Source organism: Pseudomonas psychrophila (assembly GCF_001043005.1).
In the GTDB taxonomy this organism is placed as follows: Bacteria; Pseudomonadota; Gammaproteobacteria; order Pseudomonadales; family Pseudomonadaceae; genus Aquipseudomonas; species Aquipseudomonas psychrophila.
Window position 1 is genome coordinate 339,517 of sequence record NZ_JYKZ01000003.1, and the last position, 115,343, is coordinate 454,859.

The window sequence follows — 115,343 nt, forward strand, 5'->3', positions numbered from 1 at the left end:
CCATGCCAGTTGAAGAAGCTGCCCGCCGCTTCTTACCGGCGATGCAGGAGGTGGTGGGAAAAATTCAGGCGGGGCTGGGCGCAGACAAACTGTAGCCGCTGAGGAGCGCAACGAGGCTGCGATGGGCAGCCCTCGCATTCTCAGACAGACCGGGTGTGCAGGGTTTGCGACCGCTGCGCGCTCGAACGTAGCCTCGTTCTACTCGTCAGCGGCTTGTCTGTTGGCGCTTAAACGTTTTGCGCAAGGTTCTGTGGCGTCTGCCATGGATTTTGCTTTTGCTTTTGCTTTTGCTTTTGCTGGAGCCACACGTATGTCCAGACGACGCGAATGCCCATGACAGTGCCGGAGTGAGGGAACCACCGAGCCTGGGCGAGTCGGCCGTATGGTAGGGCAAGCCTTTTTGGTGACTTTTTCGGCGTCTGGAAAAAGTGACCCGCTGTAAGGGCGGAACCCGTAGAAAGTCGTGACATATCGAATGGATATGGACTCGGCATCGCTGCGGGCGCTTCGCAAAACAACTGGCACACGGGGTACATATCCGGCATTCGCAGTTAACTGAAATGATGGTTTCGCTCTTACAGCGAGTCACTTTGCAAAAGCGGCAAAGTAACCAAAGCGCTTTCGCCCCCGCGTACGGCCCTCGCTGCGCTCAGGTTCCCTCATTCCGGTCCCGCTCCGTGGGCACGCCGTGACGGGCCATCCATGGCCCAACACGGCTCTCCCGGCATCCATGCCGGTCGACCCACTGCGCAGAACCTCCTCTCGGCCTCCCGAAGGGGCGGGCAGATCAAAAGCACTGCCCGCCGAGGCGGCCGACCGGCCGGCCTGGTTGGTGGGTTGCATTCACGATCCGTAGCAGCTGACGAGCCGTGCGAGGCTGCGTTCGGCTTGGTGCGCCACTGCGACGCAGCAGTCGTGAAATCGGCTTGCACGGTTAATCAGGCACTGCGCGTATTCCGGTTTTGCGACCGCTGCGCGATCGAACGTAGCCTCGTTCTACTCGTCAACTGCTACGTAGAGGGATAGACGACGAATCCTGTAGACGCAGCCGTCGTATAACCCTGCACTAGGGTGTTTTTCTATGCAGGCTGCAATCGCCAACCCAACACATTCAACACGTCACAACCATCTCGCAGTAGCAGCGCAGCCGCCGTGGCAAGATGTTTGAGATTAACCGAATCTGCCTGCTGCAATTCGCGGCTGGAGAGTGTTTCCATAAGTTGGGTTGCCGCCAGCATGCGGGCCACGGCGTTGGCGTGAAGCACATCGAGGGGCGTATTGCGGTCGATAAATAAGGCGGGGATGGTGCAGTCGATGGCGGTTAGCGGAATAAATGGATGTTGAGTCATAAGTGATGCTCCTGGAAGGGTATTTGAGCCAGCTTATTTCGTCGCCAAACGAAAACAGGTGGCCGCTGTACGCGGGTTGGCGAACCGGTGATCCAGGAAACCCGGCAGACCCGAAGATCTCCCACGTACAGCTGCCATAAAGCAGTGCGAGCAAAATACACGCTTAGCCATATTTAACAACCACACGTTAACTGGATACTGCCAGGTCGCCAAACCCGGTCGCCTTATCGGCGAGGGCTGACTATAGGCGTCGTGCCGATACCTCAGCAATTGGCAAACCTGTGCGAAAAATCCTGAAAGTTCGTAGTGGGGCTGGTGATGTGCGGGGCCGCGATTGGGGGCTTTGGTGATAGCTGGCAGGCCGGGTACATATCCGGCATGCATGTCTAACTGGAATAGGGGTTTCGTTCTTACAGCGAGTCACTTTGCAAAAGCGGCAAAGTAACCAAAGCGCTTTCGCCCCTGCGTACGCCTGTCGCCGGTGCGCAGCGGTCCCGGGATCTTTACACTTTCTTTGTCTACAATCGCTGCCAGAGCGCATCAGCCTGGGGGTTACGGTTGTCCCTCCACCGCACCAGAATGACTTCCAGGTGGTCGGACTCCATGTCCGGATACAAGCGCACCAGCTCCCCGCGCTCGATCAGCGGTGCAACCATGCTGTGTGGCATGCACGCCACGCCCTGGCCGCTGGCGACCATCGGTTTGAGGGCTTCGGACACTGTGGCCTCAAACACCTGAAGCAGGCGGTGGGGCTGGGGGTGACGGTTGATCTGGGTACGGGACAATTCATGCAGTTGCGCACTGCGCGAATAACTGAGCAGCGGGATCGGTTCATCGGTCTGGGCGCAATGCACCGCCAGTGCCGGGGTGGCGACCCAGTACAGCTCGTCATGGCCCAAGGACTTGACCTCGAACTCACTTTGCCGGGAGTAGGGCGCGGTCTTGGTATCACGGTAGAACAGGATGAAATCACAACGTCCGGACATCAGCGCCATGTAGTAGTCATCGGTGCTGCGATAGCCGGTATCGATACGGGTGAACAGGGGCGTTTGCGGGCTGTTCAACTGGCTGATCCAGTCCGGGAAAAAGTTGCACGCCAGGGTGTGCAACGAGGCAAAGGTCAGGGGCCGATTAAGCACTTTTACGCTCTGTTCACAGTCGCGGGCCATGCGCACCAATTCCACGGCATTGGGCAGCAAGGCTTCACCGGCGGCCGTCAGTCGCACGGGGTTGCGTTCGCGGTCGATCAGGGTGGCTCCCAGGTGCGCTTCCAGCAATTGAATTCGCCGGCTCAGCGCCGATTGCGAAGAGCCGCGCATGCTGGCCGCCGCCGTGAACTTGCCGGTATCGGCCAGGGCGAGAAAGTCTTCATACCAGTCGATGTTCATAGAGTTATTCCAATATTCGATAGCGCGTCCAGCTTAGTGGATCAATAGTCGCTATCCGGCCCATGCCTCTGTCTTTATTGTGCGTCTTAACCGCCACCTGCCGTTGGATTGTGGTTGTCAGGCATAACAAGAAGAATTTTGAAGGGGCAATGATATGCACAAATTGAATAGGGTGAAGCTTTTACTTGGGGCACCACTGCTGGCGATGCTGGTGACCGGTGCTCAAGTTGCCCAGGCAGGTGTGCTGGACAAGGTCAAGGCCCATGGCAGCGTGCGCTGCGGGGTGGCCGGCGACAAGCCGGGGTTTTCCCTGATCGACGACAAAGGTCGCTGGACCGGCATGGACGTTGACCTGTGCCGTGCCGTTGCCGCCGCCGTGCTGGGCGATGCGGACAAGGTCGAGTACCTGACCACCACTGCAAAAAACCGCTTTACCGCCCTGGCTTCCGGGGAAATCGACATTCTGTCGCGGGCCGCATCCTGGACCGCCGAACGGGTGGCCAATCTGGGTGTGGACTTCACCACGGTCTGGTTTTACGACGGCCAGGGTTTCATGACCCACGCCGCGGATGGCATTAAAAAGCTGACGGATCTGGACGGAGCAACGTTCTGCCTGTCGCCGGGCACTACGTCGGAGCAGAACCTCGAGGACTATTTCGGTCGGCGCGGCCTGACGTACAAGACGGTGGTCATCGAGAAAAGCCCCGAACTGTACGCCGCGTTTCAGCGCGGGCGCTGCAACGCCATCTCCAATGACTCCTCCGGCCTGGCTGCCCGATTGGCGCTGATGAACAACCCTCAAGACTACGTGCTGTTGCCGGAAGTCATTTCCAAGGAGCCCCTCGGCGCCTTCGTCGCCCAAGGGGACACCACCTGGCGCAATATCGTGACCTGGACCGCCTATGCCCTGATGACAGGTGAAGAACTGGGGGTGACATCTGAAAACGTCGACCAACTGCACAGTGATAAAACGGCGTCGACCGATATCGCCCGTTTGCTGGGCACTGAAGGCACGATCGGCAAGTCCTTTGGCCTGGACAGTGACTGGGCGTACCGCGCTCTCAAGCAAGTCGGCAACTACGCGCAGATCTATGACCGCAACCTCGGCCAGCAGACGGCACTGAACATCCCGCGCGGTCTGAACCGCAGCTGGAAAGACAATGGCTTGATGTACGCGCCGCCGATTCGTTAAGGGAATTACTGTCATGTCGACTTATCGTTCGCACAACCTGCGCCTGTCGAGTGTGTTGCAGCAAGGGCTGGTACTGGCTCTGGTTGCGGCGGTCTTTTACCTGCTTTCCAGTAATGCTGCGCTGAACCTGAAAAATCTGAATATTGCCTCGGGCTTCGGGTTTTTATCTCAGCGCGCTGGCTACGACATCAGTTTTTCGCTGATTGATTACACCCCGGACGCGAGCTATGCCCGGGCCTATCTGGTGGGGTTGCTCAACACCTTGCTGGTGTCAGTATTGAGCATTGTGCTGGCAACCCTCCTGGGGGGCGCACTGGGCATGGCCCGCGTCTCGGACAACTGGCTGATCAAGCGCCTGAGCGGGACGTGCATTGAGTTTCTGCGCAACGTGCCGCTGGTGGTGCATCTGGTCTGGTGGTACGGCCTGGTACTGGCGTTGCCAGGGGTCAAGCATTCGGCTTCGTTGTTTGGCGTGGTGTTTTTGAACAACAACGGTCTGAACCTGCCCTGGCTTGCGCAAGGCAGTCAGGTCGGCTGGGGCCTGACCCTGATGGTATTGGGTACGTTGCTGGGTTATGTGTTTTGTCGCGTCAAGGAAGCCCGTACACCGTGGCGCGGATTTGCCTCCCGCCGATGGCCAGTGCTGTTGGCCGGTGCGGTATTGCTGCCGTTGCTGGTGTACGTCTTGAGCGATGCCCATTTGCAATGGGAAGTGCCTGTGCAGCGTGGTTTCGGGTTCAAGGGCGGAATCACCCTGGTGCCGGAGATGCTTGCCCTGTGCCTCGCCTTGTCGTTCTACAGCGCCAGCTACATCGCGGAAATCGTCAGGGGCGCCATTGAGTCGGTGCATCGCGGTCAGTACGAAGCAGCCAAAGCGCTCGGCTTCAAATCCGGCTCAACCATGCGCCAACTGATCGTGCCACAAGCGATCTATCCGATGATTCCGCAGATCACCAACACATACCTGAACATCGTCAAGAACTCCTCATTGGGTGTGGTCATCGGCTTTATGGAGCTGGTGTCGTCTACCGGCGGTACCACCCTGAACCAGACGGGCCAGGCCATTGAGTGCATCGCGCTGGTCATGGGGACTTACTGTGCAATCAGTCTGGTGATCTCTCTGGGGATGAACATCTATAACCATCGTATTGGCCAGAGGGGGCACTGAACATGACTGCCATGAATCAATCACTGGCTATCGCGCTGGCACCTCCAAAATTGCCCTGGGCTCAGCGGGCGCTGGCCTGGTGCCGTAGTCAGCTGTTCCCCAGTGTTGGCCACAGCCTGCTGACGCTCGGCGTGATTGCACTGTTGTGCTGGTGCATTCCTACGGCACTCAACTGGCTAGTGTTCGACGCGACGTTCGTGGGCGACAGCGCCAAGGACTGCAACCCCGCCGGGGCATGCTGGCTGCCGATCACCCAACGCTGGAACCTGTTTGTGTATGGCTTTTACCCGCAAGCCGAGCAGTGGCGAGTGACCCTGTCGCTGATACTGGCGGGCGCGGCGTTTGTTTTGCTGTTTTTCAAACGTCTGGACCGCCGCGTGCTGCTGGCGTACCTGGCCTTGCTGCCGATCGTGATGTGGTGGCTGCTCAAGGGCGGGGCCGGTTTGCCCGAGGTGTCTTCGACCAAGTTTGCCGGGATGCTGGTGACGATCTTTCTGGGTACCGCAGGGATGATTTTCGCCTTGCCCCTGGGGATTTTGCTGGCCTTGGGTCGACGCTCAAAGTTGCCGGTTATCCGCATGCTGTGCGTGCTCTATATCGAGCTGGTGCGCTCGGTGCCGGTGATCTCTCTGCTGTTTATGGCTTCGCTGATGATTCAGCTGTTTCTGCCGCCGGACTCGGCCTTCGACATCCTGCTTCGGGTGCAACTGGTGCTGATCCTGTTTACCGCCGCCTATATGGCCGAGACCCTGCGCGGCGGTTTGCAGAACCTGCCCAAGGGGCAGTATGAAGCGGCCATGGCGCTGGGTTTTGGCTACTGGAAAACCATGGGCCAGATCATCCTGCCGCAAGTGCTCAAGCAATCCATTGCGCCCTTGCTCACACAATTTATCGGCCTGTTCAAGGAAACCACGCTGGTGATGATTGTCGGCGTGCTGGACATCGTCGGTATCGCCATGAGCACCGCCGTCGCGCCGGAGTGGGTTGAGTACGGCCACGAAATTTACGTCTTCCTGGCGATCTATTTCTTTGTCATCTGTTTTGCACTGTCGCGCTATGCCCGACATCTTGAACTTCGTATGGAGCAAAGCCGCTCATGATCATGAAACCCAAGGCAGATGCCGCCGAGATGGTGCGTATCGAACAATTGAACAAGTGGTTCGGCAATGCCCACGTGTTGAAAAACATCTCCCTGAATGTCCATGCCGGGGAGAAAGTGGTGATCTGCGGGCCTTCCGGTTCCGGCAAGTCGACCCTGATCCGCTGCATCAATCAGCTGGAACAGCATCAGCAAGGGTTGGTCGAGGTGCTGGGCGAGGAGCTCAATGGCAGCGTCAAGGGCCTGGAGCGAATCCGTCGGCAGGTGGGCATGTGTTTTCAGCACTTCAATCTGTTCCCGCACCTGACGGTACTGAAAAACTGCACCTTGCCCCAGACGTCCAATCTGGGTGTGCCTGAGGCTGAAGCCATCGAACGTGCACTGGCCTTGCTGGACAAGGTCAAGATGCGCGATCACGCCAACAAGTTTCCCTCGCAGTTGTCCGGTGGGCAGCAGCAGCGTATCGCTATTGCCCGGGCATTGTGCATGCAACCCAAGGTAATGCTGTTCGACGAGCCGACCTCGGCGCTGGACCCGGAAATGATCGCCGAAGTGCTGGATGTGATGACCAGCCTGGCCCAGGAAGGCATGACCATGATCTGCGTGACCCATGAAATGGGTTTTGCCCGAAAGGTCGCAGACAGGATCGTATTCATGGACCAGGGCGAAATCGTCGAAGAAGCGCCCCCCGAGCGTTTTTTCTCGGCCCCGGAATCACCTCGGACCCAACGTTTTTTGAGCCAGATAATTAATCACGGAGTGCATGCGCAATGACTCAATCCATAGCGATGGCCCTGCATGGCGGAGCCGGGGTGCTGATGCCCGGCGTGCTGACGCACGATGACGAACAGGCGATTCACGCAGCGTTGTTGCAGGCGCTCAGGGCCGGTGTTGAGGTGCTGGAACAGGGCGGCAGCAGCCTGGACGCCGTGCAGGCAAGCGTTGTAGAACTCGAAGAGTGCCCATGGTTCAACGCCGGCAAGGGCGCGGTGTTTACCCACAAGGGTGACCACGAACTGGACGCGGCGATCATGAACGGCGCCAACCTCGAAGCTGGAGCGGTGGCTGGCGTACATCACGTGCGTAACCCGATTTGTGGTGCGCGGGCGGTACTGGAGCACAGCGAACATGTGTTGCTGGCAGGCGAGGGTGCGGATCTGTTTCTGTCCGAACAACCCGATCTGGAGCACGTCAGCAACGACTGGTACGACACCCCCTTGCGTCGCCGACAGTGGGCTGCCCAGCAACAACAGCCGCAGACCGTGTTGCTGGAGCCGGGTGGCGTCGAGAAAAAATTCGGCACTGTGGGGGCTGTGGCGCTGGACCAACAGGGTCATGTTGCGGCGGCCACCTCTACAGGCGGCATTACCAACAAACGCTACGGACGCGTGGGTGACTCGCCGCTGATTGGTTGCGGCACCTGGGCCGATGACCGCAGTGCCGCGATTTCGGCGACCGGTCACGGCGAGTTCTTCATGCGCACGGTGGTAGCACACAATATTGCGTCGCGGATTCGGTTGGTGGGATCGAGCCTGGCGCATGCCTGCGAGCAGGTCGTGCAGGGCGAACTCAAGGACTTGGGAGGCAACGGCGGAGTAGTGGCGGTGTCACCGTCCGGCGAGACCGTCCTGAGCTTTAATACGCCGGGCATGTACCGCGCCTGGCGCGATACCGAAGGCGGTTTGCACACGGCGATTTATGCCGAGGATGATCGTCTGCATCCTCTTTGAGTCTGTTGACCCGTGGGGCGGCTGGAGACTAGTCTCGATCTCCTTTCGCCTCATGGAGTGAACACATGATCACGTGCTACCTGCGTTATGTAATTGACCCTTACAAGCTGGCCGAATTCGAAGCGTACGGGCGAATCTGGATACCGCTGGTTGAGAAGTTCGGCGGTCAGCACCATGGTTACTTCCTGCCCTCGGAAGGTGCCAACAACATCGCCCTGGCCATGTTTACCTTCCCCAGCCTTGCGGCCTATGAAGACTACCGCGAGCGCTCAAAAACCGATGCCGAGTGCATTGCCGCCTTCAAACTGGCTGAAGACAATCGCTGCATCCTGAGTTACGAGCGAAGCTTCTTTAAACCGGTTTTTGAGTGACCCGAGCGGGTCTCACAGGGGCCGTTGCTGTTGGCACACGTCGTTTCGGTTTGGTTCAACCCGCAAACCAAGTGCCGACGACAAATCACTGACTGATGGAGAATCCCCACATGGCAACCGCATCCGCAACTATCGATATTCCCGTTCCAGCCGATCAGGTCTGGCAATTGATCGGCGGCTTTGGCTCGCTGCCGGACTGGTTGTCGTTTGTTGTAAAAAGCGAACTGAGTGAAGGCGGGCGCTTGCGCACTCTGCGTACCGAGGACGGCACGGTGATTGTCGAACGGCTTGAAAGCTTCGACAACGGGAGCAAGACCTACAGCTACTCCATTACTCAGGCGCCGTTCCCGGTGACGGATTACCTGGCAACCTTGCGCGTGGAAGCGCACGGCGATGGCGCCCGTGTGACCTGGTCGGGGCGCTTTACCCCGAATGGGGTAAGCGATGAAGAGGCGCAGGAGCTGTTTTCAGGCATCTATCAAGGTGGGCTGACGGCGCTGCGAAGCAATTTTCCAGGTTGAGCACAAGGCTGCGAGATATGGGTAAAAAATACCCATAAATATCGCGGTGATAGCAATTTGGAATAAGACTGGATCCAATAAACAATTAAAAAACGTGGCTATTTAATGACTTAGGTCAGTATTGGTTTGAAATAAATTGTGCAGAATCACTTGTTACTGATTGTTACGATAGGGTAAGATCGCCCTGCGTTCACCTACCACGGTTTATGCATTTTTAAGCCCCAAGTTTCCATCAGCTACTTGGGCTTTTTTTTGCCTGAAATTTGATATTGGATCCAATTTGCAGGCATAAAAAAGGCGCCACATGCTGGCGCCTCCAGGCAAACCCCCGCCTTATCTGATCGCCTGGGAGCTCCACTCGCCGTTCACCAGACGCTTCAAACCCAACGGGTTGCTGTTTTGCAACGCTTCGGGCAGTTGGGCATCGGGATAGTTCTGGTAGCAGACCGGACGCAGGAAACGGTCAATCGCCAATGAGCCAACCGACGTGCCGCGTGAGTCCGAAGTCGCTGGGTAAGGGCCGCCGTGAACCATGGCGTCGCACACTTCGACGCCGGTAGGGTAGCCATTGACCAGAATCCGCCCGACCTTTTGCTCAAGGATCGGCACCAGCCACTGATACTGTGCAAGGTCATCCGGCTCGCCGATCAAGGTGGCGGTCAATTGGCCGCGCAAGGCCAGCAGGGCCGCTTTTAACTGCGCATCGCTCTCGACTTCGATAAGGATGGTCGTCGGGCCAAACACTTCCTCTTGCAGCAGTGGATCCTTGTCCAGCAGCAGGCTGACATCGGCCTTGAACAATTGTGGTTGCGCTTGCGATCCCGACTGGGTGTGGCCGGCCAGGTGGCTGATGCCCGGATGGCTGAGCAGATGCTCCACGCCCTTGGCGTAGTTGCGCAGCCCGCCTGCGTTGAGCAGGGTGTGCGGCGCCTGTTCGGCCATGTGCCGGGTCAGTTGCTCGACAAAGGCAGAGAACTGGGCGCTACGCAGGCCGATCACCAGGCCGGGATTGGTGCAGAACTGTCCGCCGCCCTGAGTGACCGATGCCGACAGGTCTTTGGCGACAGCCTCGCTGCGTGAGGCCAGGGCCTGAGGCAGCAGGATCACCGGGTTGATGCTCGACATCTCGGCGAATACCGGGATGGGTTGCTCGCGTTCGGCGGCCATTTTGCTCAGTGCGTTGCCGCCGTGCAGCGACCCGGTAAAGCCCACGGCCTGGATGGCCGGGTGCTTGACCAGCAGTTCACCGACGCCAGAGCCGAAGATCATGTTGAACACGCCCTTGGGCATGCCGGTCTTTTCAGCCGCACGAATAATTGCGCAGCCCACCTGGTCGGCGGTTGCCATGTGCCCGCTGTGTGCCTTGAAAACCACCGGGCAGCCCGCTGCAAAGGCGGCTGCGGTGTCGCCACCAGCAGTAGAAAAGGCCAGCGGAAAGTTGCTGGCACCGAAGACGGCCACAGGTCCGACGCCGATGCGGTACTGACGCAGGTCCACCCGTGGCAGAGGCTTGCGATCCGGCAGGGCCAGATCGATCCGCGCCCCCAAAAAGTCGCCGCGACGCAGTACTTTTGCAAACAGGCGCATTTGCCCGCTGGTACGGCCACGCTCACCTTGAATGCGCGCTGCTGGAAGCGCGGTTTCTCGGCACACCAGGGTCACAAAATCGTCACCCAACTGATCGATTTCGTCGGCAATGGCGTCCAGAAATTCGGCGCGGCGTTCAGGGGAAAGTTGGCGGAACGGTAAAAAGGCCTCTTCGGCGGCGTAGGCGGCGCGGTCCACTTCTTCAGGCGTAGCCTGATAAAAGTGCAGAGGCAGCGCCTCTCCGGTGCTGGCATCAAGGCTTTGCACTGTGACGGTACCGGCAGCGCTGCGGCTGCCACCGATAAAGTTGTGGCCAGTTACGGTCGACATCGTTCGATCCTCGCTAGAGTGTTAAGGGCGCAGTGGGGAGCTCAGCGCACAAGACAGGGTTTTTTGTTGTCGTATTTCCAGCCCGGAACAATGTACTGCATGGCGACGCTATCGTCCCGTGCGCCCAGGCCCATGCCTTTGTACAGTTCGTGGGCCTTGGCCACGGCGTCCATGTCGATGTCCACGCCCAGTCCGGCTCTGGTCGGAACCTTGATGTGACCGTCGACAATTTTCAGCGGCTCGCGGGTCAGGCGCTGGCCGTCCTGCCAGATCCAGTGGGTATCGATGGCGGTAATTTCGCCCGGTGCGGCGGCCGCGACCTGGGTGAACATGGCCAGGGAAATATCAAAGTGGTTGTTGGAGTGCGAGCCCCAGGTCAGGCCCCACTCGTGGCACATTTGCGCGACGCGTACCGAACCTTGCATGGTCCAGAAGTGCGGGTCGGCCAGTGGTATGTCCACGGCTTGGGATTGAATGGCGTGACCCATTTCGCGCCAGTCCGTGGCAATCATGTTGGTGGCAGTGCGCAGGCCGGTGGCGCGGCGAAATTCAGCCATTACTTCGCGTCCCGAATAACCGTTTTCAGCACCGCAGGGGTCTTCGGCATAGGCCAGTACGCGATGTTGATCGCGGCACAGGGCGACAGCTTCCTTGAGTGACCAGGCACCGTTAGGGTCCAGGGTGATACGGGCGTTGGGGAAGCGCTCGGCCAGAGCGGTGACGGCTTCGATTTCTTCGGCACCGCTAAAAACGCCGCCTTTAAGCTTGAAGTCGTTGAAGCCGTATTTGGCTTGTGCGGCTTCTGCCAGGCGGACGATGGCTTGCGGGGTCAGTGCCTTTTCATGGCGCAGACGGAACCAGTCATCGGCCTCGGCTTCATCGCGGTAGGCCAGATCGGTCTGTTGGCGGTCACCAATGTAGAACAGGTAGCCGAGCATCTTCACCGCATCCCGTTGCTGGCCTTCGCCAAGCAAGGCCGCCACTGGTACCTCCAGAAACTGACCGAGCAAGTCGAGCAGGGCGGCTTCCATTGCCGTGACGGCGTGGATGGTGATGCGCAGATCAAAGGTCTGCAGGCCACGGCCAGCCGAGTCACGGGCGGCGAAGGTGGTGCGCATGGCGTTGAGAATGCTCTGGTAATTGCCGATGGGCTGGCCCACGACCAGGTTGCGTGCGTCTTCCAGGGTCTCGCGGATGCGTTCACCGCCAGGCACTTCGCCGACGCCGATATTGCCGCTGCTGTCTTTGAGGATAACGATATTGCGGGTAAAGAAAGGGCCGTGGGCGCCGCTGAGGTTGAGCAGCATGCTGTCATGACCCGCTACCGGAATAACCTGCAGGCTGGTGACGACCGGGGCTTTGGTGGCGTGATGTTGATGTTCGGCGTTCATGGTCTGTTCCTTGTCAGGCTGGTTGCAGGGCGGCGGGGATCGCAGCGGCGGGGGTGGGTTTGGTCTTGGCAAAGAACACGATGATTGCCGCGATGATCGATGTGCCGGCCAGGCCATAGAGCCCGCCCTGGATCGAACCCGTGGTTTGTTCCAGAAAGCCGAAGGTGGTGGGCGCGACGAATCCGCCCAGGTTGCCGACGGAGTTGATCAGTGCGATCACGGCTGCCGCGATGCGTGCATCCAGATAGCCTTGGGGAATGGGCCAGAACAGCGCCGATGCCGATTTGAAACCGATCGCGGCGAAGCAGATGGCAATGAAGGCAAAGATCGGGCCGCCGGTGGTCGACAGGAACATGCCCAGCGCGGCAATCAACAGGGCTGTGGCAATCCAGGCTTGCTGGTATTTGAAGCGGCTGGCCAGTGAAGCAAATGCATACATGGCAATAATCGAAATCAACCACGGAATCGAGTTGAAAAAGCCCACCTGCATGTCGCTCAGGTCGCCCATTTTCTTGATGATGCTGGGCAGCCAGAAAGTCGCGGCATAAATGGTCAACTGGATGCAGAAATAGATCGCGCAGAACAGCATGATCTGGCGGTCCTTCAGCAGCTTGAGCATGCTCGGTTTAACGGTGTTGACGGCGTCTCGCTCGCGCTGCTCGCGGTCAATTTCGTTCACCAGTGCATCTTGTTCCTCACGGCTGAGCCATTTGGCGTCATGGGGTTTTGAGTCCAGCCAGTACCAGACAAAACCGCACAAAAACACCGAGGCCATGCCTTCGATGATGTACATCCACTGCCAGCCATGCAGGCCCATGCCGGTGATTTGTAACAGCAGGCCGGACAACGGGCCCGAGATCAGGGACGCCAGTGCCGAACCGCTGAGGAAGATGGCAATCGCCTTGCCGCGCTCGGCGCCAGGCAGCCAGCGGGTGAAGTAGTAGATCACTCCGGGAAAGAACCCCGCTTCGGCCACACCGAGTAAAAAGCGCAGGATATAAAAGTGGGTTTCGTTCTGGATAAAGGCCATCAGGGTAGCGGTGATGCCCCAGGTGAACATGATCCGGGTCAGCCAGATACGGGCGCCGACTTTTTGCAGCAGCATGTTGGAGGGCACTTCAAACAGCGCGTAGCCGATGAAAAAAAGTCCGGCCCCGAAGCCATAAGCGGCTGCACCAATGCCCAGGTCGTGCTCCATGTGGGTGCGCACAAACCCGATGTTTACGCGGTCAATGTAGTTAACGATAAACATGATGACGAAGAGCGGCAGCACATGCCTCTTCACTTTTTGAATCGCGCGCGCCAGGACGGGGTCGTTGGCGTGCGCAGCAGACGGATTGCTGGAAGTGTTCACAATTCGAAGCCCCACTGATTATTGTTATGCGGGTGATATGTGCCGGAGGATGCGCCTTCGGTTGACGGACATCATACGAGTTGACTTTTGTCATCGCAATGCCCCGATACAAACCGTTAAGTTATATAAAACAGATTTAAAATGCCTTTAATGGCTTTTATGCCCATATAAAGCTTTTTTTCGCAGTTTTTAGGTGGTTTAGAGGTTCTGTCGCGGGCAGGTTAAAATTTTTCAAGACCTGCATTTCTTAGTCTAAAGATAGGTTGTCATACATGTTGGGGGGCGATTCAGATGCTAGTATTACGCCGCCTTAACTGAAGGGGTTTCCCATGCAAGACCCGCAAAGCCCATCGACCCGCAAGCGTTCTCCTGGCCTGGCCCACGACATCGTGGCTGAGCTCACGCAGCGAATCCTGTTGGGCCAACTGGCGCCCGGAGAGAAGCTGCCTTCCGAATCGACCATCGTGCGTGAGCATGGTGTGAGCCGTACCGTAGTGCGCGAGGCCATCTCCAAATTGCAGGCCTCGGGGCTGGTCGAAACCCGGCACGGGATAGGCACCTTCGTGCTTGAGCGCGATCAGCAGCAGGGCATTCACCTCAAGCGCGATACCGCTGCCAGCGTACGTGGCATCATCGAATTGCGCATGGGCCTTGAGACACAAGCGGCAGCGTTGGCCGCCAGGCGTCGAACAGAAGGGCAACTGCTGCAAATGCGCCAGGCGCTGGATGACTATCAGAGTTCACTGGCCAACAACGACAGCAGCGTCGAGCCCGATCAGCGGTTTCATAACCTGATAGCCCAGGCCACTGGCAATACCTACTTCACTGACATCATTTCGCAGCTGGGTCGTTCGGTGATCCCCCGCACGCGGATTGACGCTGATGAGCGCGGCGATGCCGACTTGATGAAACTGGGGCAAATGGCAGTGCTGGAACACGAAGCGATCTTGCGTGCCATTCGCCGACAGGACCCCGATGCCGCCCGCGCCGCCATGCTGCTGCACTTGAGCAACAGCCTGGAGCGGATGGCGGGGAGGTGAATCATGCATACATGCTGTAGCCGTCCAGAGCCGCGATGGGCCATGGATGGCCGTCGCGGCGTGCCCCCATGACAGTGCCGGAGTGAGGGAACCGCGGAGTCTGAGCGAGGCGGCCGTATGGTAGTGCAAGTCTTTTTGGTTACTTTTTCGGCGTATGGAAAAAGTGACCCGCCGTAAGGGCGGAACCCGTAGAGAACCGTGACACATCGAATGGATATGGACTCGGCATAGGTGCGGGCGCTTCGCAAAACAACGGGCACACAGGGTACATATCCGGCATTCGCGGTTAACTGAAATGATGGTTTCGCTCTTACAGCGAGTCACTTTGCAAAAGCGGCAAAGTAACCAAAGCGCTTTCGCCCCCGCGTACGGCCCTCGCTGCGCTCAGGTTCCCTCATTCCGGTCCCGCTCCGTGGGCACGCCGTGACGGGCCATCCCTGGCCCAACACGGCTCTCCCGGCATCCATGCCGGTCGACCCACTGCGCAGAACCTCCTCTCGGCCTCCCGAAGGGGCGGGCAGATCAAAAGCACTGCACGCCGAGGCGGCCGACCGGCCGGCCTGGTTGGTGGGTTGCATTCACGATCTGTAGTCGCTGACGAGCCGTGCGAGGCTGCGTTCGGCTTGGTGCGCCACTGCGACGCAGCAGTCGTGAAATCGGCTTGCACGGTTAATCAGGCACTGCGCGTGTAACTGTTTTGCGACCGCTGCGCGCTCGAGCGTAGCCTCGTTCTACTCGTCAACTGCTACGTAGAGGGATAGACGACGAATCCTGTAGACGCAGCCGCCGTAAAACCCTGCACTGGGGTGTTTTTCTATGCAGGCTGCAATCGCCAACCCAACACATTCAACATGTCACAACCATCTTGTATGTTGGCGCTAAAACTGGACCTGTCTCCTTGCAGCGGACGCCAAGAAGGGCAGGCAGATCAAAAAACCAGTGCAAAAACAAGATCAACTGCCCGCCGAGGCGGCCTGCAGGCCGACCTCTTTAGCGAAGCACATTTCTCTGAATAGGTCGGCTGGCAACAGAGTATCTACAGGATGGGCGCACTGTAGCCGCTGAGGAGCATAGCCAGGTTTAACGCCTGAGTTTACGACGACTCACTTCAACGCCACGTCCTCAGGGTTGATCTTTTTCCATGCCTGCAGTACCGCCTGTGCCTTGGGCTCCTGGCCGCTGTCGAGGTAAAACTGGATCAACGCCAGCCGTGCATCGCGAAATGCCGGTTGGCGTTTAAGCAGTTCTTCCATTTGCGCACAGGCCGGCTCTACCTGACCGCTCTGGTGCAACGCCACTGCCAGCACATAACGGTATTGGGCATTGTCAGGTTCCAGTTTCACCGCCTGCTGCAAAGCTGTCATGGCGTGTTTGGGCTGGCCTGCACGAATCAACGCCAACCCCTGGCTGTGTTGCAACAGCGCTGTTTGTGGGTGCGTTTTGATCGTGTCGTTAAGCAAGGCCATAGCCTCGGCACTGCGGCCACTGGCTTCCAGCCACTGGATCAGCGTGACCAGCGCCGGGAAGAACTGCGGGTCGCGGAGTAAAGCGGCCCGCAGTTTTGGTTCAACCTCGGTATTACGACCACTGGCCTGATACAACATAGCCAGGTTGAGGTTGGACTCGGCCCGTTCGGCCAGACCCAGTTGCACCGTTTCGTACTCACCGATGGCTGCGTCCCAGGCACCTTGATGTGCCCCTAGACCATTGCGCGCAGCCCCCAGCAAATTACGGGCGGCGATGATGCGTATCGCGCGCACGCTGTCATTCAATAACGGGCCGAGCAAGGTGATACGTTCAGCCGCAGGCAAAAACGTGCTTACTGCCCGCACCGCGCTTTCACGTACTTGCGGTGCAGGGTTGTTCAAGTCCTTGCTGGCCAGTTTCATGGCGGATTCACTGGGGTAGTTCGCCAGCTCGGCCAATAACGTTGCGCGTTGAATTGCCGGCAGGTTGCTGCGTCGCAATTGCTCGTACAACGCCTGCGCCGCGCCGGGCTGACCGCTGCGAATCAACCACAAGCTTTCGTCGTAACGGGCTGCCTGGGGGCCTTGATGTGAGGTCCAGAGCTTGAACTGTGCAGTCACCTTGTCCCCCGTCTTGCCCTGATGGCAGGTCAGGCAGGCGTCCGGGGTGCCGAGGGTTTTGGCCCGTACCGGGTTGGGGATGCTGAAGCTGTGGTCATGCCTGAAATCGTTGCCCATGTAGAGCTTGCCGGGCATATGACAATCCACGCACTGCGAGCCCGGCTGGCCTTCGGTATGACGGTGGTGTTCTATCGAATCGTAGTCCTTGGCTTGCAGCCCCTTGCCGTCAATACCCGTAACCGCCGCTTTGCCTGCGCTGTTATGGCATTGCAGGCACACGCCATTGCCGGGTGCTTTCAATTGAGTACTGTGCGGATTGTGGCAATTGCTGCAACGCACTCCCTTGTCGAACATTTTGCTTTGCGCGAAGGAGCCGTGTTCAAACACTTCATCCTTGATCTTGCCGTCCAGTGCATACAGTTCACGGCTGAGCACGCTGGGCAGGTAGTCATCCATCAGGCGTTTGCCGACGGTAAAGCCGTCACCCAGCGGGGCGCGTCGGGCGTGGCAGCGGGCGCAGGTTTCGATCTCGCTGGTGGCGTCCTTGTTTTTAAGGTCGACGACAAACCCGCTGTGGGGCAGTTTGGTGTTGTCAGTCACTGCCAGCAGGTGACTGGAGGCCGGTCCGTGGCAGGCCTGGCAACCGACTCCGAGGCTGTTCCACTGGCTGTTGAAGCGGTTGGTCGCGGCGTCAAAATTGCGCTTGTAGCCGGTGGTGTGGCACTCCACGCACATAAAATTGGCGTTCTGGCTGGGCTTGCTCCAGTGCAATGGATTCTTGAAGTCCACCCCCTGGCCCGGATAAAGGTGAAACCAGCGGTTTTTCTCGGTATCCCAGGCCACGCCCAGGGCTTGCAACCTGCCGTCGCCGACTTCGATCAAATATTGCTGCAACGGCGCAATGCCGAAGGTGTAGGCGACCTTGAAGTCGCCAGCCTTGCCTTCAGGTCCCGGCGTATTGACCCAGAACTCATCGCCCTTGCGAAAGAACCGGGTGTTTTCGCCTTCGCCCTTGAACGTGGCATTGTTGAAATCGGCCAGCACGGTCTGCGGGTCGGCCCCCTGCATGGCCAGCTGGTGATGGGAGCCTTGCCAGTCATTGGCCTGGGCGCTGTGACAGCCCAGGCACTGTTGTTCGTCGACCATCTGCGCAGGGGGCATGTGCCTGACTACGGGTGCGGTGGCCACCGCCTTGGGCTCAAGCACCGGCGTCACGACCGGGGCCGGGCGGTTGAGATAAAACCACAGCCCGCCCAGCACCAACAGCAACATGACAGCGCTGACGGGTAATAGATAACGGTTCATCAGGGTAGGGCGCGAATCAGGTTGGTTTGCAGCTTTTATAGTTTTAGTTTTGGGCATTGCGACTTCCGTATCCAAATAGCTTTAGCGTTCACCGACAAACCAGCGGTAATAGGGGTTGGCGCCATCACCGCGCATCACTTCGCGGATGTCCCTGGCCCATGCCTCACGGTCGCCATCGTAGGCATGCAGGCTTGAGCGGTAAAACTGCATCAGACGTTGCTGATGGTCATTCATGCGCGCGACAAACCCGGGGTCGGCGTTGAGCAAAAGTGCGGGGCGACGCAGATCGAGCAACGCCGGGAGTACCCGGCTGATTTCCTTGGAGCGTACCCAGGGAGCGTACTCGATACGTGGTTGATCGTCCGTGACGGCCGGCGCATCTGCAGCAAAACGTTCAAGCCCCTGACGATCTGTCACCCAGGTTGCCAGCAGGGCCGCCGCCGAAGCGACGCCTACATCCTGCAGGGCGCTGCGTACACCTGGTTGTTCGAAGCGTGCGTTGATGCGCGCTGCGTCCAGTTCAATCGGTTGCAAGGAGCCGACCAGCAGCATTTCGTGAAACTCGCTGGTCCATAACGTCGCGTAGGGGAACACGTCTAGAAAGCTGCGCACCAGAGAGCGCGAGTCGTCTATGTTCTGGGTTGGCAGCGGGAGCCATTGCGCGACTATCCCCAAGGGCTCCAGGCGCTGCGCGGCCAGTTGATAAAAGTCCCGCGAATACAGGTTGACCACCCCAGCGGCGGAAGGCGGTGGCGGCTCCAGGGTGATCAGATCATAACGCTGGTCGCTGCGCAGGAGCTCCTGGCGACCGTCGCGCAAGCGCACTTGCAAGCCGGGGTTGGCAGCGGCATCGAAGTTGCCTTTGAACAGTGAAGAGGCCTTGACTACCGAGGGCAGCAACTCGGCCACCACCCTTTGTTCAAGCCCCGGATAACTCAACAATGCCCCGGCGGTTATCCCTGTGCCGAAACCGATTACCATCGCCGAACGTGGTTCGCCGTTGTGGATCAGCAACGGCAGAAGGGCTTGAATACGCATGTAACGCAGCGACGGCATGGCATCGCCGGTGTTCGATACACCCTGAATATAAAGGCGGTGGAAGGTGCGCTCGCCTTTACCTTGGGTCACCACGGCCACGGTGCCGCCACGGCCTTCTTCATAGAACGCCAGCTCGGCGTTGCGAGCCCCCGGCAGCAAGTCGGCGATGCGCTCAACCGGGGTCAGCCAGGCCACCAGCAGCGCTGCCAGGCTTAGCGCAATGACCCCTTGGCGATGGCCTTTTTTGACCCCGTGTCCCTGACGCACCGCGACATAACCAACCCCTGCAGCGATGATTGCCAATAGGCCCAGGGTGCGAACCAGACCCAGCAACGGGATCAGCACGAAGCCGCAGAGGGCAACGCCGACTATGCCGCCCAGCGTATTGAATGCAACGACTGCGCCGACATCACGTCCGACCCGATCCGGGCCTACACACAGTCGCAACGCCACCGGGAAAGCTGCGCCTAATAGCAGTGTGGGAATAAATACGATGCACAGCGCCGCCACCGCAAAACGGGTGCTCATGCCCACCAGTGCAGAGGTGCCTAAAGCCAGTACCAGGGTTTCGCCCCGGGTTTGCAGCAGGATCAGCCAGCGCCCGAGCAGGGCGACTTCCAGCAAGGCGACCAGGCCTGCACCAGCGATCAGCAACGCAAAGATGCCCCAGGGATCGCGCAGGCGATCAACCCGGCGCGCCATCAGGCTGCTGCCGATAAACAAACCGGTGAGATAGGTCGCCAGCACCACCGCAAAGGCGTAGGTACGTGTACTCATGAATTGCACGATCGATTGCGACCAGACCACTTCGTAACCCAGCGCCACACCGCCTGCAATGGCGTACAGCACCATGGCTAAACGGGCCGGCGACGGTGGCGTCGAAGAAGGAGTGGCAAGGGGTGTCGGATAGCGACGCTGTACGATTAATGCGCCAATGGCCGCGACAACGTTCAGCAAGGCTGCGGCATAGGCACTGCCGCGCACGCCAAGGGTGGCAATCAGCACAAAGGCGGTGAGCAGCGTACCGGCAATTGCCCCTGCGGTATTGGCGGCGTACAGGCGGCCACCGGCCTGGCCCAGTTGCCGAGGGTCAGCTGCCAGCGCGCGGACCAGTACCGGCAGCGTGCCGCCCATCAGCAATGCAGGCAGGCCCACCAGCAGCAGAGGCAGCAACCAGGCCAGCAGGCCAACCTTTTGCTCAAGCCAGGCGAACGGGGCTGCACTAAGGCTCAGGCCCAGGGTAGTAGCAACTCCCAGAACTGCCACGCCAACCTCAAGCCCTGCATACAGCAGCAAAGGTTTGACCAGCCTGTCGGCAAATCGCCCAAACAGCAGTCCACCTAAAGCCAGGCCTGCGAAAAAGGCACTGATGCCGGTGGTGATGGCATACACCTCGACACCGATCACCAGCGACAGTTGTTTGATCCATAGCACCTGATAAATCAGGGCTGCAGTTCCGGAGATAAAGAGCAGCAAGGCGGGCATTAACAGCGTCTTACGGCTGGTCGGGTAGGGTGACGGCATTGCGCGGGAGCCTTGTGCGGAAAGAATTCGGATGCCTACATAAAGAGCTTAAGCCCTCTCCCGCAGGGAGAGGGCAGGTTTGCGGAGGGTTACTGCGCTGGGTGTTGCTTCATTTTCTCGGCGATTTTGGCGTCTACTTCAGCCCTTACCTGATCGATACTGAAGCTGGCCGGTTTTTGGCTTGGCGGGAAATCTACAAAAGTTTGTAAAAACTTGGCAGCCTTCATGGTTGCGACTTCACCCAGGTAAACGTTTTTGGTGGTCCAGTCGTAATACTGATCGGACACAATGTCTGCCCGCTCGAACGGATCCATGCGCAAGTTGAAGATCTTGGGCACTCGCAAGCAAACGAAAGGTTCGCTCCAAACCTTGAATCCGCCCGGTTCACGTTGCTCGCAGAACACGACTTTCCAGTTGTCGAAACGCATCGATACCAGCATGCCGTCATCGTTGAAGTAATAGAACTCGCTACGATCTCCCTTGGGTTGTTGACCGGTCAAGTAGGGCAGTTGGTTGTAGCCGTCCAGATGCACCTTGAAGTCGGTGCCGCCTGCCACCGGTGCCCAACCTTTGAGCAGCTTGTCCTTGACCTCAGTATCACCTGCCGCGGCCAGCAAGGTCGGGAACCAGTCCAGCCCTGAGAACATTTCGTTGCTCACTTCGCCGGCCTTGATCTTGCCTGGCCAGCGCACTATGGCAGGGACGCGGTAGGCACCTTCCCAGTTGGAGTCTTTCTCATTACGAAACGGAGTGGTCGCCGCGTCTGGCCAGGAGAACTGGTTCGGTCCGTTGTCGGTGGTGTACACCACGATGGTGTTGTCAGTGAGCTTCAGGTCGTCCAGGGTTTTGAGCAGTTTTCCGACGTCGCCATCGTGCTCAAGCATGCCATCGGCATATTCGTTGCCGGGCATACCACTCTGGCCCTTCATGGAGTCGCGCACGTGGGTAAACAAGTGCATGCGCGTGGTGTTCATCCAAACGAAAAAAGGCTTGTCGGCCTTTGCCTGCTTTTCGATAAACGCCTGTGCAGCCGCGGTGGTTTCGTCGTCGATGGTTTCCATGCGCTTGGCGGTCAAAGCGCCGGTGTCCTCAATCTTGCCATCGGCAAAACTGTGGATCACACCCCGTGGTGAGGCTGTTTTGACGAACTCGGGGTCATCCTTGGGCCAGTACGGACGCTCGGGTTCCTCTTCGGCATTGAGGTGATACAGGTTGCCGAAGAACTCGTCAAAACCATGATTGGTCGGCAAGTATTCGTCGCGGTCACCCAAGTGGTTCTTGCCAAATTGCCCCGTGGCGTAGCCTTGCGACTTGAGCGCCTGGGCGATGGTGATGTCACGTTTTTGCAGGCCCACCGGTGCGCCTGGAACACCGACCTTGGATAGGCCGGTTCGTAGTGGTGTCTGACCGGTGATAAACGATGATCGACCGGCAGTGCAGCTGTTCTCCGCGTAATAGTCGGTGAACATCATGCCTTCTTTGGCAATCCGGTCGATATTGGGCGTTTTGTAACCCACCACACCCATGGAGTAGGCGCTGATATTGGATTGGCCAATGTCATCGCCAAAAATCACCAGGATGTTGGGTTTTTCAGCGGCAACAGCAGTGGCAGACAACGCCATCACTGAAGCCGCCACTAAGGCTAGCTGAGGTAACCACTTGGCTATTCGAGTCATGCAACTTGCTCCTTGTTGACCTGTTTGATGCATTGCTGACGGCTTATTCTTATTGCTGTTGCTCCGTTACGCCGGACTCGAATGGATAGATTTGCCGCCACTGCGACGCCATATCGACGATAGCCCAGTTCTGTTGTTTTGCCTGATCCAGCGCCTTGTCCAGGCGACCTATTTTTGAGTCCTTGTCATAGGCCCATTCGCGTTTGGCGTCGGTGTGGTGAACCAGGCCCATAAAGCGTGGACCTGATCCTGCGGCAGTCCACTGGAGCATTTGCAGGTCGCCGTCCGAGTTACCAAACGCCAGGATCGGCCGACGACCAATCACGCTATCGATGCTTACCGGTTTGCCGGGGCCGTCATCGTTGTGGGCGATTTTGGCGGTGCGCAGGATTGAAGGTTTGCCGTCCTTGTCCTGGTACTCCGTTACGAATGTGGAGCCGATCACGTGCTCAGGCGGGATGCCGTAGACCTCTTCGGCGAACACGCGCATAAAGCCGGTATCACCGCCGGACACGATGTACGGTTTGAAACGCTGGCTGCGCAAGTAAGCGAGCACTTCCAGCATCGGCTGGTAGACCATCTCGGTGTAGGGCTTGCCGGTGGTGGGGTGACGGGCCGTGCTCAGCCAGCGCTGGACGTTGTCGCGAAATTCATCGGTGGTGAGCCCGGCGTGGGTGGCCATGAAGATTTTCAGCAGGCCTTCCATGCCGCCTTCTGCCAGGGCTTTGTGGTCATTCTCGATCACCGCCTTGAATGGTTGCTGGTCTTTCCACTCCGGGTGCTGGGCGGCCATGCGCTTGATTTCGTCGAAGGCGAAAAGCTCTTCGAAGTAACCCGGTTGCTCGCTCCACAACGTGCCGTCGTTGTCGAATACGGCAATCCGCGCTTCGGGTTGTACAAAGCCTTTGTTGTTCGGAGCGGTGACCGTCTGCACAAACTCGATGATGCTTTTTTTCGCCGGGCCGTCGTTCCAGGACGGCAGCGGATCTGCCGCTTGCGCGAACAGGGGGCAGGGCAAACAGCAAGGCCGTCAGCGCTTTTGTAAATACCCTGTTGCCGGTCAAGGGCCTCTTGTAGCAGCCCCGGTGGGAGCGAGCCTGCTCGCTAAGGTCGTTCGCGAGCAGGCTCGCTCTCACGGCTACTGGTTTTGATGTATTCATTCTTGGAAGTCCTTTTCATGACCAGGATTAAGTGGGCGCAAACCATAGGTTTTGCGTGGAGGTCGCGTGCGTAGCCAGTGGTTGACCTGGCTGAAACCGTGCTGCAACCGGCGGCGGCTCATATAGCCGATGCCTGCCAGCAGCAGGATTGAGCCCAGGAACAACAGCGATCCGGGGATGTGCAGCCGGGTCGGTTGCCCCAGCTGTTCAAGGTCGCGGGTGATGGAAAACACCGGGCTGTCGCCGCTGTTGGCTGTGGCCTTGAAGCTGAACCCGGGTACCTGGCTGACCTGCACCTTGCGGTTCACGCTGTCCCACCATTTGACGCTGATCGCCGGCAGGGTGAAGTCGCCTTCGCGCTCGATGCGATAACTCACGCGGTCGATGCGTTGCCCGCCGATAAAGCTGCCACGGCCGTCGTCCAGATTGCGCACTTGCGGGGTTTTCGGGTAAGCACTGAGCCCTTGGAGGGTGCCCAGCGCAGGCGTTGGCAAGGACAGGCCGGGGGTGTTGTCGGCTTGTAGCGTCAGTGTGCGACTGAGGCTGTCACCGACCTTGAACGGGCCGGCATTGGGGCTGATGGTTTGGCTAAAACGCAGTGCACTGGCCACCAGCACCGGCTCGCCGGGGCTGAAGCCGCTCGGCAGGCTGGCGCGGAACTGCATCGCCGGTGTTTGCGCCGACAGCTCATGGCTGGCCTGGGCCGGGGTTGCCCGCACGGTGAAAGGGGGGATGGCAAAGCCCTGCGCCAGATTCGCGGTGATGCGGTAGGTGTAGCGCAGACCGGTCAAGGTCTGGCCGTGCAGGGTTTGTGTGAGGTGCTGGGCTTCGGCATTGGGCGGCAAGATATCGGTGCCGCTGATCGACAGCTCCGGCAGCGTCGCGGCGCTGGTGAACCAGGTGTTGGTCAGCACATCGACTTGCAGCTGCAAGGGTTCGCCGACCACCACCGCGTCACCCGGCACGAGGCGGGTTTGCACCAGCAACTGCGGCTCATCAGCCCAGGCCAGAGCGCTGAACAGCAGCAAGGTCAAGCCCAGGCGCTTCATGGCGCCACCTTCGGTTGCTGTGCGGTCTGGTCCTGCAGGCTGAATTTCTGGCGCAGGAAGTTGGCCGGGGACGTGGTGAGGTTTTGCAGCCATTGTTCGTCGCTGGCCGCTTGCAGGGTTTGCAGCGGCTTGCTTTGGCCCTTGCCCGGTTGCTTGTCGAATTTGATCGCGTCGGGTTTGACCTCGGGGGTGTTTTGCTCGGCGCTGTCGGTGTCTTTCAACAGGGCCAGTGCCAGGGCCAGATTGGCACTGGCTTCGGGGAACTGTGGTTGCAGGGCCAACGCCTGGCGGTAGGCGGCAATCGCTTGCTCGAACTTGAAGCGGCGCACGTAGATATTGCCCAGATAGAAGTACGCCTGGGGGGTGTCCAGTTGCGCAAAGCTGGCCAGTGCCAGGTCGAAATCGGCAGCGTTGTAGGCGGCGATGCCTTTCCAGTAAGGGTCGACGAACAGCTCGGCCGCTGCCGGGTAATGCTGATGTTCAAAGGCCCAGCGCCCTTGCTGGTCACGGGTGAAAAAGGCATCGGTCAGGGCGTTGGCCTCAGCGGGTGCCGGCTGCAGGGCCAGGCCTGCGCCCAGCACCAGCACGGCGTTCCAGTTCAGGCTCCAGCCACGGCGCACCGAGAAAAACGCGATCAACAGCAGTGGCCCGCACAGCCAGTAGCCTGCGTCTTTCCATTGCAGTTCGCGCTGTTCATCGCTGGCGGCCTGAAAGTGCTGCCGGGCGTGGCCCTCTATCCAGTCCAGATCGTCATCATTGATGGTCAGGCTGCCCAGCGGCGCATCGGTGGCGGCGGCCAGTTGCTTGAGTGCGGCGCTGTCGAAGCTGCCCAGCTCGGGGCGGCCATTGCTGTCGGTGCGCGGCTGGCCGCTGGCATCGCGGATGATCCCGCCATTGGCGCTGCCCACGGCCAGTACCAGCACTTGCAGGGCGCTGCCTTGCAGCAGTGGTTTGAGGCTGTCCAGCTGCGCGGTGTCGGCGCCGTCGGTGATTAGCAGCAAAGTGCCGGGGGCTTTCTCGGCTTGCAGCAGACGCTTGGCCTGTTCGATCACTGCCGCCACATTTTTGCCGGGGAGGGCGATCAGGTCAGTGCCCAAGGCCTGGATGAAACTGTCCAGTAACGCCGGGTCGTCGGTGGCGGGCAATACCAGATGCGCGCTGCCTGCATAGGCAATCAAGGCCGTGCGTGCGCCGCTGCGCCGGGCTATCAGGTCGTGGAGTTTGTGTTTGGCGGCTTCCAGGCGCGTCGGTTGCACATCGCTGGCGTCCATCGACGGTGACAAATCCAGGGCGATGATCAGCGGGGCACGGTTTTGCAGGAACGCCGGGCGATCCTGTTCCCAGGTGGGCCCGGCCGCCGCGATGGCGCCAAGGATCAGCAGGGCGGCCGTCAAGTGCACCGGGCGCAGGCGGTGAGGGTCTTGCGGGGTGATCAGCAAGTGGGGCAGCAGATGCGGGGCAATGATCGCCCGCAAGCGGCGCTGCTGGTCATGGCTGCGGCGCCACAGCAATGGCAGCAGGGCGCCGAACAAAGCCAGCAGCAGCCAGTACGGGCGCAGAAAGTGGAAGTCGCTGAGGTTGATCTCCATTTCAGACCTCCTGCCGGGTCGGACGTTGATGCAGCCGCGAGGCCAGCAGCGCGCCCAGGTGATACAGCGCCAACAGGTTGATGGCCGCCGCCAGCGGCAACCAGAACAGGTCCCGCTTGGGTTGATGGCTCAGGGTTTTGACCTGGTGCGGGGTGATGCGGTCGAGGGTGGCGTACACCTGGTTCAGGCTGTCACGGTCTTCGGCGCGAAAGTACTGGCCGCCGGTGCTTTTGGCGATGCTTTGCAGGGCGGTGAGGTTGACCTTGGCTTCGCCTTCGGCATTCGGGTCGCCAATGCCGATGGTGTGAATCACCACGCCTTTGGCCGCTGCCATTGCGGCGGCACGGGTCGGGGGGATGGCGCTGTGGGTATCGTTGCCATCGGTGAGCAGGATCAGCACCTTTTCCGGCTCGTGGGCCTGGTCGAGCAGTTTGAGGCTCAGGCCAATGGCATCGCCGATGGCGGTGTTGGGCCCGGCCATGCCGATTCCCGTGTCTTCGAGCAGCAACGACAGGCTGGCGTGGTCAAGGGTCAGCGGCGCCTGGGGGTAGGCGCCGCTGCCGAACACGATCAGGCCGATGCGGTCGTCCTTGCGGCGCTGGATAAAGTCCTGCACCACCTGTTTGACGGCGGCCAGGCGGTTGATCTTTTGCCCGTTGGCGTCCGTAAAATCCGTGGTTTCCATCGATTGTGAGATGTCGATGGCCAGCATCAGATCGCGCACCGGTTGCTGGCGTTCGATGGGCTTTTCGACCCACACCGGTCTGGCCACGGCCACCACCAGCAACGCCCACACCAGCAGATTGAGCAGCAGTTGCCAGAGGTTATGCCGCGTGCCGGCGGCCTGTGGCGCCTGGTCGATGGCGCGGCTCATGGCGTTGAAAAACGGCACTCGCACCGCGCTGCAGGCCTCGCGGTACGCGGGCAGCCAGCGGTAGCCGAACCACGGCAAAGGCAGCAACAGCAGCAACCAGGGGTAATCAAACTGCCACATGGTGTAGCTCCACCCAGCGTGTGCAGGTCTCGAACAGGTACTGGCGCTGCGTGTCAGGCAATGCCAGCAACTGGTCATCCGGGGCATAGGCCAGGAACGCCAGTTGCTCGCTGAAATCGTCTGGCAGCGGTTGCGGGCTGTGGCCGCGCAAAAAGTCTTGCCAGGCCGCCCCCTGCAACGGGCCAACAGCCTGTGGGGCCGGCATGGACAGGGCCACGCGCTTGAGCAGCGTGGGCAGCTCGCGCAAGGTGGCGATCGGGTCGTTGGCCGCGCGCAGCTGGGCCAAACGCTGCAAGGCCTCGCGCCGGTAGCGGTTACGCCGCCAAAGCCAGTAAGTGCGTGCGGCCCAGACCGCCAGCCCGGCCAGTACAACCCCCAGCAACGCCCACCAGCCCCAGGTCTGCGGCATGTAACTGACGGGCGCAGGCAAGGCCAAGTTTTGCAGTTGATCAATGCTGGGGATGGGAGTGGTCATCGACGCGGCCCGCCCAGTTTGCCCAGTTCAGTGCGCAGTTGGCTGTGGGCATCCAGCTCGGTGCTGAACATCATCAACGGCACCTGGCTGCGGCGCAGCAGGCTGGCGATGTCCTTGAAGCGGCCGCTGAGAAAGTCTCCCAGGGGTTGGCGAATGTGGGGGTGCTGCACCGCCAGCTCCACTTGCAGTTGACCCTGGGTCACCAGCAAGCGGCCGTTTTTGGGCAGGTCCAGCGCCAAGGGATCGTAGACCTGCATCGCGATCACATCGTTGTGCACCGCCAGTTGGCGCATCAGCTGCAGGGTGCGCGGGCCTGCATCGGCGAAATCGCTGATCAGGCAAATCAGGTGGTCATGGCCGGCTACGGCAAGGCAGTGTTGCAGCACCTTGTCCAGCTGGTCGGCGTCTTCGCAGTCGGGTTGCGTGGCATTGAGCAACTGGTTTTGCTGCACGATTTTGCTGCACAGCGCTTCGACCCGCTTGCGACTGCGCAGCGGGGCGATGCTGTCGATGCGCTGGTCGTTGAACACCAGCCCGCCGACCCGGTCGCCGGCGTTGAAAACCATCCACGCGGCCAATGCACCTAGCTCGGCGGCGGTGGCGGATTTGAAGCTGTGGCTGGAGCCAAAAAACATCGACATGCGCTGATCAACCAGGATCAGCGCCGGGCGGTCGCGCTCTTCGGTAAAGGTGCGTACCACCGGTTTGCCGGTGCGCAACGAGGCCCGCCAGTCGAGGTGACGCAGGTCGTCACCGGGCTGGTAGCGGCGCAGTTCGTCGAAATTCAATCCACGGCCCCGCAAGCGCGAAGCATGGTTGCCCGAAAGGATGCTGCCCTGGGGTTGGCGGGCGACAAAACTCAACGCACGAGCCTTGAATTCCAGCGCCATCAATTGCGCCAGAGACACATACACCAATCCATCGGCGTCCTGCTGTGGAGCGTACATCGGCAAGCTCCTCAGGCCGGTATTGCGACTTTTTCGAGCAGTCGGTGGAGCACTTGATCGGCGCTGACGCCATCGGCCACTGCGTCGTAACTCAGTTGCAGGCGATGACGCAGCACCGGATGCACCACCGCGCGCACGTTATCGGGCGAAACGAATGCCTGACCGCGCAACCAGGCGTCGGCCCGGGCACAACGGTCCAGGCCGATGCCGCCCCGGGGGCTGGCGCCGATGGCGATCCAGCGCGCCAGGTCGGGGTCGTAGTCGGCGGGGTGCCGGGTGGCGTTGATCAGGTCGATCAGGTAGCAGTCGATGGCGGGCGAGACGGCCACCGCACTGACTTCACGGCGGGCAGCAAAAATGGCCTCCTGGCCAAGGGCGAACCCCGGCGCAGTGTCGGCGCTGGCGCCTTGCGCCTGTTCCTCGGCCCGCAGCATGCGCAACACTTGCGACTCGTGCGCAGGGTTGGGGTAGTCGAGCAATACCTTCATCAGAAAGCGGTCCATCTGCGCCTCGGGCAGCGGGTAGGTGCCTTCTTGCTCGATGGGGTTTTGGGTGGCCAACACAATAAACAGCTCGGGCAATTGATGGCTGTTGCCGGCCACGGTGATCTGGCGTTCTTCCATGGCTTCCAGCAAGGCGGCCTGCACCTTGGCCGGGGCGCGGTTGATTTCGTCCGCCAGGATAAGGTTGCCGAACAGCGGGCCGGGCTGGAACATGATCTGGTTCTGGCCGTCGACCTGATGCAGCACCTCGGCACCGGTGATGTCCGAAGGCAACAGGTCGGGGGTGAACTGGATGCGGCTCATTTTGGCGTCCAGGTGTTTGGCCAGCGCCTTGACGGTACGGGTCTTGGCCAGCCCCGGCAGGCTTTCCAGCAACAGATGCCCGTTGGCCAGCAGGCCGACAATAATCTGTCGGATAACCTCATCCTGCCCCAGTACCGATTCGGCGATGCTGGCTTGCAGGGCGTTAAGATCGTTGAGCGTTGTCATAAAGCATTCCTTGCTTAAGCATGATTACCAGGGCGCGGGGACCACTACAAACTGCACGTTGCCGCCTACGTAACGCGGTTGGTACCAGGTGGGTCCGCAGTGCTGATACGCCACATTGTTGGCCATCACCGACACGCAGTCAGGAGGTACGCTGGTTACCTGCGAGCCGATGGCTATGGCCGTGGTTGCACCTACCACAGCTGCTGCGGCCCAAGGGTGATACCAGTTATCAGGAGGCGGGGGCGGTGGAGGAGGCATGGGGCGTGGAGGCGGCATGGGCCGGGGCGCCGGGTAGGGGTGCGGTTGCGGATAAGGGGGCGGCCCCGGTTGTGGATGCGGATGCTGACCTGACTGAGGGTGTGGTTGTGGCATGGGGTGTGGAGAGGGCGGATACCCCCCATTGTGGGGCACAACAAAGGTGCGTGCTCCGCCACCACTGCGTATTTGCCAGGCCATGACCACCGAGGTGTGCAACAGGCTGGCGCCGAGTACGCCACATAGCATCCAGTGTAGGCGCTTCATGGTTGCGCCTCCGGGCTGTACTTGCTGGGGGCCCATTGCAATGGCACTTCCTGGGCGCCTTGGGGTGGTTCGAATTCGAAACTGCTGGCGCTGATCGCCGGTTTAAGTTGCCAGGTAAAATCCACGCTGTGGCGCGGATGTTCGGGGATATCGCGGCGGCTGATGATCAGGCGGCAGGGTAGAGGTTGTTCGCCTTGGCGTAGCCATAGTTGCCAGTCGATATCGTCCTGGCGCAAGGCGTAGTGATCGCAGCGCTGACCTTCCAGAGTGTCACTGCCAATCAGCACGGCGGAGCGCAAGCCGGCTTGTTCCGAGGTGTTGGCGTTCCAGCGAAACAGATCGGCCAGTGGCAATTCAATACCGTAACGGGTGTTGAGCAGGTCGATAAGTGCATTGATGCTCGCTGGCGCAGGAGCGCTGGCGTAGTAGGCGCTGGGGCTCTGGTAGAGAGTAAAGCGCTTTCCGTTGTAATAGAGCGTGCGCCGCACGCCTTGATTGTCGACCGAGACCATCAGCTTGTCCGGCTGTTGGGCCAGCAGTTGGGTGGTATGACGAAACTCGACAGTCTGGCCGTTTTCCAGCACTTGGTCAGTCAGGCTGCTGGCCTCGATGCCAAACTGCCTGAGGCTGCGCAAGTAACTGCCCATCCGCTCCAGTGCCTGCACGGCTGCGGGTTCAATGGCTATGTTCCCAGCGGCATGGACCTGTCCGGTAAAGACCAGGAGCAGGCCGAGCAAGGCAGGACGCAAGGCGAGCATGATGGCGGCCTCTACCAGACGTACTGCATGCGCAGGGTCCAGGTGGCGATATCTGGTGACCCTTTGCGCTCGGCCACAGTGTCGGTGTAGGCCAGCAGGCCGCCAAACTGGGGTGTGAGCATAAAGCCCACGCTGGCGCCTGCCAGGGTGCTCTCCTGTTTGTTGTCCTGCCAGTCGCCGTCGATTTTGGTCTCGCCGCCGCGTGTATAGGTGGCGTCCAGTGAGGCCCAGAGGGCGCGATTAATGGTGTAGCTGTAATGGCCCTCAATGGCATACAGCGGCTTTTGCTCAAGCTTGCTGTCGCCTTGGTATTCGTCGTTGTCACCGAACAGCGAAACCCAGGTGTTCAGTTCAAGCCAGGTAGGGCCAATGGGCGTGCCAAAGCCTATTTCCGGTTTGAATACCCAGCGGTTGGCGCCGATATTGATCACCCGGTTTTTGTCGTAGTCCCCGGTAGGCGTAGTCACCCATAGCGCGCCAGTGAGAAAGGTCTCGGGAGTCCATTTGGCAAACTCCTCTTTGCTCAGGGCAGGGCCGCCGAAGATGTTATGAGCCAGCACCACTTGGGTGTCGCCCATGCCGCCGTTGTGCTTGGTGCCAGTGAAATAGCGCGCATTGTCAAAAGACGCCGACAGGTCGGCATAGGGCTGCAGGAGCTGGATCGCAGTGTTGCGGCCCTCTACGGAGAACGAGCGGGCATAGCGCAGGATGTAAACATCAGCATTGAGCGACAGGCCTTTGATGGGCAAGGCCGTGTCGATGGGGGTGTTACTGTCGACGCGGTTGTAATAGCCGAACAGCATGTTGAGGTCGGTGGGTGTATTTTGCCAATCGCGGGCGTTATCGGCCCAGCTCGCCAGCGGCGTCAGGACCAAAGTGAGTGCCGTGACACTGGCTTTACGGACGGTGCTTGATCCCATCGTATTGCTCCTTCAATTGCCCTTTGGCGGTCTATCGTCCGATGCCCGGCGAATTTATTGTTAATTGAAGCTAGCAGTAACCCCGGACTTCGCTGGCTGGCGGATGAAAAACTGCTGATTCTGTGGCCTGGGTCACTGATAAAAGACGAGCGGTTATCTGACGTGAATCCTCTGAAGGCACTGATTCTAATGGCGACTACTGGATATTTAGCCACCGGTTAGCGCTGGCCGCGTGCTATCGTGTTGACCTTTATTGAGGGGATTTCCAATGCGAATGCTGATTGGCGTTTTGAGCCTGGCCTTGCTGGCCGGTTGTGTGTCTCCTGCGATGGACACTGCTCGCAGCAAAGCCCCGGTCCGGGTGCTGGCGTCGGATAAAGCCACGGCGCTGGTCGCCGAATGCATCAAGTTTTCGTGGGAAGACGAAAGCGTTTTCGGGGTAGATGCCAGTGCCTATCTCAACAGCGACAAGGCTGGTCAGCAGACGGTGTATACCCGTGGCGCAGAATCCTTTGCCGATCTGGTGCCGCAAGGTACGGGCACTGCGGTGAGCTACTACGCCAAGCAACCGGGCGACGCTGCAGCCATGCGCCGTTTGGCGATGCTGGCGACATGTTTGTAAGTTCTTGAGGGTGCTGCGGTGGAGTTGAAGCAGGGGTTTGTCCTGACCCGGCATTGGCGCGATACGCCGTCGGGGATCGAAGTCGACTTCTGGCTGGCCACCGATGACGGGCCGCAGCACGCACGCCTGCCTTATCAGACCTCAACCGCGTTTATCCCGACGGTGCAGCTCGCTCAGGCGCAGGCCCTGTTGCAGGATGAACGTGGCGTCGAGTTTCGTGAGCTGCAGCTCTGCGATTTTCAATCGCGACCGGTCATGGGCCTTTACTGCCGTCAGCATGCCCAGTTGATGGACGTCGCCCAGCGTCTGCGGCGCGCCGGGGTCGATGTGTTCGAGGCCGATGTGCGCCCGCCGGAACGTTTTCTGATGGAGCGTTTCATCACCGCCCCGGTGAGTTTTGGCGGACGGGCCCAGGGCGATGGATCGCTACTGGATGCCAGGATGAAGCCGCATCCCGATTATCGGCCGCGCTTGAAACTGGTCTCGCTGGATATTGAAACCAGCGCCCAGGGTGATCTGTATTCCATTGCCCTAGAGGGCTGTGGCCAGCGTCAGGTGTACATGCTGGGCAAAGCCACCGAGGCGGACACTGCGGTCGATTTCGATCTTGAGTTCTGCGCTACCCGCGGCGACTTGCTGCTGCGCCTGAACCAGTGGATGGCACAGCATGACCCCGATGCGATCATCGGTTGGAACGTCGTGCAATTTGACCTGCGGGTGTTGCACGAGCATGCCCGGCGCCTGGGTATCCCGCTGCTGCTGGGGCGTGCGGGCAGTGAAATGCAGTGGCGCGAACACGGCACCCGCAATAATCATTTCTTCGCCAGTGCGGCGGGTCGATTGATCATCGACGGTATTGAGTCGTTGCGCTCGGCAACCTGGTCGTTTTCCTCGTTTAGCCTGGAAAATGTCGCCCAGACCCTGCTCGGTGAAGGCAAGGACATCAGCACGCCGTATCAGCGCATGGACGAAATCAACCGCATGTTTGCCGAAGACAAGCCTGCGCTGGCGCGTTACAACCTCAAGGATTGCGAGCTGGTGACGCGGATCTTCGCGAAAACCGAGTTGCTGACCTTTCTGCTGGAGCGCGCCTCGGTCACGGGCCTTGAAGCGGACCGCAGCGGCGGCTCGGTGGCGGCGTTTTACCATTTGTACATGCCGTTGATGCACCGCCAGGGCTTTGTCGCCCCCAATCTCGGCGACAAACCACCCCAGGCCAGCCCCGGCGGCTTTGTCATGGAGTCCCAGCCGGGGCTTTATGAGTCGGTGCTGGTGCTCGATTACAAAAGCCTTTATCCGTCGATTATCCGCACCTTTCTGATCGACCCGCTGGGGCTGGTAGAAGGGTTGCGCGACCCGAGTGACGAGGCCTCGGTGCCAGGCTTTCGCGGGGCGCGCTTTTCGCGAACCCGGCATTGCTTGCCTGCCATTGTCGAACGGGTGGCCAATGGTCGCGAAGTCGCCAAGCGCGAAAAAAACGCACCCTTGTCCCAAGCCCTGAAAATCATCATGAATGCGTTTTATGGGGTGCTGGGTTCCAGTGGCTGCCGTTTTTTCGATACGCGGCTGGCGTCGTCGATCACCTTGCGGGGGCATGAAATCATGCTCAAGACCCGGGCATTGATCGAGGCCAAGGGTTACAGCGTGATCTATGGCGACACCGACTCCACCTTCGTCTGGTTGCGTAGCGAGCACAGCGAAGACGACGCCGCCCGTATCGGTTGCGAGCTGGTGCAGCACGTCAACCAGTGGTGGCAGGCCCATGTGCGTGACGAATACGGGCTCACCAGTGCGTTGGAGCTACAGTTCGAAACCCACTACAGCCGGTTCCTGATGCCCACGATTCGCGGCGCCGAAGAGGGCAGTAAAAAGCGCTATGCGGGATTGGTGGCCCATGCGGACGGGCGTCGGGAGATGGTCTACAAGGGGCTTGAGACTGTGCGCAGCGACTGGTCGCCGCTGGCCCAGCAGTTTCAGCAAGCGTTGTACCTGCGCATTTTCAATCGCCAGCCCTATCAGGACTATGTGCGGGATTTTGTGCGCAGCACTCTTGCGGGCGAGCATGACGAACTGTTGATTTACCGCAAGCGTCTGCGTCGTCAACTCAGTGATTACGAACGTAACGTACCGCCCCATGTGCGGGCGGCGCGGCTGGCCGATGAGTACAACGACCAGCAGGGGCGGCCCCGGCAGTACCAGAACGGCGGCACTATCAGCTATGTGATTACCGTGGCCGGCCCCCAGCCCTTGGAAAATCGCACCGCAGAAGTGGATTACGACCATTACCTGACGCGTCAGCTACAACCGGTGGCGGACGCGATTCTGGTGTTTGTCGACGACGACTTCAGCGCGCTGGTGGGCGGGCAGATGGGGTTGTTTTAAACGTCGCTGCCGGGGGCAGTTGCCTTGGACTTGGCGCGATCCTTGGCGGCCTTGGCTTCAGCGGCCAGGCATTCCAGGCAGAACTGCTCGGCGTAGCTCATGATGATTTCTGTGGTATCACCCTTGATCGTGCGCGAGCCCGCGAGGATGTAGCGCATGCGCTTTTCGGTCACGCCGATGCGCTGGGCAATCCAGGCCGGGGTCTGGCCGATGCGGTCGACCAGTTTGTTGGCGTATTCGGTGGAGTGGTTGTAGCGTTCAGCGTTGGGAAACATAGGGGGTCCATAAGCGTGGGGATAAAGCCGGAGGGCAGGGTACTCCTTTTCATCGCAATCGCCTGTATTTAAACCGCCGGGCTGACGGGATACCTGGCGGCTATGGTTTTGCCGGCCTGATCAAGCTTTCAGCCGGGATGCCAAACATCTCATGCAGTTTCCAGATCATGGGCAGTGTCAGCGCCCGCTTGCCATTAAGCACCTCGTAAACCCGGTTCTGCCTGCCGATAGCGGGCACCAGGTCGGCAGGTGACAGCCCGGACTGCTCCATCCTGAAGCGTATGGCCTCTATCGGGCTGGGCAGGTCCATCGGGAAGTGCTTCGCTTCATAGGCTTCAATCAAGGTGATCATGACATCGAGGTAGTCGCCTTGCGGGGTGCCTGGTTCCGGCTCATTGTCGAACAGAGGGGAAACAGCCTTCAGGGCGTCCTGGTAATCTTGTTCAGTACGGATTGGGCGAATATTCATGGGTTACTCCATTTCAACGGTATCGGCATCAATGGCGTCGTACTGTTTGTGGGTGCCGACGAACTTGATGTAAAGGGCGCTGAAGCGGTAAGCCACGGCGACCACGAGTCGATACTCATTACCTTTGATGTTGAAAACGACTCTGCTGCTTTTGAGAATGCTGGCATGGCGAAACTGGGCCTTGATGTCGGCGGGTGTTTGCCAGTCGGCCTGCCTGGCCTCATCTATCCAGCAAAGGAAAGACTGTTTCGAGCCCGGGTGCTGTTGCCAAAATTTTTTAAGCTGACTGGTCGCAACAATTCTCATAGAATGATCCTAGTCCCATAGTGGGACTTTAGCAAGTGACTTCCATTTCTAAGCGGCTATTCAATTACCAAGTCCTCCTCGTTAATACCAGACACAAACTTCAAGAAAGTGTGTGGCGCCCCTTATGCTCCAAATCACGTGCCTCCTGGTATTTCTGAACTAGAGTTCCTCTCACTAATCAACAGGCACGAGAGGGAACTTCATGACTGCGCTGGATGTTTTTTGGGTCGGATTGGGGGGCGGGCTGGGGTCTTTGCTGCGCTGGTGGATCGGACTGCGGGTGGGGCAGTTCTATAAGGGATCATTCCCGCTGGGCACGTTTTTGATCAACGTCAGTGGCGCCTTTGTGATCGGTTACTTGAGCATTCTGTTTACCGTGGACTGGCGTGACCGCTACGGCGACTTCCTGAGTGCTGCCGTGCTGACTGGTATTCTTGGCGGCTACACAACGTTCAGTAGCATGCAGCTGGATGCTTCCAAACTGGCCAAGGCGAAGGATCGTGCATGGGCGGCAGGTTATCTGATCATCTCGGTACTGGTCGGTCTGGCCGCCGCCGCATTCGGCGCCTGGCTGGCGCGCTGACACAGGAGCAAACACCATGTTGAACATGATTATTCTGATTTTCGTCGGCGGTGCGTTCGGTGCCATGTGCCGCGAATTTGTCATGCTGTCGGTGCCGCGCCTGGCCGACGGCTTTCCCATGGATATTTTTGTCGTCAATATCGTCGCCGCCTTCCTGCTGGGGGTGGCCACGTCGCTGTTCAAGAGCAACCGGATCAATCAATACGTACACGTCATGGTCGGCACAGGGATCATGGGCGGGCTGTCCACGTTCTCCAGTTTTGTGTTCGGTGCCGTTGAGATGATGAAAGACCCGAGCGGTGTATTTGTCTCCATCTGCTATCTGGTGCTCAGTCTGGTGATCGGTTTTGCCGCCGTTGAGTTCGGCCTGGTGGCCGGGGCCAAGGGCACGCCTGCCCCCGATACCTCGCAATAAAACATGATAAAGCCCTCAACTGTGGGAGCGAGCCTGCTCGCGAATGATCTTCGCGAGCAGGCTCGCTCCCACAGAACACCGCTCGTGTTTATGCCAGGGACGTACGCTTGCCGAAGAACATCTCGGTGATCAGGTCATTATTGATTTGATCGCCCTGCAGGGTCCGCACCAGCAGCTCACTGCCCAGCAATGGCAACGACAGCACCATGGTCGGGTTGACGCGTTTGACCTTGGGCATGTTCCGCGTTTCGTTGACCAGCGCGATGATCTGGGTGTCATCTCCGGCGACTTCCTTGGCCGCCAGAATGGTGAACACGTTTTCGGCGTCGCTGTCGCACAGGGTCACGATGTATTTGGCGTCCTCGGCACCGGCCATTTTCAGGGTTGCAGCTGCCGATGGGTCACCCTCAATGATGTCAGCTTTTTCGGGCAAGTCGTGCTGGCTGCCGGTGGTGCACACGACCGTGACGTGCTCGCCGCGATCAGTCAGGCCTTTGTAGACGTTTTGTGCCAGTGAGCCGACGCCAACGAGGATGTAGTGATTTTTACGGGCCATGTGGGTAATCCTGCCTTTAACGATTCGTTGGATGTTGTTGCTGATCAGCGGGCCGGCAATGGACGCCACCGAGATCGCGAAGATGGTGATGCCCAGAATGATCACCGTCAGGGTGAAAAACCGCGCATCGGTGGTGTGCGGGACGATGTCGCCAAACCCCACGGTCGACATCACCACAATGGCGAAGTAGAAAGCTGACGGCAGGTCGGTAACGGGGGGTGCGAATCCTTCACCGATGTAGAGCGTGCCCAGCGTGCTGTAGACGATCAGCGAGGCAATGCTGACCACCGCAAAGAAGCTGCCTGTGGCCAGACTGTAGTGGTCGTACCGGCGCCAATAGAAGGCCAGTACCGCAAGGGTGAAGATTGAAAAGAAGGTCACACCGTCGGGTTTCTTAAGGATAAAGACATCAACGCAGACGGTGGCCACTAAGAGCAATAATGCGAAAAACCAACTGATGCGCGACTTGATCAGCAGCCCCAGTGACATCAGTACCAGTACAAATCCCACCACAAATCCGGGTATTTCGAGTAAATCTAAAAATCTTAAGGCCTCCTTCCAGGAGTCAAATGAGCCAGAGACTGTATTGGCGTGAGCAATACCACGCTGCAACACCGGCAAAAATAAAAGAAAGCCATTGATCGCCACCAACAAGGCGACTCCATAGGCAAAGGAGATCCGATTTTTTACGTCCTGTAATAAAGTCATGGCACCTACGACGCGTCTGTTGAGGGGTGAAGGGAGTGTAGGTCAGGTTTTTATGCCTGCCACACGGGGGGCCGAGTGCTTGGCCTTTATCAGGTATTGGCAGCCAGTTGGTCATAACCGCGGAGGTAGTAGTTGAGGGCCGAAATTAACCAGCACAGCACAAACATGCCGATGATCCAGTAGCCAATTTCGCCGAAGTTTTCACTGATGGCATTGATCGGTGTCCATATTCCCCCTGTTAGCTCCAGCTTGTCGGCAATCAGTCCCAATGCCTCGATGCCGCCGATGAACAACGCAACCACCACCGAGGCGGCAGTAATGGTGATGTTGTAATAGAGCTTGCGCACCGGTTTGGAAAACGCCCAGCCGTAGGCACCGATCATCACGAAGTTGTCCAGTGAATCGATCAGGGCCATGCCCACCGCGAACAGTATCGGGAAGACCATGATCGACCACAGGCTGATGCCGTGCGAGGCACTGGTGGCGCTGATGCCCAGCAGGCCGATTTCGGTGGCGGTGTCAAAACCCAGGCCAAACAGAAAACCCACCGGGTACATGTGCCAGCTTTTATCCACCAGGTTGAACACCCGGCCAAAGATCCGCGCCATCAGGCCACCCTTGTTGGTGGAGATCAGGTCCAGCTCTTCGGGGGGCAGGCTGTGACCAGCCTTGACCAGCCTGAACTTCTTGTACACCGAGATCAGGATCACCAGGTTGAGCACGCCGAACAGCAGCAGGAACACCGATGACACCAGGGTGCCGATCAATCCGCCGGTTTCATGGAACCACTCCATGTCGTCCTTGAAAGCCAACGCCGTGACGGCGATGGCAAAGGATGCCAGGACCACGATGGTGGAATGCCCCAGGGAGAACCAGGTGCCTACGGCAATCGGTCGTTTGCCCTGCTGCATCAGTTTGCGGGTGACATTGTCGATGGCTGCGATGTGGTCGGCATCCACGGCGTGGCGCAGGCCGAAGCCGTACGCCAGTAATGCGGTGCCCATCAGTATCGGGTTGTTGCCGAACTCGATAAAGGCCCAGGCCCAGGCAAGGAGGTTGGCCAGGACCAAACCGGCCAGCAGGTAAATGGCACGACGCGTGGTGTTCGACGGTTCGGCACCGGCAAGGGGTCGGGCAATCACGGTCATGGGAAGACTCCGGCAAGGCATCGAAAGTTATTGGCGGTGGGCCGGCATGACGTCTTTGTTAGGTACCAGAAATAACCATGAAGCCAGCACAAAGGGCATGGTCAGTGTCGGGATACCTGCCGGGCCCAATACTGTATTCAAGGCGCCTTGTACAAATACAGTGAAGATTACGCCCACCAGGGTGTAGATCAGCACTCGCCAGCTGGGTTTGTTGAACGTTGACCCGAGGGCGATGGCCGTCAGTACAGCGCTGAATGCATACAGGCCGTTATTGATGCTGGTGTGTTCGGCCTGCAGGACCACCGCGGTCAGCACGGCCAGCAGCGAGCCCAGAAGGCCGAACACGGCTGCCCATAACGATGACACCGCCAGCCCTGCCAGAAACAGCACGCTACCAATCACCGTGCTAATCAGAAACACTTCAGAGACGCCGTAAAACGTACTTTTGAACAGGTCGATGCCGTCGAACAGATTGCTGTTATAGGCGATCAGGTCGTGGGGCAGGTTGGGGACGGGCAGTGAGCTGTTTTCCAGTCCGCCAAAGGCATAGCTGGCCAGCAGCATGGTCCAGGTTACGAGTACGAAGGGGGCGGTCAGTGCGGCGACTTTCCAGGTTTTCAGGATGTCGGCAATGCAGATCGTGACGATTACCGAGACTGCGCTGCCCAGGATGATGCACAGCCACAGGATGGGGGTGACGGCGAGAAAGGTCGGCAAGGCAACACCCACCAGGCAGCCGTTATAGCCGTACAGACCGGCTTTCCAGGACGTGTGGTCCTTGAGGTGCATGCCGGTGAGGGTTGCCACTACGGTGCCCAGTACGCTGCCGTAGGCCACGGCCGGATTACCTTCGGCAAAAGCCCCGACAAAGATCGCAGCGAAAAAAAACAATCCGGTCAGCGGATTGTTCTGGAACATGACCTGAGCGCAACCGCGCAGGGTGACGTCGATAAACTCAAGGACGACGTTGCCATCCGCCACTTTTGACCACTTGGATGCAGTTTCCATATTGACTCTCCCAATTATGCATTCGGCCAAGAGCCGCCCTGGTAATGCTATGTCCCCCTGTGGGAGCGAGCCTGCTCGCGAACAACCTTCGCGAGCAGGCTCGCTCCCACAGTTGACCTTTCTGTAGCCCCTGACGAACAACGCGAAGCTACACAGCTACTTCCACAGAAACTGCGGTTGCAGTGTCAAACCCAGAATCTCTTCGCGGGCAACTTTCCAGAACTCGCGGATTTGCGCCTTGACCTCACCGCTGTCATTGCCCAGCACCTTGAAAATCAGGCCGCAGTCGTTCGGCAGGCGGGTAACGCCGCTGGCCAGCCCTGCAGTCATGTCGAAGAGCGCCGGGATGCGCTCCACAATCCGGTTGTGATGCTCCTTGGGCGTGAGCAACACCACGTTGCCGAACACGTCGAAGGTTTGCATGACGCCAATGGCGTCCAGGCTCTCCTTTTTCGGTTCAAGAATGTACTTCTCGACAAACAACTCACGGCCCTCAAGGTTTTCAGCGCTCACTCGCGAGGAGTACACGTCAAAACCGAAGCGCTCATCGATGTGGTGGTATTTGCGTCCCGACATCAACACTTCGCAGTAGATCGCCGTCGCCGTGGGATGGATCTTGATCTGGGTGTTGGTGATAAACCGCGCATTGCGATGGGGTATGAGCGGGTCTGGCATGAACTCCAGATAGCCGTCTTCCTCGATCCGCAAGTGCTGGATTTGCGTGGCGTAGTTGGCATCCATCGAATGCACTTTGGTCGCTGACTGGGTGGTGACGTGCCCGCAGGCACCCACCCCCACCGTGACGTCAGTGGCCAGGCGATCGCCCTGCAGCACGCAGCCTGAAGTTGAAATCATGGTCACGCAGGGCAGTTGGGGCATCACCTCGTCCCAATACAGGGCCCGCTGCACCAGCGACGGTACCCGCCGCTCCATATCCGCCAGCACACTGCGATTGCCGCGTTTTTCAAAACCCAGTCGCAGGTAGCCGCTTTTACCTGCGGCACCGCTTTGCATTTGCGGTGGTTCGTCCTGGTACTGGGACAGCTCCGGCGCATCATTGCCTAATGAGTGAGCGCGAAGCCGTGACGGGGTGTTCACGATCTGGCTCTGCGCTGTCATGCAGTGACCTCGCTCTTGACCGCCGGTTTTTGTGCGAACAGGAACATGTGTTCGATCATGTCCACCAGCTCTTCAATGCCGTGGCCGGTTTTGCAGTTGGTGAGAATGTACGGGCGGTTGCCGCGCACCACTTTAGTGTCACTCTCCATGACATCCAGGCTGGCGCCGACATAAGGGGCAAGGTCGATCTTGTTAATGATCAGAATGTCGGCCTGCACCAGACCCGGGCCGTTTTTGCGCGGAATTTTTTCGCCTTCGGCCACGTCGATCACGTAGATGTAGAAGTCGGCCAGGGCAGGGCTGAAGGTCAGGGTCAGGTTGTCGCCGCCGCTCTCGATCATGATCAGGTCGCTGTCGGGGAACTTTTCTTCCATTTCTTCGACCGCCGCAATGTTCATGCTCGGGTCCTCACGCACTGCCGTGTGCGGGCAGGCACCGGTCTCCACGCCCAGGATCTTGTCTTCGTCCAGGATCCCCTTGAGGGTGCGTTTTACCTGCTTGGCGTCTTCGGTGGTGACGATGTCGTTGGTGATGATCAGTGGTTTGTAGCCACGGTTGATCAGAATCGGAGTGATCACTTCGATGATCGCGGTTTTACCTGAACCGACCGGGCCGCCAATACCAATACGAGTAATCTTTTTCACGGTTATTTCCTTACCAGATAGGGGAGCTGATTGAGCGTTGACCCTGTCAACGCAGGCCACGGGTGTCAGTTCATGAATAGTCGTACGTGGGCTTTGACGTGTACGGCGGCAAGCACATCGACGATGGGTACATAGGAGGACATTTGATCGATATCGCCGATTTCAGCGATATCGCAGAAGGCTTCAATGTCATGGTTGAGTTCGAACAGAATGTGCTGGGTGTCCAGGTGCGTGACCCGCATCAAGCGCATGGCGGCGCTGAGAATGGTCATGGCGACACCGTACTGGTGCATCACCACCACTTCCCTGGCGCCAATGCCCTGGGTCGACATCACTACGGCCTGGGTGACGGGGTAAGTACCCGCCGCATTGCCGGCCTTGATCTGCTCCAGCCACCAGCGGACCAAGGGTTTTTCGACGACATGGATCGACATTTCGGCCAGTTTTTTACCCATGCGGGTGGCCATCAGCCGACTTTCTTCGTTGAGCTTGCGGTTATTAACCGCCCAATCAGCGCGCAAAATTGCGTCGCGGTCGTCGGCGACGCAGGCCCGGTGGGCTGCGACGACGCCCATGCCGTCACAACTGGCCGCTTGTTTGAGAGCCGTGAGGACAAAACCCTTGAGGGTCGCGACATCGTGAACGATGCCTTTCTGAATGGCGGATTCCACGCCGTTCGAGAACGAAAAGGCACCGACTGGCAATACGGAATCGCCAAACTGCATGATGCGAATTAGATCTGATGCGTTCATCAAAGCGCCTTCTTGCCGGATTCAGTGCTTATGGCTGTGAAACGTATGGCCATTGTCGTGGCTGTGACTGTGCGAGTCTTTGCTGTGCAGGCCCTGGATCTTTAGGGCTGCGGCGTCCAGCTTGTCTTGCGGGCTGGCCACGTGAACGTGGGTGTCGGTTTCTTCGGCGCCGCCAAACAGCAGGCGTGCTTCTGAAGTAGTCAGCAGCGGCAGGATTTCAGCGCCGCCGACAAAGGCATACGGCAAATGTTGAAAACCGTGGGTGCGCATCACCGAGTCCATCATTTTGGTTTCGACCGTGAGAGGGATGTACACCTCGTTGTTTTTGGTCACGGCTTTCCAGTGTTGGTTGCCCAGGGCATGGCCCAGTTCAAAGCTGGTTTTGATCAAAACGTCCAGGGGTTGCTGTTTAAGTTCCTTGAGGTCAATCACCATCACGTCACGCAGATTCAGTTGCACCACCACCGCAGTGTTGGTGGCGTCGTCCCACAGCAGCACATCACCGTCGGACAACACGACGTTGCGCTCCAGCGAGATACCCAGGTCCAGACCGCCGAGACTGGTGCGCCGGCAGCGGCTTTTTTGCGCTTCACGCTGGTCCAGCACCAGCAGGTCGACATTGGCGCCTTCCAGTTTCTGTTTCCAGAGCGTGTCTTTCTTGGCGTTACCCAGAATGTGTTCAATCAAAATCACGTCGCAAACTCCTTCCCCGAATCATTTGCCGGGCGTTTGCCGCCGGGGATGAATGCGCTCCCGGCGGCTGCCCGTTCAGACTTTAGCCAAAGAAATAACGCTGGTTCATGGTGGCCACATCGATGGGTTTGCACGTGGCGTGCACACCGTCGACTTTTACGGCGAAGGTTTCAGGGTCAACTTCGATGTTCGGTGTCTGGTCGTTGCGCACCAGGTCTTTTTTGGACACGGTGCGACAGCCCCGGACTGCCACGACCTGACGTTCAAGCCCGGCTTTTTCTTTCACGCCGTCTTCAAGCGCCGCTTGCGAAACAAACGTGACGCAGGTGTCTTGCACGGTTTTACCGTACGCGCCAAACATCGGACGGTAGAATACGGGCTGCGGAGTTGGCAGGGAGGCGTTCGGATCACCCATTGCCGCCCAGTTGATCATGCCGCCCTTGATGACCATCTTCGGCTTGGCACCGAAGAAACGCGGGTCCCAGAGCACCAGGTCGGCCATCTTGCCGACTTCGACCGAGCCCAGCACATGGCTGATACCTTGGGCGAGCGCCGGGTTGATGGTGATCTTGGCCACGTACCGCAGTACACGGAAGTTGTCGTTGTCGGCACTGTCTTCCGGCAGTTTGCCGCGTGAAGCCTTCATCGCATGGGCGGTCTGGATCACGCGCAACCAGTTTTCACCGACCCGGCCCATGGCCTGAGAGTCACTGGAGAACATGGAAATCACGCCCATGTCCTGCAGCACGTTTTCGGCGGCAATGGTTTCCGGGCGTACCCGGCTTTCGGCAAACGATACGTCAGCCGGCACGTTGGGGTTAAGGTTGTGACAGACCATGATCATGTCGAACAACTCGGCCTGGCTGTTGACGCCGTAGGGCAGGGTCGGGTTAGTCGAACTCGGCAGCACGTTGCTCTGGCTCGCCACCTTGATGATGTCGGGGGCGTGACCGCCGCCGGCGCCTTCGGTATGGAAGGTGTGAATGGTGCGACCCTCGAAGGCATCAATGGTGTCTTCGACGTAACCACATTCGTTCAAGCTGTCGGTATGCACCGACACCTGGACGTCCATCTCATCGGCAGTACGCAGCGCATGGCGTATGGCGTTTGAAGTTGCGCCCCAGTCCTCGTGAACCTTAAGACCGGCTACACCGGCGATGATTTGTTCGACCAGCGGATCGCGGCCGAAGGAGTTGCCCTTGCCCAGCATGCCGACGTTGATCGGCAGACCTTCCAGCGAGCGCAGCATCTGGCGGATGTTCCACGGGCCCGCGGTCACGGTGGTGCCGTTGGTCCCGTCGGTAGGGCCGATACCGCCGCCGAAGAAGGTGGTCACGCCGTTGGACAGCGCGTGATAGGCCTGTTGTGGCGAGATCAGGTGAACGTGGGTGTCGATCCCGGCTGCGGTCAGGATCAAATGCTCACCGGAGATGGCGTCGGTGCTCACACCCACCACCAGACCGGGGGTCACACCGCTCATGGTGCCCGGGTTACCGCTTTTGCCGATACCGACAATCTTGCCGTCACGCACGCCCACGTCGGCTTTGATCACGCCCTGGATCGCGTCGATGATGGTGACGTTGGTGATCACCAGGTCCAGTACGCCATTGTCCCGGGTCAGGGTGTTGTCAGCCCCCATGCCGTCGCGCAGGGATTTGCCGCCGCCGTAGACGGATTCTTCGCCGTAACCACGTAAGTCCTTTTCAATCTCGACAAACAGATTGGTATCACCCAGGCGGATTTTGTCGCCCGTGGTTGGGCCGAACAGGCCTGCATATTCTTTGCGTGAAATGGTTGGCATCGGTGGCTCCTTTTCTAATGCCGCGCGGGCGTCAATGACTAAACGGCGCGAGTGCAAAATATGAAAATGCTGTGGTTACTTGTCGTTGGTGGGCTTGGCCGGCTTGGAAAATTTGAAGCCGTGATCGACCGCGCGCTGAATGGCCTGGAGTTTTTCCGGGCGTTCATGGTTGCTGGTCATTTTGTCCGGTGCCCAGCCATCGACCAGGTTGTTGAAGCCGTAAAGGGTTTGCTTGCCACCGTACGGAATCAGCGGCACTTCAATTTCATCGCCCGGCTCGAAGCGGATGGCGGTGGTAGCCGAGATGTTCAGGCGCTTGCCAAAGGCTGCGGCACGATCGAACTCAAGGGCACGATTGACTTCGAAAAAATGAAAGTGTGAGCCGATCTGGATCGGGCGATCGCCGGTGTTGCGCACTTTGACTTTGGTGACGGGACGGTCTTCGTTGAATGTGATCGGGGTGCTGGCGAAGATGGTCCCGCCCAGAGGCACGTCAGCTTCATTGCCCTTGTGTACGCCGCCAGGGTTTTTGGCGTGAGGGATGTTGTGCTTCGGGTGGGTGTCCTGGTGCGGCCCTGCGGTCTCTTTAGTGCTCATGACTGACTCCTCAAAACGTGAAAGTTTTGCGTTAACCGGGTTTGGAACAGGCGGTTACTTGATCGGGTCATGGACCGTGACCAGACGGCTGCCGTCGGTGAAAATCGCTTCGACCTGAACGTTGGGAATCAGGTCGCTGACACCTTCCATCACGTCATCTTTGGTCAGCACTTTGCTGGCCTCGGTCATCACATCTTCAACTGACTTGCCGTCTCGCGCGCCTTCCAGTGCGGTCACGGTGATAATTGAAACAGCCTCTGGATAGTTCAATTTCAAGCCGCGAGCCTTGCGCCGGAATGCGACGTCCGAGAGGGTGTAAACCATCAGCTTTTCGACTTCTCTGGGGGTGAGCTGCATAAGCCCTCCTATCTACAGTGCGGTAAGAATTAAAGTTCTGGAGTGCGTGTCAGGCGTGCGCGCATGCAAAACACTCCACACGTCGGGACCGTGCAAAGGCTGGTTGAGGTTTGAGTGGTTTTTGGGTGCAGGTGGTCGTTTCATGGGCTCAACCGTTCAAATCCATTAATACGGGTGCGAGCAGAGCCTAGACCATAATTCTCGGCAGGCCAGGTGAGGCTGTAGGGTGGTAACAGGGTGTTGACAAAGTCTGGAATTGGCTGATTTTGATTTTTATTGTTTTAAAACAATAAATTACATATTTTTTATTTGCTTTTTTGGCTGGTGTTTATAGCTAAATACGCATTTTTAGAGTCCGAAAAATCCTCATCTTTTGTGCGTTAAGTCATCTAAATGGGTCAAGAGCATTGGATTAATAGGGCCTTATGCAAGCGTCATAATTCTTGCACGAGACCCCGCGAATTCACCATTCAGGCAGCTGCCATGAGGTTATTTCTGATCCGCCGGCTTGTCGTTTTTAAACAAGTGCTTGTGGGGGTTCGGATAGAGTGCGCTGTGCAGTTGATCATTGAGTTCGGTCAGTTGTCTGAGCATTTCCAGGCTCAGCCACACATAGGCATAAAAGGGTGTTTCGCTGATCTTGCCATCAAGACTCTTGAGCACAAGTTCATGCAGGTCGTGGGTTTTTTGCCGCAGTTCGCCACTGATCTGGTTGTTTGAAATGCCCAGGGTCAGCTTGTTCTGGAGTGATTCGAGCGCTTGCGGGATCAGGTGGTGGAGGTCGCTCAATGCCGGTTCGCTCTCAATCAGCAGATGGCTTTCGCGTGAAGACCAGTATGCATCGATCATCAGGCTCATGGTCGCCAGCATGTTGCGGTGCAGGGTTTGCACTGCCTCGAACACGTGTGGCTTGAGTTTGGTCTCTTTGCTGGCGGGAGCGATATAGCTGCGCAACTTGATGATCGTGTCCAGCTCATCCTTCAGCTCATCCTCCAGATCGGGCCGCTCGGCGATCCGGGGGGAAAAGTACGCCGAATACAGTTCGTTGATCTTGCCCAGACTTGCACTGAGTTTGATCCGCAGATCGGTGTAGGCCCTTAACGGGTAAATGCTGGTGTAGAGCATGGCCAGTATCGAACCTGCCAGTACGTAACCACTGCGGGTGAGTGCGGACTCCATGTCATTGGGCGGTGCGCAACTGACCACTGCCAGCGTTGCGCCGATCAGCAGGGCCATATAAGGATGCTTGCCCAGCGTCAGGTAGCCTGCGATGAACATCAGGACGCCGGACCACAACAGCATGAGGGAAAACGAGTAGGTTTCCAGGTACAAACCCACGAGCCCCGACAGCGCACCAATGATGGTGCCACCGGTACGTTGCACGGCTCGTGACGAGACATTACCCCAATAAGGCTGCGGCCCCATCACGATGAGCATGGTGATCAGGGCATAGGAGGCGCCGTCGAGCTTGAAGTAACGAATGACAACGAAGGTAATCAGGAACGCCAGACTGATACGGGTGGCATGGATCCAGTGGTTGTATTTGCAGGCCAGTTTTTCCAGATTTGAAATCTTTTTGCCCAGCTGCATAGAGTCCCCAATCGTTGTAATGGATTGGGCTGCCAGCGTAGTTCAGGATGGGTGGCTCCACCACTCAGGATGGCTCTACTTTGGGGCGGGGGAGAAATGGCAGGCGTAAAAAAGGCCATTACCATCATGGGGATCCGGTAATGGCCAAAAATCTCAACCAAAGAGAGCGTCAGGCATCAACCTGACGGGCGGCAATGTATCAATGTCACTCTTAGTTAGCTAGCTAAGTGTGAGCGAAACTGTTTTACCTGATGCGCAATAATGGTGCATTACGAGCCGGCTAGGCATGACATGCGTTACCCGATACCCTTTAAGGCATGCAAATACCTGACTTGAATCTGCTGGTTGCCTTGAATGTCTTGCTCGAAGAGGGCTCTGTGGTGGGCGCTGCCCGGCGCATGAACCTGAGCGCTCCGGCCATGAGCCGCACCTTGACCCGAATCCGTGAAGTCTTGAATGACCCTATTTTGGTGCGTTCCGGCCGTGGGCTTGTGCCCACACCCAGGGCGCTGGAATTGCGTGAACAGGTACGCGGTGTGGTTGAGTTGGCCCACGGGATCTTCACTCAAAGCCAGAACAGTGATTTGCGTGAGCTGGAGCGCACGTTCAGCATTCGCGCCAACGACGTATTTTTTGGCGTGTATGGTGCCGCTTTACGCCAGCAAATAGCCCTGGAAATGCCCAAGGCCACCTTGCGGGTCGTGCCGGAAGGTTTTACCGATGATGAAGCGCTTAATGAAGGGCGTATTGACCTCACCATCTGCGCCACTAACCGCTTCAGCTCGGATATCAAGGTTCAAAAGCTGTTCACTTGCCCGTTTGTAGGGCTGGCACGGGAAGGTCATCCCATCTTCGACCAGCCCATTACACCCCGACGCTTTGCCGGGTATGACCATATCAGTGTGTCCCGCCGGGGCCATGCCCGGGGGCCGATTGATGTGGTGCTGGCTGAACAGGGGCTGGAGCGTCGGGTGTCATTCACTACGCCGACTTTCTACTCGGCGATCTTTGCGCTGGCTGGCGCCGACCTGATTCTGCCGTTGATGCCCCAGGTGCTGCTTAAAACCCTTGAACCACTGGGCCTTAAATTGCGTCCGTTCGAGTTGCCGATCCAGTTGCAGCCGGTTGAAATCGTTCAGGCCTGGCACCCGCGCCTGGACAACGACCATGCCCACCGCTGGCTGCGTCGAACCCTCAAGACTTTCTGCGATAACGCAGTGGTGTGAGCCTTAATCCCTGTAGCAGCTGCCGAAGGATCGAGGCTGCGTCCGAGTGCGAAGCACTCGCAAGATTTTAGTCGCGTCATTACTGTTTAACCCGTTAGCTGATATATGGCGGCTTCGCTACCGGACGCAGCCTCGTTCCTCCGGCAGCTGCTATGGGCAAAAGTTGGCATCCGCAATAATTGCGTCTGACGCACTCCACAGTTAGCTATTTATCAATTTTTATAGCAATGCAAGCTGATTAAACTTTCTGTCATCTATAAAGACGACGGAGTCAGCCATGTACTGGCGGTTTGATCATGGGCGCAGTCTGGCGTCTGGAGCAGGGGTGTGACTGCGCTGGTTGCAGGTGCAACCACCCCGGCACCCGCCATCAGCACGGCATTTGGGCTGCGGATTTTTACGGGTCTGCTGGGCGTGTTGCTGGCGGTGCTGGTATCGGGTTTCAACGAGAATGTAACCAAGGTGGCCATGCCCGATATTCGTGGGGCAATGGGCATCGGTTTTGACGAAAGTACCTGGTTGCTGGCGGTGTATTCGGCCACGTCCATCAGTGCCATGGCTTTCGCGCCCTGGTGCGCGGCAACCTTCTCTTTGCGACGGTTTACCTTGTGTGCCATCGGTGCTTTTTTGCTGTTGGGCATCCTCTGCCCGTTTGCGCCTAATGTCGATGTGCTGATGTTGCTGCGCACTTTGCAAGGGTTTGCCGGTGGCGCCTTGCCGCCAATGCTGATGTCGGTGGCGCTACGGTTTTTGCCGCCGGGCATTCGTCTATACGGGCTGGGCAGTTATGCGCTGACCGCGACCTTTGGCCCCAGTTTTGGTACGCCGCTGTCTGCCTGGTGGGTGGAGTACGCCGGGTGGCAGTGGGCGTTCTGGCAAATCATCCCGCTGGGTCTGTTGTCGATGGCTTGTGTGGCCTGGGGTTTGCCCCAGGACCCATTGCGGCTGGAGCGTTTCAAGCAGTTTGACTGGCGAGGCCTGCTGCTTGGCTTGCCGGGCCTGATCATGCTGGTGCTGGGCCTGGAACTGGGCCAGCGGCTGAACTGGTTCGAGTCGCCGATGATTCAGTTTTTTATTGTCGGCGGCACCGCGCTGATGGTGTTGTTTTTTATTAATGAATGGTCGCATCCGCTGCCGTTTTTCAAGTTGCAACTGTTGAAAATCCGCAACCTGGCTCATGCCCTGCTGACGTTGGGCGGGGTGCTGTTTGTGTTGTTGGCGGTGATCAAGATCCCTTCCAGTTATCTGGCTCAGGTGCAGGGTTACCGTCCCCTTGAAACCGCTCCGGTCATGTTGCTGGTGGCGTTGCCACAGTTGATTGCGCTGCCGCTGGTGGTCGCGCTGTGCAACCTGCGCTGGGTTGACTGCCGCTGGGTACTGGCCATTGGTCTGGCGCTGTTGGCGCTGGCGTGCGGCCTCGGTTCGCAGGTGACCTCAATGTGGAGTCGCGAGAATTTCTATGGGTTGCAGGCGATTCAAATCATCGCACAGCCCATGGCAGTAATTCCGTTGTTGATGCTCGCCACGGGCGGCCTGAACCCGGCTGACGGCCCGTTTGCATCGGCCTGGTTCAACACCGTCAAAGGCTTTTCAGCGGTTGCCGCGGGCAGTGTGCTGGGTGTGTTGACGCTCAACCGCGAGCACTTCCATTCAACGATGTTGCTCGATCGCCTGGGTAACTCGCCGCTGGTCAGTACCGGGGCAGATCTGGCGCATCGGGTTCATCAGCAGGCGGTGGTGCTGACGTCTGCCGACCTCTATCTGTACATGGCCGCCTTGGCGCTTCTATTGATTGTGTTAATCCCTTTTGGCCCCACGCGGATCTACGCGCCGGGCACACCTGTTGGAGCAGTGAAATGAGTACAACAAGCGGGCGCAAGCCTTTGGTCATGGTCGGCGTGGGTCTGGTGGCAGTTATTGTGCTGTACGGGTTGTGGCGGCTGGTTTTCGGATCGGGTGCAGTGCAGAGCACCAATGATGCGTTTGTCAGCGCCGATTACACTTTGATCGCGCCTAAAGTCGCAGGGTTTATCGATGAAGTGCTGGTGCAGGACAACCAGCCGGTCAAGGCCGGGCAGTTGTTGGCGCGGATCGATCCTCAGGACTATCAGGCTGCCGTGCAAGCGGCGCAAGCCAGCGTGGCGAGCGCTCGGGCGCAGCAGGCCAATGCACTGGCGATGCTTGAGCGTCAACGCTCGCTGATCGAACAGGCCAAGGCCACGGTCGATGCGGACCTGGCGCAGGTGGAGTTTGCCGAACATGAGTTGCAGCGCTATCAACATCTGGCGGGGCAGGGGGCGGGAACGCTGCAGAACTCCCAGCAGGCGAAAAATCGTTCGCTGACCGCCCGGGCCGAGTTGGCCCAGCACAAGGCCGCCATGGAAGCTGCCCGTCAGCAAACCCGTGTGCTGGCCGCCCAGGCCACCGCGGCGCAAGCGTCGGTGGACTATGCCGAGGCCTTGCAGGCACGGGCCGAGCTGGACTTGTCCCACACCCAACTGACGGCACCTTTTGACGGCGTTGTAGGTCGGCGCAGCGTGCGTCTTGGCGCTTACGTCAAGCCCGGGGATACCGTGCTGGCGGTTGTACCGCTGGCGGACGCCTTTGTCGTTGCCAACTTTCTAGAGCATCAGTTGACCCACATGCAGGCCGGGCAACGTGTGACGATCAAGGTTGACAGTTTCCCCGGCCAGACCCTGCAAGGCACCGTCGACAGTATTGCTCCGGCTACCGGTGTGACGTTCTCGGCCATTGCCCCGGATAACGCAACGGGCAACTTCACCAAGGTGGCGCAGCGCATAGCGGTGAAAGTCACCCTGGATCAAGGGCAGTTACTGGCCAGCCAATTGCGCCTCGGGATGTCGGTAGATGCATCTATCGACACGGCCACAGCGCACGATCAACAGGTCAGCGCACGATGAAAAACACTGCATTGATCTGGGCTGTGGCCTGTTACAGCGTGTTGAGTCTGAGTGGTTGCGTGGTAGGTCCGGACTTCCAGGCGCCCGTGCCCAAGATTGCAAAAAACTGGGCGCCCGTGGCCACTGAAGCGGGGCATAGCGGGACGCTCGAGTCAGCAATCGACCCGCGTTGGTGGGACACTTTTGGCGATCGTCAGCTGTCGGCATTGGTGCGCGAGGCGCAGCAGAGCAACTTTGATGTGCAACTGGCGGCCAGTCGCCTGGAGCAAAGCCTTGCGATACGCCGTCAAATAAACGCCGACACCTTGCCTGAGGTGGACGGTACGGCCAGTTACAGTCGCAGCCGTAACAGTCAGGTGGGCTTGAATGACCCTTCGGGGCACAGCGGCAAGCAGGCGTTCAATCTGTGGAATGGTGGCCTGGGTTTTAGCTGGGAAGCGGACTTGTGGGGCAGGGTCAAGCGTTCGGTGGAAGCGGCTGATGCATCAGTGCAAGTGGCGGCAGAGGATCGTCACGGGGTGCAGTTGCTGGTGATCGTGCAGACCGCGCAGCACTATATTCAGCTGCGTGGTACGCAGCAGGCACTGGCGGTGGTGGAGCAAAACCTGCAGATCGCCCGCCGTAGTCTGGAGCTGACTCAATTGCAGCTCAAAGAGGGCGTAGCCACTGACTTGCAAGTGTCGGAAGCCGCCGCTCAGGTAGCCGAGATCGAAGCGCGCATGGCGCCGTTGCAGCAGCGTAGTGCGCAATTGATCAATGCTCTGAGCATGCTGGTGGCTCGTGAACCAAGGGCCTTGCAGCAGCTATTGAACGCAGCGGCGCCCGTGCCGGCCTATGGCGCGGATGTACCGATTGGCTTGCCGAGCGAGTTGGCGCAGCGACGCCCCGATATCCGCCGTGCCGAGGCACAATTGCATGCAGCCACGGCTGCTATCGGTATGGCCAAGGCGGACTTTTATCCACGTATTACCTTGTCTGGAAGCCTGGGGATGCAAGCCATGCAACTGTCAGATCTGGGCAGCTGGGGCTCGCGCAGTTTTGCGTTCGGGCCGGGGTTGAGCGTGCCGGTGTTTGAAGGTGGACGTTTGCAGGGTGCGTTGCAATTGCAGGAAGGGCGTCAGCAAGAGGCCGGCATTGCCTATCAAAAAACCGTATTGCGGGCCTGGCATGAGGTGGACGATGCACTGGTAGCGTATCAGGCCAACCAGCGTCGTCGTGACAGCCTGCAGCAGGCGGTGGTGCATAGCCAGCGTGCGCTGGATAGCGTCCATCAACAGTACACCCAGGGTACGGTGGACTTTCTGAACGTATTGACCGTTCAAAACGTGCTGCTGGCCAACGAAGCAGCGCTGGTCGACAGCACCGCCCAGGTGTCGCTGTCGCTGGTGGATGTGTTTGGGGCATTGGGTGGAGGGTGGCAGGGGTAGTTGCCTGGGGGCGGGGGCCTATGTGGGAGCGGGCTTGCTCGCGATGGCCGCGCTTTGGTGACTCAGTCACACCGAGCAGTTCGCATCCCAAGCCAGCCCGCTCCCACAGGTTTTGCAGTGGTTTCTGCAGGATTTGCTATGCTCGCGCCCTCGAACGCAAGCGCCAACATAGGCGTGTCCAGTTAACATTGAGCCTATTTATGTCTGCTGATACTCAAGCCACAACGGTGCGTTTTTCCCGTTCCGACTATAGAACCCTGGGCCTTGCGGCCCTGGGCGGGGCGCTGGAAATTTACGATTTCATCATTTTCGTATTCTTTGCCCTGACCCTCAGCCAGCTGTTTTTTCCGCCGGACATGCCCGAATGGCTGCGCTTGCTGCAGAGCTTCGGGATTTTTGTGACCGGTTATCTAGCGCGCCCATTGGGCGGGATTTTGATGGCGCACTTTGCCGACCACCTGGGGCGCAAGCGGGTGTTCAGCCTGAGCATCCTGATGATGGCGCTGCCTTGTCTGCTGATCGGGATCATGCCCACTTACGCGGATATCGGTTATTTCGCGCCGCTGATTCTGTTGGCCCTGCGCATCCTTCAGGGCGCGGCGGTAGGGGGGGAGGTGCCCAGTGCCTGGGTATTTGTGGCCGAGCATGCACCGGCCGGTCGCAGGGGCTTTGCCTTGGGCTTCTTGCAAGCCGGGCTGACCTTCGGCTACTTGATCGGGGCCTTGACCGCGACGCTTCTCGCCCAGATGTTCACACCAGCAGAAATCCTTGATTACGCCTGGCGCTTTCCGTTCCTGCTCGGTGGCGTGTTCGGTGTGATTGGCGTGTGGCTGCGTCGCTGGCTCAGTGAAACCCCGGTGTTTTTAGCCTTGCGCGAGCGCAAGGAAGGCCGCGCAGAGTTCCCGTTACGCACGGTTTTGCGTGATCACCGTGGGTCTTTGCTACCGGCTGCGTTGCTGACCTGCGTCCTTACTAGCGCCGTGGTGGTGTTTGTGGTGATTACGCCGACCGTGATGCAGCAACGCTTTGGCATGACTGCCAGTCACACCTTTGCGTTGAGCAGCCTGGGCATCGTGTTTTTGAATATCGGCTGTGTGCTGGCCGGTCTGATCGTCGACCGTATCGGCGTCTGGCGCAGCATTGCGCTGTACAGCGTTTTGCTGCCACTGGGTATCGGCCTGTTGTACGCCAGTCTGGTAGGGGAGTGGGCATTGCCCGGGCTGGCGTACGCATTCGCCGGTTTGACCTGCGGGATTGTCGGGGTGGTGCCTTCGGTGATGGTTGGCCTGTTTCCTGCGCCGATCCGCGTCTCGGGCATTTCGTTTACCTACAACATCGCCTACGCACTCTGGGCCAGCACCACGCCGTTGCTGCTGATCGCGTTGATGCCGTGGAGTCCGTGGGTGTGCGTGGCGTTCTGCGGGGTGATGGGAGTGGTCGGGTTGCTCACGGCCCGGCGCTATGGTTCCAGCGGTGCCACTCAAGTCGAGAAACGCTTGTTAGCCAAGGCCGAGATGTAAGGGTTTGACCTTCTGTCATCGCAGTGATTGCTGGCTTTAATAGGAAGCATTACTATTCGCGCCCCACCTGTGTAGTCCCCTGCGATGACTCAGAAAGTGCCCCGTAAAACGGGCTTCTTTGACCATTACGAAGAGTTGATCGGAACCTGGACCCGGCGCCTGCGCAACCGACAGCAGGCTCAAGACCTCGCCCATGACACTTTTGTCCGCGTGCTCGAATCCAATGTGGATGCGGTCGAGCAGCCGCGTGCGTATTTGCACCAGACAGCCCGCAATATCGCGGTGGATGGTTTTCGCCGTGAAGAACTGCGCGCTGCCAAGGAGCAGGCGGGCGTTCCTTCAGGCTCGTCCGAAACCGGTGATCCGGAGCAGTACATGCGTGCTCTGCAGTTGGCTGAGTCGGTTGAAAGGGCATTGCAGGAGCTACCGCTCAATTGTCGCAGGGTCTTTGTCTGGCAGAAGATCGAAGGCCTCACCCAGGCAGAGATTGCAGAGCGCCTGGGGCTGTCCAAGAACATGGTGGAAAAGTATATGATCCGCACCCTGCGCCATCTGCGTGAACGTGTGGGGTCTGCGTGATGACATCGGTAAAGGATTGCGTGATGGATACGCCTGACTGTGCATGTGGCAGCGCGAATGTGCGCGACGCCGCCGCAACCTGGTTTGCGCGAGTGCAAGCGCACACCCTGAGCGTGGCCGAGCAGGCCGAATTTGAGGCGTGGCGTACGCAACACGCCAGCCATGAGGCGGAATACCAGTGGTTGGCCAGCATGTGGTCGGCCGCAGACCTGTTGCCCAAGGCGCGATTGCAGGCGTTGTGCGAAGTGCCTGCGCCAAGGTTGGGGCGTCGCTCGTTTCTGGCTTACGGGCTGGCTGCGAGTGTTGTGGCAATAGCGGCCGGGGCGGGCCTGTGGATGCAGTTGCAATCGTCAGCGGGCTACCAGGCAGAGTTTGCCACGGCGACAGGTGAGCGGCGCACAGTGAACCTGCCCGATGGATCATCCATTGAACTCAACGGCCGCAGCCGCGTACGAATCAATTTCGAGCGTCGCCAGCGCAATGTCGAGTTGCAGCAGGGCGAGGGAATGTTCAGCGTGGCCCGCGACGCTGACAGGCCGTTTGTGGTTCAGGCCGGTGCCGGGCAGGTGACAGTGACCGGTACGCGTTTTGACGTGTTGCGCGAGGGCGATCAGGCACGGGTTGCGGTGGAGTCCGGGCATGTTCGGGTGCAAGGTGCCAACCCGCACGCAGTGGCCAACCTGACGGCGGGGCAGGGGACTGTTGTGGGCGCGCAGGGGCAGGTGGCTGCCGTGCAGGCGGTCAACACCCGGGTGTTGACCGCCTGGCGCAAGGGACAACTGGTGTTCGAGGATGCCACCCTGGGTGAAGTGGCGGCACAAGTGTCCCGTTATCGCGACAAGCCTGTGCACGTGACCTCGCCTGCGATCGCCCGGCTGCGGCTGTCCAGCGTGTTTAAAACCGATGACACCGATGCGCTGCTCAAGGCCTTGCCACAGATCCTTCCAGTCGCTGTCCGGGCACGGTCAGACGGCAGTCAGGAAATCATCGCCCGAAAATAATTGGGTAATCAATTCAGGTTTTTTTCGAGTTCTTCGTCTTCTTGATCAACTGCAACTGGTTTGCATTAACAGTCGCACTCAAGTGCGATCCACAGGGCAAGACTCGACGTGAAAAACAACAATCATCGTGGGCGACTTTCCTCGCTTGAAACACCTTTGAGCACTCCAGCTTCTCTTCCCCGCACGCGCTTGTTGCCGCTGGCGTTGGCCCTGGCGGTCAATGCGGCGATGCCCTGTGCGTTTGCCGCACAATCCCCGTCGAGTGCTGTCCATATTCAGTCGCAGCCCTTGGGTGCCGCACTGAGCCAGTTGGCTCAACAGACCTCGTTGCAGGTGTTTTTCAGCCCGCAACTGGTGGCGGGCAAACTGGCGCTTGCGGTCGACGGCAACCTGTCACCCGAGCAAGCCCTGGCGCAGTTGCTGCAAGGCAGTGGCCTGAGCTACACGCTGGACGGCGATGCCGTGACCCTGAGTGCTGCGCCCACCGTCAGTGCCGCACCTTCCGGACCCCTGGAACTGGGGCCGGTGGATGTGAAAGTGGTCGGTAACTGGCTGAGCGATGCCAATGACGCGGTGGTGCAGAATCATCCGGGCGCCCGGACGGTGGTACGCCGCGAGGCCATGGTCGAGCAGGGCACCATGAACGTCAGTGACGCGCTCAAGCGCATTCCCGGGGTGCAGGTGCAGGAGTCCAACGGCACTGGCGGCAGCGATATTTCGCTGAACGTAGGCGTACGCGGTTTGACTTCACGGCTGTCGCCGCGCTCCACCGTATTGATCGACGGCATCCCTGCGGCGTTCGCGCCCTACGGCCAGCCACAATTGTCGATGGCTCCGATTTCGTCGGGCAACCTGGACAGCATTGACGTGGTACGCGGTGCCGGTTCGGTGCGCTATGGGCCGCAAAACGTGGGCGGGGTGATCAATTTCGTCACCCGGGCCATTCCTGAAACCTTCCAGGGCGAAGTGGGTACTACCCTGGAGACCTCCGAACGCGGTGGCTGGAAGCACATTGAATCGGCGTTTCTGGGCGGCACGGCAGACAACGGCATCGGTGCCGCGCTGCTGTACTCGGGGGTCAAGGGGGATGGCTATCGGGCGCGCAACAATGACAACGATATTGATGACGTGTTGCTTAAAACCCACTGGGCGCCCACCGATCAGGATGACTTCACCCTCAACTTTCATTATTACGATGCCACAGCGGACATGCCCGGTGGCCTGACCCAGAAGCAGTTCGATGCCGATCCGTATCAGTCGGTGCGCGACTACGACAGCTTCACCGGGCGGCGCAAGGACGTGTCTTTCAAGTACCTGCGCCAGATTGACGACCAGACCCAGTTTGAAGTCCTGACGTATTACACCGACAGCTTTCGTGGCAGCACTATTGCCGCACGTAACTTGCAGACCCTGGCCTCGTATCCGCGCAGTTATCACACGTTTGGCATCGAGCCACGGGTGTCCCATGTGTTTACGCTGGGGCCCGTGACGCAGGAAGTGGGTGTGGGCTATCGCTATCTCAAAGAAGCGATGCACGAGGAGGCCAGCCAGGTCTTGCTGGTCAATAACGTGCCAGTGCCGGGGCCAGGAGCCGATGGTCATGTGTATCAGGATCGCACGGGCGGCACTGAGGCCAACGCGTTCTATATCGATGACAAGATCGATGTAGGTAACTGGACGGTGACTCCGGGGATTCGTTTCGAGCGCATCAGCACCCAATGGCACGACCGCCCGGTACTGGGAAACAACGGTGTGCCGGTGCTTGAGAAGAAGCGCAGCATCGACAGCAGCGAAGCCCTGCCGGCCCTGAGCGTGATGTATCACCTCTCGGACGCCTGGAAGCTGTTTGCCAACTACGAAACCTCGTTCGGCAGCCTGCAATACTTCCAGCTGGGGCAGGGCGGTGTCGGCGATGCGACAGCGGCAGGCCTGCGCCCTGAAAAGGCCAAAACCTACGAGCTGGGTACGCGCTACGACAATGGCGTGTGGGGCGGTGAAGTGACGCTGTTCTACATCGATTTTGCCGACGAGTTGCAATACGTCAGCAACGATGTGGGCTGGACCAACCTGGGGGCAACCAAGCACCAGGGCCTGGAAACTTCGGTTCATTACGACTTGTCGGCTCTGGACGCACGCCTTGACGGCTTGTCGGTGAATGCGGGCTTCACTTACACCAAGGCGACTTCCGAGGGTGACATTCCGAACTTCAAGGGGCGTGACCTGCCGCTGTATTCCCGCCAGGTGGTAAACCTGGGTGCGCGTTATGTGGTCAATCGCTGGACCTATAACCTGGACATGTTTGCCCAGTCCCAGCAGCACGCGCCCGGCACTGGCGGTGTGTACATCACTGATCCGACACCGGATGGCCAGTATGGGGACATACCGGGCTATGCGACCTGGAGCACCCGTGTTGGCTACGATTTCGGCCCTGAAGCGTCGAATTTGAAGGTGGGGGCGGGGATCAAGAATCTGCTGAACCAGGAGTACTACACCCGTTCCAGCGACAACAACTCAGGGATTTACCTGGGTGAGCCGCGTACGTTCTTTGTGCAGGCGAGTGTAGGTTTCTAAGCGCCTCAACACAGGTACTGCCGGACCTGTGGGTGCGGGTTTGCCTGCGAGGCGGAGCACTGCCCCCCTCACAGGGTGTTGTGTTACCTAGACGCGCAAGATCCGCCCGCTGATGGCCACGGCCATCAGCATGGCGGTGATCAGCAAAAAGGCGATGCTCAGGCTGCTGGCATGGGCGATAAAGCCGATGGCCGCAGGCCCTGCCAGAATCCCCGCATAACCCAGGGTGGTGATGGCCGGCACGGCGATGTTTTCCGGCATCACGGTTTGTTTGCCTACGGCGGTGTACAGCACCGGAACGATGTTTGAACAACCCGCGCCCACCAATGCATACCCGAGCAGCGAAACTTCCCAACCCGTCCCCAGTGTTGCCAGGGCCATGCCGGCAGCGGCAAACAGCCCTCCCACGACAATCACCCGCCGGGCACCCAAGCGCTTGACGATGGTATCGCCCATCAAACGACCTGCGGTCATGGTCAGTGCGAACGCGGCATAGCCAAGCCCGGCGTAGGCTTCACCGATGTTTTTTTCGGTGGTCAGGAACACCGCACTCCAGTCGAGCATCGCGCCTTCGGCCAGAAACACCGTAAAGCACAGCAGCCCGATGAACAGCACCACGCCGTGAGGCACGGCAAACGCCGGGCCGCTGCTTTCGCTGCCATAGGGCAGCAGATGGGGAGCGGCTTTAATCAGGGCCGCAAGGATCAGCATAATCACCACCACAATCGCCCACAGTGGTGACAGGCCCAGCGCAAGCAATGCGCTGACACCGGCTGCCCCGGCAATCCCGCCCACACTGAACAAACCATGAAAGCCCGACATCATGTTGCGTCCGCTGGCGCGCTCAACGATCACGGCCTGCAGGTTGACGGTGGAGTCGACGGCGCCCAGCCCTGCACCAAATACAAAGAGCGTCGCGATCAACAACGACATGGAGCTGGCAGTCGCCAACAGCGGCAGTGCGAGGCAGATCAGTAGCGTCCCGCCGATCAATACCCGCCGACAGCCAAAGCGTGTGGCCAGAACCCCTGCGATAGGCATCGCCAGGATCGACCCTGCGCCCAGACACAGCAGCAAAAGCCCCAAGGTCGCCTCATCCAGTCCGGCCCGCGCTTTGGCATAGGGCACCAGTGGCGCCCAGGCCGCGAGCCCAAAACCGGCGATAAAAAAGGCAATGCGGGTCGACATTTGTTCAAGACGCCCCGGCACAAGGGGCATTTGGGTGTTGATGGCGGTCATGGTCATCCTTGGAAAACGGGCTCTGGTGCGATGCGGCGGGACATCCTTACATATTTGCGGCAGGTGTCGCGAGGGCGCTGGCATACGGGTTTGCGAGAGTGGTTGAATAGCGCGCTTGCTTACTCAACTGCCTATGGTGCGTATTTTATGGATAAGAACTCTAACCCTGCAGTGCAATTACTCAACCCGGCAGGCTTGTATGACCCTGCGCCCAACGGCTATTCCCATGTCGCCCGTCTGGCGCCCAATGTGCGCCTGGTGTACACCGCAGGCCAGGGCGGTGAAAACGCCGAAAGCCAGTTGTCACCCGACTTCGCCGAGCAGGTGCGCCAGGCATTTGCCAACGTGCAGATTGCCCTGGCAGCAGCGGATGCGCAGATCAAGGACGTCGCCAAGATCACCGTATTGATCGTAGATCACAGCATGGAGCGTCTGCAGATTTTGGGTGCCGAGATCTCGCGGGTGTGGGGTGAGCTGCCAGCACCGGCCTGCACATTGATCCCGGTACCGCGACTGGCGCTGGATGAGATGCTGTTTGAGGTAGAGGCGGTGGCGGCAGTGGCTGTGTAAGTGGGAGTCTGAACCCGCCGTTAACGCGCAGTTACTGGATAAACCGCGCTGCCTGGAAGACTTCGCGAGCAGGCTCGCTCCCACTTAATTGAATTTTTTCTGTGCCCCTGTGGGAGCCAGCCTGCTCGCGAACGGTTAAACCTGCAACAACCGCTCCCTGAGCTTGCCGATTTCGTCGCGCATTTGCGCGGCGGCCTCGAACTCCAGGTCGCGGGCCAGGGCGTACATTTTTTCTTCCAGCTGGCGAATGCGCTTGCTGATCTCGCTCGGCGAGCGCAGTTCGTTTTCGTACTTGGCGTTCTCTTCGGCGGCTTTGGCCATCCCTTTGCGCTTTTTACTGCGCGAACCCGGTACTACTGCGCCTTCCATAATGTCGGCAACGTCCTTGAACACCCCTTTGGGGGTGATGCCGTTGGCGAGGTTGAACGCGATCTGTTTCTCGCGACGACGCTCGGTTTCGCCAATGGCCCGTTCCATCGAGCCGGTGATCCGGTCTGCATAGAGAATTGCCCGGCCATTAAGGTTACGGGCCGCACGGCCAATGGTCTGGATCAGTGAGCGCTCCGAACGCAGGAAGCCTTCCTTGTCGGCATCGAGAATTGCCACCAGCGACACTTCGGGCATGTCCAGGCCTTCACGCAGCAAGTTGATGCCCACCAGCACATCAAACACCCCCAGACGCAGGTCACGAATGATCTCGACCCGTTCCACGGTGTCGATGTCCGAGTGCAAGTAACGCACGCGTACGCCGTGGTCGGCCAGGTAGTCGGTCAGGTCTTCGGACATGCGTTTGGTCAGCGTGGTGACCAGCACCCGTTCTTCCAGCGCGACGCGCTTGGCGATCTCGGACAGCAAGTCGTCGACCTGGGTCAGTGCCGGGCGAATCTCGATTTGCGGGTCGACCAGGCCGGTCGGACGCACCACTTGCTCGACCACACGGCCCGCATGTTCGGCCTCGTAGTTACCCGGCGTGGCCGAGACGAAAATCGTTTGCGGGCTGATGCGCTCCCATTCATCAAAGCGCATCGGCCGGTTGTCCAGTGCCGAAGGCAGACGGAAGCCGTACTCCACCAGGGTCTCTTTGCGGGAGCGGTCGCCTTTGTACATGGCGCCTACCTGCGGCACGCTGACGTGAGACTCGTCGATCACCAGCAAGGCATCCGCCGGCAGGTAGTCGAACAAAGTCGGTGGCGGCGCACCGGACTCGCGGCCCGAGAGGTAGCGCGAGTAGTTTTCGATGCCGTTGCAGTAGCCCAGCTCCATGATCATTTCCAGATCGAAACGGGTGCGCTGCTCCAGTCGCTGTGCCTCGACCAGTTTGTTATTGGCGCGCAGGTACTCAAGACGCTCCTTGAGTTCCTCCTTGATGCCTTCGACGGCGTCCAGCAGGGTTTCGCGCGGGGTCACATAGTGGCTTTTTGGGTAGAAAGTAAAGCGCGGCATCTTGCGGATGACTTCGCCGGTCAATGGGTCAAAAGCGCTGATGCTCTCGACTTCATCATCGAACAGCTCGATGCGCACGGCCTCAAGGTCCGACTCTGCCGGGTAAATGTCGATCACATCGCCACGCACCCGGAATGTCGAACGGGCGAAATCCATGTCGTTGCGGGTGTATTGCAGGTCGGCCAGGCGGCGCAACAGCTCGCGCTGGTCGAGCTTGTCCCCGCGATCGACGTGCAACACCATCTTCAAATAGGTTTCCGGGCTGCCCAAACCATAAATGCACGACACCGTGGTGACGATAATCGCGTCCTTGCGCTCCAGCAGCGCCTTGGTCGCGGACAGACGCATCTGTTCGATGTGGTCGTTGATCGAGGCGTCTTTCTCGATGAAGGTGTCGGAGGAGGGCACGTAGGCTTCGGGCTGGTAGTAGTCGTAGTACGAAACGAAGTACTCCACCGCGTTGTTTGGGAAGAACGACTTGAACTCGCCATACAACTGCGCGGCCAGGGTCTTGTTTGGCGCGAGTACCAGTGTGGGACGATTCACATGGGCGATCACGTTGGCGATACTGAAGGTCTTGCCCGAACCCGTTACCCCGAGCAGGGTCTGGTGCGACAGGCCGGCTTCGATGCCTTCGATCATCTGGCGAATGGCTTCGGGTTGATCACCCGCAGGCTCGAAGCGGGTAACAAGCTGGAAATCGGGCATGAAGGACCTCGGGGTTTGCTTCTATAAAGGCGTTGACCCTTATAAGTGCATGCGACTCAAGCCGCAGGAAAAAAACAGGATACGGGTAAATATGGAGGTCATGTCTGACTGTTTCAAGGCGCTGCTCTGACACGGTGATCTTGGCAAAGATTGCAATTCGACCAGTGGCCTGAAAATAAACTCAAATACTTAGCCAAAACCGGTAATAGCCTGTTGCCCGAATCGTGATCGGCCTTATACTTGCTCCCCGTTTGTGCACCGCTCTAGTGCAATCGGCTGGAGCGTTGTCACCCCCTCCATTCTCCATTCAGAGCCGCCGTAATAATGAGCCTGTTCTCCGCTGTCGAAATGGCACCACGCGATCCTATCCTGGGCCTCAACGAAGCATTTAACGCCGATACCCGTACCAGCAAAGTGAATCTGGGGGTCGGTGTTTACTGCAACGAAGAGGGACGAATTCCGCTCTTGCGTGCCGTTGTCGAAGCCGAAACGATTCGGGTTGCTCAGCATGCGTCGCGCGGCTACTTGCCGATCGATGGTATTGCTGCCTACGACCAAGCTGTTCAGAAACTGCTGTTCGGTGCTGACTCACCCCTGTTGGCTGCTGGTCGAGTAATCACCACTCAAGCCGTGGGCGGTACTGGCGCGCTGAAAATCGGTGCTGACTTCCTCAAGCAACTGCAGCCAAATGCTGTTGTTGCCATCAGCGATCCAAGCTGGGAAAACCACCGTGCTCTGTTCGAAACCGCGGGTTTCCCGGTTCAGAACTACCGCTACTACGACGCCGCCAGCCACGACGTAAACCGTGCCGGCATGCTCGAAGATCTCAATGCCCTGCCAGCCGGCTCCATCGTTGTGCTGCACGCGTGCTGCCACAACCCGACCGGTGTCGACCTGACCCCGGCTGACTGGCAGAACGTGCTGGACGTGGTCAAGGCCAAAGGCCTGATTCCGTTCCTGGACATGGCCTACCAGGGCTTTGGCGACGGCATCGACGAAGACGCCGCGGCAGTGCGCCTGTTTGCTGAGTCGGGGCTGAGCTTCTTTGTTTCCAGCTCGTTCTCCAAGTCGTTCTCGCTGTACGGCGAGCGTGTAGGGGCACTGTCAATCATCACCGAGTCTGCGGATGAGAGCGCTCGCGTTCTGTCCCAGGTCAAGCGTGTGATCCGCACCAACTACTCCAACCCGCCGACCCACGGTGCAACCATCGCCGCCGCTGTGCTCAACAGCCCTGAGCTGCGTGCCATGTGGGAAGAAGAACTGGCTGAAATGCGACTGCGCATTCGCGGTATGCGCCTGCAAATGGTAGAGCTGCTGTCGAAAAAGGCTCCGGGGCATGATTTCAGCTTTGTTGCGCGTCAGCGCGGCATGTTCTCGTACTCCGGCCTGACCGTTGAGCAAGTGACGCGCCTGCGTACCGAGTTCGGCATCTACGCCCTGGACACTGGCCGAATCTGCGTGGCTTCTTTGAATCAGCGCAACATTGAAGCGGTAACCGACGCTATTGTTCAGGTCATCTGAATAATGCACTGAGAAGTCATCGAAAGTGTTGACTTCTCTTTTTATATCAGTAAGATAGACGCCATTCCGCGATAGCTCAGTTGGTAGAGCAAATGACTGTTAATCATTGGGTCCCTGGTTCGAGTCCAGGTCGTGGAGCCAGATAGTAAAAAAGCCGCTAGCGATAGCGGCTTTTTTTTGCCTGAAATTTGGCGTGCGGGGGGCCAGATACCGCTCAGGCTGAGCACGGCCCGTTGTTCTCGTGCACGTCCTCAATATCCGCCAGCAGGGCTTTTGGATCGCAAGGATCCAGAACGACCTTATTTTTCTAGCAGCCACCCACCTCAGCACTCCACAGCTCAGCGTCTGAAGTTCAAGAAAGCACTGGCGTTTAGCCAGCCATTTACGGGCAGCAACGTTTTTTTATGCACTCCATCACGAATATCGCTATTCGATAATAAAAATCGTTTACTCCTATCTGAGAATGATTATTATTGGCTTCAGTGTTTCCTCGCTCAAAGGACCTGTGTCAGTGATCAGAACCTCTCCGGTATTTTCCCTGCTACAAAACGGGAAAAGCGTTTACGGCATGCTCAATTCCCTGCCTTCACCCATGCTCTGTGAAATGCTCGCGTTTGCCGGGTATGACTTTGTAATCCTCGATCTTGAGCACTTGCTGCGCTCCGAAGAAGACCTCATGCATTGCATTCGGGCCTGTGAGGCTGCCGGCATTTCTCCCTGGCTGCGCCTGCCCCACGTTGACGAAAAGCTGATCGGCAGGGCACTGGATGCCGGTATCGAAGGCATTGTCCTGTCACGTACCGAAAGTGCCGCGCAGGTTCAGCGCGCCATCGAAGCCACCCGTTTCCCGCCCTTGGGGAACCGCGGAATAACAGGGGGGCGCATCACCGGATTCGGTCGTGTGCCATTACCCGAATACATCGAGCTGGCCAACCGTCAGACACCGATTGTTCCCATGATTGAAAGCCGCGCAGGGGTCGACGCTCTGGGCGAAATCCTGCTACTGCCGGGAGTCGGCATGATCATGGAGGGCGCCCTGGATCTGGCCCTTGATCTCGATCTGGGGCCTGACCCGCTCAGCCCTCACGTCTGGCAAATGCTGCAAGGCATGGCCGACGCCTGCCTCGCCGCTGAAGTACCTTTTTGCGCCAACCCCCGCACCGCTGAACAGAACGCGTTTTGGCGAGCTCGGGGTGTGCGCAGTTTTCTGGCCGGTGAAGACCGTGGCTTGCTGCATAACGCATTGAAAGCCCGCCTGCATTCTCTCCAACAGCAATAACGAGTCGACGTAGATAAATGAAAACAACAACATACCTACACTTTTCACTCAGTCTCATCACACTGGGCATTTGCCATGCCGCCCTGGCTGCTGAGCACCCCCCCGTCAGCAGTCTGGAACTGGCACCCATGACGATTCAGGGGGACGTTCTCGGCGCAGCCAGCGATCAGGACGTGCGTACTTACGCCGGTAGTCGTAGTGTCGTCGATTCCAGCGATCTGAAAAAAGCCAGCGTCCGCGGTCTGGACGACGCTTTGCAGCGGGTCCCCGGGATCAAGATTTTTGACGAAACAGGCACCGGCGCCTTGCCGCAGATTTCTGTACGCGGGCTCTATGAGAGCCGCAGCGGCCGGATCCAGGCTTTGTCCGATGGCATCCCTCTGGCATTGGCACCGTACGGCCAGACGGGCCTGTCGCTGTTTCCAATGACCATGGCCACGGTCGATCGTATTGATATCGTGCGCGGGGGCGCAGCGGTGCAATACGGCCCGAACAACGTTGGCGGGGTCATCAACTTCATCAGCAAGCCGATTCCGCGTGAGTGGGAGACCACTTTGCAGGAGAGGACTACATTCAACCCTGGCGGGCGCCAGTTGTGGGACACCTATCTGGGCACCGGTGGTTACCTGACCGACAACTTCGGCTTGCAACTGGATATCAACACCCTGAGCGGTGAATACGGTCGCGAGCACTCCGACACCGATGTTCAGAACTACCGCCTGCGGGGTCAGTGGAACATCGACGACGATCGTGATCTGAGCTTCGGTGTGCAGCACTACAAGGCCGACATGGACCTAGCCGGGGCGCTCAGCGTGAAGGACTACAAGGATGATCCGCGCCAGTCTACGCGCCCGCTGGACCGCTTCGAGGGCGACACCAATCGCGTCTGGGGCACCTACACCCAGCGCCTGGGCGCCATGGGGCCTTTCGACTCGGTGGAGTTCAGCTGGACCAACTTCGCCCACAACAGTTACCGCAACTTCGTGGTCGGCTTGCCGTTCACACCGGACGGAACGGCAGTCACCAAACAGGACGGCCCTCGTGATTTCAAAGTATGGGGGACGGAGCCGCGCATCAGTGCCACGGTCGATGGCGACAACGTTGGCCAGACCTGGCTGCTCGGTGCCCGCTATGTCAGCGAAGACATCGATTACAAGGTCAATCGCCAGAGCCTCGCGACCGGCGTGACGGCGCCGTTCCGCGACTGGAAGTTCGATGACAACGCCCGTGCCTTCTACATCAGCAACGCCATCAGTCTGCTCGATCACCGCCTGACCATCACGCCGGGCGTGCGCTATGAAAACGCCCGCATGAATTACAGCGACGGCATCACCGGGTTCAAGCGCGAAAACAAATCCGAGGAGTGGCTGCCGGGCCTGACTGTGGGTTATCAGGCGAACGATGCCTGGTATGTCTACGCCAACGCCCAGAAGTCCCTGCGTCCGCCCCAAGTTACGCAGATCGTCAAGGAGGGCGCTGTGGGGGCCGAGCTGGCGTGGAACTACGAGACCGGTGTGCGCTACACCCCGTGGGACGGCATGCGCGTCGACTTCAATCTGTACCGCATCGACTTCGACGACCAGATTTCATATAACGCCACGACCGACCGCTTCGACAACCTTGGCAGCACGCGTCACCAGGGTTTCGAGACCGATATCTTCTGGACGCCGCAAGCCATGCGTGATCTGGACCTGCATGCCGGTTATGCCTACCTCGATGCCAAACAACGCAATGGCACATACACAGACAACGAGGTGCCGTACTCCTCGCGCAACCAGTTCATGGTTGACGCCCGTTATCGTTTTGCCGAGCACTGGACCTACAACCTTGACGGCCTGTACATCAGCAAGGCCTACACCGATGCCGCGAATACCCGCGATGAAAATGCCTCGGCCAGTGTGGGTGAGCTGCCTGCGTACTGGGTCTGGAACACGGCCGTGGAACGTGAGTTCCCGCTGGCAGACAAGAGCGTCCTGACCGCATCGGCGGGCATCAGCAACCTGTTCAACCGCGAATACTATTTCCGCGGTATCGACACCGCCCCTTGGGGTCGTCAAGCCGCGCCCGAGCGTTCGCTCACCCTAGGCGTCAACTACCGCTTCTAACCCGCGCACACGCGCCTACGTGAACCAGTTGCCCGATCCTCAGGGACGGGCAACTGCTGCCCCCAGGAAACTGCCATGCAACGTCCATTTGTCATCCTTGCACACGTCGCACATCCAGCCATTCTCGAGGGCTTCTTGCCTGCAGCACACGCGCGCGGGCTGCCGGTTGTGGTGATTACTGATCACGCCCAGGAGCACCGGCGTCTGCTCACCACCTCGCACATTTCGCCCGACCAGCTGCACGTTATCGAATGTGATGTGTTCAATCCGCTGGCAGTTATCGAGACGCTCAACGCCCAGGGCTTGCGCCCCGTGGCTGTGTTCTCCAACAGCGACCACCTGCAAACCGCCACGGCGATGGTGGCCGAGACATTCGAGTGTCCAGGCAAGGACTGGCGACTGTGTTACGCGGCGAAGAACAAGGCGGCCATGCGCGAGCGCATGCAACGACTGGGTTTGCCTGGGCCGTGGTTTCAGGTACTCACATCGAAGAGCCCATTGCCGGCCGATGCGCCATGGCCGGTGGTGGCCAAGCCTCGTGAAGGCGTTGCCAGCCTGGACGTCAGGTTATGTCACAACGCGGACGACCTGGGCACTTACTGCGAGCAGTTCTGGCAGCAGCAACCTGATCGGGCACTGTTGCTCGAAGCTTATATGGAAGGCCCGTTGTTCACCCTCGAAACCCTGGGGGACGGACGGACCCTGCAAGCCATTGGCGGCTTCGACGTGACCCTGTCTGCGCCGCCGCATTTTGTGGAACTCGCCGCACGCTGGAACGGCCACCTCAGTTGCGCGCAGCGTTCTGCGGCGCTGGCACAAGTCGCTGCATTCGGGGTCAATTTCGGTGTGTGCCACAGCGAGTTCATTCTGACCGCCCAAGGCCCGGTACTGGTTGAAATCAACTATCGCAGTATCGGGGATGGCCGGGAGTTCCTGCTTGACCGCCTGCTGCCGCAAGGGTGGTTCGATCGTATTGTCGCGGTGCATTTGGGGCACGCCCTGAGCGCTGCGCAACCGGCGCAAGCCCAGGCCACCGTGCATTACCTGGTAGCCGACCGCAGCGGGCGCCTGGACCAGGCCAGCGCCAGTTTCAACGTCGAGCGAGAAGGGCACTGGTGCGATTATCGGGCGTTGCAGCATGCGGGGGATACGGTAACCATCAGCCATTCCAACAAGGACTATGTCGGTGTGCTGCGCCTGATCGCGCCGGATGATGTCAGCCTTGATGCGCAACTGAGTTCGACCCTGAACGACCTGAAATGGGTGGTGGCATGAGCCTGCAACCAGAGGTCGCCGATCAGGGCTTCATCACCCGGCGCATCATCGATTGTTGCCTGCGCGAAGACATTCGCGGGGTTGTCAGCCAGGGGCAGCTTGGCCCGCTGCCCGAAGCGTTGAGCCCCTATCTGGATCATCAGCCCGGCGCCCACTGGCTCCGTATCGCCCATTTGGGCGCCGACGAGCTATGGCTGCCCGTTGTCAGGGCCTATCCGTTGCAGGACTGGATCGGTACAGGCGACGCCTGGATCAAGGTTTCGTCGCAACAACCGGTCGAGGTCCAGCGCGGCTATTCGCAATGGCTGGGCCACTTGAGTCAGGGCCTGGATGAAGAAAGCGTGGCGCTGTTCGCGGCGTATCTGAAAGAAGCGGATTGCGCCACTGAACACCGGACCCTGTGCAATCAGGCCTATCACCACTGTGCCCCCGGTCTCGGTGATGTCATTGCGCTCAAGGACTGGTCACAGCGGTTGTTGAAAATAGACCAGTTGGCGAGCTATCTGGATCACCCGTTCTACCCCACGGCGCGGGCTAAAAGCGGTTTCGATGCGGCGGCGCTTAAAGGCTACGCCCCGGAGTTTGCACCGCGCTTTGAACTCAACTGGCTGGCGATTCCCAACCAGGCGCTGACCCTGACCAGCCCGCCGCCGCCGCATTGGCCGGACTTTGAAGAAGTCGGCCTGTCGCCGACCTTGCACAACAGCCATTCATTGTTGCCGGTTCATCCGCTGACCTGGAACGAACTTGAGCACTATGGCTTGCCCGAAGGCACACTCAGGGCTCCACGTACCGCCATGCAGGTCGAGCCCACACTGTCCGTGCGAACGGTGGTGTGCATCGACCAACCGCAGTGGCACCTCAAACTGCCGTTGCTGGTCAGCACCCTCGGGGCGCGCAATTTACGCCTGATCAAACCGAGCACTCTGTATGACGGTCACTGGTTTCAAACCACCTTGATGGCTTTGGCCGAGCGCGATACGGCCCTGGCATCCCGGTATCTGCACGTCGATGAAAAACATGGCGGTCATGCGGACCAGAGTCGTCATCTGGCTTACATCGTGCGTCGTTATCCCTCAGGTCTTGAAAACACCACGCTGGTGCCCGTCGCAGCGCTGGCCAGCCCGCTTACCGATGGGCGGCTGTTCCTTGAGCAATTGGTCGAGCGCTTCTACGCAGGTTCATTGCAACACTGGCTCAACGACTATCTCGACCTGCTGCTGCAGGTGCATCTGCGGCTTTGGCTGCATTACGGCATCGCATTGGAGGCCAACCAGCAGAACGCCGTACTGATTTTCGAACCCGGGCAACCATTGCGACTGTTGATGAAGGACAACGACGCCGCTCGTTTGTGGCCTCAGCGCTTCGCTGCTGCCTGCCCGGATCTCGCCGATTTGCCGACAGCGCTGCAGGATGAGCGCATTCGTGTCGACAGCACCCAGCCCTTGGCCGAGATGTTCTGCACCATCACCTTGCAACTGAACATCGTGGCCATTGTTGAGGCCATTGCGGTCGCGGGGCTGTCCTCCCGATCCAGCCTGTACGGTACGTTGCGTCAGCGCCTGATGCTTTGTCTGGAGCAGCTCGAAACAGACGGCATCAACTGTGACGACGCACGCCTGTGGCTGCTCGACAGCCCGAAACTGCCGGTCAAGTACCTGCTCAGTGCAGGCAGCCTGTTGAGCAAGGCGCATTCCGGTGCCAGTGATATCAACAAGTTCTACGGCTACAGCGCGGCGAACTTCCTGCTGGAGGAGGGGGCATGCAACGCCGTCTGATCACCAGCGTCCTGCTGGGGCATTTCCTGTCGGCTTTCACGGCGCTGGGGATTCCGCTGTACCTGCCGCGCATCCTGGCCGATCTGGCGCCCGGTACCCCTGGGTGGGCCATTGGTGTGCTGTTTGTATTGCCGACACTGTGCACCGCGCTGGCAGCGCCGATCTGGGGGCGCTGGGCCGATCGCAACGGCTGTCGCCTGTCATTGCTGCGCGCTCATGCCGGGCTGTTCGCGGGTTTTCTGCTGGCAGGCTTTAGCCCCAATCTGACGGTGTTCGTTCTGGCGTTAATCATCCAGGGCACTTTCGGTGGTGCGATGGCGGCGTCCAACGCCTATCTGTCGACCCAGTTCAAGGACGGGGACCTGTCCCGAGCCCTGAACTGGACACAGTATTCGGCGCGGCTGGCGATGATCACTGGTCCGATCCTGCTGGGGCTGATGACTTCCAAAGGTCTGGGGTTAAGCCTGTACAGCTATCTGGCCTGGTTGCCGCTACTGGCCTTTGTGCTCGTCCTGGCGTTGCCCAACGACAAGCCCAGGCATGCTCTGGACAGCAAAAAAAACCAGGCATTGGGTGAGCTGCCGCCAGATATGGCGCGGCTGCTGGCGGTGCAGTTTTTATTCAGCTTCGCCATGGTCGTCACCTTTCCCTACTTCATGCCGTTCGGCGAGCAATTGGGAATCGGCAGCGACACCTTGATCGGCGTGCTCTACAGCCTGCCGCATCTGGTGTACCTGCTGGCCTTGCCCTGGGTGCACAAGCATCAGGGCAACCTGCTGTTGCCGGGGTTGGCGCTGCTGGCAATCAGTAACGCGCTGCAGTTCTGGAGTGTGCAGGCCGAGCCTTTATTCGCCCTGCGCCTGCTCAGCGGGGCGGGCATGTTGCTCAGTTTTGTCGGGTTGCACCGCTGCCTGAGCCAGCGCAGTCGCCAAGGCAGTGCAGGGCGCATGTTTGGCTGGTTCGATTCCAGCGGCAAATGGGCCGGTACCGCTGCCGGTGTCACCGCCGCCGTGGTCAGCCAGACCTGCGGCATTGCTTCTCCGTTTCTTGTTGCGTGCCTGGCAGCCATGGCGGCCATGGTAATCGCGCGCCCACTATTGATGACTTCCCGGGAGATTCCGGCATGACGTTCGCAAGACATACCCCTTCGCTGAACACTGTATCCCTGCAGGACCATGCCCTTGATGGCGAAGCACAGCGACATGCCATTGAGTGCCTGCTCAATTGCTATTTGCGTGAATATGCATTGCCCCGCAATGAGGCCAACCTGAACTATCAGGCTCAGGACTTGCCAATGAGCCTGCGCCAGGCCAACGGCCGTTGCATCAGCATTCGCCTGCCCGGCGGCCGGTTGGTGGTACGCATCGATCGCGCCAGCCTTCTGGGACGATGCCATTACCTCAGCGCACCTTATTTCAAGGGCAACCAACAGAGCTGGCGGCCGCTGGACGCCCATGAGCTGGCACGCCTGCTGTGTACGCCGCTCAGTGGCGCCGAGCGCGTCGGCGAGATGCTGCAGCAAGTCGCCAACAGCCTGCTGATCACCCGTACCTTTCTGCGCCACTCCCGTCCTGCCAATGAAGTTGCCGATAGCCTGCTGGCGTCCGAGCAACATCAGCTGTGGGGTCACGCCCTGCATCCGACTCCGAAGAGTCGAGAAGGTATTTCCCATGACGATTTGCTGGCCTGCTCGCCTGAAGTCGGGGCGCGCTTTCAATTGCACTGGTTCAAGGTCGACCCGGCGCTGATACGGCATCAGGGCGATGACCCGCGCAGCACCTTGCGCGACCTATCGGGGCGCGACGACGCTTACCCGTGCCACCCCTGGGAAGTCGCCCGTATACTGGCCGACCCGCTGGTGCAGCGCGCACAGCAGCAGGGCTTGATTACATACCTCGGTGCTTTGGGACAGTCCATGTACCCGACGTCGTCGGTGCGCACGCTTTACCATCCGCAGTTGCCCTATTTCATGAAGTTCTCGATGCACGTGCGCCTGACCAACTGCGTGCGCAAGAACGCCTGGTATGAGCTTGACAGTGCCGTCGCTCTGACCCGGCTGCTCGGCCCTGTCATGAACGAGCTGGCGATGCAGCAACCTGGTTTCAGGCTGATGCCCGAACCCAGTGCCACCAGCCTGGACCTCAGTGCTTTGGGCACCCTTGAACAGGCCCGGGAAGTCACTGAATGCTTCGGTATCGTGTACCGGGAAAACCTCTGCGCCGCAGACCGCGAGCGGTATCAGCCGCAAGTGGCAATGGCGCTGTTCACCTGGGATCAACAGGGTCGCAGCGTGTGCCGCGAACAGGTACAGCGCTATGCCGACCGCGCCGGTCTGGGCATTGAGCTCGCCACCCTGAACTGGCTGGATGCCTATGCTGCCCAGATGCTTGGCGGCGTACTGTATTGCCTGTTCCGTGAGGGCGTAGCGCTGGAGCCGCACTTGCAGAATACGGTCATCGGTTTCGCCGAGGATGGGCTGCCAAGCCAGGTGTGGATTCGAGACCTTGAAGGCACCAAGCTGGTCCCTGAAATCTGGCCCGCTGAACGCCTCAGCGCACTGGATGAGCGCACCCGCAGCTCGGTGTACTACAGCGCACAAAAGGCCTGGCAGCGGGTGGGCTACTGCGCCCTGGTGAACAATCTGGGCGAGGCAGTGTTCCATCTGGCCAGCGGTAGCACTGCCCTGGAGCAACAACTGTGGGCACGTATCGGCGACCTGCTGCAGGTGCAATCAGAGCGGCTTGGCCACCCCGAGCCCCTGCGAGCGTTGTGCGCCGGTGCACCATTGCCGAGCAAAGAGAACTTCATGACACGCCTGATGATGCGCGCCGACCGTGAAGCCGGTTACACCCTGTTGCCCAGTCCGCTGGCGATCATTGAAAAGAGCCAATGCGCATGAGCCTTCCTGCATCCGTCACCCACTGCATCGAGCAGCTCAAGGCTGAGCACGACGGGCCATTATGTGCCTACGTTTACGACCTGCCTGCCCTTGAACGGCACGTACAGGCAATGCGCCAGGTACTGCCCAAAAGCTGTGAACTGTTCTACGCCGCCAAGGCCAATCCGGAAGCCCGGGTGCTGAAATCCCTTGCCCCTTGGGTCGATGGCTTTGAAGCTGCTTCAGGCGGCGAACTGACGTGGCTGCATGACCAGTGCCCCGACCAGCCGCTGATTTTTGGCGGCCCCGGCAAGCTTGATCGCGAGCTGGATCTCGCCCTGCAGTACCGGATATCGGCGTTTCATGTGGAGAGCGTGACCGAATTGCGCAGCCTGGCACGCATCGCCCGTGAGCGTGGCGTGCAGGCACCGGTCATGCTGCGATTGAATCTGAAGCTGGCCCAGGCACCGCAAAGCCGATTGGTCATGGGAGGCAAACCCACGCCATTCGGTCTGGATGAAGAGGGGCTCGCCAGTGCCCTGCACCTACTGCGTGAAGAGCCGTCTCTGGAGCTAAAGGGGCTGCACTTCCATCTTCTGTCACACCAGCTGGATGTGGACGCGCACCTGGAGTTGATTCGCAGCTACTTCCTGACATTCCGCAAGCTGTGCGCCGACAACGGCCTGCAACTGCCGATCCTGAATGTCGGCGGAGGCATGGGCATCCACTATCAGGACCCGGCGCAGTCGTTCGACTGGCCACGGTTCTGTCAGGGCCTGCAGGGTTTGATCGATGAGTACGACATGGGCGCCACCTGCATTCGTTTCGAGATTGGCCGATTTATCAGTGCTGCCTGTGGCTACTACGTCATGCAGGTACTGGACATAAAAAGCAGTCATGGCGAGTTCTTTGCCATTGGCCGCGGCGGTACGCATCACTTCCGCACGCCTGCTGCTCAAGGCCATGACCATCCGTTCACGGTAGTACGAGGCACTCAGCCAGCTCAGATCAGTGATCAGGAGGTCACGCTGGTGGGGCAGTTATGTACGCCAAAGGATGTGCTGGCCAGACGGCAACCCGTGGCGCAACTGGCGATAGGTGACTTGCTGGTGTTCACCCTGGCGGGGGCTTATGCCTGGAACATCTCGCATCAGAACTTCCTGATGCACGAGCCGCCACTGAAAGTGTTTATCGAGGGTTGAGGCTGAGCAGTACCGCTGCGGGAGCGAGCAGGCTCGCTCCCGCAGCGGGTGATCATCACGGCACGACTGGCTGCGGTGTTATGTTCGAGACGTTGTGGGCGGGCATCATCTCCCAGGCATCACGGGGTTCGTCCAGATCGCGGTTGAGTGTTTCCGGAGTTTTGAAGGTGGTGTAAAGGGTGATCAGCGTCAGTAGCGACAGGTAGCAGGCAATCGGCAGCCAGGCGCCAATGCCCGCGCTGGCGTCGCCATCGTGGCTGGCCACGACCAGGGCGATAAGGCCTGCGCCGATCAAGGGCGCAATGCCACCCGCGATCACGGCCGAGGCTTCCCTGGCGATGGAAACGCCCATGTAACGGTGACGCGAACCAAACAGCTCGGGCATAAGCGCCGCTTGCGTACCGAACATCCCCCAGGTACCGATGCCCAGCGCGATGGAGATGGCAATGATGCTCGCCACCACATTGCCCTGACTCAGTACCCACCACACCGGAAAAGCCAATACCAGTTGCAGCATGGCAAAAGCCCGGTAGACCACCACACGACCAAAGCGGTCGCTGAGCTTGCCGGCAATCGGCACCGTCAGCGCGCCAAGGCTGGCGGCGCAGATCAATGTCAGTACACCCACCGGGCCTTGCAGTCCAACCACGCCAACGATGTAGCTCACCGCCAGGGCTTGATAAATCGAAGAACCGCCGTTTTCTCCCAGGCGCAGGCCGATGCCGAGCAGCAGGGTGGGCTTGGAGTGCTTCATGGCACTTTTAAGCGGGTTGTCGCAGACGCGCTTGAGTGCCTTGAGGCGGATAAATGTCGGCGATTCCTTGAGCGACAAACGCATGTACAGGCCCAGGGCAACGATCACCACGCTGCTGAAAAACGGTATGCGCCACAGTCCGCTCTCCAGCACGTTGTCACTGCTGCTGATGACCAAAAAGTACACCAGCGCCGCAAGGATGGTGCCCAGCTGGATGCCAAGGAATGGCAAGGCGGCATAGAAACCGCGTCTGCCTTCGGGGGCGTACTCGGTCATCATGACGGCTGCGCCTGCCTGCTCGGCACCTGCGCCCAGGCCCTGGAGCAGACGCAGAACCACCAGCAGGACCGGTGCCAGATAACCGACCTGTTCAAAAGTGGGCAGGGCGCCAATCAGGGTGCTGGAAACACCCATCAGCAGCACGGTGGATGTCAGCACGAATTTGCGCCCTACGCGGTCTCCGATCATGCCGAACAGCACGCCGCCGAGGGGGCGAATGGCAAAACCCAGGAAGTAAGTACCGAAGCTGGCGATGAGGCTCATGGTACGGGTCTGTTCAGGAAAGAACAGCGGCCCGAAAATCAGTGCGGCGGCCAGCGTATAGAGGGCAAAGTCGTAATATTCCAGAGCACTGCCCAAGGAGCAGGCCCAGGCAGCGCGGTGCAAGTCTTTCTTGTGTTCTTGCGGTTCGGGGACCAGGTCAATGTCAGATGGAGAATGATCATGAGTCATGTTGGTACCTTCTGGTAGGTGCCTTTACGGCATCTTGTTATCGATAGGCAGCAGGGTTACTTACAATTTCAGTCTCTGTATTTCATGGAGCATGGCCTGCTCCATAACGTCGATGGGTGCATCGTGTTCGGTGTACAACTCGATTTGCCGACATGCCTGGTGCACCAGCATGCGTGTGCCGCTAACCGTGCGGCAGCCCAGCGCTGCCGCTTGCAGCAGCAGGGCGGTCTGCACGGGCATGAACGCCACGTCCATGACAATCAGGTGGCTGGCCAGCAGGCCGTCCAGCGGGTTGCTGTCTGGCTGCTTGAACCCCACGGACGTCGCGTTGATGACGATGTCGAAATCCTGGGCTGCAAATGCATCGACGCTGCCGCCCCATCGAGCCCCCAAATCCTCGGTCAACGCCTTGCCGCGCTCGCGGCTGCGGTTAAACACCGTGACCCGGGCCGCCGCTTGCAGGCAGCCGTAAACCACGGCCCGGGCAGCGCCACCGGCACCGATCACGGCAATGCGCCTGTTGTTCAGTTCGCTGACTTCCTGCAGGGCACGCACTGCGCCCAGATAGTCGGTGTTGTAGCCAGTAAGCACGCCGTCAATGTTATTGATGGTGTTGACTGCGCCAATCACGTGGGCGGACTCGTCAATCACATCCAGATGAGCCATCACGGCGGTTTTGTAAGGCATGGACACGTTCATGCCGCGTATACCCAAGGCCCGGATGGCCGCGACGGCGGCCACCGGGTCTTCTACGCCAAAGCACACAAAGGTGTAGTCCAGACCGAGCGCGGCATAGGCCGCATTGTGAATTTTTGCGGAGAGGGAAAACGGCGACCCCATGATCGAACCGCACAGGGTTGGCAGGGATTGGGGCATGGGTGCCTCCTTGAATTAGATTTATGAGTGGGGCAATGCCGCCACTTTCAACCCCTGCCGGCCTTGAGTGCCAATCGTATATGGTGATGCCGTGATCACGGATCGTGATCACCAAAAGAGCGGTGCCGCTGGTGTTGGATGTTGTGTGCCATCAACCCTGCAAGTGCTGGAAGAGATTTCGTAGCCGCCGCCTCGCGGAGCGAGGCTGCGAACGGACACTACATAAACTCAGATAAATACCGGACTCATTAGCTCAAGGCGGCGATCAGACGTTCAAGCTGTTTGCAGGCGCCATCGTCCAGTGGCGATACCGGCAAGCGCGGGTTGCCGACTTCCAGTCCGGTGTTGCGCAAGCCGGCCTTGATGGTTGCTGGTAAGCCGCCCTTGAGGATGAAATCCAGCAGGGGTAACTGGCGGTAAAACAACGCCCGTGCCCGCTCCAGATCATTGGCCAGAATGGCCGCGTACAACTCAAGGTTAAGGGGCGCTATCAAGTTGGGGGCTGCGGTGCACCAGCCCTTTGCGCCTGCGGCAAAGGCTTCCAGTGCCAGAGGATTGCAGCCGTTGTAAAACGGCACCTGCCCCTCGCCCAGCACGTGCAGGCGGTGCATGCGCTGGATGTCCCCCGTGCTCTCCTTGACCATGGTGACGTTCTCAACGGCGTTGAAGATCCGCAGGATCAGCTCGGGCGACATGTCCGTGCCGCTGGTGGCCGGGTTGTTATAGAGCATGATCGGCACCTGGATGCTGCTGCCGATGGCCTGGTAGTGGGCAAGAATTTCCGCTTCGCTGAGTCTCCAGTAAGACGCAGGCAGCACCATGACCACATCGGCACCCTGGGCCTGGGCAAAGCGCGCACGGCGTAAGGCTTTGGCGGTGGTCAAATCTGAAACGCTGACGACGGTCGGGACTCGTTTGGCCACGTGCTGGATGCTGAACTCGCACACCCGGTCCCATTCAAGGTCACTCAGGTAGGCGCCTTCGCCCGTGCTGCCCAATGGCGCGATGGCATGTACGCCGCTGTCGACGAGGCGGTCTATGGATTGCCCCAGAGCATCCAGGTCCAAGTGTTCGCCGTCAGCGGAAAATGGGGTGATGGTGTAGCCGATGATGCCGTGGATATCAGGGGTCGACATGTCGATGTCCTTGAGAAAAGGGGGGGTCAGTTCAGGCAATCGGCATGACGACGAAGGTTTTGCCGGACGTAATAGTTGAAGGCGGCAGTGTGGCGTTTGGGCCTGGCAATCCAGTCGTGGGCTTCGCGGCCCAGTTCAGGCTGGATCGGCTTGATTTCACCTGCGGCCATGGCCAGCAATTGCAGTTTGGCGGCCCGCTCGATCAACTGCGCAATCACGCACGCTTCTTCAATGCTGGCGCCGGTCGACAATTGGCCGTGATGGGAAAGCAGCACCGCCCGTTTTTTGCCCAGCGCACCGGCAATCAGTTCGCCTTCTTCATTGCCCACCGGAACACCCGGCCAGCTTTCGAGAAACGCGCAATCGTCATACAGGGGGCACAGATCCATGTGCGAAATCTGCAGTGGAACCTCCAGCATCGACAACGCACTGATATGGGTGGGATGGGTGTGAATGATGCAGTTTACGTCCGGACGGGCGCGGTACACCCAACTGTGGAAACGGTTGGCCGGATTGGGCATGCCGTGGCCTTCGAGCACTTCCAGGTCCTCATTGACCAACAACAGGTTGCCTGCGCTGATCTCATCGAAACCGAGCCCTAACTGCTGGGTGTAGTAAGTGCCGGGTTGCGGGCCACGAGCGGTAATTTGCCCGGCCAGGCCCGAGTCATGACCGTTCTCGAACAAAATACGGCAGGTCAGTGCCAGCTTTTGCCGGTCAGTCCACGTATTATCCGCCAGGGTTTGTTGCATCTGTTGCAGTGCCTGCTTGACCAATTGGTCTTTGGGGAGTGCTAGTGTCTTGCTCATAGAGGTGTCCTCTGATGCGTTCATTAAGCGTCGAGTTCGCTGTCACTCATCTCTGGGGAGGGCATGGGTGAATGCAAATGACACGAAAGATCCTATATGACACATTGTGTCATTGGCAAGCATGAGTCGTTTCCTTTTCTGTGAGCTGACCGTTTTTTATGTCTATCCGATTGAAATTGCTAAGAAAAAAACTGGGGATGAGCCTGGAGTCCTTGGCTGAAAAATCCGGCATGACCAAGAGTTATCTGTCGAAAATCGAGCGCGGCCTTAATACGCCGTCGATTGCGGCAGCCTTGAAGCTGGCCAAAGCGCTGAATGTGAAGGTCGAAGAGTTGTTCAGCGAAGAAAACGTCCAGCTCGACAGCTACAGCCTGATACGCAGCGATGAGCGTCAGTCATTGGCAGCCAATGACCAGAGCCTGGGGTACGCCGTGCTGGCCCATCAGGTGGGGGAGCGCAGCATGCTGCCGTTCATGATTTATCCGCCGGCCGATTTCATTGACAAAGCCTTCAAGGAGCACATGGGCGAGGAGTTTCTGTTTGTCCACGAGGGGCAGGTCGAAGTGGACTTCATGAACGAGCGTGTGTTGCTCAATCGCGGGGATGCCTTGCATTTCAACGCGCAGAAACCGCACCGTATTCGTTCGGTGGGCGAGCAGCAGGCCCAACTGCTGGTGGTGGTGAACAGCGCTCAAGAGTGAGGCGGGAGGAGGGGGCTCGAAGCCGAGACGGTTGAGCCCCGAAACTTTATTGAACCGGGAGTTTTTCCAGCGCCCCACGCAACTCCTCAGCGGTCGCGAACTCTTGCTGGGAAACCAGCGTGCCATTGTCCAGTTGCAGCCACAGCACCTTCTCTTCGGCGCCCGGGTAGTTGGCGGCAATACTGCCATCGCGGTCCAGGACCACACGATAGCTGTAGTCACGCATGGCCGGGATGGCGATGAACTTGCCGATCAGCGAGGGCATACGCTGCACATCGGCCAGGAACACCACGTTGCGCGCTTCCAGATAGCCCTTGGCCTCGTTTTCCAGTGCAGCCTTGACCAGTTTGGAACCGTCCATGTTGCGTGCTACCAGCAGAACCCGGGTTTGAGTGTCCAGGGTGTAGGGTTGGTCATGCTGGTCCTGCAGGGTCCAGGGCGTCAGGCGCTCGCCGATATTCGCCGCGAAGGCCTGCATGGACAGCGCGCTCAACAGCAGCACAAGTGCAATTCTCACCGTTTGATACCCCTTCAGGTTGTGTAGTCGAAGCGTTGGAGCCCGACATGCATCGGGCATGGCGCGTATGGTATCCCACAGGATCAGGTAAAAGTTCTGAGACGCATTTAGCTACAAATTGCTCTATGGTTAAGCGCAACCGGCCATAGGAAGTGCACTGATGACTCGTCTTACCGCGAAAGACTTTGCCCCTGAGTTGCTTGAGCTCTATGACTACTACGCCCACGGCAAGATCAACCGTCGCGAGTTCCTGGATCGTGCCGCGTTGTTCACCCTGGGTGGTTCAGCGCTTAGCGTGCTGGCTGCGCTAAGCCCTGATTACGCGCTCGCCGAACAGGTCTCTTTTACCGACCCGGATATCGTGGCCGAGTACGTCATGTATCCATCTCCGAAGGGCAACGGCCAGGTTCGCGGCTATCTCGTGCGTCCTGCCAAGGCGCAGGGCAAGTTGCCAGCTGTGGTGGTGGTTCATGAAAATCGCGGGCTCAACCCCTATATCGAAGATGTCGCCAGGCGGCTGGCCAAAGCGGGGTATATCGCCCTCGCACCCGATGGTCTGACCTCAGTGGGCGGCTACCCGGGCAATGACGCGCAAGGGTTGGCATTGCAACAAACGGTCGATCCCACCCAGTTGATGAACGACTTTTTTGCCGCAGTGGAATGGCTGATGCAGCACGACGCGACGACCGGAAAAGTAGGGATTACCGGGTTCTGCTATGGCGGTGGGGTGGCCAACGCGGCTGCGGTGGCCTATCCGGAGCTGGGGGCGGCGGTATCGTTTTACGGGCGCCAGGCCGCTGCCGATGAGGTCAGCCGCATCCAGGCGCCACTCATGCTTCAGTACGCCGGGCTGGACACGCGAATCAACGAAGGGTGGCCGGTCTTCGAACAGGCGCTTAAGGCCAATGGCAAAAATTATGCAGGGCATGTCTACCCGGGGGTAAACCACGGCTTTCATAACGATTCAACGCCCCGCTACGATGAGGCCGCGGCGACATTGGCCTGGAGCAGGACGCTGGATTGGTTCGGCAAGTATCTGGCGTAAAGGCTTAGCTGTTCTTTTTGCGCAAGCTCTTGAGTCGGGCGCTGGCGCGTTGCACGGCGGCCATTTTTTCCGGACGTTTCATGCTCCGCCACTTGCGGATGTCTTCCTTGGTACGCCCGCAACTCACGCAGAGATCGCCACTCAACTGGCACACGGCTATGCACGGATTTTCAATGTCTTTAGCCAATCAGTTGCGCCCCGTCTGCTTTTGGGCCAGACGCTTTGGCCAGTTGCCGCCACAGCTGCGCTGGCATTCTTCTTCAGAATCGAAAAATACGTGGGCCGAGCCATTTCGCACCTTCACCTGGGCGTCAGCCAATGCCCGGGCCGTCAGTTCACCCATATAACTGGCCTCGCCATCGGCCAGGGCGAAGTCTTTACTGGCTTGTGTATCGAACACCCAGACCACCTTGAGGCTGGCCGGGAAGGCCTCGTAGTCGACCACATGAGTCAGCCAGACAAACCCCGGAATCTGTGATTTGGCTGTTTCACAGGCCTCGGTCAGGGTGGTGATCAGACGACGTTCGATCTGTGCCTGGGTGCGCTTGCTTAAAGACATGGGTGAATCCTGTTGATGGGCGGAGCAAAAGCGCGATTATACCTGACCTCGGGGCTCGGTCACTGCAGCGACTGCCGCTTCGCCCAAAGTGCCACCTGAGGTAGAATGACGCAGCAAGTCGGCTGGCCGCCCTGGATCGTCGTATCCACACACGTTCCCCGGAAGGAGCTGTGAGCAGGCCGGGCATCAAGGAGCCGCAAGTGCTGCACAAAAAATGTTACCCAAGTAGCTGAAGCCAAAACCAACAAGAGATCAGCGCCCAAGGTGCATAAAGTGAGGTCTGTAACGTGCACAGGCCTTATATATCTGCCCGTTCAAGGTTTGAGGATCGGTTCGATCGCAGGCGACAAGCCTGTGGTGAGTCGAAGAATTTCATGCTCTGCGTGTCGGGTGGATGGCGTTTTATCTTAGGTACTACAACATGTTTAAAAAAGTGAACAAGGGGCTACTGGGCCTGGCGCTGACCATGGGGATTACCTCCGTGCACGCTGCCGAGCCTAAACAGGTGGATGTACTGCTGATTGGCGGCGGCATCATGAGCGCTACTCTGGGTGTCTGGCTCAATGAGCTGGAACCTGGCATGTCCATGGAGATGATTGAACGTCTCGATGGCGTTGCCCAGGAAAGCTCCAACGGCTGGAACAACGCCGGTACCGGTCACTCGGCCCTGGCCGAGTTGAACTACACGCCAGAAGACAAGAACGGCAACGTTGAAATCCCGAAGGCCATTGAAATCAATGAAGCTTTCCAGGTGTCGCGTCAGTTCTGGTCCTGGCAGGTCAAGAACGGCGTTCTGAAAGACCCGCGTTCGTTCATCAACTCCACTCCGCACATGAGCTTTGTGTGGGGCGATGACAACATCAAGTTCCTGAAGAAGCGCTACGAGGCCCTGCAGGCCAGCCCTCTGTTCGCGGGCATGGAATACTCCGAAGACCCGGTGCAGATCAAGAAGTGGGTTCCGCTGATGATGGAAGGGCGTGACCCGGCTCAAAAAGTCGCGGCCACCTGGTCTCCGATCGGTACTGACGTGAACTTCGGCGAAATCACGCGCCAGTTCGTGGCTTACCTGCAAACCAAGCCTCAATTCTCGCTCAAATTGTCGAGCGAAGTTGAAGACATCAAGCGCAATGAAGATGGTTCATGGCGTGTGGTGTACAAAAACCTGAAAGACGGCACCAAAACCGAGACTGATGCCAAGTTCGTATTCATTGGCGCAGGCGGTGGTGCTCTGCACTTGCTGCAGAAGTCCGGCATTCCTGAAGCCAAGGAATACGCAGGCTTCCCGGTTGGCGGCTCGTTCCTGGTCACCGAAAACCCTACCGTTGCTCAGCAGCACCTGGCCAAGGCCTACGGTAAAGCATCGGTTGGCGCACCGCCGATGTCGGTTCCTCACCTGGACACCCGCGTGCTGGATGGCAAGCGCGTGATCCTGTTTGGCCCGTTCGCGACCTTCTCTACCAAGTTCCTCAAGGAAGGCTCGTACTTCGACCTGCTGACCAGCACCACGACCCACAACATCTGGCCAATGACCAAAGTCGGCATCGAACAGTACCCACTGGTTGAGTACCTGGCTGGCCAACTGATGCTGTCTGACGAAGATCGCTTCAATGCTTTGAAAGAGTACTTCCCGAACGCTAAATCTGAAGACTGGCGCCTGTGGCAAGCCGGTCAGCGTGTTCAGATCATCAAGCGTGATGAACAGAAGGGCGGCGTGCTGAAACTCGGTACCGAGATTGTCAGCGCCAAAGACGGCAGCATCGCAGGTCTGTTGGGCGCATCGCCTGGTGCATCCACCGCTGCACCGATCATGCTGACCGTGCTCGAAACCGTGTTCAAGGACAAGGTTGCGACGCCAGAGTGGCAAGCCAAGCTGCACCAGATCGTGCCGAGCTATGGCACCAAGCTGAACGGTGATCCTGATCGCGTTGCTCAAGAGTGGGCCTACACAGCTGAAGTCCTGCAATTGACTCCGCCGCCGGCGATCCCGGCTGCAACTCACACTGCAGCCCCTGCTGCCGCGCCGGCCAAGCCTGCGCCAAGCAACCCAGCGGCTGACATGGCGCTGTAAAAAAACGGCCCCACCCGACGCTGTTCGGGTGGGGCTGCTTTACCTCGCACTATCCCCTCCTACATTCTCCTAGCACCATACGCACCGGGTATCGGCCCTTACTGCGTGCCGAACAAGGCCGTCCAGTAAATGCCTGCGTCACTTTTGGGGTCTACCGCGTAGGCTGCGCCGAGCTCGCGAAACTCAGGGTTCATTACGTTGGCGCAGTGGCCAGGACTGGCCAGCCAGCCGTCGACCAGTTTGCGCGTGGTGTCTTGCCCGGCCGCGATATTTTCGCCGATCTGCTGGGCGATATAGCCCGCCAGTTCAGCACGGTCGCCTGGTGTCGAGCCGTCGCGCCCCTTGTGGTCAAAATAGTTGTTATTGGCCATATCCCGCGAATGGGCTTCAGCGGAGGTTGCCAGGGTGGCATTCCAGGTCAGCGGTCCGGCCGGGGCAAAGGCCTGTGTGCCGCATTGACGGGGCTGGTTGCGGGCGCTGTTGAGCATCTCAAGGACTTTCTGGCCTTCGGCCTGCCAGTCACCCAAGCGTGCCGCCAGCAGAGGGCGGGCCAGGACGATGCGCCATTCGCGCTGGTCATGGCTGACGCCGATATCGACGAACTGCGGGTCCAGCACCACGCGGCAGAAGCTTTCCTGCACCGCTTTCATGGCGGCCTGCGCATCACGGGGGCCGGAGAGATTGATCGCCTGTACGTTTACCATCGGGTATGCCGCCCGGCCAAGGGCTTGCTGCAAGTCGCCGAAGCTGCTGGCGGGCAGTATCAGCCGGGTATCAGCGGACAGCGGCGGCAACTCTTGCGAAGCCTGGCCGGCGCACAACTGGATCTGGCTGCGATACGCGTTGATCGAATCGATCAATTGCGACTCTTCGCTGGCGAGGGCCGGAACGCTGAACGCCAGCCCCAGGGTCAAGGCACCAAGACGGGCCAGGGTTAAGTGAGTACGCATATAGGTTCCCTCTAAACGTAATACCCCCATGATGCGTTATTTCGGCTTGTTAGTCTTTTGCCTGGGCCACAAAGGCTTTTGCCCTGGCGGTCAGCTGATCGATCTGGCGGTCGCGCTTTTTCTCGGCGTCGAGCATTGCCTTCTTGCCGTTGCGTTGCAGCAGGTAGGTATGGATCTGGCGCACTTCAGTGGAGTTGTAGATCGCTGCGACATCGAGTACGCCCGTCAGGCCGTCGGTGCTGTGATCACGGGTGTTCATCAACACTTGGGGGCCACGGGTACCGATGACTTGCAGGCCCATGGCTTCAAATGCCGGCACCTTGGCCACGCTGCAGGTCAGTTCGGTATGGGGGTAACGGCGCACCACTTCCTGCACCATTGCCTGGGTTACACCCAAATGACGATGGCTGGCCAGTTCGGCCATGTACGCGATGCCGCAAGCATGCGGATCATCCTTGACGGGCAGATAGAGGGCGAAGCCGGTCACTTTTTCCGGGTCTTGAGCGTCGGTCGCCACAATCAGCTCAACCGCAATCCCCTTGGAGCCGTCGAGTGCTTGCAGATAAAGGTGCACTTCAAAACCAATTGCATATTGGTAGATGCTGTACAGCAGATTGCTCGGCGCGATTTCCATGGCGCTGATGTCGGTGAGGTGGTCGACGACGATCTGCAGAATCTGGCTGTTGATCGGCTCGCTGACCGGAGTATCGAAGTGGGTAAGGGTGGTCATGGGGCTTTGTCCGCGAGGGAGAGGTGAATCTCTGTGGGAGCGGGCTTGCTCGCGATAGCATCACCTCGGTTTTTGGATAAACCAAAGTGGCGCCATCGCGAGCAAGCCCGCTCCCACACTGGATCTGAGTTTGATCGGGTGATCAGCGCTGGCTCAACCAGAAGTCATGCAGTGCACGTGCCGCTGGTGCAATGGCGGCAACACTGTGCTGATGAGCCGCTACGTCCAGGTCTTCAGGCAGTTCAAAGTTGTCCTGCTCGGCGCATTCGGCAATGGCTTGCAGAAGGTTCGCTTGCGGCAGAGGCAATGCCGGCCAGTTGCAGATAGCGACTGCACGGGTGTAACCGAAGCACCATTCTTCAGCCAGCGTCACGTCTTGACCCAGATGCTCGGTCTGTTCGAAGCGCGGTGAAAATGCAGCGCTGTCCTCGGCCAGTTGCCGTGCAAGGGTATTGATGTGGCGAACGCTCAACTCGATGAACTGCTTGGCTTCTTCCGGGGTTTGCCAGGCCGGATTCTGGCCGCCCCAGATCGCCGGGAACCATTCGGCGATATCCACTCGAGTCGGGCTCGACACCAGAGCCGTGAAGTAGCCGTCCAGCTCCGAAGGGTTGAGCACAGAGTGATCGTCGCCGTATTTGAGCAGCGTGTTTTCGAGCACGTCAAAGTCGCTGGCGTTCAGGGGTTGCGATTGCATGTTCGGGCTCCTTGGATGGGGCGCTAAAGCGGGCGGTCGATGGCTGACCGCCAGTGCGAAGTCAGTCCACTGAAACGATAGACTCAAGCTCGAAGTATTTGAAGCCGGCTTTGGCCAGGGCTTTTTTGGCCTCTTGCTCAGCGTTGAATCGGCTCAAATCCTTGGAGTCGTGCACAAACTGGGTTTCTTCGCCGTCAAAGACCTTCGTCACACGCATGGTGACGCGAAGAACCGGGCCACTGCGCTTTTTCGGCACAGGTGACTGAGCCTTGGCAGGTGCCGGAGCTTTCTTCGGGATTGGGGTGGTTTTTGCAGGGGCAGGTTCAACTTCAGGTTGAACAGGGGCAGCAGGTATATCAAGGCCGAGCGCTCTGCGCATGTCGTCCTCGGTGAATCCGGCACTCATTGATAAGACTCTTGTAATATAAAAGACGCGCTTATAGGGCAGCGATTCGGGTTATGGCAAGCAAATTTGTTCATAGGCTGCATATTATGGCCTTTTAATGGCTAAAAGTCCTTATCTGAACCGATTCAGGTGTCGCGCAGCAAGTCGTGACCGTCCAGCAACTTGTAGGCAATTTCCGGGCGTTTCTCCAGGGCTCGGCGAATGGCGGCGGGAATGGCCTGCCGGGTTTTTCGGCACAACCCCGGCTGCTCGACAAGGCGGATTGAAATACCGCGCATGGTGCGAACTTCGTTAAACCCCGGGTCAATCTGCACTTCAATCCCCAGTTGCTCGTGCATGCGGCGCTGCATGTGTTCCAGATCGCTGAGGCTTTGAATATTCTCCAGTCGCTCCAGCAGCACCTTTTCGGCCTGGCGGGTCAGGTTGAAAATGCGCAGGTCGGTATCCGGTGTCGCCAACAGTTGTTCCCGCTCGCAGATGCAGGCGCCGGGTGGGCAGGGTGAGCGAGTCGCTGCTATGGGAGTCATGGGGCTCAGCATAGCTGCGCTACGATTTAAGCGTCCAGCCGCAGCGCCATAATCACGGTGCGTTCGGCACCGTGAAACTCATCGCGCACGGTGTGAAAACCCAGTTGTGCGTAGAACGATTCAGCGGTCAGCGAGGAGGGCACCCTCAGCTCTTCGACCTGCGCGGCAATGGCTGCCTCCATAAGGCGGGCCATCAATTGCTGACCAATACCGCGCCCCTGATGGCGCGGGCTGACAAAAACGCTGCGCACCACCGCCTGATCGAGGCTGGCCGTACCCACCACATGCTGTTCAACCACTGCCACATACATTTGGCGTTGTTTCATCAGCGCCATGATCGAAGTCGGGCAGAAGTTCTGCTCTACCTGGGCGATCACCTCGGGGGAATAGTCCCGGGCGTTGGATTCCTGCAAGGCGGCAATCACCACCTTGCTGATTGCTTGGGCATCGACCGGCAGGGCGCGGCGAATCTGACACTGCATACAGGCTCCTTGTTTTTCCAGGGTCAGGCTGCGGGGTCAGGGCCTTCGGCCAGAATCCCGGCATACAGCTGACGGTCAATATTGGCACCGCTCAGAATGAGCGCCACCCGACGGCCTTGCTGGCTTGACTGCTCGCTGATCAACCCGGCCAGTGCCGCAGCACCCGCACCTTCGGCGGTGTTGTGGGTGGTTTCATGGTAGACCCGAATGGCGTGGGAGATCTGTTGATCGCAGACCCGAATCACCCGTGCCGCACCTTTGGCGATAATGTCCAATGCCTCGGGCAGCGGCTGACGACAGGCCAGGCCGTCGGCGAAGGTGTGGGCCGAGTCCGTGCACACCACGCGGCCTTGTTCGAAGCTTTGTGCAAAGGCATCGGCATGGGATGACACGACACCCACGATATCTGTATCCAGGCCCAGCAGATCACGGGCCTGAATCAGTCCGCAAATCCCGGAGCCCATGCCGATGGGCACATACACCGTGTCCAGTTCCTCCACCGCTTCCAACAACTCCAGAGCATAAGTGGCGACCCCGCGGATCAGGTCGTGATGGAACGCGGGCACCATATGCCATTGATGCGTGGCTGCCAGTGTGGCGGCTTCGGCCCGCGCTTCGTCGAAGTCCTTGCCGCATTCAATGACGGTTGCGCCCAGCGCCCGCATGGCCGCATTTTTTTCCTGAGAATTACCTACAGGCACCACGATACGGATCGGCAGCCCCATGCGCCGAGCCGCTAGCGCCAGGCTTTGCCCGTGATTACCGCGGGTTGCGGTGACCAGGCCTCTGGTATTCGGTTCCCGTGCCAGCAAGCCCTGGACATACAACAACCCGCCGCGCACTTTGAACGCACCGGTGGGCAAGTGGTTTTCATGCTTGACCCACACCGTGCAGCCCAGGCGCTGAGTCAGCAAAGGCCAGGCCAGTTGCGGTGTTGGCGCCAGGGTCTGGTAAACGGTTTGTGCTGCAAGGCGAAGGGCATTCAAGTCAAACATGGCGCACCGTCATCGAGGGGTTTGACTCGATTCTAGGCACAACGCATTGTATGGGCCGATCCTTATATTGCATGGCCAACAATAAATGTGGATACCGACGCTCAGCGAAAAGGACCAGCCGCGCTATTTGGCGCTGGTCGATGCAATCACCCAGGCCATAGCCTGTGGCGAGCTGCAACCCGGCGCACGTTTGCCGCCACAGCGGCGTCTGGCCTGGGCGCTGGGCTGGAACCCCAGCACGACCATGCAGGCCTATCGCGAGGCGGCACGCCGGCATCTGGTCTCGGGCGAGGTGGGCCGTGGCACTTATGTATTGGCCAGCAGCCAGGAAGCGACCCTGTTCAGGTTGCAACAGGCCGATGAAAACGCCGCGCGCATCGACCTGCGAACCAACGTGCCGGCCATTGATCACCTCGGTGAGCATGATGCGCAGGCGTTGTCATGGCTACTCGACAGTCGCCAGGCAATCCGTTTGCAGGGTTACTTGAGCGCGGCGGATTTACTGCTGGCACGGGTGCAGGGCGCGACCTGGTTCAAGGGGCGCGGGCTGGACCTGAACGTGGATCACATCATGCCGTGTACCGGCGCCCAGCAAGGGCTGTTCACGGTGCTCTTGTCGTTGTGCCAGGCAGGCGAACCGGTGCTGGTCGAGGCGTTTACCGCTCCCGGGATCAAGGCTGCCTGCGCACAACTGCGCCTGCCCATGCACGGTGTAGCGCTTGACCGGGAAGGCATCGTGGCGGAGGACTTCGACCGGATGATTCGAGCGACGGGGGCGCGGATTGCCGTACTGACGCCGACCCTGCAAAACCCTACATCGGCAGTCATGAGCATTGAGCGCAAACAGGCCATTGCCCATGTCGCCCGGCGTCACGGTGTACTGATCATTGAGGATGACGTGTACGGGGCTCTCACCGACAGCCCGCCGTTGTACCGGTTTTTACCCGAGCTATCGGTGCTGGTCAGCAGCTTGTCCAAGACCGTTGCGGCAGGCGTGCGTTTGGGGTGGATTGTCGCAAGTCCTGAATTGCTGGCCCGCATTGATCCCTATGCGCAGTCCGCGCACTGGGGGGTATCGCCCCTGTGCATGGCCATTGCTTGCCAATGGATTGGCGACGGCACTGCGCAAGCGCGTGTGCAGTGGCAAACCGGGGAAGTCGCCCGGCGCTGGCGGCTGGCAAAAAAGATCCTGGGCCCCGGGATGTACCAGACACAAACGCCATCGCCTCATATCTGGCTGACGGTGCCCGACAGTGAGATTCCGCTCGCCGAGGCTTGCCGCGCCGCGGGGGTTGACGTGGTGCCTGCGGACGTATTTACGGTCAAACCCACCGCGACCAATGCAGTGCGCATCAGCCTGACAGCGGCTGCGAGTATCCAGGTTCTGAAGGTGGCGCTGGAGCGGATTGCGGGTAAGTGCTAAAGGGTACTCGCGATCCGTAGCAGCACCTGCGTTCGACCTTCTGTGATGGGCATTTGTGGCGTTCAGGTAATCGAATGGCTACAGCAAAGGCAAAGGCGATAAACAGCAAAAACCCTCGCCCACCCCTCTGCCTGATAAACCGAAGAGGCTTATCTTGTGACCGCTGCGCCCAAAGGTCTTGTGTATCCTTTACCGCCCGAACTGTCCAAGGAACCCTCATGCGCAGAGAAATTGGCTACTGGCACCGAGAAGGTCGCGAGTTGTTCTATTACCTGGAATTCAAGCCCGAAACCGCCGAGTTCTACCTCACCTGCGAACACACGCCCCGGGAAGGCGAGGGCAGCGTCCGTTCGGTGTTGCTCAGCGAAGCCCGGGGTGAGCGCTATTACGAAGATGCGTTGTTGATCATCAAAGAGGAACTGTTCAAGCAATACACCCTCTGAGTGGGGTCGCGATCAATGATCTGGTTTGAGGCCAGGGCAAGATGTGTCGATAATGCCGCGGGCCCGGCAGGTGCCGGGTCAGGAAGTTGCAATTCAAAGGAGCTGTAGATGCGCGTGTTTTATATCTTTACCCTGTTGGGCACCTTGTTGTTGGCCGGTTGCGCAAGCAACCCCATGGACCCGGTAGCTGACCAGACGGTGCAGCCACCTGCGCCAGGCATGTCACAAGTCGTGTTCATGCGCGATGCCTACACCGGCAAAGCCATTGTTTCCTCGCTGTATGACGTGACCGATGGCAAGACCCAATTCATTGGTGTAATGGCCAACGGCACGAAAATCGTTCATCCCGCCACCCCAGGCAAACACACCTACATGGTGGTGTCCGAAGCGGCTGACTTTATGGAAGCCGACCTTGTGGCAGGCAAAACCTATTACGCGCTGGTAACGCCGCGCATGGGTTTGTGGAAAGCTCGCTTTTCACTGTGGCCGATCAGCAATGACCCCGAAGCGTCACACAGCCTGAAGTCCAAGAACTTCAAAGAATGGGTTGAAGACACGGAGATGGTGACCAACTCGCCGAAGTCTCTGGCCTGGTATGAGCGAGTCAAAGCCAGCGTCGAGAAAAAGCGCGCTGAATACTGGCCGGTCTGGCAGGAAAAAAGTGCTGACGCAGTTGCCGAGCGTACGCTCAAGCCAACCGATGGTTTGTAACACCTGAGCCGAGGGCAGGGTGGTGTCGTTGACATTGCCCTGCTCTTATCTCACCACTTCACTGACCTGCAACACCCAGGCAATCGCCTGCGTCTTGTCATCCCACACATACCGAAAATGCTGGCCTTGCACCGGTAGCGACAGCGCAGGTGGACGGAACGCGGCCACGCATTCGTGTCCCTCAAGGCGCACGCTCTTGTAGAGCAGCCCCCAGGCGCCGTTTTCCCGCAAAGGCCGGGCGAATGCCTGAGACAGACCATATGCGCACGGTGACGGTTGATGCAGCTGCGGGTCGCCACGCACATCGATCATCGGCTGCACCACGCGGTTGATATAGGTACGCATGGTGATTTCGATACTGGGCTCCTGTGTCGCCCGCCAGAATTGCTCCTGATGAAAACAGGTTTCTGCGATTGCCGCGTCAACGCTGTTGGCGCAGTAGTACACGCCGTAGCTGCCATCGGTAAAACGGCTGGCACGGCCAATATGGGTAAAAGCCGCCATCACGGGCGTTGAGCCTTCTCCACACAGGCGGTCTTCAGGCCGGACCCTGTTCAGCACTCCCGCCTGATCACGCAACCTGTCATTGGTCAGGCTTTCGAGGGCGAAGGCGATCTCCAGATCGGCCGGGTCCAGGGTGTCTTCAAACACTGAAATGGGCGGGAAGGCGCTGTTGACGATGCGATAAGCCTTGTTCCACTCAGGCAGCATTGCATCTGGCATCAGCCGCGTACTCCATCGAGGTAGCGGCGCACATCCGCCAGGTCGACGACCTGACCTGCGAGCATGTAGCTCAAGGCGCTCTGACCATTGAATGGCGCAGCAGTGTTGGGTTTATGAACCCACTCATAGGCACGTTCAGGTTGATTGCTGAACAGGATGCGCAAAGCCTTGTGCACGCCCATCAGGTACGAAATGCGCTCCAGAGTGTCATGGGGCAAGCGTACGTTTGGCAGCTTTTTGTACTTGAAGTAAGTGGTATTGCCAATGGAGCCGAGCAGGGTGCACTGCTGATCCTTGGTACAGCCCCAATGCTCCATCAAGCTGAAGAAAAAAGTCAGTGCAACCCGGCCGGCATCGCCGCTGGTGATATCGGGTTCGGGGTGTTTGGCTACCAGGTGCATGGCCGCCTCCAGAAAGTTGATATGGCCAGCTTACTCCGGATACGACTATTTTCAATAAATTAGTTCACATTTGAATTATGAAAATATGACTGCATGGTCTTACAAGTGCCGGGGACGCTGTTTATGAGAACGATCGCGGTGATGCCTTCGCGAGCGGGCTCGCTCCCACTTCAACTTCGGTGCCCACAGAATTCGAGCCTTGCAGGAATTATTGTGGGAGTGAGCCTGCTCGCGATGCCGGGGACGCGGTTTATCCGAACGATCGCGGTGATGCCTTCGCGAGCGGGCTCGCTCCCACAGGGACTTTGGCGCCCACAGAATTCGAGCCTTGCAGGGTTTATTGTGGGAGCGAGCCTGCTCGCGATGCAGGCGACGCGGTTTATGCGAACGATCGCGGTGATGCCTTCGCGAGCGGGCTCGCTCCCACAGGGACTTTGGCGCCTACAGAATTCGAGCCTGCAGGGATGATTGTGGGAGTGAGCCTGCTCCCGATGCAGGCGACGCGGTGTATCCGAATGATCGCGGAGATGCCTTCGCGAGCGGGCTCGCTCCCACAGGGACTTCGGCGCCTACAGAATGTGTGCCTTGCAGGGATGATTGTGGGAGCGAGCCTGCTCGCGATGGCAGCACAGAACTACCACTCAGCCCATTGGCAAGGCCTTTGCCCGGTTCATGCACCGCGCCCGCCGTTCATCCACCCGCTTGGCAAACCAGGCGGTGGTCAGGTTGCGGGTGATCTTGGGACTTTGCAGAGTGATGCCCGGCAGCACGGCGCGGGGCAGGGGTTTGCCTTGCTGGCGGTCGGCGAGGGCGAAGACGCTCTGGTAAAGGTCCGTGTCGTTAAATTCCAGGCTGTCACCTTTTTCGAGTTGGCGGCGGATGGCGTTGTTGCTTAAGCCCACCTGTTTGCCAAGGGCGCGCACCGCCAATTCGGTGGAGCCAAGTTTGTAGGACCCCGGGATGGTCAAGTCGCCATCCAATGCCAGCGGAATGCCGGACGCGCGGCTAACAGCATTCTGAAAAGCGGCATTGCGACTGGCATACCAGCCCGCATTAAAGTCGGCAAAACGGTACAGCGATTGTGTGTAATCCACCGGGTAGCCCAGCAAGTGGGCGATACCAAAGTACATGCCGCCGCGTCGGGTGAAGACTTCCTGACGGATCGAGTGTGCAACGGGGTAAGGATACTCCCGCGCCCGTTGCTCGGCGAAGGCGATGCTGACCTGCATAGGGCCTGCGGTGTGAACCGGGTTCAAGCCGCCAAACAGGCTTTTGCCTAATGGCACCATGCCGATAAAGTCATCAAAAATGGCGCTCAGCTGGCCTTCGGTGCGGGCCGTGTCCAGTCGTTGATTGTAGGTCTTGCCATTGGGCGAGGTGATGCTCAGGGCGCTGCGCACCAAAAACTCGGGGATATGCAGTGTGCTGGCGCGGCGGTTGATTTCCGAGCGGGCGATGGTGGCAAGCCCAGGCACCGGCGGATCAGCTTGAAAGGTCGACTCCTGCTCGGTCACCGCCAGCACGGAGCACAGGTTCTCATCGGTGGGGGCCAGCCCCTGAGCGGTAAACGCGACCTGGATATCCGCCGCCCAGCCCTGGCGGTCCGCGGTTTTCACCGGGAGCAATTGCACAATGCGTGCCCGTGCCTGGTCGGGGGTGATATCCGGGGTTGTCCGCGACCCCTGGGTACCGCAACCCGCCACTACCACCAGGGGCATCACCGATAAAAAACACCTGAAGAATCGATTCACCCGATACAACTCCTTTAAATATGCCCTGCCAATCAATCGTCGCGCGTGAGCACTTCCAGCAGTTCGATCTCAAACCGGAGGTTGGAGTTCGGTGTGATGTGCGCGCCCATGCTTCTTTCACCATAGGCCAGGTGTGCTGGTACCTGCAGTGCGCGTTTGCCTCCGACCTTCATGCCCATCAGACCGATATCCCAGCCTTTAATCACGCGCCCTGTGCCGATAACGCACTGGAACGGCTTACCGCGCTCAAACGATGAGTCGAATACCGTGCCATCTTCGAGCCAGCCGGTGTAGTGCGTAGTGATCAATGCACCTTTGGCCACGGCCTTGCCGTCGCCCGGCAAGAGGTCAGTGATTTGCAGTTCGTCTGTCATGGTGGTGGGACTCAAAAAGTAGGATGAACGATTGTTCCGGGCAGGGTTTTTCTCAATTTGAAGGCGGTTTTGCAATTGTTTTGATTCTTTTTATGTAGGAAAAGGCTCTAAAACAAAGGGATCGGGGAACTTTGCAATGAGGATCATTGTCAATTGCGCTTTACTCTCAAGTGAGAATGTTTATCATTGCAGCCCTGGCAGTGCCGGGGAACGCTAAACACGTAGGTCCTTTCAAGGTCGTGCGTCAGCAATTTCCAGCCCTTGGCCTGCTGAGCACACTCCATTGTTAAGGGATCAACTGGACATGTCGTCTCGATTCAACCGCAGTCATCTTTCACTGGCTCTCATGGCCGCACTGGCTTCGCCAACCCTGCTCGCCGATGCACTTGAGCGTGAGCGTGACGAAGTACCGGTAGAGGCCGCCGATTTGCCGGTGGATGGCACCCGACAGGCGCTGCAACTTGAAGAAACCCGCGTACTGGGCACCGCAGCCCAGGAACTGAAGCAGGCACCGGGTGTGTCGATCATCACCGCCGAAGATATTAAAAAACGGCCGCCAGCCAACGACCTCTCCGACATCATTCGTCGGGAGCCGGGGGTCAACCTGACGGGCAACAGCTCCAGCGGCGCTCGCGGCAACAATCGCCAGATCGACCTACGTGGCATGGGCCCGGAAAACACCCTGATCCTGATTGACGGCAAACCATCCTCTTCACGCAACGCCCAGCGCTATGGCTGGAGCGGCGACCGTGATACCCGTGGCGAAACCAACTGGGTGCCGGCCGAAGAAGTCGAGCGCATCGAGATCCTGCGTGGCCCGGCAGCTGCTCGTTACGGTTCCGGCGCAATGGGCGGGGTGGTCAATATCATCACCAAGCGCCCTTCGGACAAACTCAGCGGCTCGGTCACTGCGTACTACATGTCCCCTGAAGACGATTCTGAGGGCGTCAGCAAACGCACCAACTTCAACCTCAGCGGGCCGATCACGGACGATCTGGTGTTTCGTGTATATGGCGGCCTGAACAAGACCGATGCCGATGATCCGGGCATCAACACCGCCGCTCAGGCGTCTCCTGACAGCGTAGTGGCTGGTCGTGAAGGCGTGCGCAACAAAGACGTCAACGGCTTGCTCAGCTGGCAGTTCACCCCGGAGCAGTCACTTGACCTGGAAGCCAGTTACAGCCGTCAGGGCAATATTTTTGCCGGTGACACCATGCTCAACAGCGGTGGTGATTTCGTTAACAGCCTGACCGGTAAAGAAACCAGCGTACTGCAGCGCAGCAGCTTTTCGGCGACCCATAATGGCTCGTTCGACTGGGGCTCCACCATGGCCTCTCTGACCCACGACCTGACCCGTAACGCTCGCCTCAACGAAGGCCTGGCCGGTTATGGTGAAGGTGCGCCGTCTGAAAGCGCGGGCAGATTTGAATCGCGGTTGCGCAACACCCGAGCCACCGGCGAAGTAAACCTGCCGTTGACCCTGGGCACCGCACAAGTGCTGACGCTGGGCGGCGAGTACCTGTACGAATCGCTCAATGACCCGGGTTCGTTGCGGCCGCAAAGCTGGGACCCAGGCACTGACGGTACTCCAGGGCTGCCGGGCACGGACCGTACGCAAACCAAAACCACGGCCAACAGCTATGCGTTCTATGTTGAAGACAATATCGAAGTCGGCGCCAAGACCATCGTGACCCCCGGCGTACGTTTCGATCACCACAGCGAGTTTGGTGCCAACTGGAGCCCGAGCCTCAACGCTTCGCACCAGATCACCGATGAGCTGAGCATCAAGGGCGGTATTGCCCGGGCCTACAAAACCCCGAACCTGTACCAGTCCAACCCCAACTACCTCCTGTACAGCCGTGGTAACGGTTGCAGTTCAGTAGAAGTGAATCTGGGCGGTTGCTACCTGGTGGGTAACCCGGACCTCAAGCCTGAAATCAGCGTCAACAAAGAGATCGGCCTGGCGTACGACAAAGGCACATGGCGCACCAGCGGTACGTATTTCCGCAACGACTACCAAAACAAGATCAATGCCAGCAACGAATCGGCATTCCGCCTGCCAAACGGCCGTCGCGTGCTGCAATGGGAAAACAGCGGCAAAGCCATCGTGCAAGGGATTGAGGGTAATCTGTTCGTCAGCTTGCGCGACGATCTTGACTGGAACACCAACCTGACCTACATGATCGAAAGCAAGGACAAGGAAACCGGTGATCCGCTGAGCATCATTCCCAAGTACACCCTCAACACCATGCTGGACTGGTACGCCACTGAAAAACTGTCATTCCAGGTCAGCGGTACTTATTACGGCAAGCAGGAAGCGCCCAAGCGTAATAACCGCGCCAACGAAGAACTCGACAAATCGGTACAACAGCCGGTTGACCCTTACGGTCTCGTGGGCCTGAGCAGTGGTTATGAGTTCAATAAGAACTTCAGCGTGCGGGTCGGCATCAACAACCTGTTCGACAAGCAGTTGTACCGCAAGGGCAACTCTGACGAAGCGGGCGCGCAAACCTATAACGAAGCAGGCCGTGCCTACTTTGCGTCGGTGACCAGCTCCTTCTGATAAATAACCCGGGCCTGATCGCTGTTACCGGTGCAGGCACATCCAGGCGCGACATCCGTGAATAACGGGTGCCGCGCCGTTGTCGCATCTGGTGCAGGCAAAACGCAGAGCTCGATGAGGAATTGAAAACATGAAACTCGCTACGTCGGCCTGGGCGCCGATTGTGTCCCGCACCCTGGCTGCACTGGTCGGCGGTTATGTCTTTACCTATGCCTTTACCGCTGCATTGGCGCGGCTGCTGCCGCTGGACAATGTGGACTCGATGATCGTCGCCAGTTTGCTGTCGTTTGTGATCTACACCTTCGCCATCCTGTGGGCGTTTGCCGCCCGTCATCAGTGGTCGGCCTGGATGGGCGCGGTACTCGCCGTCCCTTTGGCCGCCATCGGCTTTTGGCCACAACTGCTGGAGCAACTGGGATGAAACAGACCCTGACCCAATCCATGGCCTGGCTGCATACATGGGGCGGCCTGATCGTCGGCTGGTTGTTGTTCGTGATCTTTTTGACCGGCAGCCTGGCGGTGTTCGATCAAGAGATCGACAACTGGATGACCCCCGAACTGCCTGCGCACCACTTGACGGATGAGCAAGCCGCGCAACGTGCGCTGGATTACTTGCAAGCACACAAGGCCGACGCCAAGCAGTGGGGTATCCGCCTGCCTTATGAACGTTCGCCGCAGCTGCAGGCCTCGACCGGCGGGCGCCGTGACGGGGTGTCGGTGACACTCGACCCCGATACCGGCGAGGTGATACCGGTGCGCGAATCGGTGGGTGGACGGTTTTTCTTCCTGTTTCACTTCACCCTGCATATGCCGCGCATGATCGGGATCTATCTGGTTGGCGCACTGGCCATGGGCATGCTTGCAGCGCTGGTCAGCGGGATCGTGATTCACAAAAAGTTCTTCAAGGAATTCTTTACCTTTCGTCCTGCCAAGGGTCAGCGTTCATGGTTGGACGCTCACAACGCCAGTGCCGTGCTGTTGTTGCCGTTTCACTTGATGATCACCTACAGCGGGCTGGCTATATTTCTGGTGATCTACATGCCAGCGGCGATGGATGCGTTGTTCGATGGCAACCGCGAGGCCTTTTTCAAAGCCCAGGACGCCGCGCCACCCGCGCTTGAGGTCAAGCGCCCGGCGACGGTCGAACCGGCGCCGCTGGTGGCACTTGGGCCGTTGCTGACCAAGGCCCGTGAGGTGATGGGGCCGTTGAGCGGGGTAAACATCAGCAACCCCGGGCAGAGCAATGCCGAAATCCAGGTTCGACCGATTCTGGGTAACCGCATCGCCCTGACCAAAGGGCAAGGCATGCGCTTCGACGGGGTCACGGGTGAGCAGATTTCCGGGCCGACAGAAATGCGTCCTACAGTGCTGACCCATCGGGTGATTTCAGGGCTGCACTTTGCCCAGTTCGGGGGGTATCCGATGCGCTGGCTGTACTTCGTTTGCGGTCTGATCAGCAGCGCCATGATCGCCAGTGGCCTGGTGTTGTTCACCGTCAAGCGGCGACGTAAATACGCCAGCGAAAGCCGCGTCGCGCAGGTCCTCTACCGTGTGGTTGAAGCGCTTAATATCACCGCCATGGCTGGTCTGAGCCTGGCCTGCATCAGCTTGCTGTGGGGCAATCGCTTGTTGCCCTCAGGGCTGGCAGAACGTGCCGACGCTGAACTGAACGTGTTCTTCGGTGTGTGGGCCCTGAGTCTGGTTCATGCGTTGATCCGGCCACGCATGCAGGCCTGGCGCGAGCAGCTTGGGTTAGCGGGGTTGATGTGCCTGGCCTTGCCACTGCTGAGCATGCTCACGGTCAGTCGGCCTTGGGCGCTGCCTACCAGCATGGGCGTGGAACTGACTGCGATGGCACTGGGTGCCTTGTTATTGTGGGCGTGCTGGAAGGTATCGCAACCGGCGGTTGAGCGAGTGCCGCGCAAAAAGACCGCTGTCATGGCTGAGGTGAATTGAGATGCTGGCTCATTTTTTTGCTGCGCTGGCGTTCGCCTACCTCGGCATGCTTGCCCTGTGTCAGGGGCTGGACCGCCATTACAAACAGGTGTGGGGCAAGCCCCCATCGCCTCGTCTGAGCCGCTTGCTGCGGGTTTCAGGCTGGGTGAGCCTGGGGCTGAGCTTCTATTTTTGCGGGCTGGCCTGGGGCTGGGCGATGGGGCCGGTGGGCTGGCTCGGCATGCTTTCGTTGAGCGGTTTTGGGCTGCTGATGCTGTTGCCGTACAGGCCTCGCCTGGCCGTGTGGTTGCCGATGGGATTTGTGCCGGTTTGGGCGGTGATCGAAACCCTGACGTGAACCCGTAGCAGCTGCCTCGTTCCTTCGGCAGCTGCTACAAGCTTTATGCAGGTTTTCGAACCCAGCGATTGGCAATTACATCCAGACTGCTGCAAAACACGAAATACACCAAGGCGACGAACAGGAATATTTCAGTCGGGTGCACCATCACCCGATTGCTGACCTGGGTGGCGACGAACGAGAGCTCGCCAACCCCGATCACATACGCCAACGAGGTGTCCTTGATCAGTGAAATCCATTGATTGAGAAAGGAGGGCAACATCATGGGCAAGGCCTGAGGAAGGATGATCAGGCGCAGCACTTGCCAGGTGCCCAGGCCCAGCGCCTTGCCTGCAGCCCATTGCCCGGCCGGCAAGCTGCTGATCCCGGCATACACCGAGTGCGCCAGGTACGCGCCACCAATCAACGACAACGCGCACACCACGGTGGCCAGTGCGGGAACATCGACCTTGAACACAATGGGCAGCAGGAAGTAACTCCAGAAAATCAGCATCACCACCGGGATCGCCCGTAAAAAGCCCAGTACGCCAAGCAACAGCCAGCGCACTTTGCCGCGAATCATCACCAGCGCAATACCCAGCACCAGCCCCAGCAGTGCCGAGATGATCCCCGACAGCAGACTCAGCACCAGCGTCAGTGCCGCTCCGCCCAGAGGTCCGTTGGGCCAGGCGCCGAGCATAAAGTACGAAAAATTATCGCTAATCACCGAAAAGTCCATGTCTTACACCACTCCCTGGCGATACCACTTGCTGCGTGCAATCAGTTGGCCGATCACTTCGATCAGCGCAATGCTGGCCACATACAGCAAGGTGGCAAAGCCAAAGGCCTGAAACGTCTTGAAGGTTTCAGTCTCGACCTGGCGCGAAGCGTAAGACAATTCGGCCAGGCCAATGGCCATGGTCAGCGACGAATTTTTCAGGGCATTCATGTATTGCCCCAGCAACGGCCCCAAAGCCGTGCGCAGTGCCTGTGGAAAGACGATATAGCGCCACACCTGTGCAGGCTTGAAGCCCAGCGCCAGACCGGCCGCCCGTTGTTCAATACGCACCGAGCTGATGCCCGCGCGAAACTCTTCGCAAATAAAGGCTGCGGTATACAACATCAGGCCCCAGAACCCGGCAATGAACTCAAAGGACGGCCATTCAATTTCAAACAGGCCCACTGACAGGCTGCGCGGCTGGTTGAGCCACATCACCAACTCTTCGGGCAGCATCGCCGTCACTGCGAAGTACCAGAAAAACAATTGCACCAGCAGCGGCGTATTGCGAAACAGGGCGAGATAAGCCCGTGCTGGCCACGACCACACGCGCGAAGGTGAAATGCGCGCCAGGCACAGCAAAAAACCCAGCCCGGTGGCTACCAGGCAGGTCAGAAGCGAGAGGATCAGGGTGAGGACAAAACCGTCGAGCAGCCAGTGCAGGTAGTGCGGGGCAAGCAGTTCACCAAACATAAAAACAGCGTCCATCTATAAACGAACAAACCCGTCCGGTTATCCGGGACGGGCTGAAGGAGGCAGGAGCCGTGGGAGCGAGCCTGGAAAAGCCTTCGCGAGCAGGCTCGCCCTCACACAGGCAGTGGCTCAGCTCTTGTCGCCGATTTTGTACAGGCGAGTCAGCGGGGTCTTGGTGGTCGGACCGAACCAGGCGTCATAAATGCCTTGTGCCTTGCCCTGGGCTTCCAGGTCGGTGAGGGTCTGGTTGACCACTTCGGTCAGGCGCGCTTCTCCTTTTGGAATGCCCACACCGATCAGGTCATTGGAAATGGTGAACGGCGGCACTTCGTATTTGTCCTTGTCCGGCACATTGGCCAGCAGGCCGATCAGCTTCGGGCCGTCCTGGGTGATGGCCTGGACGTTGCCGTTGCGCAAGGCGGTGAAGGCGAAAGGGGTGTCATCGTAGGCAACCACTTTGGCACCGGGGAATTTCTCGCGCAGCACACCTTCATTGACAGTGCCCTTGTCCACCCCGACACGCCACTTGTTCAGTTCCTCCGGGGATTTAAGCGTGCCTTTCTTGACGATAAATTGCTGACCGGATGCGAAGTACGGAATGCTGAAGTTCACTTGCTCGGCGCGCTCAGGGGTGATGGTGAAGTTGGCCAGCACCAGATCCACCTTGTTCGCGACCAGCAACGGCACACGGTTGGCCGGGTTGGTCGGTTGCAACTGCAATTTCACGCCCAGCTTATCGGCAATGGCCTTGGCGTAGTCCACGTCCAGGCCTTCAATCTGCTTGCTCTTGGCATCAACAAAGCCAAACGGCGGATTGCTGTCAAAAGACGCCACGCGCAGCACACCGGACTTTTTGATGTCGTCCAGACGATCGGCGTGGGCCAGGCCAGACAAGACAGCCAGGGTCAAAGCGGTGAGGGCAGTGATTTTTTTCATTTCGTTCTCATCATGAGTTGGAAGAGTTATGACGAGAGTCTTGCAGGAAATTTAGCTTTTAAAAAAGAATATAAAATGATTTGAATATGCCTTTAAGGAATATGACGTTGCGATGATCGCTGTGGGAGCGGGCTTGCTCGCGAGGGCACCGCCGAGCCTTGGCGAGGCGTCCGTTGTCACGGGACAGGCCCATGGTTACTTTTTCGGCGTTTGGAAAAAGTGACTCGCCGTAAGGGCGGAACCCGTAGAAAGTCGTGACACATCGAATGGATATGTTCTCGTCTGCTTCCACGGTTTATCAGATATGCCATGCGTACCGGTTTTACGACCGCTGCGCCGCTGCGTCGCAGTGGCGCACTCTCTCAAACGTAGCCTCGTTCTACTCGTCAACTACTACGCAACGGTGTGCGAGGCTGCGCCCAGGTTCACGCCCGTGGATCAAAAGCATCACGGCAGGCTTCGCCGATGAACACCAACAGCGACAGAATCAGCGCCAGGGCACAGAACGCAGTCAGGCCCAGCCAGGGAGCTTGCAGGTTGCGCTTGGCCTGGCCGATCAGTTCACCCAGGGACGCGGTGCCTGGCGGCATGCCAAACCCCAGAAAATCCAGGGCGGTGAGGGTGGCAATCGCGCCGGTCACTATAAAGGGCAGGTAGGTGAGGGTGGAGGTCATGGCGTTGGGCAGGATGTGCCGTCGCATCAGTTCCATATCGCTGAGGCCCAGTGCCCGCGCAGCCTTGACGTATTCCAGGTTGCGCCCGCGCATGAACTCGGCGCGCACCACGTCCACCAGCGCCAGCCAGCTGAACAGCGCCATGATCCCCAGTAACCACCAGAAGCTGGGCGCCACAAAGCCTGACAGGATGATCAGCAGGTACAGCACCGGCAGCCCTGACCACACCTCTTGCAGGCGCTGGCCGAGCAAGTCCACCAGCCCGCCGTAATACCCTTGCAGGGCACCGGCGCTGATGCCCACCACTACGCTGATGGCAGTCAGGATCAAGGCGAACAGAATCGAAATCCGGGCACCGAAAATCACCCGCGCCAGTACATCCCGTGCCTGATCGTCGGTGCCCAGCCAGTTTTGACTGCTGGGCGGGCTCGGGGCGGGTTCCTGAAGGTCGTAATTGACCGTGTCGAAGCTGAACGGGATCGGCGCGAAGAGCATCCAGCCATCCTGATCGGTAATCAGCTTGCGCACGTAATCGCTTCTGTAGTCGGGCTCGAAGGGCAGCTCGCCGCCAAACTCGGTTTCAACGTAGCTGGACACCACCGGGAAGTACCAGCGGTCCTTGAAGTGAATGGCCAGCGGTTTGTCATTGGCGATCAGCTCGCCGCACAGGCACAGGACGAACAGCGCGATAAAAATCCACAGCGACCACCAGCCACGGCGGTTGGCCTTGAAACGGGCAAGACGCCGACGGCCCAAGGGGGAAAGATTGAGCATCAAACTTCCCTCCCCGAGAAGTCGATGCGGGGATCGAGGAGCGTGTAGCAAAGATCGCCGATCAGCTTGATCAGCAGGCCAAAAAGGGTAAACAGAAACAGCGTGCCGAACACCACCGGGTAGTCCCGCGAAACGGCCGCTTCGTAGCTCATGCGCCCGATGCCGTCGAGGTTGAAGATGGTCTCAATCAACAGTGAGCCGGCAAAGAACACTTCGATCAGGGCCTGGGGAATCCCTGCGACCACCAGCAGCATGGCGTTGCGCATGACGTGACCGTACAGCACCCGCCGCTCGGTCAGGCCCTTGGCCCGTGCCGTGACCACGTACTGGCGGCTGATTTCATTGAGAAAGCTGTTTTTGGTAAGAATGGTCAGGGTGGCAAAACCGCCGATCACCAACGCCGAGACCGGCAGCACCATGTGCCACAGGTAATCACCGATTCTGGCAAAAAAGCCCAGGCTGTCGAAGTTCTCCGAGACCATCCCTTGCACCGGAAACCAGCTCACGTAGCTACCACCGGCAAATACCACAATCAACAAAATGGCAAACAGAAACGCTGGCATGGCGTAGCCGATGATGATCGCGGTGCTGGTCCACACATCGAACGCGCTGCCGTGGTGGATGGCCTTGCGTATGCCCAGCGGGATCGAGATCAGGTAAGTAATCAGCGTCGCCCACAGCCCCAGTGAAATAGTCACCGGCAGTTTTTGCAGGATCAGGTCTGTAACCTTGGCGCCTCGAAAGAAACTGTTGCCGAAGTCCAGTTGCGCGTAGTTCTTGAGCATCAGCCATAACCGCTCGTGCATGGGTTTGTCGAAGCCGTAGTGCCGGGTGATTTCTTCGACAAGCGCCGGGTCCAGGCCCCGGCTGCTACGGCTGGCAAGGCCGGTGCCGCCTGCCATGTCACGGGCTCCACCGGCGACGGCAGTGCTGCTAAAGCCCTGCAAGCGGGCAATGGCCTGCTCCACCGGACCACCGGGGGCGGCCTGCACGATCATAAAGTTGACCACCAGAATGCACAGCAGGGTGGGGATGATCAGCAGTAAGCGTCGACTGATGTAATGCAGCATTTCAATGCCCCTCCGACGCTTTGCCCGTAGCGTTCATGGCGGCGTTGGTTTGTGCGGTTTTGCTGACTTCCCACCAGGTGTTCAGCCCCTCGTCATACTTGGGCTCCAGCGCCGGACGGGCGAAGCGGTTCTGGTACACGGTCGGGGTGCCCACCGAGTAATAGTTGGGAATCATGTAATAGCCCCACTGCAGGACGCGATCGAGGGCGCGGGCGTAATGCACCATTTCGTCACGGGTGTTGGCTTGTACCAATCCGTCGAGCAGCGTGTCCACTGCCGGGTCGCGCAGCACGAAGGCGTTGGAGGCACCGGGCTGGGTGGCGCTGCGCGAGCCATACATGTCGTAAAGCTCTCGGCCCGGGGAGACAATGGGGTCGCCGCTGCGCGGAAAGCCCACCACGATCATGTCGTAGTCACGGGCATTGAGCCGGTTGACGTATTGCGCCGAGTCTATCTTACGGATTTCCATGTTGATCCCGATCTGCGCCAGGGTCCGTTTGTACGGCAGGATCATGCGGTCGAATCCGCCCTGTCCATCGAGGAATGTGAAGCTCAGCGGCTCGCCCTGTGCGTTGACCAAGGTGTTGTTTTTCGCGCTCCAGCCGGCCTCCTTGAGCAGCGCCAGGGCTTGCAGTTGCTTGTCGCGGATGTAACCGCTGCCATCGGTTTTCGGCGCCTGGTAGACCTGCGTGAACACCTCATCTGGAACCTTGCCGCGCAGGGGTTCAAGGATCTCCCGTTCGCGGGCGTCGGGCAGGGCAGTGGCAGCCATTTCGCTTTTCGGGAAGTAGCTCTGCTGGCGCACATAAAAACTGCGCATCATCTGCTTGTTGGTCCATTCAAAATCCCATAACAGGCTGAGCGCCTGGCGTACCCGGCGGTCCTGGAAAAACGGATTTTGCAGGTTGAAGGCAAAGCCCTGTGCCGCCCCCGGCTTTTGCTTGGCGAATACCCCTTTTTGCAGGCGGCCATCGGTCAGCTTGGGGCTGTCGTAGCCGATGCTGAACCCGGTGGCCGAGAATTCGCGGTTGTAATCGAAGGCTCCACCCTTGAGCAGTTCGCGGGCCACGTCCGTGTCACCGTAAAAATTCACGGTCAGGCGGTCAAAGTTGTATAGCCCCTTGCTGACCGGCAAGTCCCTGGCCCACCAGTTTTTGTTGCGCTCAAAGCTGATGCTGCGCCCAGGATCTACCTGGGACACCGAATACGGGCCGCTGCCCAAAGGGGGCTCAAAACCGCCACCGTTGCTGAAGTCACGGGTTTCCCACCAGTGTTGCGGCAGGATGCGCATGCTCGCCAGATCCAGCGCCAAGGTTCGGTTCTGGTTGCTCTTGAAGTCGAAGCGCACTTGCAGCGGGCCTTCGACCTCCATGCCCTTGACCTCGCCATAGAGCATGCGAAAGCCCAGGCTGCCCTTGGTCATCAGCAGGTTGTAGGTGTAGGCGACGTCCCGGGCGGTGATTGGTGTGTCGTCCGCGAAACGTGCCTTGGGGTTCAAGTAAAACCGTACCCACAGTCCTTCGGGGTCGCGCTCCATTTTTTGCGCTACTAGGCCGTATACGGTGTAGGGCTCATCCAGTGAACGAAAGGCCAGTGGCGAGTAGACCCAGTCGTTTACTTGAGCGACCCCGGTGCCTTGATCGACGTAGGGCGTGATGTAGTTGAACTGGCCGATTTCCATCGCCGCCCGGCTCAGGGAGCCGCCTTTGGGGGCGTTCGGATTTACAAAGTCGAAATGCTGGAAGCTGGCCGGGTATTTGGGCGCTTCGCCATAGACGGTCATGGCCTCGCTGGGTGCTGCACTTACGTTCAGGCACATGCAGGCCAGTACGGGCGCCAGCATGGAGCGGAGCAGGGGCAGGAATCGTAAAGGCATGCCGGGAGATCCTTGTGCCGCGCGTTGAAAACCCCCACACCCGCACAGCCAATGCTGTTCATTTAAACGAGCGGTGTTTTTGTGGGAGCGAGCTTGCTCGCGAAGGTCATTCACGATAGCGCGTATCCACTGGATAATCGCGTCGCTTTTGAGACCTTCGCGAGCGGGCTCGCTCCCACTTCAACTTTGGCGCCCTGAAGAGTCGAGCTTGCAGGGGTTACTGTGGGAGCGAGCCTGCTCGCGATGCAGGCGATGCGGTTTATCCGAACGATCGCGGTGCTGCCTTCGCGAGCGGGCTCGCTCCCACTTCAACTTTGGCGCCCTGAAGAGTTGAGCTTGCAGGGGTTACTGTGGGAGCGAGCCTGCTCGCGATGCAGGCGATGCGGTTTATCCGAACGATCGCGGTGCTGCCTTCGCGAGCGGGCTCGCTCCCACTTCAACTTTGGCGCCCTGAAGAGTTGAGCTTGCAGGGGTTACTGTGGGAGCGAGCCTGCTCGCGATGCAGGCGATGCGGTTTATCCGAACGATCGCGGTGCTGCCTTCGCGAGCGGGCTCGCTCCCACTTCAACTTTGGCGCCCTGAAGAGTTGAGTTTGCAGGGATTATTGTGGGAGCGAGCCTGCTCGCGATGCAGGCGACGCGGTTTATCCGAATGATCGCGGTGCTGCCTTCGCGAGCGGGCTCGCTCCCACTTCAACTTTGGCGCCCTGAAGAATCGAGCTTGCAGGGGTTACTGTGGGAGCGAGCCTGCTCGCGATGCAGGCGATGTGGTTTATCCGAACGATCGCGGTGCTGCCTTCGCGAGCGGGCTCGCTCCCACTTCAACTTTGGCGCCCTGAAGAGTTGAGCTTGCAGGGGTTACTGTGGGAGCGAGCCTGCTCGCGATACAGGCGATGTGGTTTATCCGAATGATCGCGGTGATGCCTTCGCGAGCGGGCTGGCTCCCACACTATTGCTAATTAAATAAAGGATTACCCGGGGTTAATCAGCCTTTGTCGACAGTGCAGGGTCAACCACGCGCCGCCGCTTTCGCGGTTGCTGACGTCCAGGCTAAAGCCGTGCAGGTTGACGATGGCGGCTACGATGGACAGGCCCAGGCCAAAACCGCCGTGCGTGTCATCGCAGCGGTAAAAACGCTTGAACACTGCCTCCCGCTCGGCCTCGGGGATCCCGGGGCCTGTGTCTAGCACTTCAATGCGCGGGCTCCCGTTATCGTCTGTGGCTCGCAGGGTCACTTCGCCGCCGGGGGGGGTGAATTTGATCGAATTGCTCAGCAGATTGGCCAGTGCCTCAAACAGCAATGCGCGATCGCCCGTCAGGCTGGGCAATGTCGGCTCCGTGTCGAGAATCAGGGTGACCTGGCCTTCTTCAGCCAGAGGCAGGTAAAAATCGTACAGCTCCTGCAGCAAGGGCAGCGGATCGAGCTGCAGGAAGCCCGAGCGTCGTTGATGGTCTTCCAGCTCGGATATGCGCAGCAATCCGCGAAAACGTGCCATCAAGGTGTCGGTTTCGCCGATCACTTCGTCCAGTTGCAGCGCCTCGGCGGAGCCCTCGACAGCATGCTGGCGCATCCGGTACAGCTGGGCCCGCAAGCGGGTGAGGGGGGTACGCAGGTCGTGGGCAATGTTGTCGCACACCCCTTTGACCTCGTGCATCAACAGTTCGATGCGATCGAGCATGGCGTTGACGATGGCGGCCAGCATGTCCAGCTCGTCACGTCGATTGGACAACGGCAGGCGGCAGGTTAAATCCCCCGCGATAATCGCTTCGGCACTGGCCTGAATCGCCCGAATGCGTTGCAAGGGGCGTCGGCGCAGCAAATGCCAACCGGCAATGCCCGGGATGATGGTCAGCGACAAGCCCCAGAGCAGCGCGTGCAAAATGATCCGGGTGACGGCAAACAGCGAACCGTTGTCGCGTACCAGTACCAGCCAGCGGCCGTCGTTGGTCTGTGTGGCGATGGCATCGCAACTGTCCTGGGGCAGGTCGGGGTTGTCAGAGTCGATGCAGGTGCTCAGGGCATGGATCTGGCCATCCAGCGGCAAACCCGCAGGGAGTGATCGAATGGGGCCACTCAGGGGCTTGTGGTGGGCATCGAACAGGCCATAGGCATCCACTGCGCGCATGTCGAAGGTCATGCTGGTGGCAAGCGCTTCGTCCAGTTGTTCGCCTTCAAAGCGGGCAAACAAATGCTGGCGTTGCATGAGCGAGTGCTTGGCCAGATTGCCCAGGTAATCCGACACCTCGTAATAAAGCACCCCCATCAGGATGCAGCTCCAGGCTACGAACAGAAAACTGTACAGCGCCAGCAGTCGGCTGCTGGAAGAACGCCAGCCCTTAGAGGGGTTCGGCAATGACATAACCCGAGCCTCGGACAGTGCGAATCAGAGGCACCTGGCCCGCAGGATCGATTTTTTTGCGCAGGCGACCGATATGCACGTCGATCAGGTTGGTGCCAGGGTCGAAGTGATAGCCCCAGACCTCTTCGAAAATCATCATGCGCGAGAGGATTTGCCCGGTGTTGCGCATCAGGAACTCCAGCAACTTGTACTCGGTGGGCAGCAGGCTCAGCTGTTGTTCGCAGCGACTGGCCTCACGGGTGATCAGGTTGAGTTCAAGGTCCGCGACGCGCAATGACGTTTCGTATTTGTCGACCGGGCTTTTGCGCCGCAACAGGACTTCAACCCGGGCCGCCATTTCGTCGCTGGCAAAAGGTTTGGTCAGGTAGTCATCACCCCCTGCGCGAAGGCCGCGTACACGCTCGTCGACATCGGACAGGGCGCTGATCATCAGAATCGGTGTACTCACGCCAATGGTGCGCAGGGTGGTCACAATCGCCAGGCCATCCAGTTCGGGGAGCATGCGGTCCAGTGTGATCAGGTCGTAGTCACCACTGACTGCGCGCACCAAACCTTCGCGACCATTGGCTACCCAATCGACCTCAAGGCCGTGGCTGGTCAATTCAGCCACGATTTCTTTCGCCGTTACGGCATCGTCTTCAATGGTCAAAATACGGGTCATACCGTCACCTGATGGGCTCTTTCAGCGTTGAGCACATTTTGCCCGCAAAAAGCTGAAACGTTTCTGAATATTTCTTCATGTTCAGCAAGTCGTCAGAAAGCGTAGTCCAAATGCCCCTGATGAGACCCTCAAGCCGGGTCGTTGATCCTGCTCTTCAGGAATATCTGGATACATTTGCGGTATAACTCCCGTTGTTCATTTTTTCAGGCGCTGTGTTCATGCAAACCCCTTCGCAACAGCCGCTGTGGCGGATCTACCTGATCTTTCTCGCGCCCATGGTGCTGTCCAACTTCCTTCAGAGCTTCTCCGGTACCCTGAACGGGATTTATGTCGGGCAACTGCTGGGTACTCAGGCGCTGGCCGCGGTATCGGGGATGTTTCCCATCGTGTTCTTTTTTATCGCGCTGGTCATTGGTCTGGGGGCGGGGGCTTCGGTGCTGATCGGCCAGGCCTGGGGCGCGCGGGAAACCACGATGGTCAAGCAGATCACCGGGGCCACCTTGACCCTTGGGGCGCTGATCGGGCTGCTTGCTGCGGTGCTGGGCAGCCTGTTGGCGCGCCCCGCCTTGCAGGCGCTGGGCACGCCGGTTGACGTGCTGGAAGAGGCCGTCGGTTATGCCCGGGTGATGATGTTGATCATGCCATTGCTGCTGGTATTTATTTTGTTCACGCAAATTCTGCGCGGGGTCAGTGATACGGTTTCGCCATTGCTGGCACTGATGGTTTCAACGGCGGTGGGTTTACTGTTGACCCCGGCGCTGATCCTGGGCTGGACCGGCCTGCCACCCATGGGCATTCAAAGTGCTGCCTATGCGGGGCTGGTGGGCAACGTGCTGGCCATGCTGTTTTTGGTGCTGCGCCTGCGCCACAAAAACCATGTGATGGCACCAGATCGCGAGCTCTGGCTTGCACTGCGCCTGAACCGGGAAATTCTGGGCAAGGTGTTGCGCATCGGCCTGCCGACGGGCGTGCAGATGGTGGTGTTGTCACTGTCGGAGCTGGTGATTCTGGCGCTGGTCAACAGTCACGGCTCCCAGGCGACCGCGGCCTACGGGGCCGTGACCCAGATCGTCAACTACGTGCAGTTTCCGGCGTTGTCGATTGCAATCACCGCCTCGATCCTTGGCGCCCAGGCCATTGGCGCCGGGCGCATTGAGCGCATCGGGCCCATCCTGCGCACCGGGCTGCTGATCAACCTGTGCCTGACCGGTTTCCTGATTGTGCTGGGCTATGTGCTTTCCCACTGGTTGCTGGGGCTGTTTATTACTGACGTTGACGCACGGGTCCGGGCTGAGCACCTGCTGCATATCATGCTGTGGAGCGTTCTGGTGTTTGGTTTCCAGGCGGTGATTGGCGGGATCATGCGAGCCAGCGGGGTGGTGTTGGTGCCTATGGGGATCACGATTTTCTGCGTGTTGTGCATCGAGTTGCCGGTGGCTTATGCACTCAATGCGCACTTTGGTCTCGAAGGGGTGTGGATGGCGTTCCCTGTGACCTATATCGCCATGCTGGGGTTGCAAGCCGCGTATTACCGGTTTGTGTGGCGGCATAAGCAGATTCAGCGACTGGTTTGAGTGTGTGATGCTGCGTTTGGGTCTTCGGGTGATAACGGGTGTACCGGGTACATATCCGGCATTCGCTTCGCTCAGGAGTCCCTCGCGCAGGTGCGGTCAGATCAAAAGCATTGCACCCCGTGGCGTCCGACCTGGTTGGTGGGTTGTACTCACGACCCGTAGCAGCTGACGAGTAGCACGAGGCTGCGTCCGGCTGCGTAGCAGTCGTGAAGTCGGCTTTCACGGTTAATCAGGCACTGCGCGTGTACCGGTTTTGCGACCGCTGCGCGATCGAACGTAGCCTCGTTCTACTCGTCAACTGCTACGAGGAGGGGTAAGCGTGAATCTGTAGTCGCTGACGAGCCGTGCGAGGCTGCGTCCGGTTTGGTGCGCCCCTGCGCCCCTGCGCGCTCGATCGCAGCCTCGTTCCACTCGTCAGCGACTACAGGCGCAAAACTATTCTCCATGGCCGTTTTTTCACTCCTCCATCCGGGCTAGGCCATTTGGACGATGTGTCTGTGACTGACCAGTCCGATGATCGAAGCCAGGTTCTGGATACCTCTGCGAGGAGCAATCCAGAGCATCCAAGATAATAAAAAAGAGGACTGGCTGCATGAACTCTGCCCAGCAACTGAATCGTGCAGCGAGGCATCAACCATGCGCTCAATGATCGGCTATCTGGTTTGCCTGATTGTCGCTGCAACCATCGCGTTTACCTTCTCCCCCCGCCCTGCTTCGACCGTCGCTTCTGCTCAGTTGCGGCCTGACCGCCTGCAAATCAACGGCATGCTGTACCTCGACAAGCGTGTGGTAGCGGTGGGTGAGCGCGGCAATATTTTGCTCAGCGATGATCAGGGGCAGTCCTGGAAGGCCGCCGCGGTCAAGCCACAACGTGATCTGACCCTCACCGCCCTGGTAGCCCTTGAAGACAAGAGCCTGCTGGCGGTGGGTCATGATGGCTGGATCCTGCGCTCCGAAGATGAAGGCGCAAACTGGTCCGAGGTCCGCTTTGATGGCGACATCGCCGAGCCTTTGCTGGGTGTCTGGAGTGCTGGCGGTAATCGCGTGCTGGCGTTCGGCAGCTTTGGCAAGTTTTACCAGTCCGATGATGACGGTCGCACCTGGCAAGCCCAGCCGCTGGAGGTGGACAGTGCTCACCTCAATGGCATGGACGGCGGTGCCGATGGTCGGCGGATGGTGGTGGGTGAGCAGGGGCTGGTGTTGCGCAGTGACGACGCAGGCCTCAGCTGGAAGAAACTGGAACCGTTCTACAACGGCTCATTGTTCGGTGTGGTGCGCCTGACCCCCGACCGTTGGGTCACTTACGGCATGCGCGGGCATGTGTTCGTCAGCCAGAACTTTGGCCAGACCTGGGAACCTGTGAAGGTGGGCAATCAGTTGCCGCTCTACGGGCATGCACTCTTGCCCAATGGCGGCGGTCTGCTGATTGTGGGTGCGGGCAGTTCTGTGGTTCGCCTGGACGGCAATGGTCGTCTGGTCAGTGCCACACGCCTGCCAGGGCTGGGTACGTTGACTTCAGCTGTATTGATCGGCGCCCAGCGCTTGCTGGTGGGGGGGGAGCGCGGTGTGTTTCAGGGGGCCGATGACGGCGTTGCTGCGCTCGGAGGTGCCCAGTGAGTAGCGAAAAAAGTGCAGTAAATCGCGCGGTCGAGCACGTTGCCGATCTGTTGATCAAATGGCGCAAAAGCTTGCTGGCGCTGTTTGTATTGCTGACGCTGGCCCTGGGTTACAGCGCCACGCACACCCAGCTGGATCCGGGTTTTAACAAGCAGATCCCGGTGCGCAATGCGTTCATGGTCAACTTCCTCAACTTCAGCCAGTACTTCACCGGCGCCAACCGCTTTCTGGTCAGCGTGAAGTGGAAGGGCGAGGGCGATATCTATAACCGCCAGTACCTCGATACCTTGAGCAAGGTCACGGATGACGTGTTCTTCATCAATGGTGTCAGCCGCGCCAGTGTGACCTCGTTGTTTACTGCCAATGTGCGGTACATCGAAATCACCGAAGACGGCTTTTTTGGCGATGTGGTCGTGCCGCCGCGCTTTATCGGCTCGGGCGAAGATCTGTCCCAGGTGCGCAATAACGTCGCTCGGTCGGGGCAGATCGGACGCCTGGTGGCCAATGACCTGACTTCGTCGATGGTGCGCGCCGACTTGCAGGATATGGACCCGCAAACCGGCAAGTCGGTGTCGTATGCAGAGGTGGCCCAACGGCTTGAGGATATCCGCGCCAAATACAGCAACGATGATATCGAAATCAATATCGTCGGCTTTGCCAAGTTGGTAGGGGATGTGGTCGAAGGGCTGACCACGGTGATCGGCTTCTTTGTGATTGCCTTTGTCATTACGGCCCTGATGCTGTGGGTGTATTCACGCTCATGGCGCCTGACGATTGTCGCTCTGGCTGTGGCGCTGCTGCCGGTCGTCTGGCTGCTGGGGCTGCTGCCTTTGCTGGGGCTCGGGATCGACCCGATGTCGATTCTGGTGCCGTTTTTGATTTTCTCGATTGGCGTGTCCCATGCCGTGCAGATGACAAATGCCTGGAAACAGGACGTGCTGGGCGGCAGCTCTTCGGTGCAGGCGGCGCAGGGGGCCTTTTGCAAGATATTCATTCCGGGCTCCCTGGCCTTGCTGATGAACGCCCTGGGCTTTGGCGTGATCATGCTGATCGACATTCCCATTGTGCATGAACTGGGTGTGACCGCCTGTATTGGTGTGATGCTGATGATCATCACCAACAAGCTGATGCTGCCGATCATCCTGTCGTACTTGAAACTCGAACCGAGCGCTTTGGCTCAAGGCCTCAAGGTTCAGGGCAAGCACGCATTGTGGTGGCGCCTGTCGGCACTGGCCGAGCCGAAACCGGCGCTGGCCGTGTTCGTGGTCAGCCTGTTGCTGCTCGGCGTGGGCGCCTGGAAGGCCCGGGACCTGGCGGTGGGCGATATTGGCGTCGGCGCGCCGGAACTGCGGGCAGACTCGCGCTACAACCAGGACAACCAGAAGATCATCAACAGCTATTCCATCGGACTGGATGTGATGTCGGTGTTTGTGCGGGTCAAAGGCATTGAAGAGGGTTGCCTGGCGCCTCAAGTGATGCGCGCGATCGAGTCGTTCGACTTTCAGATCCGTAGCGTCGAGGGCGTGCAGTCGGTACAGAGTGTGGCGGGCATGGGCAAAACCGTGATTGCCGGGAATAACGAAGGCAACCCGCGCTGGTCGGCGATCCCGGGTTCCGAACGTGGTTTGAGTCAGGGCTCCCGGGCGTATATGCCGGACGACGGATTGGTGACCGAAGGCTGCCAGCGGATGCAGATCCTGGTGTTCCTCACCGACCACGAGGGGGCGACGGTGAGTCATGTGGTCGACGAAACCCAGCGCATCATTGCCGGTTTGCAAGGGCCGAATGTGGAGTTTCTGATGGCGGGCGGCAACGTGGGCGTGATGGCGGCGTCCAACGAAGCGGTCAAACAGGCCGAGGTGGTGATGCTGGCAGCCCTGTTCGGTTCGGTGGCGCTGTTCTGCTGGCTGACCTTCGGCTCATTGCGGGCAGTGCTGTGCATTCTGGTGCCATTGGCGATTGTCGCCATTCTGTGCAACGCCTTGATGGCCACCCTGGGCATCGGCCTGAAGGTTGCCACGCTGCCGGTGATGGCGTTGGGTGTGGGGGTCGGGGTCGATTACGGGATCTATCTTTACGAGCGTATTGCCCATGAGATGGCCGACGGCAAAGACCTGCGCAACGCGTTTTACCAGGCCATGTGCCAACGCGGAACGGCGGCGGTGTTTACCGCTTTGACCATGTCCATCGGGGTCTGTACCTGGGCTTTTGCACCGTTGAAGTTCCAGGCTGACATGGGCGTGCTGCTGTCCTTCATGTTCCTGGTCAACGTGCTCGGAGCCATCTTTCTGCTGCCAGCGCTGGCCGCCTGGTTCAATTTGGGTCGCCCGTTGGTCAGGGTTAAAACCCACGTCCGGGACGTACCTGCAGGGCATTACCCGCTCAAGCAGAGCGTTGCCGCCAAGGACGCTTCAAACCGCTGAAACAGACAGCTTGCCGGGCTTGTATGACGGTGAACATAAAGAGACACTGAGGCGTTTTTGCGCAGCTGCGGTTGCAGTGGCTGCGCAGAGACAACCGCTAGTAATAAGAACAATAAAAAGGGCAGGTCTTGAACCTGACCCAATGCGAGGATACGTCCGTGGATACAGTGACCCTGAACCACCAAACCCTGGCCAGTCTGGGGCTCGAACTGGCCGATTACGATCAAATGGTCGGTAACTTCTACGACGGTGCGCTGGACCCGAAAGTGATGGGTCGTACCTTGTGTGCCGTTCGCAGCATGTTCAAGGCCAACTACGCGACCCTGATTCTGCGGGTGCCGGATCAGCCCGATCTGGGCTTGATGATTGTGGCTGGTGATATCGAAGGCGAGGGTGAGTTGACGTATCAGACCTACCCGCAAGCCAACACTCCGTTCGC

The 115,343-nt window shown here is 59.1% G+C and carries 103 protein-coding genes, 1 tRNA gene and 1 pseudogene (2 of these 105 only partly in view); 45 read left to right on the forward strand and 60 right to left on the reverse strand.

Annotated features, from left to right (window positions below):
* A protein-coding gene (locus TU76_RS10755) for a DNA-binding transcriptional regulator (protein WP_048351628.1) crosses the window boundary here: on the forward strand, positions 1-95 show its 3' portion. 694 nt of this gene lie to the left of the window's left edge; the window shows 95 of its 789 coding nt (coding positions 695-789); its start codon lies off the left edge, out of view; it ends in the stop codon at positions 93-95.
* Positions 96-1,079: 984 nt separating this feature from the next.
* On the opposite strand, the gene TU76_RS10760 is transcribed toward TU76_RS10755, so the two are convergent.
* Both TU76_RS10760 and TU76_RS10765 read right to left on the reverse strand, forming a co-directional pair.
* Positions 1,080-1,349 carry a hypothetical protein gene (locus TU76_RS10760; protein ID WP_048351629.1) on the reverse strand — a complete coding sequence of 90 codons (270 nt, stop codon included), beginning with the start codon at positions 1,347-1,349 and terminating at the stop codon, positions 1,080-1,082.
* Between the two features lie 518 nt (positions 1,350-1,867).
* Positions 1,868-2,737, reverse strand: a complete 870-nt coding sequence (locus tag TU76_RS10765; protein WP_048351630.1) for a LysR family transcriptional regulator — start codon at positions 2,735-2,737, stop codon at positions 1,868-1,870.
* A 154-nt stretch (positions 2,738-2,891) separates the two neighbouring features.
* On the opposite strand from TU76_RS10765, the gene TU76_RS10770 reads away from it, so the two are divergent.
* From TU76_RS10770 to TU76_RS10800, 7 genes are all read left to right on the forward strand, one after another.
* Complete coding sequence (locus TU76_RS10770; protein WP_019826075.1) at positions 2,892-3,929, forward strand: amino acid ABC transporter substrate-binding protein; 1,038 nt, start codon at positions 2,892-2,894, stop codon at positions 3,927-3,929.
* Positions 3,930-3,942: 13 nt separating this feature from the next.
* Positions 3,943-5,097: an amino acid ABC transporter permease gene (locus TU76_RS10775; protein ID WP_019826073.1), complete on the forward strand. Its 1,155-nt coding sequence runs from the start codon at positions 3,943-3,945 to the stop codon at positions 5,095-5,097.
* Positions 5,098-5,099: 2 nt separating this feature from the next.
* Positions 5,100-6,197, forward strand: a complete 1,098-nt coding sequence (locus tag TU76_RS10780; RefSeq protein WP_048351631.1) for an amino acid ABC transporter permease — start codon at positions 5,100-5,102, stop codon at positions 6,195-6,197.
* A complete protein-coding gene (locus tag TU76_RS10785; RefSeq protein WP_019826069.1) occupies positions 6,194-6,970 on the forward strand; it encodes an amino acid ABC transporter ATP-binding protein in 777 nt (258 codons plus the stop codon). The genes TU76_RS10780 and TU76_RS10785 overlap by 4 nt, the downstream gene beginning before the upstream one ends.
* Entirely contained in the window at positions 6,967-7,926 is a 960-nt protein-coding gene (locus tag TU76_RS10790; RefSeq protein WP_046810813.1) for an isoaspartyl peptidase/L-asparaginase family protein, read from the forward strand. The genes TU76_RS10785 and TU76_RS10790 overlap by 4 nt, the downstream gene beginning before the upstream one ends.
* 65 nt (positions 7,927-7,991) lie before the next feature.
* Positions 7,992-8,297 carry an NIPSNAP family protein gene (locus TU76_RS10795; RefSeq protein ID WP_048351632.1) on the forward strand — a complete coding sequence of 102 codons (306 nt, stop codon included), beginning with the start codon at positions 7,992-7,994 and terminating at the stop codon, positions 8,295-8,297.
* A gap of 110 nt (positions 8,298-8,407) precedes the next feature.
* On the forward strand, positions 8,408-8,818 hold the full coding sequence (locus TU76_RS10800) for an SRPBCC family protein (protein ID WP_048351633.1): 411 nt from the start codon (positions 8,408-8,410) through the stop codon (positions 8,816-8,818).
* A gap of 333 nt (positions 8,819-9,151) precedes the next feature.
* Here the strand turns inward: TU76_RS10800 and TU76_RS10805 are convergent, their stop codons facing one another.
* The 3 genes from TU76_RS10805 to TU76_RS10815 are packed head-to-tail and all read right to left on the reverse strand — an operon-like array spanning position 9,152 to position 13,480.
* Positions 9,152-10,735 carry an aldehyde dehydrogenase (NADP(+)) gene (locus tag TU76_RS10805; protein WP_048351634.1) on the reverse strand — a complete coding sequence of 528 codons (1,584 nt, stop codon included), beginning with the start codon at positions 10,733-10,735 and terminating at the stop codon, positions 9,152-9,154.
* A 41-nt stretch (positions 10,736-10,776) separates the two neighbouring features.
* Entirely contained in the window at positions 10,777-12,126 is a 1,350-nt protein-coding gene (gene gudD, locus TU76_RS10810; RefSeq protein WP_019826059.1) for a glucarate dehydratase, read from the reverse strand.
* A gap of 13 nt (positions 12,127-12,139) precedes the next feature.
* Complete coding sequence (locus TU76_RS10815; RefSeq protein WP_019826058.1) at positions 12,140-13,480, reverse strand: MFS transporter; 1,341 nt, start codon at positions 13,478-13,480, stop codon at positions 12,140-12,142.
* A 329-nt stretch (positions 13,481-13,809) separates the two neighbouring features.
* On the opposite strand from TU76_RS10815, the gene TU76_RS10820 reads away from it, so the two are divergent.
* Positions 13,810-14,520: a FadR/GntR family transcriptional regulator gene (locus TU76_RS10820; RefSeq protein ID WP_048351635.1), complete on the forward strand. Its 711-nt coding sequence runs from the start codon at positions 13,810-13,812 to the stop codon at positions 14,518-14,520.
* A 1,103-nt stretch (positions 14,521-15,623) separates the two neighbouring features.
* Here the strand turns inward: TU76_RS10820 and TU76_RS10825 are convergent.
* From TU76_RS10825 to TU76_RS10885, 13 genes are all read right to left on the reverse strand, one after another.
* The gene (locus TU76_RS10825; protein WP_048351636.1) at positions 15,624-17,969 is read right to left on the reverse strand and encodes a tetratricopeptide repeat protein; all 2,346 of its coding nucleotides are present in this window, start codon (positions 17,967-17,969) and stop codon (positions 15,624-15,626) included.
* Between the two features lie 24 nt (positions 17,970-17,993).
* The gene (locus tag TU76_RS10830; protein WP_048351637.1) at positions 17,994-20,474 is read right to left on the reverse strand and encodes a fused MFS/spermidine synthase; all 2,481 of its coding nucleotides are present in this window, start codon (positions 20,472-20,474) and stop codon (positions 17,994-17,996) included.
* A gap of 89 nt (positions 20,475-20,563) precedes the next feature.
* Complete coding sequence (locus TU76_RS10835; RefSeq protein WP_037032392.1) at positions 20,564-22,150, reverse strand: arylsulfatase; 1,587 nt, start codon at positions 22,148-22,150, stop codon at positions 20,564-20,566.
* A 49-nt stretch (positions 22,151-22,199) separates the two neighbouring features.
* A complete protein-coding gene (locus TU76_RS10840) occupies positions 22,200-23,168 on the reverse strand; it encodes an HAD family hydrolase (protein ID WP_048351638.1) in 969 nt (322 codons plus the stop codon).
* Positions 23,169-23,306: 138 nt separating this feature from the next.
* The gene (locus TU76_RS10845) at positions 23,307-24,359 is read right to left on the reverse strand and encodes a BatD family protein (RefSeq protein ID WP_019826036.1); all 1,053 of its coding nucleotides are present in this window, start codon (positions 24,357-24,359) and stop codon (positions 23,307-23,309) included.
* On the reverse strand, positions 24,356-25,948 hold the full coding sequence (locus TU76_RS10850) for a VWA domain-containing protein (RefSeq protein ID WP_019826035.1): 1,593 nt from the start codon (positions 25,946-25,948) through the stop codon (positions 24,356-24,358). Before TU76_RS10850 ends, TU76_RS10845 begins: the two co-directional genes overlap by 4 nt.
* Before the next feature lies 1 nt (position 25,949).
* A complete protein-coding gene (locus TU76_RS10855; RefSeq protein WP_019826033.1) occupies positions 25,950-26,942 on the reverse strand; it encodes a vWA domain-containing protein in 993 nt (330 codons plus the stop codon).
* Positions 26,929-27,417: a DUF4381 domain-containing protein gene (locus tag TU76_RS10860; RefSeq protein ID WP_019826032.1), complete on the reverse strand. Its 489-nt coding sequence runs from the start codon at positions 27,415-27,417 to the stop codon at positions 26,929-26,931. Before TU76_RS10860 ends, TU76_RS10855 begins: the two co-directional genes overlap by 14 nt.
* Positions 27,414-28,364, reverse strand: coding sequence for a DUF58 domain-containing protein (locus TU76_RS10865; RefSeq protein WP_048351639.1), 951 nt, complete (start codon positions 28,362-28,364; stop codon positions 27,414-27,416). Before TU76_RS10865 ends, TU76_RS10860 begins: the two co-directional genes overlap by 4 nt.
* Before the next feature lie 11 nt (positions 28,365-28,375).
* The gene (locus tag TU76_RS10870; RefSeq protein WP_019826028.1) at positions 28,376-29,356 is read right to left on the reverse strand and encodes an AAA family ATPase; all 981 of its coding nucleotides are present in this window, start codon (positions 29,354-29,356) and stop codon (positions 28,376-28,378) included.
* 24 nt (positions 29,357-29,380) lie between these two features.
* Positions 29,381-29,878 carry a hypothetical protein gene (locus TU76_RS25205; protein WP_148561519.1) on the reverse strand — a complete coding sequence of 166 codons (498 nt, stop codon included), beginning with the start codon at positions 29,876-29,878 and terminating at the stop codon, positions 29,381-29,383.
* The gene (locus tag TU76_RS10880; RefSeq protein ID WP_046808623.1) at positions 29,875-30,636 is read right to left on the reverse strand and encodes a DUF2092 domain-containing protein; all 762 of its coding nucleotides are present in this window, start codon (positions 30,634-30,636) and stop codon (positions 29,875-29,877) included. The genes TU76_RS25205 and TU76_RS10880 overlap by 4 nt, the downstream gene beginning before the upstream one ends.
* 11 nt (positions 30,637-30,647) lie before the next feature.
* Entirely contained in the window at positions 30,648-31,556 is a 909-nt protein-coding gene (locus TU76_RS10885; protein ID WP_019826020.1) for a transporter, read from the reverse strand.
* A gap of 268 nt (positions 31,557-31,824) precedes the next feature.
* On the opposite strand from TU76_RS10885, the gene TU76_RS10890 reads away from it, so the two are divergent.
* On the forward strand, positions 31,825-32,178 hold the full coding sequence (locus TU76_RS10890) for a hypothetical protein (RefSeq protein WP_037032389.1): 354 nt from the start codon (positions 31,825-31,827) through the stop codon (positions 32,176-32,178).
* An 18-nt stretch (positions 32,179-32,196) separates the two neighbouring features.
* Entirely contained in the window at positions 32,197-34,560 is a 2,364-nt protein-coding gene (locus TU76_RS10895; protein ID WP_048351640.1) for a DNA polymerase II, read from the forward strand.
* Here TU76_RS10895 and TU76_RS10900 read toward each other — a convergent pair.
* The 3 genes from TU76_RS10900 to TU76_RS10910 all read right to left on the reverse strand — a co-directional run bounded on the left by TU76_RS10900 (position 34,557) and on the right by TU76_RS10910 (position 35,610).
* Entirely contained in the window at positions 34,557-34,835 is a 279-nt protein-coding gene (locus TU76_RS10900; protein WP_019826014.1) for a hypothetical protein, read from the reverse strand. The genes TU76_RS10895 and TU76_RS10900 overlap by 4 nt on opposite strands.
* Positions 34,836-34,935: 100 nt before the next feature.
* Positions 34,936-35,304: a helix-turn-helix domain-containing protein gene (locus tag TU76_RS10905; RefSeq protein ID WP_019826012.1), complete on the reverse strand. Its 369-nt coding sequence runs from the start codon at positions 35,302-35,304 to the stop codon at positions 34,936-34,938.
* 3 nt (positions 35,305-35,307) lie between these two features.
* Positions 35,308-35,610: a type II toxin-antitoxin system HigB family toxin gene (locus TU76_RS10910; RefSeq protein WP_019826011.1), complete on the reverse strand. Its 303-nt coding sequence runs from the start codon at positions 35,608-35,610 to the stop codon at positions 35,308-35,310.
* 202 nt (positions 35,611-35,812) lie between these two features.
* On the opposite strand from TU76_RS10910, the gene crcB (TU76_RS10915) reads away from it, so the two are divergent.
* Together crcB (TU76_RS10915) and crcB (TU76_RS10920) are read left to right on the forward strand one after the other, a co-directional pair.
* A complete protein-coding gene (gene crcB, locus TU76_RS10915; RefSeq protein ID WP_019826008.1) occupies positions 35,813-36,193 on the forward strand; it encodes a fluoride efflux transporter CrcB in 381 nt (126 codons plus the stop codon).
* Between the two features lie 16 nt (positions 36,194-36,209).
* Entirely contained in the window at positions 36,210-36,608 is a 399-nt protein-coding gene (gene crcB / locus TU76_RS10920; RefSeq protein WP_046808625.1) for a fluoride efflux transporter CrcB, read from the forward strand.
* An 88-nt stretch (positions 36,609-36,696) separates the two neighbouring features.
* Here crcB (TU76_RS10920) and kch read toward each other — a convergent pair whose 3' ends face one another.
* The 11 genes and pseudogenes from kch to TU76_RS10975 all read right to left on the reverse strand — a co-directional run bounded on the left by kch (position 36,697) and on the right by TU76_RS10975 (position 47,581).
* On the reverse strand, positions 36,697-37,872 hold the full coding sequence (kch, locus tag TU76_RS10925; RefSeq protein ID WP_048351641.1) for a voltage-gated potassium channel protein: 1,176 nt from the start codon (positions 37,870-37,872) through the stop codon (positions 36,697-36,699).
* A gap of 89 nt (positions 37,873-37,961) precedes the next feature.
* On the reverse strand, positions 37,962-39,020 hold the full coding sequence (locus tag TU76_RS10930) for a HoxN/HupN/NixA family nickel/cobalt transporter (protein WP_046808627.1): 1,059 nt from the start codon (positions 39,018-39,020) through the stop codon (positions 37,962-37,964).
* 27 nt (positions 39,021-39,047) lie between these two features.
* Positions 39,048-40,028 carry an urea transporter gene (gene yut / locus TU76_RS10935; protein ID WP_019828477.1) on the reverse strand — a complete coding sequence of 327 codons (981 nt, stop codon included), beginning with the start codon at positions 40,026-40,028 and terminating at the stop codon, positions 39,048-39,050.
* A gap of 156 nt (positions 40,029-40,184) precedes the next feature.
* A complete protein-coding gene (locus TU76_RS10940; protein WP_019828476.1) occupies positions 40,185-41,147 on the reverse strand; it encodes an urease accessory protein UreD in 963 nt (320 codons plus the stop codon).
* A complete protein-coding gene (gene ureG, locus TU76_RS10945; protein ID WP_019828475.1) occupies positions 41,144-41,791 on the reverse strand; it encodes an urease accessory protein UreG in 648 nt (215 codons plus the stop codon). The genes TU76_RS10940 and ureG overlap by 4 nt, the downstream gene beginning before the upstream one ends.
* 65 nt (positions 41,792-41,856) lie before the next feature.
* Positions 41,857-42,543, reverse strand: coding sequence for an urease accessory protein UreF (locus TU76_RS10950; RefSeq protein ID WP_019828474.1), 687 nt, complete (start codon positions 42,541-42,543; stop codon positions 41,857-41,859).
* 21 nt (positions 42,544-42,564) lie between these two features.
* On the reverse strand, positions 42,565-43,236 hold the full coding sequence (locus tag TU76_RS10955) for an urease accessory protein UreE (protein WP_019828473.1): 672 nt from the start codon (positions 43,234-43,236) through the stop codon (positions 42,565-42,567).
* An 82-nt stretch (positions 43,237-43,318) separates the two neighbouring features.
* Entirely contained in the window at positions 43,319-45,037 is a 1,719-nt protein-coding gene (locus TU76_RS10960) for an urease subunit alpha (RefSeq protein WP_046808628.1), read from the reverse strand.
* A 195-nt stretch (positions 45,038-45,232) separates the two neighbouring features.
* A pseudogene (locus TU76_RS25850) lies at positions 45,233-45,634 on the reverse strand (urease subunit beta); the annotation flags it as partial.
* A 54-nt stretch (positions 45,635-45,688) separates the two neighbouring features.
* Complete coding sequence (locus tag TU76_RS10970; protein WP_016781195.1) at positions 45,689-45,991, reverse strand: urease subunit gamma; 303 nt, start codon at positions 45,989-45,991, stop codon at positions 45,689-45,691.
* A 489-nt stretch (positions 45,992-46,480) separates the two neighbouring features.
* The gene (locus TU76_RS10975) at positions 46,481-47,581 is read right to left on the reverse strand and encodes an FUSC family protein (RefSeq protein ID WP_019828470.1); all 1,101 of its coding nucleotides are present in this window, start codon (positions 47,579-47,581) and stop codon (positions 46,481-46,483) included.
* Between the two features lie 317 nt (positions 47,582-47,898).
* On the opposite strand from TU76_RS10975, the gene TU76_RS10980 reads away from it, so the two are divergent.
* The 8 genes from TU76_RS10980 to TU76_RS11015 all read left to right on the forward strand — a co-directional run bounded on the left by TU76_RS10980 (position 47,899) and on the right by TU76_RS11015 (position 58,826).
* Positions 47,899-48,807: a LysR family transcriptional regulator gene (locus tag TU76_RS10980; protein ID WP_019828469.1), complete on the forward strand. Its 909-nt coding sequence runs from the start codon at positions 47,899-47,901 to the stop codon at positions 48,805-48,807.
* Between the two features lie 327 nt (positions 48,808-49,134).
* A complete protein-coding gene (locus TU76_RS10985) occupies positions 49,135-50,667 on the forward strand; it encodes an MFS transporter (RefSeq protein ID WP_046808629.1) in 1,533 nt (510 codons plus the stop codon).
* The gene (locus tag TU76_RS10990; protein WP_019828466.1) at positions 50,664-51,728 is read left to right on the forward strand and encodes an HlyD family secretion protein; all 1,065 of its coding nucleotides are present in this window, start codon (positions 50,664-50,666) and stop codon (positions 51,726-51,728) included. Before TU76_RS10985 ends, TU76_RS10990 begins: the two co-directional genes overlap by 4 nt.
* Positions 51,725-53,155, forward strand: coding sequence for an efflux transporter outer membrane subunit (locus tag TU76_RS10995; protein ID WP_046808631.1), 1,431 nt, complete (start codon positions 51,725-51,727; stop codon positions 53,153-53,155). The genes TU76_RS10990 and TU76_RS10995 overlap by 4 nt, the downstream gene beginning before the upstream one ends.
* 200 nt (positions 53,156-53,355) lie before the next feature.
* Complete coding sequence (locus TU76_RS11000; RefSeq protein WP_019828463.1) at positions 53,356-54,675, forward strand: MFS transporter; 1,320 nt, start codon at positions 53,356-53,358, stop codon at positions 54,673-54,675.
* A gap of 84 nt (positions 54,676-54,759) precedes the next feature.
* Entirely contained in the window at positions 54,760-55,254 is a 495-nt protein-coding gene (locus TU76_RS11005) for a sigma-70 family RNA polymerase sigma factor (RefSeq protein WP_048351642.1), read from the forward strand.
* A 23-nt stretch (positions 55,255-55,277) separates the two neighbouring features.
* Positions 55,278-56,255 carry a FecR family protein gene (locus TU76_RS11010; RefSeq protein ID WP_019828461.1) on the forward strand — a complete coding sequence of 326 codons (978 nt, stop codon included), beginning with the start codon at positions 55,278-55,280 and terminating at the stop codon, positions 56,253-56,255.
* A 156-nt stretch (positions 56,256-56,411) separates the two neighbouring features.
* Positions 56,412-58,826: a TonB-dependent siderophore receptor gene (locus tag TU76_RS11015; RefSeq protein ID WP_037032686.1), complete on the forward strand. Its 2,415-nt coding sequence runs from the start codon at positions 56,412-56,414 to the stop codon at positions 58,824-58,826.
* Positions 58,827-58,913: 87 nt separating this feature from the next.
* Here the strand turns inward: TU76_RS11015 and TU76_RS11020 are convergent, their stop codons facing one another.
* Positions 58,914-60,065, reverse strand: coding sequence for an MFS transporter (locus TU76_RS11020; protein WP_019828459.1), 1,152 nt, complete (start codon positions 60,063-60,065; stop codon positions 58,914-58,916).
* Positions 60,066-60,212: 147 nt separating this feature from the next.
* Between TU76_RS11020 and TU76_RS11025 the strand changes: the two genes are divergently transcribed.
* The gene (locus TU76_RS11025) at positions 60,213-60,635 is read left to right on the forward strand and encodes a RidA family protein (RefSeq protein ID WP_019828457.1); all 423 of its coding nucleotides are present in this window, start codon (positions 60,213-60,215) and stop codon (positions 60,633-60,635) included.
* A 135-nt stretch (positions 60,636-60,770) separates the two neighbouring features.
* On the opposite strand, the gene uvrB is transcribed toward TU76_RS11025, so the two are convergent.
* The gene (gene uvrB, locus TU76_RS11030; protein ID WP_019828456.1) at positions 60,771-62,786 is read right to left on the reverse strand and encodes an excinuclease ABC subunit UvrB; all 2,016 of its coding nucleotides are present in this window, start codon (positions 62,784-62,786) and stop codon (positions 60,771-60,773) included.
* A 324-nt stretch (positions 62,787-63,110) separates the two neighbouring features.
* On the opposite strand from uvrB, the gene TU76_RS11035 reads away from it, so the two are divergent.
* The 9 genes from TU76_RS11035 (at position 63,111) to TU76_RS11075 (ending at position 74,824) form a co-directional block, all read left to right on the forward strand.
* Positions 63,111-64,307, forward strand: a complete 1,197-nt coding sequence (locus TU76_RS11035; RefSeq protein WP_019828454.1) for an amino acid aminotransferase — start codon at positions 63,111-63,113, stop codon at positions 64,305-64,307.
* Between the two features lie 65 nt (positions 64,308-64,372).
* A tRNA-Asn gene (locus TU76_RS11040) sits at positions 64,373-64,448 on the forward strand.
* A gap of 370 nt (positions 64,449-64,818) precedes the next feature.
* A complete protein-coding gene (locus tag TU76_RS11045) occupies positions 64,819-65,586 on the forward strand; it encodes an HpcH/HpaI aldolase family protein (protein WP_048351643.1) in 768 nt (255 codons plus the stop codon).
* 17 nt (positions 65,587-65,603) lie between these two features.
* Complete coding sequence (locus tag TU76_RS11050; protein ID WP_048351644.1) at positions 65,604-67,691, forward strand: TonB-dependent receptor family protein; 2,088 nt, start codon at positions 65,604-65,606, stop codon at positions 67,689-67,691.
* A 75-nt stretch (positions 67,692-67,766) separates the two neighbouring features.
* Positions 67,767-68,966, forward strand: a complete 1,200-nt coding sequence (locus tag TU76_RS11055) for an ATP-grasp domain-containing protein (RefSeq protein ID WP_048351645.1) — start codon at positions 67,767-67,769, stop codon at positions 68,964-68,966.
* On the forward strand, positions 68,963-70,744 hold the full coding sequence (locus TU76_RS11060; protein WP_048351676.1) for an IucA/IucC family protein: 1,782 nt from the start codon (positions 68,963-68,965) through the stop codon (positions 70,742-70,744). The genes TU76_RS11055 and TU76_RS11060 overlap by 4 nt, the downstream gene beginning before the upstream one ends.
* On the forward strand, positions 70,729-71,871 hold the full coding sequence (locus TU76_RS11065; RefSeq protein WP_048351646.1) for an MFS transporter: 1,143 nt from the start codon (positions 70,729-70,731) through the stop codon (positions 71,869-71,871). The genes TU76_RS11060 and TU76_RS11065 overlap by 16 nt, the downstream gene beginning before the upstream one ends.
* The gene (locus tag TU76_RS11070) at positions 71,868-73,643 is read left to right on the forward strand and encodes an IucA/IucC family protein (RefSeq protein ID WP_053070213.1); all 1,776 of its coding nucleotides are present in this window, start codon (positions 71,868-71,870) and stop codon (positions 73,641-73,643) included. The genes TU76_RS11065 and TU76_RS11070 overlap by 4 nt, the downstream gene beginning before the upstream one ends.
* Entirely contained in the window at positions 73,640-74,824 is a 1,185-nt protein-coding gene (locus TU76_RS11075) for a type III PLP-dependent enzyme (protein ID WP_048351647.1), read from the forward strand. Before TU76_RS11070 ends, TU76_RS11075 begins: the two co-directional genes overlap by 4 nt.
* A gap of 55 nt (positions 74,825-74,879) precedes the next feature.
* Here the strand turns inward: TU76_RS11075 and TU76_RS11080 are convergent, their stop codons facing one another.
* From TU76_RS11080 to TU76_RS11095, 4 genes are all read right to left on the reverse strand, one after another.
* Positions 74,880-76,310: an MFS transporter gene (locus TU76_RS11080; protein WP_046808637.1), complete on the reverse strand. Its 1,431-nt coding sequence runs from the start codon at positions 76,308-76,310 to the stop codon at positions 74,880-74,882.
* Positions 76,311-76,370: 60 nt separating this feature from the next.
* The gene (gene aroE / locus TU76_RS11085; protein WP_019828442.1) at positions 76,371-77,186 is read right to left on the reverse strand and encodes a shikimate dehydrogenase; all 816 of its coding nucleotides are present in this window, start codon (positions 77,184-77,186) and stop codon (positions 76,371-76,373) included.
* A gap of 248 nt (positions 77,187-77,434) precedes the next feature.
* A complete protein-coding gene (locus TU76_RS11090; RefSeq protein WP_046808639.1) occupies positions 77,435-78,322 on the reverse strand; it encodes a dihydrodipicolinate synthase family protein in 888 nt (295 codons plus the stop codon).
* A gap of 26 nt (positions 78,323-78,348) precedes the next feature.
* Positions 78,349-79,131, reverse strand: coding sequence for an aldolase (locus TU76_RS11095; protein ID WP_048351648.1), 783 nt, complete (start codon positions 79,129-79,131; stop codon positions 78,349-78,351).
* A gap of 158 nt (positions 79,132-79,289) precedes the next feature.
* Between TU76_RS11095 and TU76_RS11100 the strand changes: the two genes are divergently transcribed.
* Complete coding sequence (locus tag TU76_RS11100; RefSeq protein ID WP_019828436.1) at positions 79,290-79,832, forward strand: helix-turn-helix domain-containing protein; 543 nt, start codon at positions 79,290-79,292, stop codon at positions 79,830-79,832.
* 46 nt (positions 79,833-79,878) lie between these two features.
* Here the strand turns inward: TU76_RS11100 and TU76_RS11105 are convergent, their stop codons facing one another.
* Positions 79,879-80,349, reverse strand: a complete 471-nt coding sequence (locus tag TU76_RS11105) for a hypothetical protein (RefSeq protein ID WP_037032692.1) — start codon at positions 80,347-80,349, stop codon at positions 79,879-79,881.
* Between the two features lie 160 nt (positions 80,350-80,509).
* Here TU76_RS11105 and yghX point away from each other — a divergent pair, with 160 nt between their 5' ends.
* Positions 80,510-81,394, forward strand: coding sequence for a YghX family hydrolase (gene yghX / locus TU76_RS11110; protein ID WP_048351649.1), 885 nt, complete (start codon positions 80,510-80,512; stop codon positions 81,392-81,394).
* A gap of 4 nt (positions 81,395-81,398) precedes the next feature.
* Here yghX and TU76_RS11115 read toward each other — a convergent pair whose 3' ends face one another.
* Positions 81,399-81,581, reverse strand: a complete 183-nt coding sequence (locus tag TU76_RS11115) for a DUF1289 domain-containing protein (RefSeq protein WP_046808641.1) — start codon at positions 81,579-81,581, stop codon at positions 81,399-81,401.
* Positions 81,582-81,953, reverse strand: a complete 372-nt coding sequence (locus TU76_RS11120; protein ID WP_019828432.1) for a hypothetical protein — start codon at positions 81,951-81,953, stop codon at positions 81,582-81,584.
* Between the two features lie 421 nt (positions 81,954-82,374).
* Here TU76_RS11120 and mqo point away from each other — a divergent pair, with 421 nt between their 5' ends.
* A complete protein-coding gene (gene mqo, locus TU76_RS11125) occupies positions 82,375-84,021 on the forward strand; it encodes a malate dehydrogenase (quinone) (RefSeq protein WP_048351650.1) in 1,647 nt (548 codons plus the stop codon).
* A 98-nt stretch (positions 84,022-84,119) separates the two neighbouring features.
* On the opposite strand, the gene TU76_RS11130 is transcribed toward mqo, so the two are convergent.
* From TU76_RS11130 to TU76_RS11160, 7 genes are all read right to left on the reverse strand, one after another.
* Positions 84,120-84,971, reverse strand: a complete 852-nt coding sequence (locus TU76_RS11130; RefSeq protein ID WP_019828428.1) for a CAP domain-containing protein — start codon at positions 84,969-84,971, stop codon at positions 84,120-84,122.
* 49 nt (positions 84,972-85,020) lie between these two features.
* A complete protein-coding gene (locus tag TU76_RS11135; protein ID WP_048351651.1) occupies positions 85,021-85,701 on the reverse strand; it encodes a GNAT family acetyltransferase in 681 nt (226 codons plus the stop codon).
* A gap of 142 nt (positions 85,702-85,843) precedes the next feature.
* Positions 85,844-86,398 carry a UPF0149 family protein gene (locus tag TU76_RS11140; RefSeq protein WP_046808643.1) on the reverse strand — a complete coding sequence of 185 codons (555 nt, stop codon included), beginning with the start codon at positions 86,396-86,398 and terminating at the stop codon, positions 85,844-85,846.
* Positions 86,399-86,459: 61 nt separating this feature from the next.
* On the reverse strand, positions 86,460-86,804 hold the full coding sequence (locus tag TU76_RS11145; RefSeq protein ID WP_019828423.1) for a hypothetical protein: 345 nt from the start codon (positions 86,802-86,804) through the stop codon (positions 86,460-86,462).
* Positions 86,805-86,929: 125 nt separating this feature from the next.
* A complete protein-coding gene (locus TU76_RS11150; RefSeq protein WP_037032691.1) occupies positions 86,930-87,331 on the reverse strand; it encodes a hypothetical protein in 402 nt (133 codons plus the stop codon).
* 26 nt (positions 87,332-87,357) lie between these two features.
* Positions 87,358-87,813: a GNAT family N-acetyltransferase gene (locus TU76_RS11155; RefSeq protein WP_019828420.1), complete on the reverse strand. Its 456-nt coding sequence runs from the start codon at positions 87,811-87,813 to the stop codon at positions 87,358-87,360.
* A gap of 23 nt (positions 87,814-87,836) precedes the next feature.
* Positions 87,837-88,808: a threonine dehydratase gene (locus TU76_RS11160; protein ID WP_019828419.1), complete on the reverse strand. Its 972-nt coding sequence runs from the start codon at positions 88,806-88,808 to the stop codon at positions 87,837-87,839.
* A gap of 85 nt (positions 88,809-88,893) precedes the next feature.
* Here TU76_RS11160 and TU76_RS11165 point away from each other — a divergent pair, with 85 nt between their 5' ends.
* The 3 genes from TU76_RS11165 (at position 88,894) to TU76_RS11175 (ending at position 91,385) form a co-directional block, all read left to right on the forward strand.
* Positions 88,894-90,231: an aminotransferase-like domain-containing protein gene (locus TU76_RS11165; protein WP_048351652.1), complete on the forward strand. Its 1,338-nt coding sequence runs from the start codon at positions 88,894-88,896 to the stop codon at positions 90,229-90,231.
* Positions 90,232-90,449: 218 nt separating this feature from the next.
* Positions 90,450-90,674, forward strand: a complete 225-nt coding sequence (locus TU76_RS11170; protein WP_019828416.1) for a hypothetical protein — start codon at positions 90,450-90,452, stop codon at positions 90,672-90,674.
* 108 nt (positions 90,675-90,782) lie between these two features.
* On the forward strand, positions 90,783-91,385 hold the full coding sequence (locus TU76_RS11175; RefSeq protein WP_019828415.1) for a hypothetical protein: 603 nt from the start codon (positions 90,783-90,785) through the stop codon (positions 91,383-91,385).
* 45 nt (positions 91,386-91,430) lie between these two features.
* Here the strand turns inward: TU76_RS11175 and TU76_RS11180 are convergent, their stop codons facing one another.
* The 4 genes from TU76_RS11180 to TU76_RS11200 form a co-directional block, all read right to left on the reverse strand.
* Complete coding sequence (locus TU76_RS11180) at positions 91,431-92,108, reverse strand: RES family NAD+ phosphorylase (protein WP_019828414.1); 678 nt, start codon at positions 92,106-92,108, stop codon at positions 91,431-91,433.
* Positions 92,108-92,509: an MbcA/ParS/Xre antitoxin family protein gene (locus TU76_RS11185; RefSeq protein WP_019828413.1), complete on the reverse strand. Its 402-nt coding sequence runs from the start codon at positions 92,507-92,509 to the stop codon at positions 92,108-92,110. The genes TU76_RS11180 and TU76_RS11185 overlap by 1 nt, the downstream gene beginning before the upstream one ends.
* Positions 92,510-93,150: 641 nt before the next feature.
* Positions 93,151-94,227 carry a DUF1615 domain-containing protein gene (locus TU76_RS11195; protein ID WP_048351654.1) on the reverse strand — a complete coding sequence of 359 codons (1,077 nt, stop codon included), beginning with the start codon at positions 94,225-94,227 and terminating at the stop codon, positions 93,151-93,153.
* Positions 94,228-94,292: 65 nt separating this feature from the next.
* Positions 94,293-94,634, reverse strand: coding sequence for an FKBP-type peptidyl-prolyl cis-trans isomerase (locus TU76_RS11200; protein WP_019828410.1), 342 nt, complete (start codon positions 94,632-94,634; stop codon positions 94,293-94,295).
* A gap of 304 nt (positions 94,635-94,938) precedes the next feature.
* Between TU76_RS11200 and TU76_RS11205 the strand changes: the two genes are divergently transcribed.
* From TU76_RS11205 to TU76_RS11220, 4 genes are all read left to right on the forward strand, one after another.
* Entirely contained in the window at positions 94,939-97,197 is a 2,259-nt protein-coding gene (locus TU76_RS11205) for a FepA family TonB-dependent siderophore receptor (protein ID WP_019828409.1), read from the forward strand.
* A gap of 130 nt (positions 97,198-97,327) precedes the next feature.
* Positions 97,328-97,618, forward strand: a complete 291-nt coding sequence (locus TU76_RS11210) for a hypothetical protein (protein ID WP_019828408.1) — start codon at positions 97,328-97,330, stop codon at positions 97,616-97,618.
* Entirely contained in the window at positions 97,615-99,153 is a 1,539-nt protein-coding gene (locus TU76_RS11215) for a PepSY-associated TM helix domain-containing protein (protein WP_048351655.1), read from the forward strand. The genes TU76_RS11210 and TU76_RS11215 overlap by 4 nt, the downstream gene beginning before the upstream one ends.
* A 1-nt stretch (position 99,154) precedes the next feature.
* Complete coding sequence (locus TU76_RS11220; protein WP_046808649.1) at positions 99,155-99,490, forward strand: DUF3325 domain-containing protein; 336 nt, start codon at positions 99,155-99,157, stop codon at positions 99,488-99,490.
* Positions 99,491-99,533: 43 nt separating this feature from the next.
* On the opposite strand, the gene TU76_RS11225 is transcribed toward TU76_RS11220, so the two are convergent.
* The 8 genes from TU76_RS11225 to TU76_RS11260 form a co-directional block, all read right to left on the reverse strand.
* Positions 99,534-100,208, reverse strand: a complete 675-nt coding sequence (locus tag TU76_RS11225) for an amino acid ABC transporter permease (protein WP_019828405.1) — start codon at positions 100,206-100,208, stop codon at positions 99,534-99,536.
* 3 nt (positions 100,209-100,211) lie between these two features.
* Positions 100,212-100,940 carry an amino acid ABC transporter permease gene (locus TU76_RS11230; RefSeq protein WP_048351656.1) on the reverse strand — a complete coding sequence of 243 codons (729 nt, stop codon included), beginning with the start codon at positions 100,938-100,940 and terminating at the stop codon, positions 100,212-100,214.
* 129 nt (positions 100,941-101,069) lie between these two features.
* Entirely contained in the window at positions 101,070-101,876 is an 807-nt protein-coding gene (locus TU76_RS11235; RefSeq protein ID WP_046808650.1) for an ABC transporter substrate-binding protein, read from the reverse strand.
* Positions 101,877-102,301: 425 nt separating this feature from the next.
* Positions 102,302-103,324, reverse strand: a complete 1,023-nt coding sequence (locus TU76_RS11240) for an ABC transporter permease (protein WP_019828401.1) — start codon at positions 103,322-103,324, stop codon at positions 102,302-102,304.
* A complete protein-coding gene (locus TU76_RS11245; RefSeq protein WP_048351657.1) occupies positions 103,324-104,394 on the reverse strand; it encodes a microcin C ABC transporter permease YejB in 1,071 nt (356 codons plus the stop codon). Before TU76_RS11245 ends, TU76_RS11240 begins: the two co-directional genes overlap by 1 nt.
* A gap of 1 nt (position 104,395) precedes the next feature.
* Positions 104,396-106,270 carry an extracellular solute-binding protein gene (locus TU76_RS11250; RefSeq protein ID WP_082136521.1) on the reverse strand — a complete coding sequence of 625 codons (1,875 nt, stop codon included), beginning with the start codon at positions 106,268-106,270 and terminating at the stop codon, positions 104,396-104,398.
* Between the two features lie 970 nt (positions 106,271-107,240).
* Positions 107,241-108,629, reverse strand: coding sequence for a sensor histidine kinase (locus TU76_RS11255; RefSeq protein ID WP_019826487.1), 1,389 nt, complete (start codon positions 108,627-108,629; stop codon positions 107,241-107,243).
* Positions 108,607-109,290 carry a response regulator transcription factor gene (locus TU76_RS11260; protein ID WP_019826485.1) on the reverse strand — a complete coding sequence of 228 codons (684 nt, stop codon included), beginning with the start codon at positions 109,288-109,290 and terminating at the stop codon, positions 108,607-108,609. The genes TU76_RS11255 and TU76_RS11260 overlap by 23 nt, the downstream gene beginning before the upstream one ends.
* Positions 109,291-109,508: 218 nt before the next feature.
* Between TU76_RS11260 and TU76_RS11265 the strand changes: the two genes are divergently transcribed.
* The 4 genes from TU76_RS11265 to TU76_RS11280 all read left to right on the forward strand — a co-directional run.
* Positions 109,509-110,864 (forward strand): MATE family efflux transporter, encoded by a 1,356-nt coding sequence (locus tag TU76_RS11265; RefSeq protein WP_019826483.1) that lies wholly within the window; start codon positions 109,509-109,511, stop codon positions 110,862-110,864.
* A gap of 636 nt (positions 110,865-111,500) precedes the next feature.
* Positions 111,501-112,481 (forward strand): WD40/YVTN/BNR-like repeat-containing protein, encoded by a 981-nt coding sequence (locus TU76_RS11270; RefSeq protein WP_019826481.1) that lies wholly within the window; start codon positions 111,501-111,503, stop codon positions 112,479-112,481.
* On the forward strand, positions 112,478-114,904 hold the full coding sequence (locus TU76_RS11275; protein ID WP_019826479.1) for an efflux RND transporter permease subunit: 2,427 nt from the start codon (positions 112,478-112,480) through the stop codon (positions 114,902-114,904). The genes TU76_RS11270 and TU76_RS11275 overlap by 4 nt, the downstream gene beginning before the upstream one ends.
* A 158-nt stretch (positions 114,905-115,062) precedes the next feature.
* Positions 115,063-115,343 carry the 5' end (the start) of a helix-turn-helix transcriptional regulator gene (locus tag TU76_RS11280; protein ID WP_019826478.1) on the forward strand. The gene runs 964 nt beyond the window's last position, so 281 of the gene's 1,245 nt are visible here — the first part of the coding sequence; the start codon lies at positions 115,063-115,065; the stop codon falls past the right edge of the window.

What these genes read in the sequence shown, in the direction of transcription:
- TU76_RS10760 (WP_048351629.1), bottom strand. Translation starts at nt 1,349, where the DNA reads ATGACTCAACATCCATTTATTCCGCTAACCGCCATCGACTGCACCATC.
- TU76_RS10765 (WP_048351630.1), bottom strand. Translation starts at nt 2,737, where the DNA reads ATGAACATCGACTGGTATGAAGACTTTCTCGCCCTGGCCGATACCGGC.
- TU76_RS10770 (WP_019826075.1), top strand. Translation starts at nt 2,892, where the DNA reads ATGCACAAATTGAATAGGGTGAAGCTTTTACTTGGGGCACCACTGCTG.
- TU76_RS10775 (WP_019826073.1), top strand. Translation starts at nt 3,943, where the DNA reads ATGTCGACTTATCGTTCGCACAACCTGCGCCTGTCGAGTGTGTTGCAG.
- TU76_RS10780 (WP_048351631.1), top strand. Translation starts at nt 5,100, where the DNA reads ATGACTGCCATGAATCAATCACTGGCTATCGCGCTGGCACCTCCAAAA.
- TU76_RS10785 (WP_019826069.1), top strand. Translation starts at nt 6,194, where the DNA reads ATGATCATGAAACCCAAGGCAGATGCCGCCGAGATGGTGCGTATCGAA.
- TU76_RS10790 (WP_046810813.1), top strand. Translation starts at nt 6,967, where the DNA reads ATGACTCAATCCATAGCGATGGCCCTGCATGGCGGAGCCGGGGTGCTG.
- TU76_RS10795 (WP_048351632.1), top strand. Translation starts at nt 7,992, where the DNA reads ATGATCACGTGCTACCTGCGTTATGTAATTGACCCTTACAAGCTGGCC.
- TU76_RS10800 (WP_048351633.1), top strand. Translation starts at nt 8,408, where the DNA reads ATGGCAACCGCATCCGCAACTATCGATATTCCCGTTCCAGCCGATCAG.
- TU76_RS10805 (WP_048351634.1), bottom strand. Translation starts at nt 10,735, where the DNA reads ATGTCGACCGTAACTGGCCACAACTTTATCGGTGGCAGCCGCAGCGCT.
- gudD (WP_019826059.1), bottom strand. Translation starts at nt 12,126, where the DNA reads ATGAACGCCGAACATCAACATCACGCCACCAAAGCCCCGGTCGTCACC.
- TU76_RS10820 (WP_048351635.1), top strand. Translation starts at nt 13,810, where the DNA reads ATGCAAGACCCGCAAAGCCCATCGACCCGCAAGCGTTCTCCTGGCCTG.
- TU76_RS10825 (WP_048351636.1), bottom strand. Translation starts at nt 17,969, where the DNA reads ATGCCCAAAACTAAAACTATAAAAGCTGCAAACCAACCTGATTCGCGC.
- TU76_RS10830 (WP_048351637.1), bottom strand. Translation starts at nt 20,474, where the DNA reads ATGCCGTCACCCTACCCGACCAGCCGTAAGACGCTGTTAATGCCCGCC.
- TU76_RS10835 (WP_037032392.1), bottom strand. Translation starts at nt 22,150, where the DNA reads ATGACTCGAATAGCCAAGTGGTTACCTCAGCTAGCCTTAGTGGCGGCT.
- TU76_RS10845 (WP_019826036.1), bottom strand. Translation starts at nt 24,359, where the DNA reads ATGAAGCGCCTGGGCTTGACCTTGCTGCTGTTCAGCGCTCTGGCCTGG.
- TU76_RS10850 (WP_019826035.1), bottom strand. Translation starts at nt 25,948, where the DNA reads ATGGAGATCAACCTCAGCGACTTCCACTTTCTGCGCCCGTACTGGCTG.
- TU76_RS10855 (WP_019826033.1), bottom strand. Translation starts at nt 26,942, where the DNA reads ATGTGGCAGTTTGATTACCCCTGGTTGCTGCTGTTGCTGCCTTTGCCG.
- TU76_RS10860 (WP_019826032.1), bottom strand. Translation starts at nt 27,417, where the DNA reads ATGACCACTCCCATCCCCAGCATTGATCAACTGCAAAACTTGGCCTTG.
- TU76_RS10865 (WP_048351639.1), bottom strand. Translation starts at nt 28,364, where the DNA reads ATGTACGCTCCACAGCAGGACGCCGATGGATTGGTGTATGTGTCTCTG.
- TU76_RS10870 (WP_019826028.1), bottom strand. Translation starts at nt 29,356, where the DNA reads ATGACAACGCTCAACGATCTTAACGCCCTGCAAGCCAGCATCGCCGAA.
- TU76_RS25205 (WP_148561519.1), bottom strand. Translation starts at nt 29,878, where the DNA reads ATGAAGCGCCTACACTGGATGCTATGTGGCGTACTCGGCGCCAGCCTG.
- TU76_RS10880 (WP_046808623.1), bottom strand. Translation starts at nt 30,636, where the DNA reads ATGCTCGCCTTGCGTCCTGCCTTGCTCGGCCTGCTCCTGGTCTTTACC.
- TU76_RS10885 (WP_019826020.1), bottom strand. Translation starts at nt 31,556, where the DNA reads ATGGGATCAAGCACCGTCCGTAAAGCCAGTGTCACGGCACTCACTTTG.
- TU76_RS10890 (WP_037032389.1), top strand. Translation starts at nt 31,825, where the DNA reads ATGCGAATGCTGATTGGCGTTTTGAGCCTGGCCTTGCTGGCCGGTTGT.
- TU76_RS10900 (WP_019826014.1), bottom strand. Translation starts at nt 34,835, where the DNA reads ATGTTTCCCAACGCTGAACGCTACAACCACTCCACCGAATACGCCAAC.
- TU76_RS10905 (WP_019826012.1), bottom strand. Translation starts at nt 35,304, where the DNA reads ATGAATATTCGCCCAATCCGTACTGAACAAGATTACCAGGACGCCCTG.
- TU76_RS10910 (WP_019826011.1), bottom strand. Translation starts at nt 35,610, where the DNA reads ATGAGAATTGTTGCGACCAGTCAGCTTAAAAAATTTTGGCAACAGCAC.
- crcB (WP_019826008.1), top strand. Translation starts at nt 35,813, where the DNA reads ATGACTGCGCTGGATGTTTTTTGGGTCGGATTGGGGGGCGGGCTGGGG.
- crcB (WP_046808625.1), top strand. Translation starts at nt 36,210, where the DNA reads ATGTTGAACATGATTATTCTGATTTTCGTCGGCGGTGCGTTCGGTGCC.
- kch (WP_048351641.1), bottom strand. Translation starts at nt 37,872, where the DNA reads ATGACTTTATTACAGGACGTAAAAAATCGGATCTCCTTTGCCTATGGA.
- TU76_RS10930 (WP_046808627.1), bottom strand. Translation starts at nt 39,020, where the DNA reads ATGACCGTGATTGCCCGACCCCTTGCCGGTGCCGAACCGTCGAACACC.
- yut (WP_019828477.1), bottom strand. Translation starts at nt 40,028, where the DNA reads ATGGAAACTGCATCCAAGTGGTCAAAAGTGGCGGATGGCAACGTCGTC.
- TU76_RS10940 (WP_019828476.1), bottom strand. Translation starts at nt 41,147, where the DNA reads ATGACAGCGCAGAGCCAGATCGTGAACACCCCGTCACGGCTTCGCGCT.
- TU76_RS10950 (WP_019828474.1), bottom strand. Translation starts at nt 42,543, where the DNA reads ATGAACGCATCAGATCTAATTCGCATCATGCAGTTTGGCGATTCCGTA.
- TU76_RS10960 (WP_046808628.1), bottom strand. Translation starts at nt 45,037, where the DNA reads ATGCCAACCATTTCACGCAAAGAATATGCAGGCCTGTTCGGCCCAACC.
- TU76_RS10970 (WP_016781195.1), bottom strand. Translation starts at nt 45,991, where the DNA reads ATGCAGCTCACCCCCAGAGAAGTCGAAAAGCTGATGGTTTACACCCTC.
- TU76_RS10975 (WP_019828470.1), bottom strand. Translation starts at nt 47,581, where the DNA reads ATGCAGCTGGGCAAAAAGATTTCAAATCTGGAAAAACTGGCCTGCAAA.
- TU76_RS10980 (WP_019828469.1), top strand. Translation starts at nt 47,899, where the DNA reads ATGCAAATACCTGACTTGAATCTGCTGGTTGCCTTGAATGTCTTGCTC.
- TU76_RS10990 (WP_019828466.1), top strand. Translation starts at nt 50,664, where the DNA reads ATGAGTACAACAAGCGGGCGCAAGCCTTTGGTCATGGTCGGCGTGGGT.
- TU76_RS10995 (WP_046808631.1), top strand. Translation starts at nt 51,725, where the DNA reads ATGAAAAACACTGCATTGATCTGGGCTGTGGCCTGTTACAGCGTGTTG.
- TU76_RS11000 (WP_019828463.1), top strand. Translation starts at nt 53,356, where the DNA reads ATGTCTGCTGATACTCAAGCCACAACGGTGCGTTTTTCCCGTTCCGAC.
- TU76_RS11005 (WP_048351642.1), top strand. Translation starts at nt 54,760, where the DNA reads ATGACTCAGAAAGTGCCCCGTAAAACGGGCTTCTTTGACCATTACGAA.
- TU76_RS11010 (WP_019828461.1), top strand. Translation starts at nt 55,278, where the DNA reads ATGGATACGCCTGACTGTGCATGTGGCAGCGCGAATGTGCGCGACGCC.
- TU76_RS11020 (WP_019828459.1), bottom strand. Translation starts at nt 60,065, where the DNA reads ATGACCGCCATCAACACCCAAATGCCCCTTGTGCCGGGGCGTCTTGAA.
- TU76_RS11025 (WP_019828457.1), top strand. Translation starts at nt 60,213, where the DNA reads ATGGATAAGAACTCTAACCCTGCAGTGCAATTACTCAACCCGGCAGGC.
- uvrB (WP_019828456.1), bottom strand. Translation starts at nt 62,786, where the DNA reads ATGCCCGATTTCCAGCTTGTTACCCGCTTCGAGCCTGCGGGTGATCAA.
- TU76_RS11035 (WP_019828454.1), top strand. Translation starts at nt 63,111, where the DNA reads ATGAGCCTGTTCTCCGCTGTCGAAATGGCACCACGCGATCCTATCCTG.
- TU76_RS11050 (WP_048351644.1), top strand. Translation starts at nt 65,604, where the DNA reads ATGAAAACAACAACATACCTACACTTTTCACTCAGTCTCATCACACTG.
- TU76_RS11055 (WP_048351645.1), top strand. Translation starts at nt 67,767, where the DNA reads ATGCAACGTCCATTTGTCATCCTTGCACACGTCGCACATCCAGCCATT.
- TU76_RS11060 (WP_048351676.1), top strand. Translation starts at nt 68,963, where the DNA reads ATGAGCCTGCAACCAGAGGTCGCCGATCAGGGCTTCATCACCCGGCGC.
- TU76_RS11065 (WP_048351646.1), top strand. Translation starts at nt 70,729, where the DNA reads ATGCAACGCCGTCTGATCACCAGCGTCCTGCTGGGGCATTTCCTGTCG.
- TU76_RS11070 (WP_053070213.1), top strand. Translation starts at nt 71,868, where the DNA reads ATGACGTTCGCAAGACATACCCCTTCGCTGAACACTGTATCCCTGCAG.
- TU76_RS11075 (WP_048351647.1), top strand. Translation starts at nt 73,640, where the DNA reads ATGAGCCTTCCTGCATCCGTCACCCACTGCATCGAGCAGCTCAAGGCT.
- TU76_RS11080 (WP_046808637.1), bottom strand. Translation starts at nt 76,310, where the DNA reads ATGACTCATGATCATTCTCCATCTGACATTGACCTGGTCCCCGAACCG.
- aroE (WP_019828442.1), bottom strand. Translation starts at nt 77,186, where the DNA reads ATGCCCCAATCCCTGCCAACCCTGTGCGGTTCGATCATGGGGTCGCCG.
- TU76_RS11090 (WP_046808639.1), bottom strand. Translation starts at nt 78,322, where the DNA reads ATGTCGACCCCTGATATCCACGGCATCATCGGCTACACCATCACCCCA.
- TU76_RS11095 (WP_048351648.1), bottom strand. Translation starts at nt 79,131, where the DNA reads ATGAGCAAGACACTAGCACTCCCCAAAGACCAATTGGTCAAGCAGGCA.
- TU76_RS11100 (WP_019828436.1), top strand. Translation starts at nt 79,290, where the DNA reads ATGTCTATCCGATTGAAATTGCTAAGAAAAAAACTGGGGATGAGCCTG.
- yghX (WP_048351649.1), top strand. Translation starts at nt 80,510, where the DNA reads ATGACTCGTCTTACCGCGAAAGACTTTGCCCCTGAGTTGCTTGAGCTC.
- TU76_RS11120 (WP_019828432.1), bottom strand. Translation starts at nt 81,953, where the DNA reads ATGTCTTTAAGCAAGCGCACCCAGGCACAGATCGAACGTCGTCTGATC.
- mqo (WP_048351650.1), top strand. Translation starts at nt 82,375, where the DNA reads ATGTTTAAAAAAGTGAACAAGGGGCTACTGGGCCTGGCGCTGACCATG.
- TU76_RS11130 (WP_019828428.1), bottom strand. Translation starts at nt 84,971, where the DNA reads ATGCGTACTCACTTAACCCTGGCCCGTCTTGGTGCCTTGACCCTGGGG.
- TU76_RS11135 (WP_048351651.1), bottom strand. Translation starts at nt 85,701, where the DNA reads ATGACCACCCTTACCCACTTCGATACTCCGGTCAGCGAGCCGATCAAC.
- TU76_RS11140 (WP_046808643.1), bottom strand. Translation starts at nt 86,398, where the DNA reads ATGCAATCGCAACCCCTGAACGCCAGCGACTTTGACGTGCTCGAAAAC.
- TU76_RS11145 (WP_019828423.1), bottom strand. Translation starts at nt 86,804, where the DNA reads ATGAGTGCCGGATTCACCGAGGACGACATGCGCAGAGCGCTCGGCCTT.
- TU76_RS11150 (WP_037032691.1), bottom strand. Translation starts at nt 87,331, where the DNA reads ATGACTCCCATAGCAGCGACTCGCTCACCCTGCCCACCCGGCGCCTGC.
- TU76_RS11155 (WP_019828420.1), bottom strand. Translation starts at nt 87,813, where the DNA reads ATGCAGTGTCAGATTCGCCGCGCCCTGCCGGTCGATGCCCAAGCAATC.
- TU76_RS11160 (WP_019828419.1), bottom strand. Translation starts at nt 88,808, where the DNA reads ATGTTTGACTTGAATGCCCTTCGCCTTGCAGCACAAACCGTTTACCAG.
- TU76_RS11165 (WP_048351652.1), top strand. Translation starts at nt 88,894, where the DNA reads ATGTGGATACCGACGCTCAGCGAAAAGGACCAGCCGCGCTATTTGGCG.
- TU76_RS11170 (WP_019828416.1), top strand. Translation starts at nt 90,450, where the DNA reads ATGCGCAGAGAAATTGGCTACTGGCACCGAGAAGGTCGCGAGTTGTTC.
- TU76_RS11175 (WP_019828415.1), top strand. Translation starts at nt 90,783, where the DNA reads ATGCGCGTGTTTTATATCTTTACCCTGTTGGGCACCTTGTTGTTGGCC.
- TU76_RS11180 (WP_019828414.1), bottom strand. Translation starts at nt 92,108, where the DNA reads ATGCCAGATGCAATGCTGCCTGAGTGGAACAAGGCTTATCGCATCGTC.
- TU76_RS11185 (WP_019828413.1), bottom strand. Translation starts at nt 92,509, where the DNA reads ATGCACCTGGTAGCCAAACACCCCGAACCCGATATCACCAGCGGCGAT.
- TU76_RS11195 (WP_048351654.1), bottom strand. Translation starts at nt 94,227, where the DNA reads ATGCCCCTGGTGGTAGTGGCGGGTTGCGGTACCCAGGGGTCGCGGACA.
- TU76_RS11200 (WP_019828410.1), bottom strand. Translation starts at nt 94,634, where the DNA reads ATGACAGACGAACTGCAAATCACTGACCTCTTGCCGGGCGACGGCAAG.
- TU76_RS11205 (WP_019828409.1), top strand. Translation starts at nt 94,939, where the DNA reads ATGTCGTCTCGATTCAACCGCAGTCATCTTTCACTGGCTCTCATGGCC.
- TU76_RS11210 (WP_019828408.1), top strand. Translation starts at nt 97,328, where the DNA reads ATGAAACTCGCTACGTCGGCCTGGGCGCCGATTGTGTCCCGCACCCTG.
- TU76_RS11215 (WP_048351655.1), top strand. Translation starts at nt 97,615, where the DNA reads ATGAAACAGACCCTGACCCAATCCATGGCCTGGCTGCATACATGGGGC.
- TU76_RS11220 (WP_046808649.1), top strand. Translation starts at nt 99,155, where the DNA reads ATGCTGGCTCATTTTTTTGCTGCGCTGGCGTTCGCCTACCTCGGCATG.
- TU76_RS11225 (WP_019828405.1), bottom strand. Translation starts at nt 100,208, where the DNA reads ATGGACTTTTCGGTGATTAGCGATAATTTTTCGTACTTTATGCTCGGC.
- TU76_RS11230 (WP_048351656.1), bottom strand. Translation starts at nt 100,940, where the DNA reads ATGTTTGGTGAACTGCTTGCCCCGCACTACCTGCACTGGCTGCTCGAC.
- TU76_RS11235 (WP_046808650.1), bottom strand. Translation starts at nt 101,876, where the DNA reads ATGAAAAAAATCACTGCCCTCACCGCTTTGACCCTGGCTGTCTTGTCT.
- TU76_RS11240 (WP_019828401.1), bottom strand. Translation starts at nt 103,324, where the DNA reads ATGCTCAATCTTTCCCCCTTGGGCCGTCGGCGTCTTGCCCGTTTCAAG.
- TU76_RS11245 (WP_048351657.1), bottom strand. Translation starts at nt 104,394, where the DNA reads ATGCTGCATTACATCAGTCGACGCTTACTGCTGATCATCCCCACCCTG.
- TU76_RS11250 (WP_082136521.1), bottom strand. Translation starts at nt 106,270, where the DNA reads ATGCCTTTACGATTCCTGCCCCTGCTCCGCTCCATGCTGGCGCCCGTA.
- TU76_RS11255 (WP_019826487.1), bottom strand. Translation starts at nt 108,629, where the DNA reads ATGTCATTGCCGAACCCCTCTAAGGGCTGGCGTTCTTCCAGCAGCCGA.
- TU76_RS11260 (WP_019826485.1), bottom strand. Translation starts at nt 109,290, where the DNA reads ATGACCCGTATTTTGACCATTGAAGACGATGCCGTAACGGCGAAAGAA.
- TU76_RS11265 (WP_019826483.1), top strand. Translation starts at nt 109,509, where the DNA reads ATGCAAACCCCTTCGCAACAGCCGCTGTGGCGGATCTACCTGATCTTT.
- TU76_RS11270 (WP_019826481.1), top strand. Translation starts at nt 111,501, where the DNA reads ATGCGCTCAATGATCGGCTATCTGGTTTGCCTGATTGTCGCTGCAACC.